This is a genomic window from Citrobacter enshiensis, from assembly GCF_029338175.1.
GTDB classification, from domain to species: Bacteria; Pseudomonadota; Gammaproteobacteria; order Enterobacterales; family Enterobacteriaceae; genus Citrobacter_D; species Citrobacter_D enshiensis.
Window position 1 is genome coordinate 287,611 of the sequence record NZ_CP119862.1, and the last position, 113,930, is coordinate 401,540.

The window sequence follows — 113,930 nt, forward strand, 5'->3', positions numbered from 1 at the left end:
GCCGTTCAGGTCAAAGAAGTGTCGCTACCTGATGTCGAAGATCAGTTGGAAGGGGCGACACCATAAAACAGGATGACAACCATGTCCGTTCGTATCGATAGAGACGTGATTAATGCGCTTATTGCAGGCCACTTTGCGGATCCTTTTTCCGTACTCGGTATGCATCAAACTGACGCTGGACTTGAGGTCCGTGCCCTATTACCTGACGCCACCGAAGTGTGGGTGATTGAACCTAAAACCGGGCGTAAAGTCGGCAATCTGGAATGCCTCGACTCACGTGGTTTTTTCTGCGGCGTAATGCCCCGGCGTAAAAATGTCTTCCGCTATCAACTCGCTGTTGTCTGGCATGGACAACAGAATCTGATCGATGATCCTTATCGCTTTGGCCCTCTGATCCAGGAAATGGATGCCTGGTTATTATCTGAAGGCACCCATCTGCGTCCGTATGAAACCCTGGGGGCGCATGCGGATACGATGGACGGTGTTACCGGTACGCGTTTCTCCGTCTGGGCGCCTAACGCCCGGCGCGTCTCGGTGGTCGGACAATTCAACTACTGGGATGGTCGTCGCCACCCAATGCGTCTGCGCAAAGAGAGCGGCATCTGGGAGCTGTTTATCCCCGGCGCGCAAAATGGTCAGCTGTATAAATACGAAATGATCGACGCACATGGCCGCCTGCGCGTTAAAGCCGACCCCTATGCGTTTGAGGCGCAAATGCGCCCGGAAACGGCGTCGCTCATTTGCGGTTTGCCGGAAAAGGTCGTCCAGAGCGAGGCGCGCAAACAGGCCAATCAGTTCGACGCACCCATCTCCATTTATGAGGTGCATCTCGGCTCCTGGCGTCGTCACACCGACAATAATTTCTGGCTCAGTTATCGTGAGCTGGCAGATCAGTTGATTCCTTACGTGAAGTGGATGGGCTTCACGCACATTGAGTTACTGCCGATTAATGAGCACCCGTTTGACGGCAGCTGGGGCTACCAACCGACCGGCCTGTATGCGCCGACGCGTCGTTTTGGTACGCGCGACGACTTCCGTTACTTCGTCAATGCCGCGCATCAGGCGGGGCTGAACGTCATTCTCGACTGGGTGCCGGGGCATTTCCCGTCAGACGACTTTGGTCTGGCGGAGTTTGACGGCACCGACCTGTACGAACACAGCGACCCGCGTGAAGGCTACCATCAGGACTGGAATACGCTGATCTACAACTACGGTCGTCGCGAAGTCAGTAACTATCTGGTCGGTAACGCCCTGTACTGGATTGAACGTTTCGGAATTGATGCGCTGCGCGTGGACGCCGTCGCGTCGATGATTTATCGCGACTACAGCCGCAAAGAAGGTGAGTGGATCCCCAATGAGTATGGCGGTCGCGAAAACCTCGAAGCGATCGAATTTTTACGCAATACCAACCGTATTCTGGGCGAACAGGTGCCCGGCGCGGTCAGTATGGCGGAAGAGTCTACGGATTTTCCGGGGGTCTCTCGCCCGCAGGACATGGGGGGGCTGGGCTTCTGGTTCAAATGGAACCTCGGCTGGATGCATGACACGCTGGACTATATGAAGCTGGATCCGGTCCATCGTCAGTATCATCACGATAAGCTGACCTTCGGCATGCTGTACAACTACACCGAAAACTTTGTTCTGCCACTGTCGCATGACGAAGTGGTCCACGGCAAAAAATCCATTCTTGATCGTATGCCTGGCGACGCCTGGCAGAAATTTGCCAACCTGCGTGCCTATTACGGCTGGATGTGGGCCTTCCCTGGCAAGAAACTGCTGTTTATGGGCAATGAGTTTGCCCAGGGACGCGAATGGAATCACGACGCCAGCCTTGACTGGCATCTGTTGGAAGGCGGCGACAACTGGCACCACGGCGTCCAACGGCTGGTGCGCGATCTGAACCATACCTACCGTCACCATAAAGCGCTGCATGAGGTTGATTTTGATGGGTATGGATTCGAATGGCTGGTGGTGGACGACAACGCACGTTCGGTGCTGATTTTTGCCCGTCGGGACAAAGCAGGTAACGAAATTATTGTCGCCAGCAACTTTACGCCGGTCCCACGTCCTGGCTATCGCTTCGGCATTAATCAGCCGGGGAAATGGCGCGAGATAGTGAATACCGACTCCATGCACTATCACGGCAGTAATACCGGCAATGGCGGAGCCGTACAAAGCGATGAAATTGCCAGCCACGGTCGCCAGCACTCACTGAGCCTAACCTTGCCGCCGTTAGCCACCATCTGGCTGATGCGGGAGGGGGAATGAGCCAACTGGCCATCGGCAATGCCACGCCGCATGGTGCAACTTACGATGGTCGTGGCGTTAACTTTACGCTCTTTTCAGCGCATGCCGCGCGCGTAGAACTGTGTGTTTTCGATGCGCAGGGGGGCGAGCAGCGGTATGAGCTACTGGGGCGGAGCGGCGATGTCTGGCATGGTTATCTGGCCGATGCCAGACCCGGTCTGCGTTACGGTTATCGTGTGTATGGTCCGTGGAAACCTGAGCAGGGGCTGCTTTTCAATCCGGCGAAATTGCTGATTGACCCCTATGCCCGCCGGGTGGAAGGCGAACTGAAAGATCACCCAGCGTTACATGGCGGATATGACGCGCCGGATCGCAGTGACAGCGCCGCCTTCGCGCCAAAATGCGTGGTGGTGGCCGACCATTATGACTGGGAAGACGATACCCCACCGCGCACGCCGTGGGGCAATTCGGTGATCTACGAGGCGCATGTGAAGGGGTTGACGTATTTACATCCGGGGATCCCGGAGGAGATACGCGGCACCTACAAGGCACTCGGTCATCCGGTGATGGTGGCGTATTTCAAACAGTTGGGGATCACCGCCCTGGAGTTGTTGCCGGTGTTGCATTTCGCCAGTGAACCGCGTTTACAACGGCTGGGGCTGTCGAACTACTGGGGCTATAACCCCATGGCGATGTTCTCGCTGCATCCGGCATATGCCTGCTCCCCGGACACTGCGCTTGATGAGTTTCGTGACGCGGTGAAAGCGCTGCATAAAGCCGGAATTGAAGTCATTCTCGACATTGTTCTCAACCATAGCGCGGAGCTGGATCTCGACGGTCCGTTCTTCTCCCTGCGCGGAATTGACAACCGTAGCTATTATTGGATTAAGGAGGATGGTGATTACCACAACTGGACCGGCTGTGGTAATACGCTCAATTTAAGCCATCCCGGCGTGGTGGAGTATGCGTGCGAGTGCCTGCGCTACTGGGTTGAGACGTGCCATGTTGATGGTTTTCGTTTTGATCTGGCCTCCGTCATGGGGCGTACGCCTGAGTTTCGTCAGGATGCGCCGCTGTTTAACGCCATCAAAAGCTGTCCGTTGCTTTCAAATATCAAGCTGATTGCTGAGCCGTGGGATATCGGTGAAGGGGGATATCAGGTCGGTAATTTCCCGCCACCGTTTGCCGAGTGGAACGATCATTTCCGCGACGCAGCCCGGCGCTTTTGGTTGCAACGCAATTTGTCGTCGGGTGATTTTGCGCAGCGTTTTGCCGCCTCCAGCGATGTGTTTAAACGCAATGGCCGTAAACCCAGCGCAACAGTGAATCTGGTTACTGCGCATGATGGATTTACGCTCAGAGACTGTGTTTGTTTCAATCAGAAACATAATGAGGCAAACGGTGAGGAAAATCGCGACGGCACCAACAACAATTATAGTAACAATCATGGTAAAGAAGGATTAGGCGGTACGTTAGACCTGATTGAACGGCGGCGCGACAGTATTCATTCCCTGTTGACGACGTTACTGCTCTCTCAGGGGACGCCAATGTTGCTTGCGGGCGATGAGCATGGTCACAGCCAGCATGGCAACAACAACGCTTACTGTCAGGATAATGCCTTAACCTGGCTGGACTGGCAGCAGGCGAACAGTGGGTTAACCATGTTCACTGCCGCGTTGATTCATCTTCGCCAGAAGATCCCTGCGTTAACCGGGGATCGCTGGTGGGAAGAGAACGACGGCAATGTTCAGTGGCTTAATCAGTACGCACAACCCTTGAGTGCGGATGAGTGGCAAAACGGACCGAAACAGATGCAAATCTTGCTGTCGGGTCGTTTTCTGATCGCAATAAACGCCACGCTTGAGGTAACAGATATCGTTTTACCTGAAGGGGAATGGCGCGCTATTCCCCCATTTGCTGGAGAGGATAATCCAGTGATTACGGCTGTCTGGCAGGGACCTGCGCACGGACTGTGTGTGTTCCAGAGATGATAAAAAAGGAGTTAGTCATGGTGAGTTTAGAGAAAAACGATCGTTTAATGTTGGCGCGCCAGCTGCCATTGAAATCTGTTGCCCTGATCCTGGCCGGTGGCCGTGGTACCCGTCTAAAAGACTTAACCAACAAACGCGCCAAGCCAGCCGTTCACTTTGGCGGCAAGTTCCGCATTATCGATTTTGCGTTATCCAATTGCATTAACTCCGGGATCCGCCGTATCGGCGTCATCACGCAGTATCAGTCCCACACCCTGGTGCAGCATATTCAGCGCGGCTGGTCATTCTTCAGTGAAGAGATGAATGAGTTTGTTGACTTGCTGCCCGCCCAGCAAAGGATGCAGGGCGAAAACTGGTATCGCGGCACCGCAGATGCCGTCACCCAAAACCTGGACATCATTCGTCGCTATAAAGCGGAATATGTGGTGATCCTCGCGGGCGATCACATCTATAAGCAAGATTACTCTCGCATGCTGATAGACCATGTTGAGAAAGGGGCGCGTTGCACCGTGGCATGTATGCCGGTGCCTATCGAAGAAGCCAGCGCGTTTGGCGTGATGGCTGTTGATGAGACCGACAAAATTATCGAGTTCGTGGAAAAACCGGCGAACCCGCCAGCGATGCCAAACGATCCGACCAGGTCCCTCGCCAGTATGGGCATCTATGTTTTTGATGCCGATTACCTCTACGAACTGCTGGCGGAAGATGATGAGAATGACGCCTCCAGCCACGACTTCGGCAAAGATATTATTCCGAAAATTACCGAAGCTGGCCTGGCTTTTGCGCATCCATTCCCATTGTCCTGCGTGCAGTCTGACGCGGATGCCGAGCCGTACTGGCGCGATGTCGGAACCCTGGAAGCGTACTGGAAAGCCAACCTCGATCTGGCCTCTGTCACGCCTGAGCTTGATATGTACGACCAGGAATGGCCAATCCGTACGCATATGGAACCGTTGCCGCCCGCGAAATTTGTGCAGGACCGCTCCGGCAGCCACGGGATGACGCTCAACTCACTGGTTTCCGGCGGCTGTATTATTTCCGGTTCGGTGGTGGTGCAGTCGGTTCTGTTCCCGCGGGTGAGGGTGAATTCGTTCTGTAACATTGATTCGGCAGTCTTGTTGCCAGAAGTCTGGGTTGGACGTTCGTGCCGTTTGCGCCGTTGCATCATCGATCGCGCTTGTGTGATCCCGGAAGGCATGGTGATTGGTGAAAACGCGGAAGAGGATGCGCGACGTTTTTACCGTTCAGAAGAAGGCATTGTGCTGGTCACGCGTGAGATGCTGCGCAAACTGCAGGTCAACCAGGAGCGATAATGCAGGTTATACATGTATGTTCAGAGATGTTCCCCCTGTTGAAAACCGGGGGGCTGGCGGATGTGATTGGCGCATTGCCCGCGGCACAAATTGCGGATGGCGTGGATGCCCGTGTATTGCTTCCTGCATTTCCTGACATTCGTCGGGGGGTAACCGATGCAAAGGTGGTTACCCGACGCGACACCTTCGCAGGAAGGATCACGCTGCTGTTCGGTCATTACAACGGTGTTGGTATCTACCTGATTGATGCGCCCCATTTGTATGACCGTCCGGGGAGCCCGTATCACGACACCAACTTATTTGCGTACACCGATAACGTGCTGCGTTTTGCGTTGCTGGGTTGGGTCGGATGTGAAATGGCCTGCGGACTTGATCCATTCTGGCGCCCGGATGTGGTGCATGCGCACGACTGGCATGCAGGTCTGGCACCGGCCTATCTGGCGGCGCGCGGCCATCCGGCGAAATCGGTGTTCACCGTACACAACCTGGCATATCAAGGCATGTTTTATGCAAAGCATATGGATGACATCGAATTGCCATGGTCGTTCTTTAATGTGCATGGGCTGGAGTTTAACGGACAGATTTCATTCCTGAAGGCGGGGTTGTACTACGCCGACCATATCACGGCGGTCAGTCCGACCTATGCACGTGAAATCACCGAAGCGCAGTTTGCCTATGGGATGGAAGGTTTGCTGCAGCAGCGGCATCGTGAAGGACGTCTGTCCGGCGTGCTGAACGGTGTGGACGAGAATATCTGGAGCCCGGAAACCGATCTCCTGCTGGCATCACGCTATACGCGTGATTCGCTGGAAGAGAAAGCGGAAAACAAACGGCAGTTGCAGATTGCGATGGGGTTAAAGGTCAATGACAAGGCCCCGTTGTTTGCGGTCGTCAGCCGCCTGACCAGCCAGAAAGGGCTGGATCTGGTGCTGGAAGCCTTACCGGGTTTGTTAGAGCAGGGCGGGCAACTGGCGTTACTCGGTGCGGGCGATCCGGTATTGCAGGAAGGTTTCCTCGCGGCGGCTGCGGAGCACCCAGGCCAGGTCGGCGTGCAGATTGGCTATCATGAGGCATTCTCGCATCGCATTATGGGCGGCGCGGATGTGATTTTGGTGCCCAGCCGCTTTGAACCGTGCGGCTTAACGCAATTATATGGATTGAAGTACGGCACGCTGCCGCTAGTGCGGCGCACCGGTGGGCTGGCTGATACGGTGTCTGATAGTTCGCTGGAAAACCTGGCGGACGGTATCGCCAGTGGGTTTGTATTTGAAGATAGTAACGCCTGGTCGCTATTAAGAGCGATTAGACGGGCTTTCGTGTTGTGGTCCCGCCCTTCGCTCTGGCGGTTTGTGCAACGGCAGGCAATGGCCATGGATTTTAGCTGGCACGTCGCGGCGAAGTCGTACCGCGAGCTTTACTATCGTTTGAAATAGTTATCCAGGAATCACTTATATGAATGCTCCATTTTCTTATGCATCGCCCACACTCAGCGTAGAGGCTCTTAAGCATTCTATTGCCTATAAGCTGATGTTTACGATTGGCAAAGATCCGGTCATTGCCAACAAACATGAGTGGCTGAACGCCACATTGTTCGCGGTGCGCGATCGTCTCGTGGAGCGCTGGCTGCGTTCTAACCGTGCTCAACTGTCACAGGAAACCCGTCAGGTGTACTACCTGTCGATGGAGTTCCTGATTGGCCGCACCCTTTCCAATGCGCTGTTATCGTTAGGTATTTATGACGATGTCAAAGGCGCGCTGGAAGGCATGGGGCTAGACCTTGAGGAACTGATTGATGAAGAGAACGACCCTGGCCTCGGTAACGGCGGTCTGGGGCGTCTGGCAGCGTGTTTCCTCGACTCGCTGGCAACGTTAGGTCTGCCGGGTCGTGGGTACGGTATCCGCTACGACTACGGCATGTTCCGGCAGAACATTGTCGACGGGCGGCAGAAAGAGTCTCCGGACTACTGGCTGGAATACGGCAACCCGTGGGAGTTCAAACGCCACAACAAGCGCTATAAAGTGCGTTTTGGCGGACGTATCCAGCAGGAAGGCAAGAAGACGCGCTGGATTGAAACCGAAGAGATTCTGGCCGTCGCCTATGACCAGATTATTCCGGGTTACGACACCGATGCTACCAATACGCTGCGTTTGTGGAATGCGCAGGCCAGCAGTGAAATCAACCTCGGTAAATTTAACCAGGGTGATTACTTTGCGGCGGTGGAAGACAAAAACCATTCCGAAAACGTTTCTCGCGTTCTCTATCCGGACGATTCGACCTACTCGGGACGTGAACTGCGTTTGCGCCAGGAGTACTTCCTGGTCTCTTCGACGATACAGGACATCCTGAGTCGCCACTACCAGTTGCACAAAACCTACGACAATCTGGCGGATAAAATCGCTATCCACCTCAACGACACCCACCCTGTGCTGTCGATTCCTGAAATGATGCGTCTGCTTATCGACGACCATAAGTTCAGTTGGGATGATGCGTTTGAAGTGTGCTGCCAGGTCTTCTCCTACACCAACCACACGTTGATGAGTGAGGCGCTGGAAACCTGGCCGGTCGATATGCTGGGTAAAATTCTGCCGCGTCATTTGCAGATAATCTTTGAAATCAACGACTACTTCCTGAAAACCCTGCAGGAACAGTATCCCAACGATACCGCTTTGTTGGGACGCGCGTCGATCATTGACGAGTCCAACGGTCGTCGTGTGCGCATGGCGTGGCTGGCGGTGGTGGTGAGCCACAAAGTTAACGGCGTCTCCGAGCTGCACTCCAACCTGATGGTACAGTCGCTGTTTGCCGATTTTGCGAAGATCTTCCCGACGCGATTCTGCAACGTCACTAACGGTGTGACGCCGCGCCGCTGGCTGGCGCTGGCGAACCCGCCGCTCTCCGACGTGCTGGATGAGAACATTGGCCGCACCTGGCGTACCGATCTCAGCCAGTTGAGCGAGCTTGAACAGCACTGCGATTTCCCGCTGGTCAACCATGCGGTACGTCAGGCGAAGCTGGAGAACAAAAAACGTCTGGCACTGCTTATCGCTCAGAACCTGAATGTGGTGGTGAATCCGAAAGCGCTGTTTGATGTGCAGATTAAACGTATTCACGAGTACAAACGTCAGTTGATGAACGTGCTGCATGTGATAACCCGTTACAACCGTATCAAGGCTGAGCCTGATGCCGAGTGGGTGCCGCGTGTGAATATTTTCGCCGGGAAAGCGGCTTCCGCTTACTACATGGCGAAACACATCATTCACCTGATCAACGACGTTGCGAAAGTGATCAACAACGATCCGCTGATTGGCGACAAGCTGAAGGTAGTCTTTATTCCTAACTACAGCGTCAGCCTGGCGCAGGTGATCGTTCCTGCCGCCGACCTGTCCGAGCAGATTTCACTGGCAGGAACAGAAGCGTCCGGCACCAGTAATATGAAATTTGCCCTCAACGGCGCGCTGACGATCGGTACGCTGGACGGTGCCAACGTCGAGATGCTGGAGCATGTGGGTGCGGAAAATATCTTTATCTTTGGTAATACGGCGGAAGAGGTCGAGGCGCTGCGCAGTAAGGGCTACAAACCTCGCGAGTATTACGAGAAAGACGAAGAGCTGCACCAGGTGCTGACGCAAATTGGCAGCGGCGTGTTCAGCCCGGAAGAACCAGGCCGTTATCGTGACCTGGTGGACTCGCTGATCAACTTTGGCGACCACTATCAGGTGCTGGCGGATTACCGCAGCTATGTTGACTGTCAGGATAAGGTCGACGAACTGTATCTGCGTCCGGAAGAGTGGACCGCGAAGACCATGCTTAACATCGCCAATATGGGGTATTTCTCCTCCGACAGGACGATCAAAGAGTATGCCGACACCATCTGGCATATTGATTCGGTGCGGTTGTAAGTTGTTTCTCTAACGCCAACGGGACCACACGGTCCCGTTTTTCAATTGCTACAGGAATTGGAGATGGAGTGTGGAAATATCAACAGGGATTGTTAAATTATATAAAAATGCAGTTTTTAGATTGTTTTTAGGCATCGCGATAAGTCTTTTATTAGGTGAGTTCCTGGCAAATAATGCACAGAATATTCATAGTATCATTGTAATAAAATTGCTGGTGATGCTGTTTTTTTGTTCTTTCGGTTTTTTAAGTGGTTTTGCCATAATAGATATTTTAGGAAGTGTAATATATTCATTTCATACCCGAAACAACCAACAAAACATTGATAAAGAACCATTAAAATCTTTTATAACGCATATAGATAAAATAAAATTTATCCTGAAGTTGTTTCTGATGTTTTTTCTGCTTGTGGTGACTTATAGGTTTGTGCTGTAAAAGTACAACTAAATTATTTGTAAAATGAATAATACATGTGAAATTTATATATGAAAGTTGATGAAGATACCCTGGTAACACTCATGTGAATCATGTTTACATTATTATTGTTATCCGAAGTCGAGCCAGAATGGGGTTTCCCCTCCATCACTGTTTCAGAAAAAACCCAGATAGAACAATGGTCAGTGTGAATTAGAATTTCGCTCATATTTAGGATGAATGGGAGGCGTTATGGAAAGCAGGAAATGGATTTTGACGTCGCTGGTGATGACCTCTTTTGGTATTCCGATACTGGCGGTTTGGTGTGCTGGTTCTTAAGTCCCTGGGGAAAAGCCTGGTAAAATATATGAGCTACGTGCCGATGTATCCGACCATTAAATAATCATCGATAAAAAGGATTTAGCGTAATGGAATTCACATTATCAAAATACACAGGCGCTCTGCTGTTATGTACGCTATTACAGGCAGGTTGCGTAGATCGGGAAGGGTACTACAACAGCGTAAGAGAAGAAGAGAGTCGTGAGTTGACCAGTATACGGGGAGAGCCGACCTTCCGTTACACCGATGAGTGGCAAAAGTGGCCGAGCGTATACGGCGCAACGGCCTTGTATCCGTTATATGCTTCCGCTTACTTCCAGTTAGTACCCGAACCGACGGACCCGGCTCGTACCTCTTCGGCCTGGGAAAAATATTATATGTATCAGACGCGGACGCCTGAAGCGTATGACAATCTCATCAAAGGCACTGCCGATATTATTTTTGTCGCGCAACCTTCTGAAGGGCAAAAGAAACGGGCGGCAGAGGCTGGCGTCAAACTAACCTACACGCCCTTCGCCCGGGAAGCCTTTGTCTTTATCGTTGATATAAAAAATCCAGTTAATACGCTTACTGAACAGCAGGTTAAGGATATTTTCAGTGGCAAAGTCACCCGCTGGAATAAAGCAGGAGGCCGCGATGAGCGTATAAAAGTCTGGCAGCGTCCGGAAGACTCCGGGAGTCAGACGGTCATGCAGGGGCTGGTGATGAAAGAGACACCGATGTTACCTGCCAAAAAATCGACGGTGGTTGATCTGATGGGCGGACTCATCACGGAAGTGGCTGACTACCAAAATACGCCCTCTTCGATTGGCTACACCTTCCGCTACTATGTGACGCGCATGAACGCGAACATGCTCAAAATGCGCAAACAGATCAAGCTGCTGGCAATCAACGGCATCGCACCAACGGAAGAAAATATCCGCAACGGGACTTATCCGTACATTGTAGAGGCATATATGGTCACCCAGGAAAAACCAACGCCGGAAACGCAAAAGCTGGTGGACTGGTTTTTAAGCCCGCAGGGGCAGCAACTGGTGCAGGATGTGGGGTATGTGCCGCTGTATAAGACGTTGCACTAGGGGAAGCCAATATCCACGGGGAGTAAAAAAGCAACCGCAACGCTACGCGCTACGGCCTTCTTCAAAAGCTTAACTGACAAGCGTTAGCTCTTAGGGCCCTATTTTTATGCTCAGTTATTGTGCGTTGATATGGAATAATAACCGTCAGGTGGTGTATAGTATTCAAAGAATTAATTATAATTAATTGATAACATTATGAAAAAAATTACAACATCTATTCCTGCTCTCGACAAAATTATGCGTGTCTTCGCTTATCTTATGGAATGCGATGGCGCGACGTTCACACAGATTCACCAGAATTCAGGGATCGCAAAAAGCAGCACCTCATCTTTACTTACTGGTATGGTTGCGCATGGCTTATTGCGTCAGGAAAAAGATAAGTATTATCTGGGCTTACACCTTTATGAATTAGGTAATAAAGCCGCAGAACAGTACGATATTAAAAAAATTGCTTTACCTGTACTGGAAGAAATTCGCGATTCTACAGGCTTAACGTGTCACCTTGGCGTTCTTGAAGGCGACTCGCCCATTTATCTTCTGAAGCTGGAAAGCCCACAAGCTATAGTAATACGTAGCTGGGAAGGGAAGCGCCTTTCTCTGCATAGTTCAGGTTTGGGGAAAGTGCTTATTGCCTGGCTTAGCAATGAAGAGCTGGATGATCTTTTGCCTCCCGATCAGGTTCTGACCCGATTTACTGATACGACAATTACCGATGTGAATATTCTTAAGCAAGAGTTAGCTGGGATTCGTCGACGTGGTTGGGGCTATGATAACGAAGAGGATTCTTTGGGTGTCCGTTGCATTGCTGTACCTGTATTTAATGCTGAGGGGAAAGTGGTTGCGGCATTGAGCGTATCGGGTGTGGCATTCCAGATCCCTGATGAAAAAAGAGAATCGCTTGCGACGCAGATGATGGATGCCAGTCGCCGCCTGTCATATATGTTGCGCTAGTCTTTTCGACCGGACCAGACAGCAAAGGGCGGGCGTTAAGCCCGCTTATCATGTTACAACCCCGCGCGATGTAATACCTTTTTCAGACTCACGATTTTTTCATCATTTGCAGGTTGTACCGGGGGCATAACCTCCACCGATATATCGATGCCGCTGAGCCGGATTGCTTTTTTGATAATCCCGAAGAAAGGGGTGTCCAGACTGTAGATAGTTGATAATGCAGACAGTCTGCGTTGCAGGTTAAACATGGTTTCATATTCTTTTTCGCACCATGCACGATAAATTCCACAGGTTAACTGCGGGGCAAAGTTAGCGGTCGCAGGGATACCTCCATTTCCCCCCATGATCAACGTATCCATCATATATTCATCATAGCCAGAGAAAACAACAAAATCAGGGCGAACCGGTCTTACCGTATTTATAATTTCACGGATATGACTAATATTATCCACAGTGTCTTTTATCCCAATAATGTTGGGAATGTCATGTGCGAGTCGGGTAATTAATTCGATGCTGAGGTCCTGACCAGTGAGTGCCGGAAAGTTATAAAGGATTACCGGTGATTTGATGTTCTCTGCGACCATTCTGAAATGATGATAAATATAGTCATCAGTCAGCTTCGCATAATAAGGATTGAGGACCAGAACCGCATCAACTTCAAGGCGATCGGCATGCTGACCGTAATTAATCACATCTTGTGTACTGGTGCTACTGATACCTAACAAGACCGGAATTCGATGATTGATGTGCTGGACACAAAACTCGGCGGCTGCAAGGCGCTGCTCTTTTGTCATGTGGCAAAATTCACCACCGCTCCCCAGCAATAATACGCCATCGACCTGGTTATCAATAAGATGATCGAGCAAAGTCGCCATCCCTTTCTTATCTAATTCTCCCTGCGCATTGACAATAGTGGGTACGGGCGGAAAGACGCCTTTAAATTTTTCTGTTTGCATGATGTATTTATCCTTAAAAGCAGGTGGGCTAAAAATAACTTAGCCCACCAGGGAAGTTATTTAATCCAGGCTCCCGCCATTAATGACGTTGCGTTGGCTGTAAATTGCTTAAAGACGCCGCGGCGATGTGAATAATCCGGTTTCGTCCAGTTTGCCCGACGACCATCAAGACAGCGCTGGATTTCCTCTTCCGTTTTATACTCACCGTTAATACCAACAATGTTGAGCTTGCGCCCTTTGACATCCATCTCGATGAGATCACCGTCTTCGACAAGCGCGATGGGGCCGCCATCTGCCGCTTCCGGAGAAACATGACCGACGCACGGTCCGCTGGTGGCGCCAGAAAAACGACCATCGGTAATCAGTGCGACTTTGCCATCAAGACGTTTGTCGTAAACAATCGCGTCTGTTGTCATGAGCATTTCTGGTGCACCAGACCCCCTGGCGCCTTCATAACGAATAAAAATGACATCGCCCGGTTCGATATGGTTGTGAATAATGGCTTGCTGCGCATCCTCTTCAGAATTGAAGACGCGTGCAGGTCCTGTATGGTGGTGCATATCTGGCGAACAAGCCGCATATTTGATCACCGCACCTTCTGGCGCAATATTGCCTTTGAGCACGGCAATCGAGCCTTTCTTGGTGGCATTTTCCGGTTTACGAATAACCTCTTCTGGACTGACTTTATAATTACTGAGGTATCCGTGGTTACGGGTAAAGAAGCCGGATTGATGGAGCATCTCCAGGTTGTCACCCAGCGTCCGGCCAGTCACCGTCAGGACATCCAGATCCAGATAGTCGCGAAGATACCATTGCACCATTGGTACGCCGCCAGCGAACCACATCATTTCGGTGACGTACTGGCCGCTGGGTTGAATATTGGTGAGATAAGGGATCTCATTATTAATCTGGTCAAACAATTCAGGCTTGAGCTCCCAGCCTAACTCATGCGCGATCGCCGGGAGATGGATCATGGCGTTGGTACTGCCGCCGATGGCTGCATGCACCTTAATGGCATTTTCAAACGCAGCAGGCGTGAGGATTTTATGCGTCGTGATATTTTTCTCTGCCAGATATAACGCCTGATGACCCGCGCTACGCGCGATGCGACGGATCTCCGCCAGTGTGGAAGGCAGCAATGCACTCCCCGGTAAGGCAAGCCCCAGCGCTTCAGACATGCACTGCATGGTGCTGGCCGTTCCCATAAACTGACAAGCGCCTGCTGTAGGACAACCGCACTGCTGCATGGCTTCCACTTGCTGGATGCCTATCTCGCCTTTCTTGAGTTTGGCAGTAATACCACCAAGATCGGAGGTACTCATATTGGGGGCCGGGCGCATTGAGCCGCCGGGGATATGCAGCATCGGTAAATTCAGGCGCGCGGCGGCGATCAGATGCGCCGGGATAGATTTATCGCAGCTTGAGATCAGGATGCCTGCGTCATAGGGCACGACGGAAGCATGGATTTCGACCATATTCGCGATAGCCTCACGGGAGGCTAAAATATAGTTCATCCCATCATGCCCCTGGCCCCAGCCATCGCAAATATCGGTCACATGATGACGAACGGCACGACCGCCGCTTTCATGGATGCCTAAAACGGCTTCATCGCCCAGATGATTAAGATGAAAACTGCCGGGATGACTTTCGCCGTAGCAGTCATCTACCAGAACCTGCAGCTTATTAACATCGTCTTTCGTGTAGTTCATCCCGAGACGCAGGGCGTCCAGCTGTGACCACAGGTCACGGGCGTGTTGGCATTTCTGACTCATTTGGCGATTCCTTCTTGTTTGAGCGACGTATCAGGCGCCGGTGCATGATGAGTGTTGTTACTGCCAGCAGGACGGGCGGTAACAGAAGGTAAACTGAAAAGCAGCGCGACAGCGATGAGCAACGCGGCTACCAGCACCGTCATCCCCGCCGTTTGTGAGAACGTGACGGTTAACAGTCCTACCAGATAAGGACCGATAAAGCCGCCGATGTTGCCCAGTGCGTTGATTGTGCCGCGTACACCTCCCAGAACATTGGGGGCGAAGAGTAACGGCGGTAATGTCCAGAAAGGTCCCGCATAGGCCTGCAGGAAGAAGCCGCAAATGACCATCATGCCGTAGGCAAGCCAGACGTTATCTTTCAACATTAAGGAGAGCGCGAGACAGGCGGCAAAGCCCAGCAGTGGAATTGCCGTATAGAGGCGGCGGTTCATCGTTTTGTCGCACCATTTTGCAATGTAATACTGACCGACGATGCACAAAACGTAAGGCGCAGCAGTAAGCAAACCGACGATGGTCATCCCGCTGCCTGTCAGGTGTTTAATCAGATTAGGCATCCAGAGAGCAAAACCGTAGAAACCGACCTGCACGAAGAAATAGATTCCGATCAGCTTCCACAAATTAATACTGCTCAGGACACTGCGGATACTGTTTGTTTCTCCACCGATAGTAAGCGCACGGTCTGACTGTAATTTCTGTTCGATCCAGGCACGTTCTTTGGGATCCAGCCATTTGGCCTGATGCGGATGGTCAGAGACCAAAGGCAACCAGACAAAGAGCAGGCCGAGGGAAAGTAAGCCTTCGATAATAAACATTTCTCGCCAGCCATACGTTTCGATTAACCAGCCGGAAAGTGGCCCGGTGATAATAGAAGCCGCGGCAAGGTTCATCTGGAAATAGGCAATCGCCCTGGCGCGTTCTTCATTGGGGAACCAGTGGCCAATCAGCGCGAGGATAGCGGGATAGACTGCGCCTTCAGCGACGCCAAGGACAAAGCGGATAATTAACAACTGTGTGGCGGTCTGTGCGAAGCCAGTTAGCAGCGCAAATCCACCCCATGCAACGATTGTCCAGGCGATTAATTTTTTGGCGCTTAATCGTTCCGCGATTTGGCCGCCGGGAATTTGCAAAAAGATATATCCAATAAAGAAAATCCCTGCAACCAGACCGGCGAAAGAGGCGGTCATGCCAAGGTCTTCCTCCATCCCCCCCGCAATCCCAATAGCGATATTCGTCCTGTCCATGTAAGCCACGATATATACGAGGATGGTCGCTGGAATGATGTGTAGCCAGCGTCCTCGCGTTGTCGGTTTGTCGAGTTCAATGCTCATGAGTGCATCCCTTTATATTAGAATTAATTTGTTCTGTATGTAGAACTATTGTTCTGTATATAAATACTATGCGGGGATATTTTTTAAGCGTCAATTCCATGCTTAAAGAAAGGTTATGTTTTGTGATTTGCTTCATATCCTGCTGTTAATGGCTGCTGGATATGCGTCCCCTTGCTTAAAACAGGCCAGTTTTGCGGGGTAATAGCAAAACTGTGTCACCCTTCACAGGATGAACCTTTCTTCTGATTTCCGGGTTGTGTGCGTTAGATGCTTTGCAATAAATTCTACCTGTGGAATTTATGTTCTATATATAGAACTTCAATTGTAAGGAGAATTAGAATGGTTACAACGGCAATATTTCCGTCGCGCTATGTTCAGGGGAAGGGGGCATTAACAACGCATTTGCCTCAGGAACTTGCGTCTTTAGGTCATAAAGCGCTTATTTTACAAGATCCTGTCGTTTATGAGGGGTATCGGGATATTCTCGCGTCGGCACTTCGCGGTGTGGTTGATTTTGACATTGAGGTTTTCAATAGTGAATGCAGCGATGAAGAGATCGCTCGAATTTCTGCGCGTGCGCAGCAAACCGGGGCGGATGTCATTGTCGGTATGGGCGGTGGAAAAACATTAGATACCGCCAAAGCCACAGGGGCCAGTTTGCGTCTTCCTATTGTCGTCGTTCCCACGCTTGCCTCAACAGATGCCCCCTGCAGTTCATTAGTGGTTATCTATACACCGGAAGGTAAATTCAAACGCTATCTGATGATCCCCCGTAATCCTACGCTGGTGCTGGTGGACAGTGCGATTATTGCCGCAGCCCCGGTTCGTTTTTTAATCTCCGGAATGGGGGATGCGCTGGCGACCTGGTTTGAAGCGGAAGATTGTCGGATAAAAGGGGCCGGGAATATGACATCCCGTCCTGGACCCATGACTGCTTTTGAACTGGCGCGTTTCTGTTACAACACGTTGATTCGCTACGGCCATCTGGCAAAGCTGGCTTGTGAGCAGCATCAGGTTACGCCAGCCCTGGAGCATGTTATTGAAGCCAATACCCTTTTATCCGGGATCGGTTTTGAAAGCGGAGGACTGGCGGCAGCGCATGCGATTCATAATGGTTTAACGGTACTTCCCGCAACACATCAGTACTGGCACGGCGAAAAGGTTGCCTTTGGCACGCTGGCAATGCTGTTGTTAACCGACAGAGCACCTGAACTCATTGAAGAGGTCTATCAGTTCTGTGAAGACGTGGGGTTGCCGATAACGCTGGCAGACATTGGTCTGGCTGATGTCAGCGATGAAGAGCTACTGGCGGTGGCGCAGGCAGCCTGCCTGGCGGGAGAAACTATGCATAATGAACCGTGCGAAATTACACCGGAAGCCGTTCTGGCTGCATTACGAGCCGCAGATGCGGTTGGACAATCCCGGAAAGGAAAAATGAAGTCACTCAGATAGGACTAAAACGCCCGATAGAATTTCTCTAACGGGCGTGATTTTATTAAGACGCTAATGACAGTTGGCGTTTATCCATGTATTCCGCCAGCCACTGGGTGATGCGGGACTGCTGTTCGGCATTGAGCCACATCCCTTCTTTGGTGCGACGCCACAGCGCATCGTCTGCGCGGCGTACCCACTCGTGCTCGACCAGATACTTCAGCTCCGCTTCGTAGAATTCGTGACCGAAATCTTCACCTAAGTCCGCAACCGAAGTGGCTTCACCCAGGATCCATTCCGTGTTGCTGCCGTAAGTGCGCGAGTAGTGGCGCGCCAGCGATTCCGTCAGGAAAGGGTAGCGACGGCGCAGTTTTGCTGCGTAATCTTCACGGTCATTGCCAATCTCACCGCCTGGCAGGATGCACTCTTTGGTCCAGGCCGGGCCAATACCCTGATAGTAAGACGACAGTTTTTCCACCGCGTGTTCGGCCAGCTTACGGTAGGTGGTCAGCTTACCGCCAAACACCGACAGCAGCGGGGCTTTGCCGTTTTCGTCATGAATATCCAGCGTGTAGTCACGCGTGATGGCCTGTGGTGAATCGGATTCGTCATCACACAGCGGGCGTACGCCAGAGTAGGTCCAGACGATGTCGTCGCGCCCCAGTTGTTTCTTAAAGTGCGCGTTGTAGACCTTCAGCAGGTAATTGATTTCACTTTCGTCAATTTTCACCGCTTTCGGGTCGCCGTTATATTCAACGTCGGTGGTGCCGATGATCGAGAACTCATCCATCCAGGGGATCACAAACACAATGCGTTTGTCTTCGTTTTGCAGGATGTAGGCCTGCTTCTGCGTGTGGACGCGCGGCACCACGATGTGGCTGCCTTTGATCAGGCGGATACCGTACGGTGAAGGCAGATGCATGCCGTCGTCGAAGAACTGTTTCACCCACGGGCCAGTTGCGTTGACCAGACCACGCGCCTGCCAGGTGTATTTTTTACCGGTATCGATGTCTTCCGCTTCCACTACCCACAACCCGTTTTCGCGGCGGGCGGAGGTTGCGCGGGTACGGGTTAATACTTCACCCCCTTTGCGGACCACCATTTGGGCGTTTGCCAGAACCAGTCGCGCATCGTCTACCCAGCAGTCAGAATATTCGAAACCGCGCACAATCTCGGGTTTCAGCACTGAATCTGCGCCAAAACGCAAACCGGTTGAACCCGGCAAACTGGTGCGTTTGCCCAGGTGATCGTACATAAATAGACCTACGCGGATCATCCATGCCGGACGCAGGTGCGGGCGGTGCGGCAGACGAAAACGCATCGGGAAGGCGATATGCGGCGCCATTTTCAACAACACTTCACGCTCGGCCAGCGCTTCGCTGACCAGGCGGAATTCGTAGTGTTCCAGGTAGCGCAAGCCACCGTGGATGAGTTTAGAACTGGCAGAGGAGGTGGCGCAGGCTAAATCCTGCGCTTCCAGCATCAGCACGGATAAACCGCGTCCAGCGGCGTCTGCCGCGATACCGGCACCATTAATGCCCCCGCCTATCACAATCAGATCTTTGGTTTCCATGCTGCCCTCTTGCGCTTTCGTTATAGCTCAAAAATGTTCGTTATCGAACATAATAGCAAAGAAACGCGCCATTGGTAACATCGAAAAAACATTTTAGAGTGATACATATAACATTATGGTGTTTACCTGCCGTCTGAACGTACACTGGGCGGTAAAATGAGTTGCCGGCAATGAAAAAAAGAGAGTCTATGGATCAGTTTGAATGTATTAACGTAGAAGAAGCTCACCAGAAACTGCATCACGGAAAAGCGGTACTGGTCGATATCCGCGATCCGCAAAGCTATGCCATGGGACATGCGCCGCAGGCGTTTCATCTGACCAATGACACGTTAGGAACGTTTATGCGCGAGCATGACTTTGATAGCGTGGTGATGGTGATGTGCTACCACGGCAATAGCAGCAAAGGGGCGGCGCAGTATCTTCTCCAGCAGGGCTATGACGCGGTCTACAGTGTTGATGGCGGCTTTGATGCCTGGCACCGCCATTTTCCCTCAGAGGTGGCATACGGCTCGTAAGCCTTTATACTGTCCTCTTTTGTGTGGACTAAGCGACAGCAACGATGTTGATGATTACCTCTTTTGCTAACCCCCGCGTGGCGCAGGCATTTGTTGATTATATGGCGACGCAGGGCGTTATCCTGACGATTCAGCAACATAACCAAAGCGACGTCTGGCTGGCGGATGAATCCCAGGCTGAGCGCGTACAGGCTGAGCTGGCGCGATTTCTCGAAAATCCGGGCGATCCGCGTTATCTGGCGGCGAGCTGGCAGTCCGGTCATACCGACAGCGGACTCCACTACCGCCGTTTCCCGTTTATTGCCACGCTGCGTGAACGGGCAGGCCCTGTCACTTGGCTTGTCATGGCGGCATGCATCCTGGTGTTTCTCGCGATGAACATCATGGGCGATCAGAACGTGATGCTTTGGCTGGCCTGGCCGTTTGACCCGTCGCTGAAATATGAGTTCTGGCGCTATTTCACCCATGCGTTTATGCACTTCTCGCTGATGCACATTCTCTTTAACCTGCTGTGGTGGTGGTACCTTGGCGGGGCGGTCGAAAAGCGTCTGGGCAGCGGCAAACTGGTTGTCATTACGGTGATCAGCGCACTGCTGAGCGGCTATGTGCAGCAGAAATTTAGCGGTCCGTGGTTTGGCGGGCTTTCGGGTGTTGTTTACGCATTGATGGGTTATGTCTGGCTGCGCGGTGAACGCGATCCGCAAAGTGGCATATACCTTCAGCGTGGTTTGATTATTTTTGCGTTGATTTGGATAGTAGCCGGCTGGTTTGACGTGTTTGGGATGTCGATGGCGAATGGCGCACACATCGCCGGGCTGGCGGTAGGTTTGGCAATGGCATTGGCTGATACGGTTAATGTGCGAAAACGAACATAGAAATTCCAGGGAATCAGAATGAAACAAACACAACGACATGACGCGATCATTGAACTGGTAAAAAAACAGGGATACGTCAGCACCGAAGAGCTGGTGGAGCATTTCTCCGTCAGCCCGCAGACGATTCGCCGCGATCTCAACGATCTGGCCGATCAAAACCTGATTCTGCGCCACCACGGTGGGGCGGCGCTGCCTTCGAGTTCCGTGAACACGCCGTGGCACGATCGAAAAGCAACACAGACGGCGGAAAAAGAGCGTATTGCGCGTAAAGTCGCCACGCAAATCCCGAATGGCTCCACGCTGTTTATCGACATCGGTACCACGCCGGAAGCGGTCGCGCATGCGCTGCTGGATCACAGCAATCTGCGTATTGTGACCAACAACCTCAACGTGGCGAACACGCTGATGGTGAAAGAGGATTTTCGCATTATTCTGGCCGGCGGTGAGCTTCGCAGCCGTGATGGCGGGATCATTGGCGAAGCAACGCTCGATTTTATCTCCCAGTTCCGCCTCGACTTTGGCATTTTGGGGATCAGCGGCATCGATAGCGACGGCTCATTGCTGGAGTTTGATTATCACGAAGTGCGCACCAAGCGCGCGATCATTGAGAATTCACGTCACGTCATGCTGGTGGTGGATCACTCGAAGTTTGGTCGTAATGCGATGGTGAATATGGGCAGCATTAGTCTGGTCGATGCGGTCTATACCGATACCATGCCGCCCGCTGGCGTGATGCAGGTGATTGCCGAGCACCATATTCAGCTGGAGCTGTGCTAAAAGGTGGGGCCTACAAACGCGTAGGCCCCATAAGCATTAATGCGACGATCCTGAGTTACACCCCATAACCCATCATCTTCAACAATTGCTGCGCGTGCTGCACCGCATCCTGCCGGTGTGCGACGCCAAGTTTCTGATACAGGTTGCGAATGTGCGTTTTGATGGTGGTTGCAGCGACCGCCAGCTCACCGGCGATTTGTTCATTGCTGTAACCGGAATAGATAAGCCCCAGAACCTGCCATTCACGTTGTGTGAGCGGGCTGGTGCGGATCAGCTCCGGCACCTCCGGATGCGTGAGCAGACGCTCAACGAAACCCTCGTCAAAATGGGCGAACTTATGTCGGTGATGCTGGTTAATCTCCCGCAGGATACGCTGTGCACGGTGTTGATCGAGTTCCGGCAGCGTGTTGAGCTGAAGCAACTGGCGTAGTTGCTGTGCCATCGCTTCCCCCTCAATCACAAAATGGCTGATAAAACCGGTGCGATTCGCCAGTTGCAGCGCCTCAAGCAGCACGCGCTGGGCGTCGTTTTTACGCCCGGCCTGCCAGTACAGTTGATTGAGCAGCAACAGGTTGCGGTTCAGGTCGCTCATCAGACGCAGACTACGTGCATTTTCGTTCAGCTCTTCCAGCACAATTTCTGCGGGTTCAAAATCGCCTAGCAGGATCTGTACCCTGGCGATATTGCGCCACTGGCTTTGCAGGAAGTGGTTGTTGGCAAACGCCGGTTTTGGCGTGTGTCGCAGCCAGTGAGCGGCCGATTTTTTATCGCCCGTCATCTGCCAGTAAATCACCCGGACTTTATCCGCATTAGAGATCCAGTCACTGTGATATTGGCCGTTGCCCAGCAGGTTTTCCAGCCGGTTCAACTGGCTACGGGCATTATCCAGATCGCCGCGCGCCAGCGAGCATTGCACAAGGAGCGCCAGACACTGCAACTGTTGCTGCGGCTGGAAGCCGGAGAGCACATCAATGCCGCTACGGGCTGAGGCTTCAGCCTCATCCAGACGTGCCCACGCCCACAGGAGTTGCGCGCGAATGCGCACCAGGAATTCGTGCATCGGCAACTGTTCCAGGTGCTGATCTTTGATCAACTGGAACGCTTTCTCTTGCGTTTCCCAGGCCGCTTGCAGGAAGCCCTGGGCAAACAGAATTTCACTTTGTTGGATAAGGCTCCACAGCGCGTAGTGCCAGACATCATGGTGACGCGCCATTTGCTCCGTTTGCTGCATCAATGACAGAGAACGGGCAAGATCGCCTTTACAGTGCAGAACTTCACCGTGTACGGAAGTGGCGACAATCCGGCTATAGAACCAGGCAATCGGCAATTCATCCAGCGCCAGCTTTGCCAGCCGTTCTGCTTCATCCGGGTTGCCGTCGTTGATCGCCACCTGCGCGCGCAGCGCGTTAAACTCCGCGTGCAGCGTGCCGTCCATGACGCCGTTGATCTCTTGTTCGGCACGCGCCAGCAGCGTATTGACCTCGCTGTAACGGTGTTGGCTTTGCATCAGCCAGGCTTGCAGCAGCACCAGTCGTGGATTTTCCAGCAGGCTTTCCCACGGCAGCGCTTTCAGTGACTCTTCCAGTAACGCCAGTTCACTGTGGTTGAACAGACCCCACGCATGGTTAAGCAGGATGTCGCGCAGCATATGCGCGTCGCCAGCCGCCAGCGCATGGTGAATGGCCTCGCTGGGGAACCCTTGCGCCATCCAGCTTTCGGCGGCGGCGCGGTGAATTTCCGGCAGTTCGGTCGCCAGTTCCCACTGGCAACGCTGACGTAAAAAGTTGCCAAACAGCGGGTGATAACTAAACCATTCGCCGGTGTCATCCATCCGTTGCAGGAACAGACCCTGGCGCTCAATCTCTTCGAGGCGCATTTGGCCGTTTTCTTCGCCGGTAACACGGGCGATGAGCGCGTCGTTCATGGAGCGTAGAACGGCGCTTTTTAACAGGAAGTGACGGGTGGCGACATCAACGCTGTCCAGCACTTCATCCACCAGATAATCAGACAAGTGGCTGGCGTTGATCCCTGCCAGGCGGCGTGCCGACTGGTGAGCGGGGCTATTGTTCTGGCGGGCGGAAAGAGCAATAAGCTGTAGCGCCGTTGCCCAGCCTGCGACGTCATCACACATCCGACTGCTTTCAGCGGCTTCAATCGGGGAAGATAAACGACGGTCAAAAAACTGTTTGGCTTCCTGGTGGTTGAAGGCTAATTGCTGACTGCCTATTTCCAGGAGCTGATCGCGTACGCGCAGATTAGCGATGCCCAACTGCGGTAAGTTGCGCGACAGTACCACCAGCGTGAGGTTTTCTGGCTGATGGCGCAGGAAGAAGCGCATCGACTCATGGATAACCGGGTTAGAGATGAGGTGGTAATCGTCAACGACCAGATACAGCGGGCGATGCCACTCTGCCAGTTCAATAAACAGCTGGGCAAAAAGTGACGTCAGGCTGGCGTATTGGCGCTTTTGTACCATCACTTCACTGGTAGAGCAGTGCCCGCCAGTCGCTTGCTGGATGGCGGCAATCAGGTAGCTGGCAAATCGCTCTTGCTGATTGTCACCTTCATCCAGTGAGAACCAACCTAACTCATTTTTTCCGGCCGCCCATTGTGAAATGAGCGTGGTTTTCCCGTAACCAGCAGGACTTGTGATTAGGGCTAACCTGAAATTGTTCGCGCCGGAAAGTTTAGCCAGCAGGCGCTCACGAACCACGGTATGGTCGAGTCGAACCGGACGACTTAATTTAGACGGAATCAACATAGTTAATCACTTCACTGTGAGGAAATGGGGAAAAACGATTTTTTTTGCGCTTCGTAATTAATAGATATAAGGTCGGACAGAAACCGGTTTAATGCAAGTTAAGTGGACTTTTTGTGCTTCTGAATTTGCACTCTGTCACAAATTTAAATATCTCTGATTGGAAACTCTTTTTTATCGTCTGAATGTGCGTGGGGACTGGATTGGTGCCTGGTTTTGCTTGTGCCAGAGAGTGTCGCAGCTTCTGTAAGGTTAAATGGATTTTAATGAAAATCGTCATTTTTCCTGCGTGACGAATAAACATTTACGAAAAAATGATAACCCAGAGGGTTATTTTAGGTTAGAAACTATTTCTGTATTTACATGTTCTTTCTAAATGATATTCCACAATTTTTTATAGCCTCTGTTTATTCCCTTCGATAATGCGTAAAACAATATATGGCTTGCAGGGATCTGTGTGGTCATTCTGAGCATTGACGGGTCATCGCACTATCGTAAAGTGGCGGCGATCACACTTTTATGCTCATCCCCACTACTCCTCCCCGCCTAATCCCCGGTGGGAGGAGGAAGGTCAACAACGAGCCAGGCAAACTAGCAATAACGTTGTTTTATTACCTGAGGACCCGGAATTCCTATGTCACAGCCTACCTTCAATAAAGAGCAATTTCAGGCTGCCCTGACGCGTCAGTGGCAGCGTTTCGGTTTACTGTCGGCTGCAGAGATGACGCCTCGTCAATGGTGGCAGGCTGTTAGCGGCGCACTGGCTGAGTTACTCAGCGCGCAACCCGTGGCAAAACCGGCGAAAAATCAGCGCCACGTTAACTACATCTCGATGGAGTTTCTGATTGGCCGTCTGACAGGTAACAACCTGCTTAACCTGGGCTGGTATCAGGAGGTGAGCGAAGCGTTGAAAGCACACGACATCAACCTGAGCGACCTGCTGGAAGAAGAAGTTGATCCGGCGCTGGGTAACGGCGGTCTGGGGCGTCTGGCGGCGTGCTTCCTTGACTCGATGGCCACCGTGGGCCAGTCCGCGACAGGCTATGGCCTGAATTACCAGTACGGCCTGTTCCGTCAGTCTTTTGCTGATGGGCAGCAAATGGAAGCGCCCGATGACTGGCATCGCGGCAGTTACCCCTGGTTTCGCCATAACGAATCACTGGATGTTCAGGTCGGCATTGGCGGCAAGGTGAGCAAAGACGGCCTCTGGGAGCCGGGCTTTGTGATCACCGGTCAGGCGTGGGATTTGCCGGTGCTTGGCTACCGCAATGGGATAGCGCAACCGCTACGTCTGTGGCAGGCGACCCATGCACATCCATTTAATCTGACCAAATTTAACGATGGCGATTTCCTGCGTGCGGAGCAGCAGGGCATCGACGCGGAAAAACTGACGAAAGTGCTTTATCCGAATGACAACCACACCGCAGGCAAAAAACTGCGCCTGATGCAGCAGTACTTCCAGTGCGCCTGCTCCGTGGCTGACATTCTGCGTCGCCATCACCTGGCGGGCCGCAAGCTGCATGAGCTGGCCGATTTCGAAGTGATTCAACTGAACGACACCCACCCGACTATCGCCATTCCTGAACTGCTGCGCGTGCTGCTCGACGAGCACCAGATGAGCTGGGACGATGCGTGGGCGATCACCAGCAAAACCTTCGCTTACACCAACCACACGCTGATGCCGGAAGCGCTTGAGTGCTGGGATGAGAAACTGGTGAAAGCGCTGCTGCCGCGTCATATGCAGATCATCAAAGAGATTAATGACCGCTTTAAGACGCTGGTGGATAAAACCTGGCCGGGCGACAAAGCGGTGTGGGCGAAACTGGCGGTGGTTCACGACAAACAGGTGCGCATGGCGAACATGTGTGTGGTGAGTGGCTTTGCGGTCAACGGCGTGGCCGCGCTGCACTCGGATCTGGTGGTGAAAGATCTCTTCCCGGAATATCACCAGCTGTGGCCGAACAAATTCCATAACGTGACCAACGGTATTACGCCACGCCGCTGGATCAAGCAGTGCAACCCTCAACTTGCCGCGCTGCTCGACAAATCGCTGAAGAAAGAGTGGGCCAACGATCTCGATCAACTGATCAACCTGGAAAAATTTGCCGACGACGCGAAATTTCGTCAGACGTATCGCGAGATTAAACAGGCGAACAAAGACCGTCTGGCCGAGTTTGTGAAGGTGCGTACCGGGATTGAAATTAACCCGCAGGCGATTTTTGATATCCAGATTAAGCGCCTGCACGAATACAAACGTCAGCATCTGAACCTGCTGCATATTCTGGCCCTCTACAAAGAGATCCGCGAGAACCCGAAAGCAGACCGTGTGCCGCGCGTGTTCCTGTTTGGCGCGAAAGCGGCGCCGGGCTACTACCTGGCGAAGAACATTATCTTTGCGATCAACAAGGTGGCGGAAGCTGTCAATAACGATCCGAAAGTGGGTGACAAACTGAAAGTGGTCTTCCTGCCGGATTACTGTGTCTCGGCGGCGGAAATGCTGATCCCGGCGGCGGATATCTCCGAGCAGATCTCGACGGCCGGTAAGGAAGCGTCCGGCACCGGCAATATGAAGCTGGCGCTGAACGGTGCGCTGACCGTCGGTACGCTGGACGGGGCGAACGTCGAAATCGCCGAGAAGGTGGGCGATGAGAACATCTTTATTTTTGGTCATACCGTGGAAGAGGTGAAAGCGCTGAAAGCCAAAGGTTACGACCCGGTGAAATGGCGTAAAAAAGACAAAGTGCTGGATGCGGTACTCAAAGAGCTGGAAAGCGGGAAGTACAGCGGCGGCGATAAGCACGCGTTTGACCAGATGCTGCACAGCATGGGCAAGCAGGGCGGTGACCCGTATCTGGTAATGGCGGACTTTGCTGCCTACGTTGAGGCGCAAAAGCAGGTCGATGTGCTGTATCGCGACCAGGAAGCCTGGACCCGTGCGGCGATTCTGAATACGGCGCGTTGCGGCATGTTCAGCTCGGATCGTTCCATCCGTGATTATCAGACCCGTATCTGGCAGGCAAAACGCTAAGGAAACGCGATGGAAAGCAAACGTCTGGACAATGCCGCGTTAGCGGCGGGGATCAGCCCCAATTATATCAATGCCCACGGTAAACCGCAGTCGATTGGCGCCGAAACCAAACGGCGTTTGCTTGACGCCATGCATCGCACCACCGCCGCCACGAAGGTGGCGGTGACTCCCGTGCCAAATGTGATGGTGTATACCGCAGGCAAAAAGATGCCGCTGGCGGTCGAAGGGAGTGGGGAGTTTACCTGGATACTGACCACCGAAGAGGGGGCGCAGCACAAAGGGCACGCCACGGGCGGCAAAGCATTTCATCTTCCGGCAAAGCTGCCGGAGGGCTATCACACGCTGACATTAACCCAGGGCGAACAGCGTTCGCACTGCCGGATCATTGTGGCGCCGAAGCGCTGCTACGAACCTCAGGCGCTGCTGACGGGCCAAAAGCTGTGGGGTGCATGTGTGCAACTCTACACCCTGCGTTCAGAGCGTAACTGGGGGATTGGCGATTTTGGCGATCTCAAGGCCATGCTGGTAGACGTGGCGAAACGCGGCGGTTCCTTCATTGGATTGAATCCCATTCATGCGCTCTATCCGGCGAATCCCGAAAGCGCCAGTCCGTACAGCCCTTCTTCACGCCGCTGGCTGAATGTTATTTACATTGATGTGAATGCAGTAGAAGACTTCCGCCAGAGCGAAGAGGCGCAGGCCTGGTGGCAGATGCCGGAAACTCAACAGACGCTGCAACGTGCGCGGGACGCTGAATGGGTGGATTACACCGCCGTGACGGCGCTGAAAATGACGGCGCTGCGTATGGCATGGCCTGGTTTCGCAGCTCGTGATGACGAGCAAATGGCTGAGTTTCGTCACTTTGTCGAACAGGAAGGCGAAAGCCTGTACTGGCAGGCCGCGTTCGACGCACTGCATGCTTATCAGGTGAAAGAGGACAAATTGCGCTGGGGCTGGCCGGTGTGGCCGCAGGCGTATCAGTCGGTGGACTCTGTGCAAGTCAAACAGTTCTGCGAAGCGCATCGGGATGAGGTGGATTTCTATCTCTGGCTGCAGTGGCTGGCGTATACCCAATTCGCCGCCTGTTGGCAAACCAGTCAGGGATTCGACATGCCGATTGGCCTGTATCGTGATCTGGCCGTGGGCGTCGCACAAGGCGGTGCGGAAACCTGGTGTGACCGTGAGCTATATTGTCTGAAAGCCTCTGTCGGCGCGCCGCCGGATATCCTCGGCCCGCTCGGTCAGAACTGGGGATTGCCGCCAATGGATCCCCACATTATCACGGCGCGTGCCTATGAGCCGTTTATCGAGTTACTGCGCGCCAATATGCAAAACTGCGGCGCGCTGCGTATCGACCATGTGATGTCGATGCTGCGTTTGTGGTGGATCCCCTACGGTGAAACGGCAGATCATGGCGCTTATGTTCATTATCCGGTGGACGATCTGCTCTCCATTCTGGCGCTGGAAAGTCAACGTAATCACTGTATGGTGATTGGCGAAGATTTGGGTACCGTGCCGGTGGAGATCGTCAGCAAATTGCGCAATAGCGGCGTCTATTCTTACAAAGTCCTCTATTTTGAAAATGACCATGAGAAGACCTTCCGTGCGCCGAAAGCGTACCCGGAACAATCAATGGCTGTCGCGACGACGCATGACCTTCCTACGCTGCGTGGCTATTGGGACAGCGGCGATCTGACGCTTGGCAAAACGCTGGGACTCTACCCGGATGAGACAGTCCTGCGTGAGTTGTATCAGGATCGCGAGCAGGCAAAACAAGGGCTGCTGGATGCGTTGCACAAGTATGGCTGCTTGCCAAAACGCGCAGGGCATAAGGCATCGCTGATGTCGATGACGTCGACGCTCAATCGTGGCCTGCAGCGTTATATTGCAGACAGTAATAGCGCGCTGCTGGGGTTGCAGCCGGAAGACTGGCTGGACATGGCGGAGCCGGTCAACATTCCGGGTACCAGCGAACAGTACAAGAACTGGCGGCGTAAACTGGCGACCACCCTTGAAGAGATGTTTGCCGATGATGAGGTGAACAAGCTGATTAAGGATTTGGATAAGCGGCGAAAAGCGGCAACGAAGAAGAAGTAACAACCAAAACGCCGGGGCTTACTTACCCGGCGTTTTCTTATCTGTAACGCAGGCTGAGCGACGTCGTTGTAGACCAGGCGCCATCCGGCAATGTGCCGCACCACGTCTGATGACGCTACGCGACACGGTGAACGCTAAGCATAAAAAAACCGGGGATTTCCCCGGTTTTTTTTGTCTGGAACGTGCGGTGTTAAACCACCATACCCAGCAGCAGACACCCTACCAGGCCGCAGACAGAGATAATGGTTTCCAGCATGGACCATGATTTGATGGTCTCGCCGATGGTCAGGTTGAAATACTCTTTGAACAGCCAGAAGCCTGGATCGTTCACGTGGGAGAAAATCACGCTACCAGAACCTACGGCAATAACCATCAGTTCCGGGCTGACGCCAGTGGTGGCAATCAGCGGTGCCACGATACCACCCGCAGTAATGGCGGCAACTGTCGCTGAACCCAGCGCGATACGCAGGACGGCAGCGATAGACCACGCCATCAGAATCGGGGAGATGTTGGTTTCGTGCATCATAGAGGCGATGTACTTATCAACGCCGCTATCAACCAGAACCTGTTTGAACGCACCGCCACCGCCGATGATCAACAGCATCATGGCAATGATTTTGATGGAAGAGGACAGAGTCTCGTTAATCTGATCCATTGAACGACCACGGTTCAGACCGAAGGTGAACATCGCAATCAGGACCGCAATCAGCGTCGCCATAACCGGGTCGCCGAGGAATTCTGCGACAGCCAGGAAAGGGTGACCTTTAGGCAGGCTCATCTCTGCAACGGCGCGGAACGCCATCAGGATCACCGGTACCAGGGAAGTCCAGACGCTGACGCCGAAGCCAGGCATCTCTTCTTCAGTAAAGGTTTTGGCGCTGTACAGACCTTCCGGAATTGGTTTGTCGATACCTTTCAGGCAGCGAGCAAAAACAGGACCGGCCAGGATAACGGTTGGGATTGCCAGAATGGTACCGAACAGCAGGGTTTTACCCATATCTGCATGGAAAATGGTCGCAATGGCCGTTGGGCCCGGGTGCGGCGGCAGGAAGCCGTGGGTTACAGAAAGCGCGGCCGCCATCGGTACGCCGACAAACAGCAGTGGGATATTGGCAGCAGCAGCGATGGTGAACACCAGCGGCAGCATCAGCACGAAGCCCACTTCGTAGAACAGGGCAAAACCCACGGTGAAGCCGGTTAACACGACAGCCCACTGGATGTGTTTTTTACCAAATTTGGCAATCAACGTGGTGGCGATACGCTGCGCGCCGCCACAATCTGCCAGCATTTTGCCCAACATGGCGCCGAAACCCATAATCAGGGCGAGGCTGCCCAGGGTTCCACCAACACCAGCCTTGATGGAGCTAATCACTTTAACCAACGGCATGCCTTGCATCAGACCGACTGCAAGCGCTACCAGGACGAGAGCGATAAATCCGTTCATTTTGAAGCGGATCATCAGAAGAAGTAACAAGATGACACCGATAGCAACGATGACTAATGGCATGATTTACCTGGCCTTTACTTTGTTATGGGTAACGTCAGTGTTTAGATGACAAAATCCGGTTTTCCCAACGGGGAACAGAACCGTAGCGGCACCAGTACTGAGTGCCTTCGAAACTCTTTAGTTTAGTCGGCTGTTATGGGGTGGTTAGGTGCCCATACGAATGATACGGGTAACATGTATGAGTTGAGAATCACCCAGGCAGGCAAAATTTGAATTATGAGACGCAGGTCATGTTATGAGGTCGGATCTTTCAGGAAGGAGAAGGCAAATACAGGCCCGGTGAGCATGGCGTCACCGGGCAAAGGCAGGCTCTTAGTAGTAAGAGTGCTCACCGCGCTGGTGTTCGGTCAGGTCGCGAACGCCTTTCAGTTCAGGGAACTCGTTCAGCAGCTGTTTTTCGATGCCTTCTTTCAGGGTGACATCGACCATAGAACAGCCGTTACAGCCGCCGCCAAACTGCAGAATGGCGTAGCCTTCGTCGGTGATCTCCATCAGCGTCACGCGGCCGCCGTGGCCCGCCAGCTGTGGGTTGATCTGCGACTGGATTGCGTATTCCACGCGCTCCATCAGCGGCGCATCATCAGCAACTTTACGCATTTTCGCGTTTGGCGCTTTCAGCGTCAGCTGAGAACCTAGCTGGTCGGTCACAAAATCAATTTCGGCATCTTCCAGATACGGCGCGCTCAGCTCATCGACATAGGCAGTGAGCAGGTCAAATTTGATGGCGGTGTCGGTTGCTTCCACGGCGTCCGGCGGACAATAAGAAACGCCACACTCAGCGTTAGGCGTACCGGGATTGATCACAAATACGCGGATTTGTGTCCCTTCTTCCTGATTTGCCAGCAGTTTGGCAAAGTGCGCTTGTGCAGCCTCGGAAATATGGATCATAGTAATGGCCTAATAGTTGACTATTTTAGTTGGTTATAATACGCCCATCATCGAGGCTCTACAAGGTTCGACACAGGCACCATACCTGGACAGTCGCTGCGCCGTTGCGTAAAAGCAGTTGCGCGATCTCCGCGACGGTACTTCCGGTAGTGACGACATCATCCACAACAACCATATGGAGTCCCCGCACCGGCAATTCAAGGCGAAATGCGTTTTTCAGGTTACGTTTGCGTAATCTGGCGCTGAGATGGTGCTGGGTGGCCGTCGCCCGGACCCGCGTCACGGACTGACTATCCCAGGCGCATCCCAGCCAGCGCGCCAGCGGGCGGCATAAGAGGTCGGTTTGGTTAAATCCCCTGCGCCAGTGGCGGCGCTGCCAAAGCGGTACGCTGACTATCCGGTCAGGTAACCGGAGACCAGTGGTGCGGCGCGCCAGTAATACCTCCTGCAATAGCAGACGTGAAAGGGCGACGGCAATTTCACAGCGGCGGGAAAATTTAAGCTGGTGGATAAGCGAACTCAGTGGCGGGGCATAGTCGCTAACGGTGACCAGCCGTTGCCAGGGGGGCGTTTTTTGCAGACAGCGCCCACAGGGGAGAGTGGCATGTGTGGCCGGTAAACCGCACTGCGGGCACAGGCAAACGCGGCAGCGTACCGACTGTGCGCATACCGAACAAATTCCCCAATGACCGAGCGCCAGCGGCATTCGGCATAGCCAGCATAAACCCGGTACTGTTAGCATATGCGCATCCTTGTTAGCTAAAAGAGAACAGTAACTGATGAATGACATCTGGTGGCAGACCGAAGGTCAGGGAAATTGTCATCTTGTGCTGCTGCACGGATGGGGATTGAACGCAGAAGTCTGGCATTGCATAAGCGCGGAACTGGCTTCGCATTTCACCCTGCATCTCGTTGACTTACCGGGTTTTGGCCGGAGTCAGGGATTTGGCGCAATGACGCTCGAGGCCATGGCGGAATGCGTGCTGAAACAGGCGCCGGATAAAGCCGTTTGGCTCGGCTGGAGTCTGGGCGGATTGGTCGCCAGTCAGGTGGCGTTAACGCATCCTGAACGTGTTCAGGCGTTGGTTACCGTTGCCTCATCACCACGTTTTAGCGCTCATGAAGCGTGGCCGGGCATCAAACCGGAAATTTTAGCCGGTTTTCAACAGCAACTGAGTGAAGACTTCCAGCGTACGGTGGAGCGTTTTCTGGCGCTGCAAACGCTGGGAACGGAGACGGCGCGTCAGGATGCGCGGGCCTTGAAAAAGGCCGTACTGGCGCTGCCCATGCCGGAGGTCGAGGTGCTGAACGGCGGTCTGGAAATCCTCAAAACCGCCGATCTCCGTGAGCAGCTAAAAGCACTGACCATGCCGTTTTTGCGTCTGTACGGTTATCTGGATGGTCTGGTGCCGCGTAAAGTGGTTCCGATGCTGGACGCGTTATGGCCGGAAAGTGAGTCTGAAGTCTTTGCGAAAGCGGCACATGCGCCGTTTATCTCGCATCCTGATGCGTTTTGTCAGGCGTTAATCGCCGTGAAGGATAAGCTGTAACCGCAGCGTGTTGCCCGGCGATGTGATTTTCGCCGGGCCTTGTGCGGTGGGCTACCGTAGCGACCACCACTCGCGCAGACACGCTTTCCCCTCCGGGCAGCTCTTACAACTTCCGGAGAGGCACCCGTCGGCGTCCTCCTGAATGCGCACGGCTTTACCCATGTTCTCCAGTTGACTCAGCATCGCATCAATCATGGGTTGCGGGGTATTAAGTGTGTGGCTAATTTGCTTAGCCTCCATCCGTCCCCGCAGTGCCAGTAAATCACGAACCTGAATAAGTGAAGCCATTATTCGCCGCCTTAGTGGCAGTCGCCCGTTGAGCTGGCGCAGCAGGAACTTGCCGTTTTACGCGTAGCCAGCAATTCGATATCCACACGGCTACGGGCGCGACGCAACAGACCCAGCACCACAATGTTGAACAGGATGACCGCCAGAATGCAGACCAGACTGTAGGTCGGGTGCTGGCTGTAGCTGGCCACCTGATAAAACAACGTCGACAGTGAGTAGGCGATGTTCAGACCCCACAGAATGGAGAAGCCCATCCAGCCGCGACTGGATTCACGAGAAATAGCGCCCATCACCGAGATGCACGGTACATACAGCAGGACGAAAATCAGATAGCTGTAGGCTGCTGCCGCGCTACCGAATTTGGCGCCCATCACGCCCATTGCGCCTGTCGCCATTTCGCCGTCGCCTTTGCTGGCTTCAATCGGGTTCGCCAGTACGCTGAGGCTGAAGGTATCTTTCAGGCTCTGCCAGGTTTCGTCTACCGCGCCCATCAACTCGTCACCGAGGTTGAACTCTGCGGGGTTGAACTCCTCTTCCTGGATGTTTTCTGCGGTGTAGAGCGTGTTGAGTGTACCGACCACGACCTCTTTCGCCATTGCACCGGTAAACAGCCCTACCGTTGCCTGCCAGTTATCTTCATGAACGCCAATCGGTTTAAAGATGGGGGTGATCACGCGGCTCACGGAAGCGAGAGCAGAGTCGTTGATGTTGTCGACGATTTTCCCGTTCAGGGAGAAGCTGTTAAAGGCACTGAGGAAAATACTGACGATGATGATCACTTTACCGGCGCGCAGGACGAAGCCTTTCAGGCGCTGCCAGGTTTGAATGACCAGACTCTTAATGTGCGGAACATGGTAGACCGGCAGTTCCATAACAAACGGAGAGGCTTCGCCACGCATGATGGTGTGTTTGAGCATCAGGCCGGTCAACACCGCCATCACAATACCGAGCACGTAAAGTGAGAAGACCGCCAGCGCGCCATTCTGACCAAAGAACGCGGCGGCAAAGACCGCAAAAATCGCCAGACGTGCGCCGCAGGACATAAACGGCGCCATCATGATGGTCATCAGGCGTTCACGCGGCGCATCCAGGGTACGCGCGCCCATCACCGAGGGTACGTTGCAACCAAAGCCCACAATCAGCGGTACAAATGACTTACCCGGTAGCCCCAGCGCTTGCATCAACCGGTCCATCACAAACGCTGCGCGCGCCATGTAACCGGAGTCTTCAAGGAACGAGAGGAACAAGTACATCATCCCGATCTGCGGCACCAGCGGCAGAACGGTGTTGATCCCACCGCCAAGGCCCTGGGCCAGGAAAATAGTTAACCACTCCGGGAAGTGAAGGGTGTAGCCAATCCACTGGATACCATGCACAAACAGTGCGACCGAGCCGACGTCAAACAGCGGCTGTAAAGCACCACCGATGTTAATGGCAAGCAGGAACATCAGGTACATGACGAACAGGAAAATCGGCAGGCCGAGGAAGCGGTTAAGGATGATTTTATCCACCGCCGTGGTGAAACGGCTGGGTTCGGCGGTCAGCGTATTGCTCACCACGTCGCAGATGGCGGCGATACACTGGTAACGCGCGTCGGCGATGTGCAGCGCCGGGTCTTCCATCGTTTCGCTTAAGCGAGTTATTGAGGCGTCAAGACGTTGCGCGGCGTCACCGGCATACGCGCGGCTATAGATATCACCTTCCAGCATCTGCAGACCGAGCCAGCGGCGCTGTTGCAACGGCATATCCGGGGACATCGCATCAGCCAGCGAATGGGCTTCACGTAACAGCGGTTGGGCATAATGCACCAGCTCAACGCTGTCATTTGCCTGATGGCGGTCGATGGCTAATTTCAGCGCTTCAATCCCGCGACCCCGCGTGGAAACCAGCGGTACGACCGGACAGCCAAGGCGTGCGGAAAGGGCATCAATATCAATACGGATCTGCTGTTTTTCAGCAATATCCAGCATGTTGAGTGCGACAATGCAGGGAATGCCTAATTCAAGCAGTTGTAACGTCAGGTAGAGGTTACGCTCAAGGTTAGAGGCATCGACCACGTTGATCAGCAGGTCAGCGTCGCCGCTCAGAATGTAATGGCAAGCAATTTGCTCATCAAGCGAGGTTTGCGACGAAATGGTGGTCAGCGAATAGGTGCCGGGTAAATCGACCAGCGTGACCTGGTTATCGGTCGTGGCGAACTGACCCTCTTTACGTTCGACGGTAACGCCAGCCCAGTTGCCCACGCGCTGACGCGCACCGGTGAGCTGGTTAAATAAGGTTGTCTTGCCGGAATTTGGATTGCCAATTAAACCAATGGTTAATTTTTTCATTTTTATAGACTCACTGTATTAACAGGAAACCGCTTCCACTTCTAATAAGGCCAGATCTTTTTTACGCAATACCAGGCTAACACGACGCGTTTCGATATGAATAGGGTCGCCTAAGGGCGCAACGCGCACCACATTAAAAGAGGAGCCGGGCAGCATGCCGAGGGAAAGCAGTTTTTGACGGTACGCCGGACTGATTTCACGGGCAAAGCCGGTAATTTTCCACGCAGTGTCTGGAGTGAATTGCATAGGGGCCTACTTTGTTTCTCGCTAACTGGATGTTTACCTCATGCGGTGCGCTAAAGCGGAGGGCATGAGACCAGATGATTAGCCAACGAAGGAAAGATTAAATAATCAACAGTACAATGATAATGAGAATGGTTTCTATCATCAATACTTAAAATGTGACCGAATGTGGTTTTGTATAATAAATTGAACCAATCTTGATATGGCTCAACATTTATTCCCCTTACGGACAGGTAATGCCCTTCGGCAATAATTAACCCTCTTAATGTTTAATTAACGTTTTATATGTTAACGATGTGATAATTAATAGTGTCATCCTCACCTGATGAAATTAATTAACAGATTCATTCTGCAGACGTTAATTGTTAAACCGTAAATGGATTTGCTTGTCGGGAAGAAAGGGGCGAAACGTTGAGAATCTGAGAAAAACGGAATGCTGCTTCTGGCACGAGAGCCGTGCCAGAAGCAGGAAGACGCAAACAAAACCGGCGTTAGCGTTTTTTACCCATCGCTGCGGCCAGCGCGTCCATCATGGCGCTGTTACCGGAAGGTTGAGCGTCGTGACCGCGCGGTTTCGCCGCTTTTGCCGCCGGGCGATTGCCCTGGGCACGTTCATTGCTGCCACTACTGCGACGGGCGTTAGTTTCACCTGGCTGTTCGTCCAGACGCATGGTCAGGGCAATACGCTTACGTTGCAGGTCTACTTCCAGCACCTTCACTTTAACGATGTCGCCCGCTTTCACCACGGTATGGGGATCTTCAACGAACTTGTTCGACAGGGAAGAGATATGCACCAGACCGTCCTGATGGACGCCGATATCCACAAATGCGCCAAAGTTAGTCACGTTGGTGACTGCGCCTTCCAGGATCATGCCAGGCAGCAGATCGTTCATGGTCTCCACACCATCGGCAAACTGAGCGGTTTTAAACTCCGGACGCGGGTCGCGACCCGGTTTTTCCAGCTCTTTGATGATATCGGTGACGGTCGGCACCCCGAAGCGTTCGTCAGTAAAGTCAGACGCTTTCAGGTTACGCAACTCGCTGCTGTTGCCCATCAGGTCGCGCAATGACTGTTCGGTGGCGGCCAGAATGCGTTCGACGATGGGGTACGCTTCCGGGTGAACGGTGGAAGCATCCAGCGGGTTATCGCCATGGTTGATACGCAGGAAGCCCGCACACTGTTCAAAGGCTTTTGGCCCCAGACGGCTCACTTTCAGCAACTGTTGGCGGTTCTGGAACTGGCCGTTCTCATCGCGCCAGCTCACGATATTTTGCGCCATCATCCGGGTCAGACCTGCCACGCGGGTTAACAGCGGCACGGAAGCCGTGTTCAGATCGACGCCGACGGCGTTTACGCAGTCTTCGACCACGGCGTCCAGTTTACGGGCGAGCTGAGTCTGGCTGACGTCATGCTGGTACTGGCCTACACCGATGGATTTCGGATCGATTTTTACCAGTTCGGCCAGCGGATCTTGCAGACGTCGGGCGATAGAAACCGCACCGCGCAGCGAAACGTCGAGGTCCGGGAACTCCAGTGCCGCCAGTTCGGAAGCCGAGTAAACGGATGCGCCGGCTTCGCTGACAATCACCTTCTGGGCGGTCACTTTCGGGAACTGTTTCTGTACGTCGAGGAAGAAACGCTCCGTTTCGCGCGATGCGGTGCCGTTGCCGATGGCGACCAGCTCAACGTTGTATTTTTCGCACAGCGCGGCAACCGCGACGGCGGCTTTGGCTGCCTGACCGGTATGCGGGTAAATGGTGTCGGTGGCGACCAGTTTACCGGTACCGTCAACAACGGCGACCTTCACGCCGGTACGCAGACCCGGATCGAGACCCATGGTGGCGCGCAGACCGGCAGGCGCTGCCATCAGCAGATCGTGCAGGTTACGGGCGAAGACGTTAATCGCTTCATCCTCCGCGCGCTCGCGCACGGTTCCCATCAGCTCGGTTTCGAGGTGCATCAGCACTTTAATACGCCATGTCCAGCTCACTACACCTTTGCGCCAGCTGTCCGCCGGGGCGTTGTTCAGGCGCAGGCCGAGGTGGTCCTGGATAATCTGTTCGCCGTGGCTCTCTTTCGGCGGCTCATCGAACTGCGGATCGGCATTCAGTGAGAGCTGTAATACGCCTTCGTTACGACCGCGGAACATCGCCAGCGCGCGGTGAGACGGAACGGAGGAGATCGGTTCGTGATGGTCGAAATAGTCGCGGAATTTCGCGCCTTCTTCCTCTTTGCCTGCCACTACGGTCGCCACGATGTGGGCGTTTTTCCACAAATAATCACGCACTTTCGCCAGCAGAGCGGCATCTTCGGCAAAACGCTCCATCAGGATGTAACGCGCTCCGTCGAGCGCTGCTTTGGTGTCAGCCACGCCTTTTTCGGCATCGATATATTTGGCGGCTTCTGTTTCCGGGTCGTTAGACGGGGCGGTCCACAGCAGGTCGGCCAGCGGCTCAAGGCCTGCTTCGATGGCGATTTGCCCACGGGTACGGCGCTTCGGTTTATAAGGCAGATAGAGATCTTCGAGTTCGGTCTTACTTAACGTACCGTTGATGGCATTTGCCAGCTCATCGGTCAGTTTGCCTTGCTCGGAAATAGATTTGAGGATCGACTGACGTCTGTCTTCCAGTTCGCGTAAATACCCCAGACGCGTTTCCAGGTTACGCAGTTGCGTATCATCCAGACCGCCGGTGATTTCCTTACGATAACGTGCGATAAACGGCACGGTGTTCCCTTCGTCAAGCAGGCGAACGGCAGCTTCTACCTGTTCGGCGCGTGCCTGAATTTCGCCCGCAATAATGCGGCAGAAAGAATCATTCATCATGGATTGGCTTCATCTACTGAGTAAAAATCAGGGAATAGTTATACGGACTGACTGGCAAAAATGCCAGTCATCCACAGGGGCTTCGGATTGTTCCTGCTCATTTTACGTATTCGATCGTATTAACGTACCAGCTCGCTTCTCCCGCAGGCGTGTTCACCACGGCGAGATCGCCCACCTCTTTTTTCAACAACGCGCGCGCCATCGGTGAGTCGATAGAGATGTAATCCTTACGGCCGAAAATTTCATCATAACCGACGATACGGAAGCGACGGGTATCACCGTCGTCATTTTCGATTTCCACCCATGCGCCGAAGAACACTTTGCCTTCCTGCTGCGGGGAGTAGTCGACAATTTTGAGATTTTCCATGCATTTGGTGAGATAACGGACGCGGCGGTCGATCTCACGCAGTCGCTTTTTATTATACTGGTAGTCGGCATTCTCGCTGCGGTCGCCAAGACTTGCGGCCCAGGTCACTTTTTTGGTGACTTCAGGGCGCTCTTCACGCCAGAGATAATTTAGCTCTTGTTTGAGTTTTTCGTACCCTTCCCGGGTAATCAGGGGCGTTTTCATCTTATTGATTTACCTTCGACGCTGTGATTATGCGCACAATTAGTATTACGCGACGTAATCAACAGAATAAATAATGTGCCGCAAGTTTCATTGTATACTTAAGCTGCTGTTAAATATGCTTTGTAACAATTTAGCCTGGAATTCATACCAGAATTCACTGGTGACGAACGTGAGCTTTCTTAAGAATACACACTTACAATTGTTGCGAACCTTTGGGAGTACAAACAATGCAAGAGAATTATAAGATTCTGGTGGTAGATGACGACATGCGTTTGCGCGCGCTTCTGGAGCGTTATCTGACCGAGCAGGGCTTCCAGGTTCGAAGCGTCGCCAACGCTGAGCAGATGGATCGTCTGCTAACCCGCGAATCCTTCCATCTCATGGTACTGGATTTAATGTTGCCAGGTGAAGATGGCCTGTCAATTTGCCGTCGTCTGCGTAGCCAGAGCAACCCAATGCCGATCATCATGGTGACTGCCAAAGGTGAGGAAGTTGACCGCATTGTGGGGCTGGAAATCGGTGCTGACGATTATATTCCTAAACCGTTTAACCCGCGTGAACTGCTGGCGCGTATTCGCGCGGTGCTGCGCCGTCAGGCGAACGAGTTGCCGGGCGCCCCTTCTCAGGAAGAAGCGGTCATTGCCTTCGGGAAGTTCAAGCTGAATCTGGGCACCCGCGAGATGTTCCGCGAAGATGAGCCGATGCCGCTGACCAGCGGTGAGTTTGCGGTTCTGAAGGCGCTGGTGAGTCACCCGCGTGAGCCGCTGTCGCGCGATAAACTGATGAACCTGGCGCGTGGCCGTGAATACTCCGCAATGGAACGTTCCATCGACGTGCAGATTTCTCGTTTGCGTCGCATGGTGGAAGAAGATCCGGCACACCCACGTTATATTCAGACCGTTTGGGGTCTGGGCTATGTCTTTGTGCCGGACGGTTCTAAAGCATGAGGCGAATGCGCTTCTCGCCACGAAGTTCATTTGCCCGCACGTTGCTACTCATCGTCACTTTGCTGTTTGTCAGCCTGGTGACGACCTATCTGGTGGTGCTGAACTTTGCGATTCTGCCGAGCCTCCAGCAGTTTAATAAGGTCCTCGCCTACGAAGTCCGTATGCTGATGACAGATAAACTGCAGCTGGAGGACGGCACGCAGCTCGTTGTGCCTCCCGCGTTCCGCCGGGAAATTTACCGTGAGTTGGGAATTTCCCTCTACTCTAACGAAGCCGCCGAAGAGGCCGGCCTTCGTTGGGCGCAACACTATGAATTCTTAAGCCATCAGATGGCGCAGCAGTTGGGTGGCCCCACGGAAGTTCGCGTCGAGGTCAACAAAAGCTCGCCCGTCGTTTGGCTAAAAACCTGGCTATCGCCCAACATTTGGGTGCGTGTGCCGCTGACTGAAATCCATCAGGGCGATTTCTCCCCACTGTTTCGCTATACGCTGGCGATAATGCTGATGGCGATAGGCGGCGCATGGCTGTTTATTCGTATCCAGAACCGACCGCTGGTGGATCTAGAGCATGCGGCGCTGCAGGTCGGGAAGGGCATTATTCCGCCGCCGCTGCGTGAGTATGGCGCGTCGGAGGTGCGCTCCGTTACCCGAGCCTTTAACCATATGGCGGCGGGCGTGAAGCAACTGGCGGATGACCGCACGTTGCTGATGGCGGGGGTGAGCCACGATCTGCGTACACCGCTGACGCGCATTCGTCTGGCCACCGAAATGATGGGCGAAGAGGACGGTTACCTCGCGGAGTCCATCAACAAAGATATCGAAGAGTGCAACGCCATTATCGAGCAGTTTATCGACTACCTGCGCACCGGGCAGGAAATGCCGATGGAGATGGCCGATCTTAATGCCGTGCTGGGCGAAGTCATTGCCGCGGAAAGTGGCTACGAGCGCGAAATCGACACCGGACTACAACCGGGCACTATTCTGGTGAAGATGCATCCGTTGTCGATTAAGCGTGCGGTCGCCAATATGGTGGTCAACGCGGCACGCTATGGTAATGGCTGGATTAAAGTCAGTAGCGGGACGGAGCCTCATCGCGCCTGGTTCCAGGTTGAGGATGACGGTCCGGGTATTAAGCCGGAGCAGCGCAAACACTTGTTCCAGCCGTTTGTACGCGGCGATAGCGCCCGTAGCACCAGCGGTACCGGGTTGGGTCTGGCGATTGTGCAGCGTATCGTTGATAACCATAACGGCATGCTGGAGATTGGCACCAGTGAGCGGGGCGGACTCTCTATTCGTGCCTGGCTGCCGGTTCCGATGGCTCGCATTCCGGCGTCAATCAAGGACGTTTAGAAAAGACGTATAAAAAAGGGAGGCTAAATGCCTCCCTTCGTTTTTCTGAATAGCCTGCTGGCGCTGCGCTTATCAGGCCTACGTTCGTGTTGTTGTAGGCCGGAGAAGGCATTTATGCCGCCATCCGGCATATTCGACTTACAGCTTCGGACCGGCGCTGACCAGCGCTGCGCCTGCTGGGGTATCGGTGTATTTCTCGAAGTTCTCAATGAACAGTTTTGCCAGCGCGGACGCTTTTTCCTGCCACTGTTCGGGTGAAGCGTAGGTGTTACGTGGATCAAGAATGCGAGTGTCCACGCCCGGCAGTTCGGTAGGGATTGCCAGGTCAAACATCGGCAGACTGAAGGTTTCCGCGTCGTCCAGAGAACCGTTCAGGATGGCATCGATGATGGCGCGAGTATCTTTGATGGAAATACGTTTGCCGGTACCGTTCCAGCCGGTGTTCACCAAGTATGCCTGCGCGCCTGAGGCCTGCATACGTTTCACCAGCACTTCTGCGTACTGTGTCGGGTGCAGCGACAGGAATGCTGCGCCGAAGCAGGCGGAGAAGGTCGGCGTAGGCTCAGTGACGCCGCGCTCAGTCCCTGCCAGCTTAGCGGTAAAGCCAGACAGGAAGTGGTACTGGGTCTGGTTTGCCGTCAGACGGGAAACCGGCGGCAGTACGCCGAACGCATCAGCGGTCAGGAAGATAACTTTAGTGGCATGACCCGCTTTGGAGATCGGCTTGACGATGTTATCGATGTGATAGATCGGGTAAGAAACGCGGGTGTTCTCGGTTTTGGAACCATCATCAAAATCAATGGTGCCATCGTCGCGAACCGTCACGTTTTCCAGCAGCGCATCACGGCGAATTGCGTTATAGATCTCCGGTTCAGCCTCTTTAGACAGCTTGATGGTCTTCGCGTAGCAACCGCCTTCAAAGTTAAACACGCCGTCGTCATCCCAGCCGTGTTCGTCATCGCCAATCAGACGACGTTTTGGGTCGGTAGAGAGGGTGGTTTTGCCGGTGCCGGAAAGACCAAAGAAGACCGCGACATCGCCTTTCTCGCCCACGTTGGCGGAGCAGTGCATGGACGCAATGCCTTTCAGCGGCAGCAGGTAGTTCATCACTGAGAACATCCCTTTCTTCATTTCACCGCCGTACCAGGTACCGCCAATCAACTGAATGCGTTCGGTCAGGTTGAAAGCCACGAAGTTCTCGGAGTTTAATCCCTGTTCTTTCCACTGCGGGTTGGTGCATTTCGCGCCGTTCATTACGATAAAGTCAGGTTTGAAGCTGACCAGTTCTTCATCGCTCGGGCGGATGAACATGTTTTTGACGAAGTGAGCTTGCCAGGCAACTTCCGTAATAAAGCGTACAGAAAGGCGGGTATCGGCGTTGGCGCCGCAGAAGGCATCAACGATGAACAGACGCTTGCCAGAGAGTTGTTGGGTTACCAGACCTTTCAGGTGCTGCCAGGTTTCCTGGGTGAGCGGTTTGTTGTCGTTCTTCCCTTTGCCTTTGTCGGACCACCAGAGCGTATCACGCGTGGTGTCATCACGAACAATGTACTTATCCTTTGGCGAACGTCCAGTAAAGATACCGGTATCAACAGCAACGGCGCCGAGGTTCGTTAACACGCCACGCTCATAGCCTTCCAGGGAAGGGTCCAGCTCTTCCTGGTACAGCGTTTCGTAGCTTGGGTTGTAAACGATATCCTGAACGTCATCGATACCATAAGCCTTGAGATCTTGCGGGGTTAAACTGTTAACGCGCATTTCACTGCTCCTTAGCCAATATGTATTGCCTGAAATATTAAGGTTTTTTAGGGTTTGTTTAACGCGACAAGGCTCATAGATTTACGCATCTGGAAAAAATCACGATTGACTGAAAACGCTGCAACTCCTGTCACGAAGCGGCGATTATTATGGCAGGAAACCCCTTTTTGTTGTGGAAAATGTTCTTAAAACGTTAAACAGAAGTGTATTTGGCGGAAATATTGTGACTGTAATCGCATTCATGGAAGAAAATTACGTAACAACAATATTTAAATTATCGATTCACTTCGAAATAAAAAGTGAGAGGCAGCGAGGAAAATGTGAGGAATGCCGGGCGGCGTTACCGCATACCCGGTCTTTAAGAGACTTTGTCACGTCGCCATCTGGCGTTTTATACGTGATTAATGGACCTGCGGATCGGCTGGAGACGCGTTGTTGCGGATCTCAGTAATGTCCATCGCGTTGAACAGATAGTGGCTGCCGCAATAATCGCAGTGCATATCGATCTCGCCTTCTTCAGAAATGATGCTGTCGACTTCTTCATCCGGCAGTGTTCTCAGCGCGCCCGCACAACGCTCACGCGAACAGGTGCATTTAAACTCAACGTCCTGCGGATCGTAGAGCGTGACCTCTTCTTCGTGATACAGACGCCACAGTACATCGGTCGCAGGCAGCGTCAACAGCTCTTCAGTTTTGATGGTTTCCGTCAGCGCCGCCAGGTGATCAAAATCATCTGTCTGGGCGTTCTGGGCAGGCATCACCTGCAACAGCATACCGCCTGCCGCCGGTTTACCCTCGATGTCGCCCGCGCGAATAAACAGGCGTGTAGGTAACTGCTCAGAGCGCTGGAAATAGTCTTCCAGGCATGCCGCCAGCGTGTCGCCTTCCAGACCAACCACGCCCTGGTAGCGTTCACCTTCTTCTGGCGTGATGGTGATGACCAGATAACCGTTGCCGACCAGCGCTTTCAGATCAGCATTTTCAGGAATGTCACCCTGAACGCGGGCGACGCCACGCATCTGTTGGTTGTTGTTTCCGTTGATCACCGCCAGGCTCATCGGGCCGTCACCCTGCAGTTGCACGGTAATATCACCCGCAAATTTCAGCGTTGCGGTGAGCAGGCTGGTCGCAACCAGCAGTTCGGCCAGCACGGTTTTCACCGGCTGCGGATAACTATGATTCTCGAGGATCTGTTGCAGGGTTTCCGATACGGTCACCAGCTCGCCGCGTACGGCAAAGTTTTCAAACAGATAACGGTGTAATTGGTCGTGTTGCGGCATAATCATCTCTCTTGCAGGTGACAGTCACTCACTGTCGCCGTGTTTAAATCGTAACAGGTCGCGGCGTTCTTTTTTATCCGGGCGCCTGTCCGGGTGCGGCATGGTCAACGCATTAAGCTTACGCGCCAGCGCGACTTTTTCGCGTTTTTCTACGCTTTCTGCCGTCTCTTCATACAGTGCGACGGCTTCGCTTGCCGGGCGGCGTTGCTCGGTAATCGCTTTGATGATGACCGTGCGCGCGTCATTACCCTGGCGCAGCGTCAGGGTGGCGTTCAGCTCGACAATTTTACTCGGCTTACTGCGCTGCCCGTTATAGTGCACTTTACCGCCTTCCACCATTTCACGCGCGATGGCGCGGGTTTTATAAAAACGGGCAGCCCACAGCCATTTATCCAGCCTGACCTCAACAGAGGGTTTCTCTTTCATGGCGACTCCTTCACATCAGCGAGGGGATCAATCGGCGGTAGTCATTCAGTGACGGATGGCGAGCATACTGCTTTTCCGCGATGCCGGAGTCGGGATTGGTCACGCCGAGGCAGTAACGAATGCCAAATTGGGCGGCGGCGTCGAGAATCGGCTCGCTGTCATCGATAAACAACGTTTTCTCCGCGTTCATTCCCGTCTCTTCAGCCACAGCGTGCCATAACCGCTGATCCTCTTTGGGATAACCAAATGTGTGGGTAGAAAGTAATAAATCAAGGTGTGAGTCCAGACCGGTATGCTCCAGCTTCACCGCCAGGTTGTGTGGGTGCGCATTGGTGAGCAAAATACGGCGTTTACCGTTCGCTTTTAACGCATCCAAAAACGGAACGGTATCATCGCGCAGAACGGCGCGCGGCCCCTGTTCCGTCGTCATGGCGCAGATATCCAGCCCCAGCCGTTCGCTCCAGTAATCCAGGCAGTACCAGTTTAACGTATGCTGTACGTCTTGATACTGCTGGCGAATATATTCCTGGGCTTCTTGTGGAGAGATACCGTGCTGCGCGCCGTAGGTTTCCGGCACCAGTTTTTGCCAGAAATAGTTATCGAACGCGAGATCAAGCAGCGTGCCGTCCATATCCAACAAAACGGTGTCCACGTCCTGCCAGGCGATATCAATGTGCATAGGTTCTCTCCTGAGTGAAGCAATTTGCGCGACAGGGTAGCATACCCTGCCGCACGGGCGTGTTATCAGATGAGGCTTTCAGGGGAAGCGATCAGTTTCGGATTCAGACAGCTTTCGTAGTATTCCTGAATTTCGGTCATGCGGGTGCGATGACGCTGATAGCGTCTGAACGCCTGTATGCCGTTGTATATCGCGCTGCCCAGCATGACCAGCATTAGCAGCGTCGTACCGAGGTAGCGCCACAGGCCTGAACGGTCTGGAATACGGTGCAGGCTGATGTGCTGCGTTCCGTTGGCGTCGGTATAAATACTGGTGACAATCCCTTCAGCGCTAAACGGCGTTTGCATGAGCGTTTGGGCCAGCCGCTGGAAGGCACCCCATTGCTCCTGAGCCGGGTGGTCATACAGTGAAACGGCGGGGTAAGTCTGGTCGACCAGATCGCTGCCTTCGTCACTGATAATCAGGAATCCCCCCGGCGCGGGGCTGTTTAGCGACTGGGCAGCACGCGCGGTTTCACGCGAAATAAACGGCGCTGTCGAAGTGGTCACCAGATTATCCAGCGACTCCGCGCTGACGGGGCGCAACAGAACATTGACGCCATTGAGCTTACCGGCGTTGGCGCGTTTAACCAGCGCATTCCAGTCTTTGCTATTGCCGAGGTTCACCAGCGCATTTTTAAGGCGTACGCACTCATCTTCGGCGGAGCACAGGTCAGCCGTTTTCAGCACGATGTCGCCGAAGTCATCCAATAATACCATGCCAGATTTTTGAATCGCCGAGCGTAACGAGGCGCTGACTCGCGAATCATCTTCGGGTTTGGGGTGCAATTGTCGGCTGACGGCTTGGCTTAGCGCCGTCGCTTTATTGACGAGCTCGGACTCTGGCAGCGGCAGGGCCTTGGCGTCATTCCAGATAATTTGCGAGCAATCAAAGGGCATGAACGGGGAACCCGGCTGCGCGGTCCAGCTTCCGGGCGTATGGATATTACACATGCCTTTACCGCTCAGATGCAGGGTATCACCAACGCGAACTCCGGCCTCTTCGAGCTTTTTCACGCTGGTGGCTTCAATGGTTTGGGCGCCTTTCATCCACGACAGCGTGAATTTGATGGGCATATCCAGCGGGATCCAGAACAGCAGCATCAGCAGCACCAGCAGGGAACCTCCGGAGATGACCATACTGCGCAACCAGTGCTGTAGCGGGAAGTTTTTGACTTCGTCATGCAGGGATAAAAAGCGGCCCTGGCGTACAACGTGGCGATCCAGATAGATATCAATATCGGTTTGCTGACCGAGATCCTGCGCGATGTAAGGCTGCCAGTGAGCCGGGTAAATCAGGTCAATGATCCCCAGCGAGATGTTGTTGATTTGCTCCTGGTTGTTTTCACCGAATAACCCCCAGCGACGCGGGGTGCCTCTCAGGCAGTGGATTTCCCGTAACGCGGTTTTCGATGGCGGCGCAAGCAATCCCCAGAGGCCCGCGGCCGACAACAAAATAGCCCCACCGGCCATCCAGGGAACAAAAACATCTGGCGTTATCAGGCAGAAGAAAAACAACAGGAAAGAGGTGACAATCAGCAACGCCTCACGAAGACCCGCAGGCCGGCTCAACGCATATTCTTCATGCGTTTCCTGGCGAATGTTCAGCAGTTCAATTTGTTCACTCTCTTCGCCGCGGATCGATGCCTGAGTGGAAGCGGTGTGCTGCAATGCGTAGCCACGCGTCTCCTGCATGTATTCCTGCAGCGTGTGACCGTTCAGTGAGATAACCAAAGGCAGTTTATCGGTATGGATCAGTTCAACGTTATTTTCGTCATTGATGTACTGTTCCCAGAAAGGCGGCAGATGGACCTCAAGCGAGTCGAGATAATATCGCCACTTATTGGGATCGTCGGTGGTAATGCCGTAACGCGTAATCGAATGCGTCAGAATGATAACGTTGTTGCTCTCAGCATTCAGTGTGAGTGACACAGGCGCGGCGCTGGCGCCTGTGGGTCCTGGCACTTGTTGGATTTGGCTGAGATTGTCGAGATAGTTCTCAACGGCGCTGCGCTCTTCGGGCGTCAGCTTACGCGTGGCGGCCTCCGGGAAGGCGTTGATCCAGGGCAGGCTTCGCCGCCTGGCGCGTGTCCTGAGTAGCCATCCTGCCAGTAGACAGCAGGCCAGCAAAGCAGCTAAAAAAATCAAAATGGTGCTCATGCTTTCCCCATCTTACTAAGTCTGTCAGGCGTGGTCAGTCGCACCCTGTCCAATAAACGTGATTTTGTGGTTGGCTATCGGCAAGTGTGGAGTTGAACTTGAGCATTTTTAAGCGCATCCCATTGAATGCAAATCATAGCAAAACCACCAAATGCGGAATATCAGCAAATTCCTGGAGTTATTTCAACCTATTGACTTTTAATTTGAAATAAGAATTAATTTTAAGTGCGTTGCATAAATGTAAATAAATGGCAATTCACATTGCCGAAACCGTGCTGCATATCGCACAATGGCGTCAGATTTCACTGCAAAGACTCTCACGATGAGCAAATCATTACAAAAACCCACCATTTTGAAAGTAGAAACTGTCGCACAATCGCGCCTGTTCAACGTTGAAAGCGTGGACCTTGAGTTCAGCAATGGTGTGCGACGTGTCTATGAGCGTATGCGTCCGTCCACCCGCGAAGCGGTAATGATTGTACCTATCGTTGATGATCACCTGATTCTGATCCGTGAATATGCGGTGGGAACGGAGTCCTACGAACTGGGTTTTTCCAAAGGGCTTATCGATCCCGGAGAGAGTGTGTTTGAGGCCGCGAACCGCGAATTAAAAGAAGAGGTTGGCTTTGGTGCGCAGGATCTGACGTTTTTAAAGAAACTGAGTATGGCGCCTTCCTACTTTTCAAGCAAAATGAACATCGTGGTGGCTGAAGGCCTCTATCCGGAATCGCTGGAAGGCGATGAGCCTGAACCGCTGCCGCAGGTGCGCTGGCCGCTGGCGCATTTGATGGACCTGCTGGAAGAGCCGGATTTTAATGAGGCGCGTAACGTGAGCGCTCTGTTTCTGGTGCGCGAGTGGCTGAAAGAGCAGGGACGACTGTAGGTCGTCACCCGGCAGAACAACGCAGTAAAAACAAAAAAGGCGCCGAAGCGCCTTTTTTTGATCAGAACAGTTCCTGCGACTCACCATTATCGATAATGGTCGTTCCCACCTCATGCACCGCGTGCTGTGTTGGCTGGGTGCCTTCGATGAAATACTCTTCGCGACTGTTACCGCCATTGGCCAGTTGGCCGGTGCTGCGATCGATATTGACCGTCACAATCCCTGGCGGCGGCGTCAGCGGTTGCTCAGGTACGCCTTCCAGAACGGACTTCATGTAAGCGTCCCACGCCGGTTGCGCACTCTTCGCTCCGCCTTCATAGCCGGAGATCTGATCTTTAATCGCGCCGGACGCCGTCGTGCGTCCCAGATCGCGGCGGTGATCGTCAAAACCAATCCACACCGACGTCACGACACCTGGACCGTATCCGGAGAACCATGCATCTTTCGAGCTGTTGGTGGTACCCGTTTTACCGCCGATGTCCCGACGCTGCAGGTCGCGACCCGCTCGCCAACCGGTGCCCATCCAGCCGGGTTCGCCGAAGATATTGGTGTTCAGCGCGCTTTTGATCAGGAACGCCAGCGGCGTGTTAATCACGTGCGGGGCATACTCCTGCGTACCGCTTTGGGCAACTAACGCCTGGTTGGCCTGTTCAAGCTGCGGCATCGGCACGGCGGCGTTTTGCTGCTCCTGAGAAACGGCGACATCTTCGACGTTGCTGTTCTCCAGGACGTTCAATTTTTGCGTATCGCCATAAATGACCGGGATATCACACTCCGGGCAGGCAATTTTCGGCTTCGCTTCAAATATGACGCCGCCCTGGTCGGTTTCAATCTTACTGATGAACCAGGGATCGACCAGGAAGCCGCCGTTTGCCATAACGGCATAGCCCCGCGCTACCTGCATTGGTGTGAAGGATGCGGAACCCAGCGCCAGCGATTCGGTATGCACGATGTTTTGCGCCGGGAAGCCAAAGCGTTGCAGATATTCTGCTGCGTAATCGACGCCCATTGCGCGCATGGCACGCACCATGACCACGTTCTTCGACTGACCAAGACCCTGACGTAAACGGATTGGACCGGCGTACTGCGGCGGTGAGTTTTTGGGCCGCCAGTCAGAACCGGCACCGGCATCCCAGCGTGAAATGGGCACGTCGTTCAACATGCTCGCCAGCGTTAAACCTTTATCCATCGCGGCGGTATAGAGGAACGGCTTGATATTCGAGCCCACCTGACGCAACGCCTGGGTGGCACGGTTAAATTTGCTCTGGTTGAAGTCAAAACCACCGACCAGCGCCATTACCGCACCGTTTTGCGGGTTAATGGAAACCAGCGCGGAGTTAACGTCCGGCACCTGCGCCAGCCACCAGGCATCGCCCACCTGACGAACCCAGACTTGCTGACCTGTTTGTACGGCATCAGTCACTTTACGCGGCGTGGGGCCCTGTTGTGTATCTGAGCGATACGGACGCGCCCAGCGAATCCCGTCCATACGCAGTGATACCGACGTGCCATCCGCCAGTGTTGCCGTGGCTTCTTGCGGCGTGGCGCTGGTGATCGCGGCCGGGAGCAAGGGCCCGTAGGTAGGCAGCGCTTTCAGCGTGTCGGTAATTTTTTTGCTGTCCCAGGCTGTTTCACCCACTTTCCACAAGACATTCGCCGGGCCGCGATAGCCGTGGCGCATGTCGTAGTCCAGAACGTTGTTGCGAACGGCTTGTTGAGCCGCCTGTTGGACTTTGCGGGTGATGGTGGTGTAAATGCGATAGCCATCTTCATAGGCATTTTCACCGTACCGGCTGTACATTTCCTGGCGCACCATTTCTGACAAATAGGGGGCAGAAAACGCGATTTCCGGTGCATGGTAATTTGCATCAATCGCTTCGTTACGCGCCTGATCGTACTGGTTCTGGGTGATATACCCTTCGCTCAACATACGCGACAGAACCACGTTACGTCGCGCTGTAGCGCGATCCATGGAATAAAGCGGGTTAAACGTAGAAGGGGCTTTTGGCAGACCGGCAATGACTGCCATTTCACTCAGGCTGAGTTGGTCAACGGTTTTACCAAAATAGACCTGCGCTGCGGCACCTACGCCGTAGGCACGGTAACCGAGGTAGATTTTGTTCAGATAGAGTTCGAGGATCTCATCTTTACTCAGGAGTTGCTCAATACGGATGGCAAGGAACACTTCCTTGATTTTACGTATCAGCGTCCGTTCCGGACTGAGGAAGAAGTTTCTCGCCAACTGCTGAGTAATGGTGCTCGCACCCTGCGACGCATGGCCAGAGAACAGCGCAACGCTTGCCGCACGGAAGATCCCTACCGGGTCAACGCCGTGGTGCTCATAAAAGCGGCTGTCTTCCGTGGCGATGAAGGCTTTCACCATCTCTGGCGGCATTTGGCTGAGCGTGACTGGAATTCGACGTTTCTCGCCATACTGCGCGATCAGTTCACCCTCCGCGCTATAAACCTGCATCGGAATCTGCAAACGCACGTCTTTTAACGTCGCGACGTCAGGTAGTTGCGGCTCGATATAGCGATAGAGACCATAAATCGAGCCTGCTCCCAGCAGGATGCAACATACTGCAAGGATCAATAAATACTTTACGAACTTCACTGGAGATTTCCCATTTAGTGTCATTTGGGCAGTTTATAAACAAACGCGCGGTAGTATAAAGGCAAGCCAGGCGCATTGATATACCCGTTAGAGTGACGGGTGATAAGGAGATCATCAGCTATGGCTTTCCGGTTCTGGCAAATAGGCCTTCATATTCAACCGCATGAAGTGCTGGCGGTTGCCGTTGTTCGCGGCGCATCGGGCTGGCTTTTACAACGCTGGTGGCGTATGCCGCTCGCCCAGCACGCCCTCAAAGAGGGTTACATTTGCAATCCTGAACAGCTTACCGGTGTACTTCAGCCGTGGAGTCGGGAGCTTCCTCATCAGCACACCCTCCACATCTCATTTCCCTCCAGTAGAACACTGCAAAGACGCTTTCCGCGCCCGGCGATGGCGCTGCGGGAACGAGAACAGACAGCCTGGTTGAGCGGTTCGATGGCGCGAGATCTGGACATGGACCCCGACTCCCTACGCTTTGACTATAGCGAGGATACGTTAAGTTCGTCGTTTAATGTGACAGCTGCGCAAAGCAAGGAGGTCTCGACATTACTGACACTCATGCAAACGCTAAAGGTGCGGGTGACTGCAGTCACGCCGGATGCCTGCGCGTTACAACGATTTATTCCGTATTTAGCGTCGGGCCATCAGTGTCTGGTATGGCGTGATGACGCGCAGTGGTTGTGGGCGACGCGCTATGCATGGGGGCGTAAAACCGCTGAAGATATTAGCAGCCTTGATGCGCTTGCCGCCGCATTGTCCATGCCTCCCGACACGCTGGTGATGTGCGGCGCAGACGGCTTTGATCCCTGGAAGGCCGTGTCCGTACGCCAGCCCCCCATTCCGCCGCAAGGGCACGCTTTTGCTATCTCCCTCGGCCTTGCGATGGGGGAGATGCGTTGATGAGCCCACCGATCAATTTTATGCCCTGGCGTCGCTCACGACGGATGGCGTGCCTGCGATGTTGGGCTGTTTTGTTCGGCGGTTCGCTGTTGTTATTCATCGCTATTGCGCTGAGTGTTTGCAGTGTGACGGGGCTGGAAGCCCAAACCGACACGATTCTGCTGGAGGCCGAACGAACAAGAGCGGCTGCGCTGATGGCGAGAAAGCAGGGTCTGGAACAACAGCACCAGCAGCGTCAACAGGTGTTGCAACGACACATGCAGCGTGCCCAGACGCGTCACTGGCAGTCGGTGCTGGACGCGATTTCGCGCCAGATGCCTGAGCAGGCATGGTTCACCAGAATGGCCTACCAACAGGATACGCTTGAGCTGGAAGGAAACGCGCTGACCTTTTCCGCGTTACGTTCGCTGGAAGCGATGCTGCGCGATCTGCCGATGTTCGAGTTAAGCAACACCGGATCAACCCGGCAGGACGCTCAGGGGCGCTGGCAGTTTCACTATCAGTTAAAAAAGAGCGTGATGCATGAACGTCCTCTTTGATGCCTGGTGCGCGCTAACGCCCCGAACCCGAATTCTCTGCTGGAGCGCCGGGAACGTCTGTCTGGGGCTTCTGCTCTTTATTTGCCTGTTTTATCTGGGCGGGCCAGCGCTTCGCGAACAGCGAGAAGCATTGGTTGTGCAGCGGGCAACCGTGCAGCAGCAGTGGCGTGCGCAGTACCGGCTGATGGCATCGGCCGGTGAAGCCCACATTGCTCCAGATGAAAAGCGTCTTCCTTTTTCTCCGCTGGATTTTCAGACGTCACACCGTCGTCTTGTGCACTGGTTGCCTGCTGCAGAAGGCGGCGAGATGGCGTTGACCTCGGTCTGGGAGGCGATTCCTGACGTCTTTGTTCGACTGGCGGCATGCGGAATGAACGTACGTCGGTTTTCACTGAACGTGGAAATGTCGGAGTTGCTGCTGACGCTGGAGCTGGAGCGTCTGAATGAGGGGTAAACGCTGGCTGTTGGTTTGCCTTTCTCTGCTGACGCTGACCGGTATGCGTGATCCCTTCAAACCGCCAGAGGACCGCTGCAAGGCTGGCGAGCTCTCGCAATGGCGCTTTCAGGGGGCGGTGAGTCGGGGTGAAAAACTGATCGGTATCGTCAAAGACAGTCAGCAGAAATGGCGCCGGGTGGAACCTCACGAGCCACTGGATAACGGGTGGAGAGTCTCGCAACTGACAACGCAAACGTTAACGCTCGAACTCGGGGAAAACTGTGAGCCATCACAGTGGCAGTGGCAACGACAAGGAGAAAGGGATGAAGCAATGGATAGCCGCCGCGCTGATGATCATCATGCAGACAGCTCAGGCGGGAAAAACGCACAACGTCACGCTAATGGTGGATGACGTTCCGGTGGCTCAGGTATTGCAGGCGCTTGCTGAACAGGAGCGGAAAAATATGGTGATCTCGCCGGATGTGAGTGGCTCGGTGTCACTCCATCTGACGGATGTTCCGTGGACGCTGGCGCTGCAAACCGTAGCGAAAAGCGCCGGTCTGGTGTTACGCCAGGAAGGGGCGATCTTGCATGTTCAGACGGCGGCCTGGCAGCAAGAAATTATGGCGCGTCAGGAGGCTGAACGGGCGCAGCAGCAAGCAACAATGCCACTGGAAAACCGCAGCATTTCTTTGCAATACGCCGATGCGGCAGAGTTGGCGAAAGTCGGTGAAAAACTGCTGAGTGTAAAAGGCAGCATCACGGTGGATAAGCGTACCAACAGGCTATTGCTTCGCGATAACAATGTTGCATTGGCCACGCTAGAGAAATGGGTGGAAGAGATGGATTTGCCCGTCGCACAGGTTGAACTGGCGGCGCATATTGTCACCATTAACGAAAAAAGTTTACGTGAGCTGGGCGTTAAATGGACGCTTGCGGATGCCAAGCAGGCTGGAGGCGTGGGAGATGTGACCACGATGACCAGCGATCTCTCCGTTGCAACGGCGACGACGCGCGTTGGGTTTAACATCGGACGCATTAACGGTCGACTGCTGGATTTTGAGCTTTCTGCGCTGGAGCAAAAGCAGCAACTCGATATTATCGCCAGCCCACGCCTGCTCGCTTCGCATTTACAACCGGCCAGTATTAAGCAGGGGAGTGAGATCCCCTATCAGGTTTCCAGTGGTGAAAGCGGCGCGACCTCTGTGGAATTTAAAGAAGCGGTGTTGGGGATGGAGGTGACGCCAACAGTGTTACAGAAAGGACGCATTCGCTTAAAGTTACGGATTAGTCAGAATATGCCCGGTCAGGTGCTGCAACAGGCGGATGGCGAGGTGTTGGCTATTGATAAGCAGGAGATCGAAACCCAGGTCGAGGTGAAAAGTGGTGAAACGTTGGCGCTGGGTGGGATTTTTTCTCAAAAGAAAAAATCAGGCAAGGATAGCGTCCCGCTGTTAGGGGATATTCCCTGGCTCGGCCATTTTTTTAGCCACGATGGCAAAGAAGATGAGCGGCGTGAGCTGGTGGTGTTTATCACGCCCAGGCTGGTATCGACGGAATGATTTATGCAAGAAATACCGCTGTTTTTGCGCTGAACACGTTTCAGGGATTTGACGTGGGGGTGTATTTAGCATACAAGGAGTACCGATTTGAGAGTCAGTACTTTTCGTTGCTTATGCAGCCGTGATTACTCTTCATCATTCAAGCGGCAAATAGTTGGCTGGTTTCGTGTTATCTGACTTCGCGATGCGTCGCTGGGTTCGGTGTTTATGAGGCCGCTGGTTTGTCGCGACCGGAAATGCACGGGGTTTGGTAATTTATTCAGTTGCCAAACCAGCTTGAGTATTGAGATAATTTTCAGCCTGACTCTCGCAATATCTTATGAGGTTTCAGTTCATGTCCTGCTGCGCTGGGTATCTGCGAAGCGGGTTTATCATTAACGAATAGTCTTAGTAGTACCGAAAAAATGGCAGAGAAACGCAATATCTTTCTGGTTGGGCCTATGGGTGCCGGAAAAAGCACTATTGGGCGCCAGTTAGCTCAACAACTCAATATGGAATTTTACGATTCTGATCAAGAGATTGAGAAACGAACCGGAGCTGATGTGGGCTGGGTCTTCGATGTAGAAGGTGAAGACGGCTTCCGCGATCGTGAAGAGAAGGTCATCAACGAGTTGACGGAAAAACAGGGTATTGTGCTGGCAACCGGCGGTGGCTCTGTAAAATCACGTGAAACCCGTAATCGTCTCTCCGCGCGTGGCGTCGTGGTCTATCTTGAAACGACGATCGAAAAACAACTTGCGCGTACGCAGCGCGATAAAAAACGTCCGCTGTTGCAGGTCGAAGCTCCGCCTCGTGAAGTTCTGGAAGCGTTGGCTGACGAACGCAATCCTCTGTATGAAGAGATTGCAGACGTGACCATTCGTACCGACGATCAGAGCGCCAAAGTCGTAGCAAACCAGATTATTCATATGCTGGAAAGCAACTGATTCTGGCTTAATACACACTTGCCTGCGGGTACAAGCCATTAAGGTGGATATCGCGTCATGGAGAGGATTACAGTCACTCTCGGGGAACGTAGTTACCCTATCACCATCGCGGCTGGTTTGTTTAACGAACCAGCTTCATTCTTACCGCTGAAATCGGGCGAGCAGGTTATGTTGGTGACCAACGAAACCCTGGCTCCTCTTTATCTTGATAAGATTCGCGACGTACTTGAACAGGCGGGTGTTAACGTTGATAGCGTTATTCTTCCCGATGGCGAGCAGTATAAAAGCCTGACGGTGCTTGATACGGTCTTTACGGCCCTGCTGCAAAAACCGCACGGTCGCGATACCACGCTTGTTGCCCTCGGTGGCGGCGTGATTGGCGATCTGACCGGTTTTGCTGCGGCGAGCTATCAGCGCGGCGTACGTTTTATCCAGGTTCCAACGACCTTGTTGTCGCAGGTTGACTCCTCCGTAGGCGGGAAAACCGCTGTAAACCATCCCCTCGGTAAAAACATGATTGGCGCGTTCTATCAGCCTGCTTCCGTGGTGGTGGATCTCGACTGTCTAAAAACGCTTCCTGCGCGTGAGCTGGCTTCGGGTCTGGCGGAAGTGATCAAATACGGCATCATTCTGGATGGGGCGTTCTTTACCTGGCTGGAGGAAAATCTGGATGCGCTGTTGCGTCTGGATGGCACGGCGATGGCGTACTGTATTCGCCGTTGTTGTGAGCTGAAAGCAGAAGTTGTTGCCGCAGACGAGCGAGAAATGGGCTTACGTGCTTTACTGAATCTGGGGCACACGTTTGGCCATGCCATCGAAGCCGAAATGGGTTATGGCAATTGGTTACACGGTGAAGCCGTCGCAGCAGGTATGGTGATGGCTGCTCGCACGTCAGAACGTCTGGGTCAGTTTAATGCAACTGACACACAGCGTATTATTACGCTGCTAGCGCGTGCTGGCTTACCTGTGAATGGACCCCGCGAGATGTCCGCGCAGGCTTATTTGCCGCACATGTTGCGTGATAAAAAAGTGTTGGCGGGTGAAATGCGTTTAATTCTCCCGCTGGCAATAGGGAAGAGTGAAGTCCGCGGCGGAGTGTCGCACGAGGTGGTTCTTAGCGCGATTGCTGATTGTCAGCAGGCGTAACAACAAGAAAGGTCAGGCCGCAATTATTGGGTCTTTTAGCTTCAGGTTAACTGCAACGTCGTAAGCATTAGCCTTTGAGTGGGGTGTTAAATGGATGAATTCAAACCAGAAGACGAGCTGAAACCCGATCCCAGCGATCGTCGTACTGGTCGTTCTCGTCAATCTTCTGAACGTGGTGAGCCGCAGATCAACTTTGATGATGTTGATCTGGATGCGGACGATCATCGCCCGACACGTGCGCGTAAAGACCGCAATGAGCAGCAGGATGTCGAGCCTGAAGAAGATTACGAATCCGAAGATGATGCGGTGGATGATGAAGAGCGTGTAGAGCGTCGTCCGCGCAAGCGCAAAAAAGCGGTCAGTAAACCGGCTTCCCGTCAGTACATGATGATGGGTGTTGGTGTTCTTGTGCTGCTGCTGCTAATTATCGGAATCGGCTCTGCGCTGAAGGCCCCTTCAACCTCCTCTTCAAGCGAGCAAACTGCTTCTGGCGAGAAGAGTATCGATCTTTCTGGCAATACCGCCGATCAAGCGAATGCAACTCAGCCTGCGCCGGGTGCAACATCAGCTGAGCAAACCGCCGGTAATGCACCGCAGCAAGAGGTCTCCTTGCCGCCGATTTCTTCCACGCCGACCGACGGGCAAGCGCCTGCAACGGCCGAAGGTCAGCAGCGTGTTGAAGTTCAGGGTGACCTGAACAATGCGCTATCGCAGCCGCAAAACCAGAGTCAGGTTAACAATGTGGTGGTTAACTCCACACTGCCGACTGAACCTGCCACGGTTGCGCCAATCCGTAACGGCAATGCGCCGCGTCAGGAGACAACGGAACCTGCGGCTCGTACCACACCGGAACGCAAACAGGCAGTGATTGAGCCGAAGAAACCGCAGACGACGGTGAAAGCAACGGCAACTGAACCGAAACCTGTCGCTCAGGCAAAACGCACGGAACCAACGGCTCCGGCGACAACCACGAAAGCCCCTGCAGCAACATCTGCACCGGCTGCAACGGTTGCCCCGAAAGCAACCGCCAGCACGACGTCTGCACCGGCTCAAACGACAGGTCCTGCGCAAACTGCGCCGACGACTGCTGCGACAACCAGCGCCGCTGGCGGGAAAAGCGCAGGCAACGTCGGGTCGTTAAAATCAGCGCCGGGCAGCCATTACACCCTGCAGCTCAGCAGCTCTTCTAACTACGACAACCTGAACAGTTGGGCGAAGAAAGAGAACCTGAAAAACTTTGTGGTGTATCAGACGACGCGTAACGGCCAACCGTGGTATGTTCTGGTAACGGGCGTGTATGCCTCGAAAGATGATGCGAAACGTGCGGTGTCTACGCTGCCAGCCGATGTGCAGGCGAAAAACCCGTGGGCAAAACCGTTGCATCAGGTTCAGGCCGATCTGAAGTAATGTTATTAAAGCGCAGGATGCTGTCGGAGCTTTCTCCACAGCCGGAGAAGGTGTAATTAGTTAGTCAGCATGAAAAAAAATCGCGCTTTTTTGAAGTGGGCAGGGGGAAAATACCCCCTGCTTGAAGATATAAAACGGCATTTGCCACCGGGTGAGTGTCTGGTTGAACCCTTCGTGGGTGCCGGGTCGGTGTTTCTCAACACCGACTTTTCTCGTTATATCCTTGCCGATATCAACAGCGACCTCATCAGTCTCTATAACATCGTGAAGTCACGTACCGATGAGTATGTGCAGGCTTCCCGCGAGCTGTTTACTCCTGAAACAAATCAGGCTGAGGTTTACTATCAGTTCCGCGAGGAATTCAACGCTTGTCAGGATCCGTTCCGCCGCGCGGTACTGTTTTTGTATCTGAACCGTTTTGGCTACAACGGACTGTGCCGCTATAACCTGCGCGGGGAATTTAACGTGCCGTTTGGCCGTTATAAAAAACCCTACTTCCCGGAAGCGGAGTTGTATCATTTTGCAGAAAAAGCGCAGAATGCAGAGTTTCATTGCCTCTCATATGAAGAGTGCATGGATCGTGCGGATGCAGACTCTGTGGTCTATTGTGACCCGCCTTATGCACCGCTTTCTGCGACGGCGAATTTTACCGCTTATCATACCAACAGCTTCAGCCATAGAGAGCAGGCGCATCTGGCAGAGATGGCAGAAAAGCTGGTCAGCAAGCGGATCCCAGTGTTAATTTCGAATCATGACACGCCCGATACCCGTGAGTGGTACAAAGCGGCGAAACATTTTCAGGTTAAAGTGCGGCGCAGTATAAGCAGCAACGGCGGCACACGAAAAAAGGTGGACGAACTGCTGGCTCTGTACCAACCAGGAGTCGTTTCGCCCGCGAAAAAATAATTCTCAAGGAGAAGCGGATGAAACAGTATTTGATTGCCCCCTCAATTCTGTCGGCTGATTTTGCTCGCCTGGGTGAGGACACTGCGAAAGCACTGACTGCCGGTGCCGATATCGTGCATTTTGACGTCATGGACAACCACTATGTGCCGAACCTGACGATCGGACCGATGGTGCTGAAATCCCTGCGTAAATACGGTATTACCGCACCTATCGACGTGCATCTGATGGTGAAGCCGGTTGACCGTATTGTGCCGGATTTCGCCGCGGCAGGCGCCAGCATCATTACTTTTCATCCGGAAGCCTCCGAACACGTCGATCGCACCTTGCAGCTGATTAAAGAGCACGGCTGCAAAGCGGGTCTGGTGTTCAACCCGGCCACGCCGCTCAGCTACCTGGACTACGTGATGGACAAGCTGGATGTGATCCTGTTGATGTCCGTTAACCCGGGCTTCGGCGGCCAATCCTTCATCCCACAGACGCTGGAGAAGCTGAGCGAAGTGCGTCGTCGTATCGATGAGTCCGGCTACGACATCCGCCTGGAAGTGGACGGTGGCGTCAAGGTGGACAACATTGGCGAAATCGCGTCGGCTGGCGCGGATATGTTTGTGGCAGGCTCTGCCATTTTCGACCAGCCAGACTACAAAAAAGTGATAGATGAAATGCGCCGTGAACTGGCGAAGGTAAGTCATGGATAAATTGCAGAATATTCGGGGTGTTGCATTTGACCTCGACGGCACGCTGGTCGACAGCGCGCCGGGATTAACCGCTGCGGTAGATATGGCGTTGTATGCGCTGGAACTGCCGACGGCAGGCGAAGAGCGCGTGATTACCTGGATTGGTAACGGCGCAGATGTGCTGATGGAACGCGCACTGACCTGGTCTCGCCAGGAACGTGCTATGCAGCGTAAAACAATGGGCAAACCGCCTGTTGATGACGATATCCCTGCTGAAGAACAGGTGCGTATTTTGCGTAAGCTGTTCGACCGTTATTATGCGGATGTGGCAGAAGAGGGGACTTTCCTGTTCCCCAACGTAGTGGATACGCTGGGCGCGCTGCACGCCAACGGGTTGCCGTTAGGTCTGGTCACCAACAAGCCGACGCCGTTTGTTGCGCCTCTGCTGGAAGCGCTGGATATCGCCAAATATTTTAGCGTGGTCATCGGTGGTGACGACGTGCAGAACAAAAAACCGCATCCGGACCCGCTACTGCTTGTCGCGAGCCGCATGGGTATTGCGCCTGAGCAAATGCTCTTCGTGGGCGATTCACGAAATGATATTCAGGCAGCGGTTGCCGCAGGCTGTCCGTCTGTGGGACTTACGTATGGCTATAACTACGGTGAAGCGATTGACCTTAGCCAGCCAGACGTTGTTTACGACAGTATTAATGACCTTCTGCCCGCTCTCGGGCTTTTGCAAAGCGAAAATCAGGAATTGAAAAATGACTAAGCCCATCGTTTTTAGTGGCGCACAGCCCTCAGGTGAATTGACCATTGGCAACTACATGGGTGCGCTGCGTCAGTGGGTAAACATGCAAGATGATTTCCACTGCATCTACTGCATCGTTGACCAGCATGCCATTACCGTGCGTCAGGATGCGCAGCAGCTGCGTAAAGCGACGCTGGATACGCTGGCGCTCTACCTTGCGTGTGGTATCGATCCTGAGAAAAGCACCATTTTCGTTCAGTCCCACGTGCCGGAGCATGCGCAGCTGGGTTGGGCGTTGAACTGCTACACCTATTTCGGCGAACTGAGCCGTATGACGCAGTTCAAAGATAAATCAGCGCGTTACGCAGAAAACATTAACGCCGGCCTTTTTGATTATCCGGTTCTGATGGCGGCGGACATTCTGCTCTACCAAACCAACCAGGTTCCGGTCGGTGAAGATCAGAAACAGCACCTGGAACTGAGCCGCGACATCGCCCAGCGTTTTAACGCCCTCTACGGCGATATCTTTAAAGTGCCAGAGCCGTTCATTCCGAAATCCGGCGCGCGCGTGATGTCGCTGCTGGAGCCGACCAAAAAGATGTCTAAGTCGGACGACAACCGCAACAACGTGATCGGCCTGCTGGAAGACCCGAAATCCGTTGTGAAGAAAATCAAACGCGCGATGACCGACTCCGAAGAGCCGCCGGTTGTGCGTTACGACGTCCAGAACAAAGCCGGTGTTTCTAACCTGCTGGATATCCTCTCTGCCGTGACCGGCGAGAGCATTCCTGAACTGGAACAACGCTTCGAAGGCAAAATGTACGGTCATCTGAAAGGTGAAGTGGCGGACGCGGTTTCCGGCATGCTGACCGAGCTGCAGGAGCGTTATCACCGCTACCGCAATGATGAAGCTTTCCTGCAGAAAGTGATGAAAGAGGGTGCCGAAAAAGCCAGCGCCCGTGCTTCCGTCACCCTGAAAGCGGTGTATGAAGCGATTGGTTTTGTCGCGAAACCGTAATTCAACGATGCTGCTAAAAACCGGGTAAATCCCGGTTTTTTTTCGCCTGTCGTTTATGTGACCAATAAAAACTGTGAAGCGCCTCGCCGTTTGCACATCTCGCCATTGCGCTATATATTCAATTTAATGAAGATATAAATATTCAATTTACTGAAAATATATGATGCGTCGGACATTTATCAAGAAAGAAGGGGTTGTCTTAACAACTCTGGCCCGTTACCTGTTGGGTGAAAAGTGTGGTAACCGTTTGAAAACTATAGATGAGCTGGCAAATGAATGCCACTCATCTGTCGGATTAACGCAGGCCGCGCTGAAAACGCTGGAATCCTCAGGGGCAATCCGTATTGAGCGTCGCGGGCGTAATGGTAGTTTCCTGGTAGAAATGGATAACAAAACGCTGTTGACGCATGTGGATATCAACAACGTGGTATGTGCCATGCCGTTGCCGTATACCCGTCTGTACGAAGGGTTGGCGAGCGGTCTGAAAGCGCAATTTGAGGGAATACCCTTTTATTACGCGCACATGCGTGGGGCGGATATTCGCGTGGAATGTTTACTGAATGGCGTCTATGACATGGCGGTAGTCTCCCGCCTGGCGGCAGACAGTTATCTGGCGCAGAACGGGTTGCGCATCGCGCTGGAGCTGGGGCCACATACTTATGTGGGCGAGCATCAGCTCATTTGTCGCAAAGGTGAGTCTGAACACGTGAAACGCGTGGGCCTGGATAACCGCTCGGCGGATCAGAAAATCATGACGGAAGCGTGTTTTGGCGACAGTGACGTGGAGTTGATAAATCTTTCGTACCACGAAAGCCTTCAGCGCATTGTGAAAGGGGACGTGGATGCGGTGATCTGGAACGTCGTGGCAGACGCTGAGCTGGCGATGCTGGGATTAGAAGCGACCCCGCTCACCCGCGATCCCCGATTCTTACAGGCAACGGAAGCCGTCGTACTGACGCGCGCGGATGATTATCCGATGCAGCAATTGCTGCGTGCAGTGGTAGACAAACAGGCGCTACTCGCCCACCAGCAACGGGTGGTAAAGGGTGAGCTGGAACCCAGCTATTAAGTTAAGGGCATTAAGATGGAAAACCGACTTAACCTGCTATGCGAAGCGGGTGTGATTGATAAGGATATCTGCAGCGGCATGCTGCAGGTTGTCGAACGGCTGAGCACTGAGTGGCGTCTGCCGGTTCACTCCGAGCAAGGTACGATGGCGATGACGCACATGGCGAGTGCGTTAATGCGCAGTCGCCGGGGGGAAGTGATTGGGCCGCTGGACGACGAGTTACTGGCTGAAATGGCGCAATCAAACCACTGGCCAACCATTTTGTTGGTGCACCAGGCATTGCTGAAAGAGTTTGCGGTGACGCTTCATGCAAATGAAGAGGGGTATCTGCTGGCGAACCTGTACGGATTGTGGATGGCGGCAGAAGAAGGCGTTTGAAATAGACGGAATGGCAATGTCCTTCACCTTAAATATTCAAAAAAATGAATGTTTAAATCAGGGATTGGAAACGAGGCTTAAAGATGTTTATACACGCATTGAAACGTCAGAACCCTGCGCTTATTACCGCCGCGCTCCGGCTATGGCAACAAGGGAAGATTGTCCCTGATAGCTGGGTGATTGATGTTGACCAGGTTCTGGAAAATGGTAAGCGCCTGATTGAGGTCGCTCAGCAACACGGCATCACGTTGTATCTGATGACCAAGCAGGTTGGGCGAAATCCCTGGCTGGCGGAAAAGCTGTTGGCGCTGGGTTATGCCGGGATTGTCGTGGTGGACTATAAAGAGGGCCGAACCCTGCGCCGCGCCGGATTGCCGATCGCGCATCAGGGTCATTTGGTGCAGATCCCGTCCCGACTCGTTGATGCGGCAGTACAACAAAATACGGATGTCATCACGCTGTTTTCGTTAGAGAAAGCGCGGGAAGTCTCTGCAGCAGCAGTGAAAGCCGGGCAGACGCAGGCGGTGATGCTCAAAGTGTATGGCGAAAATGACTTTCTTTACCCCGGGCAGGAAAGCGGTTTCCCGCTGGCCACTCTGGATGAGATTGTTGCTGAGGTTCAACGGTTACCGGGTCTGCATCTGAGCGGATTAACGCATTTTCCCTGTCTGCTCTGGGATGAGGCGGCAGGTGAAACCGTACCGACGCCAAACCTGCATACGCTGGTCGATGCGCGACGGCAACTGGAAGCGTCGGGCGTCGCTATCGAACAACTGAATGCCCCTTCTGCGACCAGCTGCGCCTCTCTGCCACTGCTGGCAAAGTACGGCGTCACTCACGCAGAGCCTGGCCATGCGTTGACCGGCACGATTCCTTCTAATCAACAGGGCGACCAGTCTGAGCGCATTGCGATGCTTTGGCTGAGCGAGATCTCTCACCATTTTCGCGGCGACAGCTATTGCTATGGCGGCGGTTATTACCGTCGCGGGCATGCGCGTAATGCGCTGGTGTTTGCCCATGAAAATGACGCGCCGGTTGAGACGCAACTGAAACCTGTCGATGACAGCAGTATTGATTATTACCTGCCGCTTGCCGGGGAGTTCCCGGTAAGCAGTGCCGTTGTGCTCTGTTTTAGAACACAAATCTTCGTGACGCGCAGTGACGTTGTGCTGGTGTCCGGTATTCAGCGTGGCGCGCCTGAGATTGTCGCCCGTTATGACAGTCTCGGAAATCCTCTGGAGGACTAATGGCTCGTTTCGTGGTGGTAGTGATTGATAGCTTCGGCGTCGGGGCAATGAAGGATGTCGCGCAGATCCGACCGCAGGATGCTGGCGCGAATACCTGCGGGCATATCCTGAGTCAGCAGCCGCAGTTACGTCTGCCAACGCTGGAAAAGCTGGGGTTGATGAATGCGCTGGGGTACACGCCAGGCGTGATGAAACCGTCCGAATCTGCGGTATGGGGCGTCGCGGAATTGCAACATGAAGGGGGCGATACCTTCATGGGGCATCAGGAGATTTTAGGCTCGCGACCCCAGGCGCCGCTACGCATGCCGTTTAGCGAGGTTATTGGGCGCGTTGAGCAGGCGCTGAAAACTGCAGGCTGGCAGGTGGAGCGACGTGGCGATGGGCTGGCGTTTCTGTGGGTGAATCAGGCGGTCGCGATTGGCGATAACCTCGAAGCAGATTTGGGGCAGGTCTACAACATTACCGCCAACCTTTCCGTCATTGACTTCGACGAGGTGGTGAAGATTGGCCGCACTGTGCGTGAGCATGCGCAGGTTGGGCGGGTCATTGCTTTTGGCGGCATGCTGAAAGACAGCCAACAGATCCTGGATGCCGTTGAGACAAAAGCGGAACGCTTCATCGGCATCAATGCGCCGCGCTCGGGGGCGTATGAAAACGGTTTTCAGGTGGTTCACATGGGCTATGGCGTTGATGCGCAGGTTCAGGTTCCGCAGAAGCTGCATGAGGTCGGCGTGCCGACCGTACTGGTTGGAAAAGTGGCCGATATTGTCAGCAATCCACATGGCCGCAGCTGGCAAAACCTGGTCGATAGCCAGCGCATCATGGATATCACTCGAGATGAATTTAACGCGGAACAGACCGCGTTTATTTGCACCAACATCCAGGAAACCGATCTCGCCGGTCATGCCGAGGATGTCGCACGTTATGCGGAACGCCTGCAGGTCGTCGACAGTAATCTAACGCGCCTTCTTTCTGATATGGGGCCGGATGATTACCTGGTCGTCATGGCCGATCACGGCAACGACCCCACGATTGGTCACAGTCACCACACCCGTGAAGTGGTGCCGGTGCTGGTGTATCGACAGGGGCTGGAACCCGCTCAGTTAGGCGTTCGCGCCACGCTGTCAGATGTGGGAGCCACAGTATGCGAATTCTTTGGCGCCGCAGCCCCGCAAAACGGCACCTCTTTTCTTTCGGCACTACGGCTCACAGGAGACGCGTTATGAGCATTGATACCTCAGGCTACACCTACGCCCACGAGCATCTGCATATCGATCTCTCCGGGTTCAAAAATAATCTCGACTGCCGGTTCGATCAGTACGATCTCATCTGCCAGGAGATGAAAGATCTGATGGCGTTGGGCGTGCGCAACATCATTGAGATGACCAACCGTTACATGGGGCGTAACCCGCAATTTATGCTCGATCTAATGCGTGATACGGGAATGAATGTGGTGGCCTGCACGGGGTATTACCAGAATGCATTTTTCCCTGAACACGTCGCGACCCGCAGCGTGGATCAACTGGCTCAGGAGATGGTCGATGAAATTGTCGACGGCATCGATGGCACTGAACTGAAAGCCGGGATCATCGCTGAAATCGGCTCCAGCGAGGGTGTGATCACGCCGCTGGAAGAAAAGGTCTTTATTGCTGCCGCGCGTGCCCACAATGAAACCGGGCGCCCGATCTCGACGCACACCTCGTTCGGCACCATGGGCCTGGAACAGTTGGCCTTACTGAAAACGCAGGGCGTCTCCCTTTCTCGAGTGGTGATTGGTCACTGCGATCTAAAAGATAACCTCGACAATATCTTGCGCATGATCGATCTCGGTGCGTACGTGCAGTTCGACACTATCGGTAAAAACAGCTACTACCCGGACGAGAAACGTATTGGGATGCTGCATGTGCTTCGCGATCGCGGTTTGCTCAATCGCGTGATGCTCTCAATGGATATTACCCGTCGGTCACATTTGAAAGTGAACGGCGGTAATGGCTACGACTACCTGTTAACCACCTTTGTCCCACAACTGCGCCAGTCAGGATTCAGTCAGGTCGATGTGGACATGATGCTACGTGATAACCCTGCTCGTTTCTTCCAGTAGGTCGGTTTGATTGAGGCTGCGCACGTTGAGGGTAGCCGTTTTTAATAACGTATTAGCGATAGAAATATATCAATAAGGAAACAGACAATGAAAATCGTGATTGGTGGTCAGATTGAGAAAGAAAAAATAGCTGAAACAGTCCGCCGTGAAGCGGGAGATCGTGCGACCTCAGTCACTGTCATGGGGGACATTGAAGCGGCCATGGCATTAAAAAGTGGCGCGGCAGACTACTATTTCGGCGCGTGTAATACCGGTGGCGGCGGGGCGCTGGCAATGGCGATTGCGATTGCGGGGGCCAGCCAATGTATTACCGTCGGCATGCCGGGAAAAATTCTGTCAAATGAAGAGATTATTGCAGGCGTAAACGCAGGGAAAAAAGCCTTCGGTTTCACGGGGCAGGACACTGAAATCGTTGTCCCGGTAATTATCAAGGCAATCCTGGGCGCATAGGAGGAAAAATGGAACATGATTTTCTGATGCGTCTGTTAACCATCGATCCCATGAAGGCTGGGCTCATAGCGCTTATTGGCGGACTGTGCGCAATGATGGCCAACCGGGGGATCGCTGTTTTTCATGATGGCCTGCGTCCATTGATGCCTGAATATCTCGAAGGGAGAATGGATCACAAAACGCTGGCGGCAACCAGCTTTGCACTGAGTTTCGGGTTGGTCATTGGATTTGGGCTGCCATTTTCACTGACCGCGCCGATTATTCTGGTGCATAGCCTGCTGCTGGGAACCGATGTGGTGGGCACATGGTGTAACAATAGCCGCCGTGGCTTCCTGCTCTCCGGCGTCATTGGTGCCGTTTATGGCGTGGCGCTGATGGTTGGGCTGCGTTCAATTGTTGATCTGTTCAACATGATGCCCGTGAATTTTATGAATAACCTCAGCCAGGTGGGAGACCCGATTATTGTCTGTTTCGCCCTCTTTCCTGCATTGGTTGTCGGTTATCAGTACGGATACAAAAAAGGCATGTGGGTGCTGGTCGCGACACTGGTGGGGTATCTGGTCGCGCACTCTTTTGGCAGCATCAGTTTCGGCGGGCGCATTGAGAAACCCGTCAAGCTTGACCCGAACGGTATTGCGCTATTGCTCGCGATGATCGCGATGTTCTATTTCACCATGCAAGAGCGCCCTGCGACGTCAGAAAATGCGGATGGGGTAAAGACGAAAGGCGCGAATGAGATGCTGGTGGGCCTCTTTTCGGCACGTATAGAACGCATCCAGAAGAACAAATGGCTGTTGGTGTTCAGCGGCGGCTTATGCGCGATGGCCGGTTCGATGTCATTCAGTTTGCTGGCAGAAGGCCCCGTTTCGCTGCAACTGATGGCGCAGGGAGAGCAAACCAGTGCCATGCTGGTGGCACTGGCGCGAGCGATCAGCTTTATCCCTCTGGTCGGTATGACGGCAATTGCAACAGGTGTCTACAGCCCGGAAGGCATGAAGTTTGTTTTTGTTGCAGGCCTGGCGACCAACAACCCTTTGATAGCGTTCATTGCGGGCGGCGTCATTATGTTCCTGGAGATTAGACTGCTCGCCAGAACGGCGATCTGGCTGGACAAATATCCAGGTGTCAAAGCGTGTGGCGATCATATCCGTACCGCTATCACAAGAATGCTGGAAGTGTCACTGCTGGTGGGTGGGATGATTGCGTCTAATGCCATTTTACCGGGTATGGGATTTATGATCGTCGCAGGCATTTATCTGCTTAACCGAACGTCCCGTAGACCGCTGGTGGAGATGTCTATTGGTCCGGTTGCCACGATTGCCGTCGGGATACTGGCTAACCTCTTCTACTTTATCGGGATTGTGTAACCCTAAGGTCATCGCCATGGAAACCTATCCATTACAAAGCCTGACGCTGATGGAGGCTCAGGAGAAGCAATTTGCGCTGGTGGACACACTGTGCCGCCATTTTCCCGGTGCTGATTTTTTGGCAGGCGGCGATTTAGGGCTTGTGCCGGGGCTAAACCAGCCCCGGGTAACGCAGCGTGTCGAGCAGGTCCTGGCCGACGCGTTTCACGCCGAGGCGGCCGTGTTGGTGCAGGGAGCGGGTACCGGTGCTATTCGCGCGGGGTTGAGCGCGTTGCTCAGGCCCGGTCAGCGGCTACTGGTGCATGATGCGCCGGTGTATCCAACCACTGCGTGCATCATTGAACAGATGGGTATTGAACTCATCCGCGCCGATTTCAATACTCCCGGCGCGATAACGCAGGCTATTGCACAGTACCGCCCTCAGGCGGCGCTGGTTCAGCATACACGACAGCAACCTAAGGATAGCTACTCGCTGACGGTGGTGCTGGAGGAGATCGCACACAGCGGGGTTCCTACGCTGACTGATGACAACTATGCCGTCATGAAAGTGGGCAGCATCGGGTGTGAATGCGGGGCCACGCTCTCTACGTTCTCCTGCTTTAAACTCTTCGGGCCTGAAGGCGTGGGGGCGGTTGTTGGGGAGGCCGACGCTATCGCTAAAATCCGCTCTACCCTGTATTCCGGCGGTAGCCAGATCCAGGGCGCACAAGCGCTGGAGGTGTTGCGTGGACTGGTTTTTGCGCCCGTGATGCATGCCGTGCAGGCGGGGGTATCCGAGCGTTTACTCGCGCGGCTCAATGGCGGGAGTTTGCCGGAGGTGAAGCAGGCGGTGATTGCCAACGCGCAGTCGAAAGTGTTGATCGTGGAGTTCAATCACCCGATTGCCGGGAGAGTGCTGGAAGAAGCGCATAAACGCGGGGCGCTGCCTTACCCGGTGGGGGCGGAATCAAAATATGAGATCCCGCCGCTGTTTTATCGTCTCTCCGGGACGTTTCGCGAAGCCGCGCCGGGTCTGGAACAGTACGCGATCCGTATTAATCCAAACCGTAGCGGCGAGGAGACGGTGCTACGAATCTTGCGGGAAAGCATTGGGCAGGTCATGGCTGGCTAGCACCCGGTGACGACAGGCATAAAAAAACCGGGAAATTCCCGGTTTTTTTACATTAATGGTTCGAGAACCAGTTCAGCTTATCGCGCAGAGCAACCACTCTACCGACAATAATTAACGCCGGGCTCTCAACACGCTGTGCCAGGTCACCTAACTGCGACAGCGCCCCGTTAACCACGCGTTGTTTCACGGCGGTTCCGTTCTCAACCAGCGCAACCGGCATATCAGCCTGCATGCCAAACTCAATCAGCTTTTCCTGGATAGTCGCCGCCTGATTTAACCCCATGTAGAACACCAGCGTCTGCTTCTCGGCCGCCAGATTCTCCCAGTCCAGTTCGCCACCGGTTTTCAAATGCCCGGTGACCAGACGGACACTTTGCGCGTAGTCGCGGTGGGTCAGTGGGATCCCGGAGTAAGCTGAACAGCCTGAGGCCGCCGTAATCCCAGGTACCACCGAGAAGGGGATCCCTGCGTGGCATAAGGTTTCCAGCTCCTCGCCGCCGCGACCAAAAATAAACGGATCGCCGCCTTTCAGACGCACGACGCGTTTACCCTGTTGGGCTTCACGCAGCAGGATCTGGTTAATCTCTTCCTGCGGTACGCAGTGATATCCCGCTCGTTTGCCCACGAAGACGCGGTCAGCATCGCGGCGGACCAGGTTCATGATGTCGTCGGAGACTAAGCGGTCATACACCACCACATCGGCCTGCTGAATTTGCTGCAATCCTTTCAGGGTGAGCAGACCGGCGTCGCCAGGTCCGGCACCAACCAGCACCACTTCACCACGGTGATCCAGCGGCTCGCTGAGCATCTGCTCCGTGGTTTGCTCAATGGCCTGGCGATCGTCGTTGGCCAGCGACTGCGCCAGGCGGTCGTTGACAAAGAGTTTCTCCCAGAAACGACGGCGTTCGCCCATCGTGGCGAATTGTTGTTTCACCCGGGAACGAAGTTGTCCGGCGTACTGCGCAACCTGGCCTAAATGCTGGGGCAACATCGCCTCAAGCTTCTCACGCAGCAAGCGTGCGAGAACCGGCGATGTGCCACCTGAGGAGACGGCCACCATCAGCGGCGAACGGTCAATAATCGAGGGCATAATGAAGCTGGCGGCTTTCGGCGCATCGACCACATTGCAGAAAATGCGGCGAGTTTCGGCAGCGCGGCTAACGCGTTGGTTCACTTCATCGTCATCGGTTGCCGCGATGGCCAGCCAGCAAGGGTCAAGGAGCGCTTCGTCGAAAGGCCCCTCAACCAGGGTCAACATGCCTTCATTTGCCCATACGGTAAACTGCGGAATAAACGCCAGCGCGTTGACGGTGAGTCTGGCACCGGCTTCCAGCAGTAACCGCGCTTTGCGTTCTGCGACATCACCCCCGCCGACGATCAGGCAGTCGCGGTCACGTAGTTGACAAAATATAGGCAAATGATCCACGACATTACCCCTTAATTATTGGCAGCAGCCTCAGTTTGGTTGATTTTTGCCGGAGCCGGACGCTCCGATTTCGGCGTAGCATACCAATAACCCCATCCCATGAACACGACACCGGACAAAGTATTACCTAGTGTTACCCACAACAAATTGTGACCGATCCCGGACAAGGTATACGCGTCGCTGTGATGACCAAACCAGGAGAGGGCGAACAGGGTCATGTTGGCAACGGAGTGCTCATAGCCAGAGGCGATAAACGCCAGCAGACACCACCAGATGGCGATGAATTTCGCAGCGCCTTCGGTACGGATTGCCATCCAAATTGCCAGGCAAACCAGCCAGTTACACAGCGCGCCTTTGAAAAAGAGCACGCTGGCCGGGGCGGTCGTTTTGGCGAGGGCAACCGAGTGAACAATGCTGGTATCGACCGGCAGCAGGCTACCGCCGCCCCAGCTATACAGCAGCGCGACGAACACCGACCCCACCAGGTTGCCCAACCAGGTTTGCGGCAGAATAGCCCACATTTGCCCGTGGCTGATGGTGCCTGCTTTGACGCCGAGCGTCAGGAACATGGTGTGGCCCGTGAAGAGTTCAGAACCGGCAATAATCACCAGCGTCAACGCAATACCAAAGGTTGCACCCATTACCAGCGGGCGGATAGAAGGATCGAGCAGATTCCCGAGGGTGAAAATGAGGATAATACCGAGACCGACATAGGCCCCCGCCATTGCAGAACTAACCCAGAAGCCGAGCGGGTTATTCGCCGACAGGCGTGCGATGCGCGCAGCGTTAGCCGCACACTTGTTGATAGTGTCTGTGAACATGTGTTTGATTACCCTTGAAATATAAATAATAAAAAAACAATCGTACGTAGGCCGGATAAGGCATTTATGCCGCCATCCGGCAATGTGCTTATGCCATTTGCCTGATGGCGCTACGCTTATCAGGCCTACGAAAAAAGGCCTACCAATTACGTCAAATAAGGGAGGCGTTGCACCTCCCGTTAATGCATTAACCGCGCAGTTGTACGATGCCGTCTTTAACACGGGCTTCGTAGTGCGCCACGGAATGACTTTCGTCCTCCATGCACAGGCCATCGCTCAGGCGGAAGCGCTGTTTTTTCAGCGGGCTGGCGACCCACAACTCCCCCTGGTGCTCTGCAATTAACCCGCGAGACAACACGCTGGATTCGAAAAAGGGATCGATGTTGCTGATCGCAAACACCTGGTCGCTATGGTAAGGACGGAAAATAGCGACTTGCTCTTCGCCTAACAGCGCACAGACGCCGGTTGCAGGCAGAATGTCATCGATTTTGCAGATGTTTTTCCACTGGCTCATGCGTTCTCCTCCACCAGAGTTACCGGAATGCGTTCGTACGGTGTTGCCGGACGATGCTGTTCACGTTCAGGAACGACCTGCACGTTCGGGTCGCGTTTATCGCTGTTGATAAAGTGTTTGAAGCGAACCTGCGCAGACGGCGTGTTGACGGTTTCTGTCCACTCGCAGATGACGGCGTCGCGCAGACGCGCCATCTCTTCTTCCAGGTGTTCGTTGAGACCCAGTTTGTCGTCGATGATGACGGACTTCAGGTATTCAATACCGCCTTCCAGGCTATCTAACCACGGTGCGGTACGTGTCAGTTTGTCTGCCGTGCGGATGTAGAACATCATGAAACGATCGAGATATTTGAGCAGCGTTTCGCGGTCGATATCCGCCGCCAGCAGATCGGCGTGGCGCGGTTTCATCCCACCGTTGCCGCAGACGTACAGGTTCCAGCCTTTTTCCGTCGCAATAATACCGACATCTTTACCCTGGGCTTCCGCGCACTCACGGGTACAGCCGGAAACGCCGAATTTCATTTTGTGCGGGGTGCGGATGCCTTTGTAGCGATTTTCCAGCTCAACGCCGAAGCCGACGCTGTCACCTACACCGTAACGACACCAGGTGCTGCCGACGCAGGTTTTCGCCATACGCAGCGCCTTCGCGTACGCATGACCGGTTTCAAAGCCCGCGTCAATCAGCTGACGCCAGATTTCCGGCAGGTCGTCTTTCTGCGCGCCAAACAGGCCAATACGCTGAGACCCGGTGATCTTGGTATACAGATTGAATTCACGGGCGATACGGCCAACCGCCACCAGGCCTTCCGGGGTAATTTCACCGCCCGCGGAACGCGGGATCACGGAGTAAGTGCCGTCTTTCTGAATATTGGCCAGGAAGTTGTCGTTGGTATCCTGTAGCGGTGTGTGCTGCGGCTTCAGAATGTATTCATTCCAGCAGGAGGCCAGCAGAGAGCCAACGGTGGGTTTACATACTTCGCAGCCGTAGCCTTTACCGTGTTTCGCCAGCAGTTCTTCAAAGGTTTTGATGCCTTCCACCCGGATGAGATGGAACAGCTCCTGGCGAGAGTACGGGAAGTGCTCGCACAGGTTGTTGTTCACTTCAATGCCCTGTTTCGCCAGTTCGGCATTCAACACCTGAGTCACCAGCGGGATACAACCCCCGCAGCCGGTACCCGCTTTAGTTTCCGCTTTCAGGGCGGCAACGGTGTGGCAACCTTTGTTGATGGCGGCAACCAGCATACCTTTCGTGACGTCGAAGCAGGAGCAGATCTGCGCGCTGTCAGGGAGTTTATCCACGCCGATGGACGGCTTACCGCTGCCCGCGTGGGCTGGCAGGATCAGCGAGTCCGGATTCTCCGGCAGTTCGATGGCGTTCAGCACCAGTTGCAGCAGGTTGCCGTAATCACTGGTGTCGCCGACCAGAACCGCGCCGAGCAGCGTTTTGTTATCTTTACTCACGATCAGTCGTTTGTAGACTTCTTTGCTTTCATCAAGGTAGACATAGCTACGTGCGCCAGGCGTGCGGCCATGCGCATCGCCGATACCGCCCACGTCGACGCCCAGCAGTTTCAGCTTGGCGCTCAGATCCGCGCCTTTAAAGGCGTTTTCGTTTTTGAGAATATGATCAACGGCGACCTGCGCCATTTTGTAGCCCGGTGCGACCAGACCGTATACGCGATCGTTCCAGCTGGCGCATTCACCAATCGCGTAGATATCCGGGTCAGAGGTCTGGCAGGCGTCGTTAATCACGATACCGCCGCGCTGAGCGACGTCCAGACCACACTGGGTAGCCAGCTTGTCACGGGGGCGAATACCGGTGGAGAAGACGATAAAATCCACTTCCAGCTCGCTGCCGTCGGCAAAACGCATGGTCTTGCGCGCTTGGGTCCCTTCCTGAACGATCTCTTTGGTATTTTTGCTGGTGTGCACGCGCACGCCCATGCTTTCAATTTTGCGGCGTAACTGCTCGCCACCCATGTGATCCAGCTGTTCAGCCATCAACATCGGTGCAAATTCGATCACATGCGTTTCGACGCCGAGATTTTTCAGCGCACCTGCAGCTTCCAGACCCAGCAGACCACCGCCAACAACGGCCCCACGTTTGCTGCGACGGGCGCAGGACTCAATGGCGTTGAGATCTTCAATGGTGCGGTAAACAAAGCAATCCTGAGTTTCGGAACCTTTAATCGGCGGGATCCACGGATAGGAACCGGTCGCCATGATCAGCTTATCGTAATAGACCGTACGCCCGGCGCTGGAGTGGATAACCTTCTCCTGGCGGTTAATGGTGATGGCACGCTCGCCCACCAGAACTTTCACACCGTGCTTTTCATAAAACCCTTCACGCACCAACGACAGCTCTTCAGCCGTGTGGTGGGAGAAGTAAGAAGACAGGTGGACACGGTCGTATGCTTTGCGGGGTTCTTCACAGAAGACGGTAATATCAAACTGGGTCGCATCCGCTTTATCAAGTAGATCCTCAATAAAGCGGTGGCCGACCATACCATTACCGATAATAGCGAGTCTGACTTTGCTCATTTTTGCCTCGATTTCTTTTCTATTACTGCCTACCTTAACGATTCAGCAACCCCGCTTATTGATGTAAATCAAATTCACCTTTATATACTCCTTTAGAGGTATATTGCTGATTTGTCAGCATTTTTCTAAGTCACGGAATTGTCTGGCTTTTCGTGTTTGTATAAATAACATACAAATTGAAGGGTTTTAGGGAGTTAGCAGCTACCACAGGCGATTTTGAGATTTACGCCTTCAGGAGGAGGGGAGAAGAAGCCCCTTTTCAGGACGAAAAGGGGCAGGAGAACTTAGTGGGCTGCCTGGACGTTATGCTGACGATGACGGGTGACGAATCCGAGGATAAAACACATCACAAAGACGACCGCATACAGACCATTCGCGGTGATCAACGCCGCCTGCGGGCCGCTGTGCGCCACAATTGGCCCCGTAACCACAAAGGTCAACATCGTGCCGATGGTGCCGCAGGTCAGAACAAAGTTAACCAGCTTTGGCGAGGCGACTTTGGTCTGCTGTGAGCCGAGTGTGATGATGGAGGTATAAATGGCGCTGGAGAAGAAGCCCAGCGTCAATATAAACCACGGCATATGTTCTGGCGTGCCGGTAATGAACAGATACATCAGCACGGTTGCCAGCCCTGCCAGCACCGTCAGAATGCGCTGCAGGTCAAAGAAACGCAGAATGAAGCTGAACGCCCACATCCCGAACATGTACGACATCCAGAAATCGCTGACCAGCGTACCGGCATCATTCAGGCTCATGCCCAGACCTTTGGCGTACTCCGGCACCCAGGAGATAAAACCCAGCTGACCGAGGATGTAGCACAGTGCGGCAATGGACAGGAACAGCACGCCGATGCCCCATTTTTCTTTCGCCACGGGGGCTTCGGTTTTCTGAGCATGTTTACCCAGCGCCGGGAATTCACAACCGAAGGTCAGAACGAAAATGGCGGCATAGACCAGACCGATGCAGGCATAAACCCAGTACCACTCAATGCTGCGCGCCAGCAGGTACGCGGCGACCATCGGGAAAATCATCCCTGCCATGCTAAAGAAAGAGTCGGTAAACAACAGTCGTGAACCGCGCTGACGACCTTCGTACATCTGCGTGATCAGGAACGTACCGATCGACATGGTGATACCGCTGACCAGCCCCAGTACAAACATAGCGGCAGAAAACAGCGCCAGGCTATGGCTGAACATCAGTCCGGCAACCGCCAGTAGCATCAGGATAAAGCCAAAACGCAGCTGTGTTTTCAGCGGGACAATTTCCATCAGCCAGGCATTGAGGAAAATAGAGATCAAAATACCGGCATTGAGGAAGGTGAAGGTGTTACTCATACTGGAAACAGGCAGATGGAAGTAATCTGCAATGTTTCCCATCACCATTCCGGTGACAATAACCAACGCACCTGTCAGGGCGTAGGAGAGAAAGCTAATCCATGTGAGCTTGATACGATTGCTGTTAGTCATGACTGGCCTGTGTATAGAGGTGTAAAGCGCGTTGACAGCGCAATGGGCGGGCAGATTTTAGGCGCTTTAGTGACGCATTTAAATATTTATTAGTAATTGATGTAATTGTTGCATTTTTTAAAGTGATATTTGTCACAAAATTTAAGCGGCCTGACATGACATGAGGCTCCGATACGTAAAATTAAGTAAAGGGATGGCCTTGTCATGGAAGGCTCTTTAGAATCAATCCACTTGCTTTTGTTTCTGCTCTCGTTAAGGAAATCTCATGCTCAAATCGACTCTGGCGGCTGTTGCAGCTGTTCTCGCTCTTTCTGCTCTCTCTCCTGCAGCGCTGGCAGCGAAAGGTGATCCACACGTCCTGCTGACAACCTCTGCCGGTAATATTGAGCTGGAGCTGAATAGCCAGAAAGCGCCTGTTTCAGTGCAAAATTTTGTCGATTATGTAAACAGTGGTTTCTACAATAACACCACGTTTCACCGTGTGATCCCTGGTTTTATGGTTCAGGGCGGCGGTTTTAACGAACAAATGCAGCAGAAGAAACCTAACCCGCCAATCAAAAATGAAGCGGATAACGGTTTGCGTAACACCCGTGGCACCATTGCGATGGCGCGCACGGCCGACAAAGACAGCGCCACCAGCCAGTTCTTTATCAACATAGCGGACAATGCTTTCCTCGATCACGGCCAGCGTGACTTCGGCTATGCCGTTTTCGGTAAAGTCGTGAAAGGAATGGATGTGGCGGACAAAATCTCCCAGGTCCAGACCCACGACGTGGGGCCTTATCAAAACGTTCCGTCAAAACCTGTTGTCATCCTTTCCGCGAAAGTTCTGCCGTAATCGCATTTTGCGCGGGTTGCTGATGCCCGCGCTATTCCTGACCTCTGCGTAACCCGAAATTGCTGCTTATACTTGTGGCAAGTGAAGGCGCATTCAGGGAGGTCACGTGAAAAAGCTCACCGATAAACAAAAATCTCATCTCTGGAAACATCTGCGAAACGCTAATTTCCAGGCCAGTCGCCGTCTTGAAGGTGTTGAAATCCCCCTGGTTACTCTGACCACTGAGGAAGCCCTTGTACGCCTTGAGGCGTTGAGGAGGCATTATGAGCGATAAATTCGGTGAAGGACGCGACCCCTATCTTTACGACGGTCTCGATGTCATGCGCAACCGTTTAGGCATCCACCAGGTTCAGCGTCTGGAGCAGGCGGCATATGAACTGACGGCGTTACGCGCCGCGACCATTGAACTGGGGCCGCGGGTTCGTGGTTTACCCTACCTGTGCGCTATTCATCGCCAACTTTATCAGGACATTTTCGACTGGGCGGGAAAGTTACGCGAAGTGGATATCTATCAGGGGGACACGCCTTTCTGCCATTTTGCCTGGATCGAAAAAGAGGGCAATGCCCTGATGCAGGATCTGGAAGAAGAAGGGTATCTGGTCGGATTGCCGAAAGAGAAATTCGTCGCCAGGCTCGCGCATTACTATTGTGAGATCAATGTGCTGCATCCGTTTCGCATCGGCAGCGGTCTGGCACAGCGCATCTTCTTTGAACAACTGGCGATTCATGCCGGTTACACGCTGGCCTGGAACGGTATTCAGGTGGATGAGTGGAATCAGGCCAACCAGAGTGGCGCCATGGGCGACCTTTCGGCATTGCAGGCAATATTTCGTAAAGTGGTGAGCGAAGCTGAGGAAACTGAGTAGAATAGCGCGGTTCTAACGTACCGGAGCCGCCATGATCCTGCTAATCGACAACTACGATTCTTTCACCTGGAACCTCTACCAGTATTTTTGCGAACTGGGCGCTGACGTCCTGGTCAAACGGAATGACGAGTTGATGCTGGCGCAAATCGACGCACTCAATCCGCAAAAGATCGTGATTTCTCCTGGCCCCTGCACGCCCAACGAGGCCGGAATTTCGCTGGACGTGATTCGCCATTATGCAGGACGGCTGCCCATACTGGGCGTGTGTCTGGGCCACCAGGCCATGGCGCAAGCGTTTGGCGCGACCATCGTTCGGGCAGCGAAAGTCATGCATGGCAAAACCTCGCCGATAACCCATACCGGTCAGGGTGTTTTCCTGGGATTGTCGAATCCATTACGCGTGACGCGTTACCATTCTCTGGTGATTGACCCAGCCACGCTTCCCGTCTGTTTTGACGTCACCGCCTGGAGTGAAACCCAGGAAATTATGGGCATTCGTCATCGGGAATGGGATCTGGAAGGCGTACAGTTTCATCCGGAAAGCATTCTCAGCGAACAGGGGCATCGGCTACTGGCAAATTTCCTCCAGCGCTGATTTGTGGTTGCTATCTAATGATTTTTTATGCATATTTTGTGATTATAATTTCACATTAATTCCTGCATAACTGGGTGGTCATAAGATGGCAACTGAACAAACTGCAATTACGCGCGCGACTTTTGATGAAGTTATCCTGCCGATTTATGCACCGGCAGAATTTATTCCGGTAAAAGGCAAAGGAAGCCGCGTCTGGGATCAACAGGGAAAGGAATACGTTGATTTTGCTGGCGGGATTGCAGTGACGGCGCTGGGGCATTGTCATCCGGCGCTGGTTGAGGCGCTGAAAACCCAGGGCGAAACGTTGTGGCACACCAGTAACGTCTTTACGAATGAACCGGCGCTACGGCTGGGGCGTAAGCTTATCGACGCGACGTTTGCAGAACGCGTGCTGTTCATGAACTCTGGCACAGAAGCGAACGAGACGGCCTTCAAACTGGCGCGTCACTACGCCTGCGTGCGTCACAGTCCGTTCAAAACCAAAATCATCGCCTTCCATAACGCGTTTCACGGTCGCTCACTGTTCACCGTAACGGTTGGCGGCCAGCCGAAGTATTCCGATGGTTTTGGGCCGAAACCGGCCGACATCGTCCATGTTCCCTTTAACGATCTGCATGCGGTGAAAGCCGTGATGGATGACCACACCTGCGCGGTGGTGGTGGAGCCCATCCAGGGGGAAGGGGGATTAACGGCGGCAACGCCCGAGTTCCTGAAAGGACTGCGCGAGTTGTGTGACCAGCATCAGGCATTGCTGGTCTTTGATGAGGTGCAGTGCGGCATGGGGCGTACTGGCTCCCTGTTTGCATATATGCACTATGGCGTGACACCGGATATTCTGACCAGCGCCAAGGCGCTTGGCGGCGGTTTCCCGGTGAGCGCCATGCTGACCACGCAGGAGATTGCCTGTGCGTTTCACGTCGGTTCTCACGGTTCCACCTACGGTGGTAACCCGCTGGCCTGCGCGGTTGCTGGCGCTGCGTTCGATATTATTAACACGCCAGACGTGCTGGACGGCATTCAGACGAAACGGCAGAAATTTGTTCAGCATTTGCAGAAAATTGACGAGCAGTACGATGTTTTCAGCGACATTCGTGGGATGGGACTGCTGATTGGGGCAGAGTTGAAGCCGCAATATCAGGGACGAGCGCGTGAGTTTCTTTATGCGGGAGCGAGTGCAGGTGTGATGGTGCTGAATGCCGGTCCGGATGTGATGCGCTTCGCCCCCTCGCTGGTGGTGGAAGAGGCGGATATCGATGAGGGAATGCAGCGTTTCGCGCAGGCCGTCGCGAAAGTCGTTAGCTCTTAATATCCCGTAACCGACGGCTGAGCCAGATCCCGTGGTGAGGCCGTTGACGCCAGGCGACCGACGAAATGGTGTGCATGGTGTTCAGGTGGCCCAGTATGCGCTGCAGGTGTTGTTCCAGGGTACTTAATGGCCCATGGGAGAGCATCTCTGGCGCTTCCAGAATATTCACATCGCCAGAGCTGCCCGGTCCGTCATACTCCAGACGCTGCTGGCAGCGCTGGAGCGCAATTTCACACGATTCCAGATAGCGTTGCGCAAGGTCTGGCGTCAGCATCGTATGTTCCCGCGCCAGCGTTGTCATCGCATTGATGTGCTCGACAATAAACTGGCTGTGCGTCACCCACAGTTTCATATCTGCCAGATAGTGCGCGTTAAATCCGGGTTCCTGCATGGACTGATTCAGCGAGTTGTACAGCGTGTTGTGCGCCTGATTGACACGCATACGCTGATACGCGAGCGGCGTTGCCTGTGGATTGTCGCTGAGGATCAGGCGTATAGCTTCCTGGTCGGCTTCCAGCGCGTCGTGGGCGTTTTTGCGCAACAGACCGCTCTGCCACTGCGGCCAGAGCCAGACCGTCCCGCCAAACGCGATCAGGCAGCCAATCACCGTGTCAATAAACCGCGGCACAATGTACTGCTCGCCGTTTAACGTCAGCAATTGCAGGGTATACACCGCAGTGACCGTAAACCCGACCGTTGCCCAGCCGTAGTTTTTACGAATGATCAGATAGCTCACCAGCGTAATGACCAGCATGCCCGCCAGTGTGAAGCCTTCGGGGATGTGGAAGTGTAGCGTCACGCCCGCAATCACCAACCCGACCAGCGTGCCCGCCGAACGGTGCAGTATGCGAACCCGCGTCGCACCGTAGCCGTTTTGCGTTACAAACAGAACCGTCATCAGGATCCAGTACGGTTTTGGCAGATGTAACGCGCTCCCCATCAGACTGGCGATACTCAGCATGACGCTGATGCGCCCGGCATTTCGCAGTGCGGGCGATTTGAATGACAGATAGTTTTTTAGCGCCGGGATCAGCGGGAGTCGACGCTGTTTATCCGCCATCAGGTCACGGGCATACAGCGGGCGTTGGGTCCGCAATACGCGGGCAATGCGGCTAAAGTGCCAGTAACAGAACTGACCCACCGGGTTATCGGGATGCTGGTTGGCAATTTTCTCGAGCGCGCCAATCTGCTTTTCCATGGAAAAGCGAGTCGGCAGGCGGTGATACAGAATATCATCCGCCAGGATGCGTAAGCGCGCAGCGACCGTTTGCGCGTTCCAGCGAATCACCTGCTCTGCATGGCTGCGTTCGACCAGCTTTTGCACCTCTTCCGGCTGATGCAGGCTGACGGAGATATGTTCCTGTAAGTCCAGCGCTTCCTGGAAGGCCCGCAGCAGGCGTTTATATTCATTATTGTGATGCGCCGACAGCATGTGCATTTGCTGGTAACACTGGGTGATGAGATCCACCGCTTTCTGTTGGCGTACCAACAAGGGCGGCAGCGCTTTTTCAGGATCGGCGTGCTGGGTGAGCAGGCTGTATTTGGCTTCGCAGTAGTCGGCCAGCTCGCGGTACAACAAACTGAGCGACTCGCGTAGCGGTTGTTCACGCCAGAGCCAGAACCAAAACCAGTTAAAAAGCCCGTACCACAGGGTGCCCAGGGCATAGATCAGCAACGGTTCCCAGACGGGCATGTTACCGGCCAGGCTTAGCGTGAAAATGGCGGCGATAAGCGAAGCCGGCAGGAGTCGGGCATGCAAGGCGCTGAGTTCCGCCGTCACGCCAAGAATCAGCGTTAACCCCGTCAGAATCAGCGGCAGCGGTATTGCTTGCGCGAGCAGTAGCTGCATGACCAGGCTGCATCCGGCAAACAGCGATGCGCCAATGACTAAGCGTTTGAAAAAGCGTTTGTGGGGGGTATCAAGCCCGGCAATGTTGCAGCAGGCGGGAACGAGAGAAAAGAGCAATCCCAGATGCAACTGACCAATGATAAGACCAATCGCCACAGGCAAACACAGCACCAGCGTTTGCCGCAGTGCGTAGTTGATTTCAGGATGATAGATCAGTCTTCGCCACATCGGTGCCAACAAAAATGGCGCATTACAGGGTAATGCGCTATTTCGACGGGGTTAACGAGTGCCGTAGACGACGATGGTCTTACCGTGCGCTGAGATCAGGTTCTGATCTTCCAGCATTTTCAGAATACGACCAACGGTTTCGCGAGAACAGCCAACGATCTGACCGATCTCCTGACGGGTGATTTTGATTTGCATGCCGTCCGGGTGAGTCATCGCATCGGGTTGTTTCGCCAGGTTCAGCAGAGTCTGAGCGATACGACCGGTTACGTCGAGGAAGGCAAGGTTGCCGACTTTTTCGGACGTAACTTGCAGGCGACGAGCCATCTGGGAAGACAGGCGCATCAGAATATCCGGGTTTACCTGGATCAGTTGGCGAAATTTTTTGTAGGAGATTTCAGCGACTTCACAGGCCGTTTTTGCACGTACCCATGCACTGCGTTCCTGGCCTTCTTCAAACAGGCCTAATTCGCCAATGAAATCGCCCTGATTCAGATAAGAAAGGATCATCTCTTTCCCTTCTTCGTCTTTAATCAGCACTGCCACTGAGCCTTTAACGATGTAGTACAACGTTTCTGCTTTTTCACCCTGGTGAATCAGCGTGCTCTTCGACGGGTACTTATGAATGTGGCAATGAGACAAGAACCATTCGAGAGTCGGGTCTGTTTGCGGTTTGCCAAGCACCATGCGCGGTTATCCTCTGTTATAAGCTGTCTCCAGAGCCAGAAAACGACGCTGTCTCTGGGGTTGCCAAAATATGCTTCCCGCTGCCAGGGAAGGGGGCTGCTAAAAATGTACTGCAGCCTGTAATGTGATGTCCTCTGCATACATGCAGTACGTCAATGTATTACTGTAGCATCCTGACTGTTTTAGCATAGCTTTCGCCGTGTGTCTCCTGGTGTCTCGCTTCAGCATGATGCAGGTCGCCTTCCATTGCGAGATTTGTTATGTCCGCGTAATCTGTCAGGAAAATTGAAACATTGGAGTTACGAAATATGCAAGCGCGTGTGAAATGGGTCGAAGGGTTAACCTTCCTGGGAGAGTCTGCTTCCGGCCACCAGATTTTGATGGATGGTAACTCCGGTGATAAAGCGCCGAGTCCGATGGAAATGGTGTTAATGGCCGCGGGTGGCTGCAGTGCGATTGATGTGGTGTCTATTTTGCAAAAGGGACGCCAGGACGTGACCAACTGCGAAGTGAAGCTCACTTCTGAGCGTCGTGAAGAGGCGCCGCGTCTGTTTACGCATATCAATCTGCATTTTATTGTGACCGGCAATGAACTGAAAGATGCCGCCGTTTCGCGAGCTGTTGATCTTTCTGCAGAAAAATATTGTTCCGTTGCGTTAATGCTGGAAAAAGCGGTGAATATCACGCATTCATATGAAGTGATTGCCGCGTGATCTCACGTTGCCGGAGGGCGTGACGCTTATCCGGCAACGCTGCATATTATTCGATTTTTTTGCCTTCCATCAGTCGCTGAACCAGCGGCAGCATGATCAACTCCATTGCCAGTCCCATTTTGCCGCCCGGCACGACTAATGTATTGATGTGTGAAATAAATGAGCCCTGAAGCATCGCCAGTAACCAGGGGAAATCGATCCCTTCCAGATTGCGAAAATGAATAACGACAAAGCTTTCGTCTAATGACGGGATGCCTTTTGCCGCGAAGGGATTCGAGGTGTCCACAGTGGGCACGCGCTGGAAGTTAATATGCGTACGGGAGAACTGCGGGGTGATAAAGTTGATGTAATCATCCATGGAACGGACCACCGAATCCATCACCGCTTCGCGGGAGTGCCCACGTTCGCCAGTGTCGCGGATCAGTTTCTGTATCCACTCCAGGTTAACGATCGGTACTACGCCAACCAGCAAATCCACATGGCGCGCAACGTTATGGTGCGGCGTCACTACGCCGCCGTGCAGCCCTTCATAGAACAGGACGTCGGTCGGTTCGGGCAAGGGTTGCCATGGCGTAAAGGTTCCCGGCACCTGATTCCACGGTACTGCTTCATCGTAGGTATGCAGATATTTCCGCGACTGGCCTTTGCCCGCTTGTCCGTATTCGCTGAACGTTTGTTCCAGCAGACCAAAATCATTAGCTTCGGGGCCGAAATAACTGATATGTCGCCCGGCGTCCCGCGCTTTGCGGATCGCCATGTCCATTTCCGGGCGGGTATAGCGATGAAAGCTGTCGCCTTCCACCTCGGCGGCGCGCAGATTTAACTGTGCAAAAATTTTACGGAACGCGAGGCTGGTGGTGGTGGTCCCCGCGCCGCTGGACCCTGTTACCGCAATCACCGGATGTTTGGCAGACATAACAACTCCATGAATAAACACTCGTTTTAGTATAGTCGGCCCTCAGCGGCGGATTACTCGTGCAACTGTTTTCTGGGCATGATGTTGACCGTTTCGTGGAGTTCAGACCACACCAGAACGGCCTCGCCGCGCTGTAGTTGACGTTTGACGTCGGCGACTTTTTGCGCAAGCGAACGCTCATGTTCACCATAATCGGTGCCTTCGCGCAATACAAAGCTTTCAATCAGGTTATCCAGCGTTTCAGCGGACAACTCCTGCCAGGGGATCATCATGATTATGCTTCCAGATACGTGGTGAGCCAGTCAGGGATGCGCGATTCAAGCCACATTTCCGGGCGGCGCAGCGTCCCGCCGATAAAGCCGACGTGCCCGCCATGCTCGGTTAACTGATACTCAACCTGCGGCGGCAGATTCTCGGGGTTCGGGATCACATGACTGTCCATAAACGGATCGTCTTTCGCGTGAATAATCAGCGTGGGTTTGGCGATCTGATTGAGCAACGGCATGGCGCTACATTGACGATAATAGTCTATCGCATCAGCAAAACCGTGAATTTTGGCGGTAATAAGATCATCAAAATCGCGGATACGCCGTATTGCTTTTAGCTGCGCCAGGTTGACAGGGAGCGTGCCGGGATAGGCCGCCAGTTTGCGTGACGCGTTGGCTTTGAGCAGATTGAGCAGATAGCGCTGGTAAACGCGCGAAAAGCCTTTTTCCATGTGATAGCTGCAGGCTTCAAGCACGAAAGGCGCGGAGACAATCACTGCCGCATCGATCGGAATATCCCGACCTTCTTTCGCCAGCAGACAGGCCAGCATATTGCCGCCGAGTGAATAGCCAACCGCAGCGGTGGGAACACGACCAAACTCGCGTTGTAACCACTGTAAAAACCAGGTGCCGTCTTCCGTCTCCCCGGAGTGATAAATGCGATTCAGGCGATTGGGTTCGCCGCTGCAACCGCGAAAGTGCATCACGACACCCAGCCATCCACGCTTTTGTGCGGCCTCGATGAGTCCGTGGGCATACGGGCTGTTCAGACTACCTTCAAGACCATGAAACACCACCAGACGCGGTTTGTGTTTCGCCTGATGCGGATCTTCACTCCATGCCAGATCGACAAAATCGCCATCGGGTAATTCCAGGCGTTGCCAGTGTGGGCTGAACTGCACTTTACGGCGGATCAGTCGTGGGAGCATCGTTTGCAGATGGCGATTGCTGATGCCGCGCATCGGGCGGAACTCATACGAATCAGCGTCGGTCGGGGTCATTTCTGTGGGGGTGATTTCAACCATAGCACCAGAGCAATTAATCATCGGGAAGAATAACTATACCGCGCACACGGCTGGCAGGTTAGCCAATATGTGATTTTACGCTTAGTCAGTCAGGAGGTTACGTGAGAAAAGATGGATGTCCACCCCGGGTTTTCGCCGCCAGAGACGGGCTTTACGCGTTCCTGTCGCCGCACTTTCCCCCGTCTCTTCAAACATGCCCGACGCCTCAAAACGGCGAATCAGACTTTTACGCTGAATCGACTGACCGAGGATCACTTCGGTCGCCTCCTGCAACTGGCCATGGGTAAACGACGCCGGCAGACAGTAAACAGGCAGTAACGAGTACATCGTTTTTTGTCGTAAGCGATGCAGGGCTGATGCAATGATGTTCTCGTGGTCGAACGCCAGAGGATATTCGGTAAGCTTGTCGATCGGCACCCAGCGGGCGTCGCTAACGCTGGCGATATGCGGCTCGCAGTCCACCCAGGCGATCAGCGCAAACCAGGCGACGGTCAGGCTCCAGCCGCGCGGGTCGCGGTCCGGTCCGGAGACGGTATCCAGTTGTTCCAGCCATGAAGGGGAAACCCCTGTTTTTTCTGTCAGCTTACGTAGCGCCGTTGCGCGGGTGGAATCATCGCGTGCCATATCAATAAAGCCGCCAGGTAATCCCCAGCGCCCTTTCTGCGGCTGCTTTGCCCGTTCGACCAGCAGTACGCACAGCGTTTGTTCATGCAGGGTGAACAACACGCTATCCACTGTGACCAGAGGGGAAGGAAAGCGGCTGGCATCGTACTGGTTCAGATAGTCGGCTTCGGTTGTCATAAGGCACTCACGGTGATTTGGAACGTTCACAAGTGTACCAGCACGACATCAGGCGGCAAGGTGCGTTTTTTCTCATTACTTATCAGGTGATTATCTGTCTGTAAAAAATAAAGCAATTTTGTACTTGCTTAATATGTGTCTTAAGGACATTATTAATGTTGTCACAGGGACACAATTAAGGGCGGGATGAAATATGAGCGCAAAATTGACATTAACGTTGGACGAGCAGGTCTACGCCATTGCCAGCGGTGTTTTTCCGGATGGCGCCGTCTGGCTGAAGGTGACGGAGACGTTACCGTCCTCCGCCCGTCTGATGCGAATTCGTGCGGTGGCGATGCGTGATATGAACGATTTCATGCTGCTAGCGCAACTGGTTGAGGCGGTACGCCACCAGACGGATGTGCTGGTGAGCCATCTTGAACTTCCCTGGCTGCCGTGGGCGCGTCAGGACCGTCATATGGTTACCGGCGACAGCTTTGCACTGAAAGTCTTTGCCCGTCAGCTCAATACGCTGAAGTTCGACAAGGTGAAAGTGCTCGACCCGCATAGCGATGCAGCAGCGGCGGCGATAGATAACATGGTCGCTGTGCCACAGGAAGTCTGCCTGCGGCAAAGCGCGACTCTGCGCCGTCAGTTTCAACAACATGCGCTGATGCTGGTGGCACCGGATGCGGGGTCGTTGAAGAAAATCGATGCTGTGGCCAGAGCCGCAGGGACAGCGGAGTACGCCATCCTGAGTAAAAAACGCGATGTGGCGAGCGGCAATCTGACCGGCTTCTCGCTGGTGGCGGGAGACGTGAAAGACAGGGATGTGCTGATTGTCGACGACCTGTGCGACGCAGGTGGCACTTTTATCGGATCGGCACAGGTGTTGCGTGATGCCGGAGCGCGCAGTGTCAGTCTGTACGTGACGCATGGCATCTTCTCGAAAGGTGTGGAGCACCTGTTTGCCAATGGCATTGACGCCCTCTACAGCACCACCTCGTTGGCTGCGCCGACGCTGGCGCATCCGCAGCTTGAGCTTATCGACATTGACGCGATTTACCGCTGAGGGAGACAGCATAATGAAAATGAATCCAATTCTGGCTATCGACGGCTACAAAGTCTCCCACCGCGTACAGTATCCGCAGGGAACCACCCGGGTGTATTCCAACTTCACTCCGCGCAGCGAGCGCTATTTTCAGTCGCCGTTGCCGGATGGCAAGCTGGTGTTCTTTGGTCTGCAGGGCTTTTTGCAGTGGTTTCTGGTCGATCTGTTTAACGAGGCATTTTTTGCCCGTCCGGAAGACGAGGTGGTCAACGAATATAAGCAGGTGATGGACAGCTATCTTGGTCGAGATGCCGTCGCCGTCGATCATATTCGCGCGCTGCATCAGTTGGGTTACTTGCCGCTGCACATTAAGGCGCTGGATGAAGGCACTAAAGTGCCCATGGCGGTACCGGTTCTTACCATTATCAACACCAAACCCGAGTTTTTCTGGTTGGTGAATTACCTGGAAACCGTACTGTCGGCGGAACTCTGGAAAGCCTCGACGAACGCCACTATTGCTCACCATTACCGCAAAATTTGCGCGCATTGGGCAGAGAAAACCTGTAGCGACCTGACGCATCTCGATTTTCAGTGCCATGATTTTTCGTTTCGCGGCATGGCCGGTCTCCAGGACACCATGCAGGCGGGCAGTGGGCATCTGTTGAGTTTTAAAGGTACGGATAGCATTCCGTCGCTGTTGTATGCCCGTGATTACTACACCGACGGCGACGCGTACTTTATCGGCGCCAGTATTCCGGCGACCGAACACAGCGTGATGTGCATGGGCGAACGTGAACATGAGATTGAAACGTTCCGTCGGTTGATTGTCGATCTTTACCCGCAGGGTTTTGTGTCGATAGTGTCTGATACCTGGGACTACTGGCAGGTGCTGACGGAGTATACCCGTGAACTCAAAAATACCATTCTGGCGCGCGAAGGGCGGGTGGTCTTTCGCCCCGACAGCGGTGATCCGGTGGAGATCCTCTGTGGCACAGGAATGGACGAGGATGATCGCGCCGACCGCACCCCACAGGAAAAAGGATCGGTGGAAGTGCTGTGGGAGATTTTTGGCGGCACGATCAATGAGAAAGGGTATAAGGTGCTCGACCCGCACGTAGGGTTGATTTATGGCGACTCCATCACCCTTGAACGGGCTAATGAGATCCTACGGCGTCTGGAGGCAAAAGGGTTCGCCAGTTCGAACGTAGTATTTGGGGTCGGTTCTTTCACCTACCAGTACAACACGCGCGACACCTTTGGTTTTGCGATGAAAGCGACCTGGGGAGAGGTCGACGGCAACGGCCGTACGATCTTTAAAGCGCCGAAAACCGATAATGGACTGAAACGCTCTGCCCGCGGATTGCTGCGCGTTGCGCGTGATGAGCAGGGCGAGTTACGCCTGCACGATGAGCAAAGCTGGGTTCAGGAACAAGAGGGAGAGTTGAAGACGCGTTTCCTCGATGGGCGGCTTTACAACCGCGAACATTTTGAACAAATCCGCCAGCGACTGGCGACGCAATGCTAAATCCCCACCTGTTTTTCAGTCCGTAGGCCGGATAAGGCGCAAAAGCGCCGCCATCCGGCAATCACGGCTACTCGGCCAGCATCTGTTCGAGCTGTTCCTGTATTTCAAGCCAGGCCATTTCACACTCTTCCAGCCCTGATTTGGCGCTGGCTTGCTGTTGCAGACAGGCGGTGAGCTCGGCCTTTCTGCTCTGATCGTACAATTCGCTGTCGCCCAGTTTTTCTTCCGCCTGCGCCAGTTGCGCGTTCAGTTTCTCCATCTCTTTTTCCAGTCGCGCAATTTCTTTACGCAGTGGCTGAGTTTGCGTGCGTAGCTCCGCTTCACGGCGTTTCTGATCTTTACGCGCTTGCGCGCTATTGGCGTTGTCTTTCGGCGCGTCATCAGGCTGACTTTCCTGCTTCTGCACGTCGCTCAGCCATTGTTGATAATCTTCCAGATCGCCATCGAACGGCTCGACTTTACGGTCATGAACCAGATAGAGATCGTCAGTGGTTGAGCGCAGCAGGTGACGGTCATGCGAAACGACAACCAATGCCCCTTCAAAGTCGATCAAGGCTTCGGTCAGTGCCTGACGCATATCCAGATCCAGGTGGTTGGTCGGTTCATCGAGCAGCAGTAGATTCGGGCGCTGCCAGACGATCAGCGCCAGCACCAGACGGGCCTTTTCACCGCCGGAGAAACGCTGGGTCTCTTCAGTGACTTTATCGCCCTGGAAGCCAAAGCCGCCGAGATAATCCCGCAGCTTCTGTTCCAGCTCCTGCGGTGCCAGTCGCACCAGATGTTGCAGCGGTGATTCGTCTGCGCGCAGGAATTCCAGTTGATGCTGGGCGAAATACCCCAGTTTGATGCCTTTTGCCAGACCGATCTCCCCGCTGACAGGGTTGAGCTCGCCCGCCAGCAGTTTGATCAGCGTCGATTTCCCTGCGCCATTGCGTCCTAACAGTCCGATGCGTGAGCCGGGAACCAGATTGAGTTTGATGGAGTCGAGAATAACGCGTTCGCCATATCCGGCGCTCACTTTCTCCATTTTCAGCAGCGGGTTAGGCAGGCTTTCTGGCGCCCGGAAGCTGAAGTGGAACGGGTTGTCGACGTGTGCCGGAGCGATAAGCTCCATGCGTTCCAGCATCTTGATGCGGCTCTGTGCTTGTTTCGCTTTGGTCGCTTTGGCGCGGAAACGGTCGATATAGCTTTGCAAGTGCGCGACACGCTCCTGCTGGCTTTCGTACATCGATTGTTGTTGCGCCAGGCGCGTGGCTCGCTGAATTTCAAACGCGCTGTAGTTGCCGGTGTACTCGAACATCGTTTGTTGTTCGATATGAATAATTTTATCGACCACCGGATCGAGGAAGTCGCGGTCGTGGGAGATAAGGATCAGCGTCCCCTGATAGCTCTTCAGCCATTTCTCCAGCCAGATGACGGCGTCCAGATCAAGGTGGTTGGTCGGTTCATCGAGCAGCAGCAAATCTGAGCGGCAGATCAGCGCCTGGGCCAGGTTAAGACGCATGCGCCAGCCGCCGGAGAAGTCGCTGACCGGGCGCTCAAGTTGCTCATTAGAGAAACCGAGACCGTGGAGCAGACTGGCGGCGCGGGACCGCACGGTCCAGGCGTCGATGGCGTCCAGTTTGCCATGCACGGTGGCAATCGCGTGTCCGTCGTTACGTTCGTTGGCGTCGTTCAGTTGCGCTTCCAACTGGCGATACTCACGGTCACCATCAATAACGTATTCCAGCGCAGGTTGAGGAAGCGCTGGCGTTTCCTGATTCACCCACGCCAGCTGCCAGTTGCCGGGGAAGGAAAAATTGCCGCCATCGGCGCTGATTTCATTTTTTAGCAATGCCAGCAGGGTAGATTTTCCGCAGCCATTTTTACCCACCAGACCGACTTTCTGACCAGGATTGATGGTCGCTGTAGCATTGTCCAGCAAGACGCGTACGCCGCGGCGAATTTGTAACGAGGAGAAAACAATCATAAGGCGCCGTATGTTCTGACTATGTTAATTTATCATTATGATAATGTAGTGTGTGTGGGCGTACTGCCGCACTGGAGCGCAATGGTAGCCCAAAACAACGACTATACACAAAAACCGGGAGGGGGATGATGTCCCAGCCAGCGAAAGTTTTGCTGCTGTATGCCCATCCGGAATCTCAGGACTCGGTCGCCAATCGGGTTCTGCTTAAGCCGGCCATGCAGCTCAGTAATGTGACAGTGCACGATCTTTACGCGCACTACCCTGATTTTTTTATCGATATTCCGCATGAGCAGGCGCTATTGCGTGAACACGACGTGATTGTTTTTCAGCACCCTTTGTATACCTACAGTTGCCCGGCACTGCTCAAAGAGTGGTTCGACCGGGTGTTGAGCCGCGGTTTTGCCAGCGGTCCCGGAGGAAATCAACTGGCGGGAAAGTACTGGCGAAGCGTGATCACCACCGGCGAGCCGGAAAGTGCTTACCGCTATGACGCGCTGAACCGTTATCCGATGAGCGACGTGTTGCGCCCCTTTGAACTGACGGCGGCGATGTGTCGTATGCATTGGATGAGTCCGATCATTATTTACTGGGCCAGGCGACAAAGTGCACAGGAATTAGCCAGTCATGCCAGGGCGTATGGTGAGTGGCTGGCAAACCCTGTTGTTGCGGGAGGTCGCTGATGGAAGGTTCCGATTTAATGCTGGCAGGCGTGTTGTTTCTCTTCGCGGCAGTGGTTGCGGTGCCGTTGGCTGCGCGGCTGGGTATCGGCGCGGTCCTGGGCTACCTGCTGGCCGGGATCGCTATTGGTCCGTGGGGGCTGGGGTTTATCAGCGACGTTGATGAAATCCTGCATTTCTCTGAACTGGGCGTTGTCTTCCTAATGTTTATCATTGGCCTGGAGCTGAATCCTGCAAAACTCTGGCAGTTGCGGCGTTCTATTTTTGGCGTCGGGGCGGCGCAGGTGATGTTAAGCGCGGCGGTGCTGGCGGGGCTACTGATGCTGACCCGCTTCTCGTGGCAGGCGGCGGTGGTCGGGGGGATCGGTCTGGCGATGTCGTCGACCGCCATGGCATTGCAGCTGATGCGTGAAAAAGGGATGAATCGCAGTGAATCCGGGCAACTGGGTTTTTCTGTGCTGCTGTTTCAGGATCTGGCGGTGATCCCGGCGCTGGCGCTGGTGCCGCTGCTGGCGGGTTCCGCAGATGAACATTTTGACTGGATCAAAGTGGGCATGAAGGTGCTGGCATTTGCGGGTATGCTGATTGGCGGACGTTATCTGCTGCGCCCCGTGTTTCGCTTTATCGCTAGCTCAGGAGTGAGGGAGGTTTTCACCGCTGCCACCCTGCTGTTGGTGCTGGCTTCGGCGCTGTTTATGGACGCGCTGGGGCTGTCGATGGCGCTGGGGACGTTTATTGCGGGTGTGTTACTGGCGGAAAGCGAATATCGCCATGAGCTGGAAACCGCCATCGATCCCTTTAAAGGCTTGCTGCTGGGGCTGTTCTTTATTTCGGTCGGGATGTCGTTGAATCTTGGTGTGCTCTACACCCATCTGTTATGGGTCGTGATGAGCGTCGTCATTCTGGTGGCCGTCAAGACGCTGGTGCTCTATTTGCTGGCGCGCGTATATGGCGTGAGGAGTTCGGAGCGAATGCAGTTTGCGGGCGTGTTGAGTCAGGGGGGCGAGTTCGCTTTTGTGCTCTTTTCTACCGCGTCTTCCCAGCGACTGTTTCAGGGCGATCAGATGGCGTTGCTGCTGGTGACCGTCACGCTATCGATGATGACAACGCCCTTGTTAATGAAGCTCATTGATAAATGGCTTTCCAGACAGATCAATGGCCCGGAAGAGGAAGACGAAGCGCCCTGGGTGGATGATGATAAGCCGCAGGTGATTGTGGTGGGGTTTGGGCGTTTCGGTCAGGTGATTGGGCGTTTGTTGATGGCGAACAAGATGCGTATTACGGTGCTTGAGCGGGATATCAGTGCCGTCAACCTGATGCGTAAGTATGGCTACAAAGTGTATTACGGTGATGCCACCCAGGTGGATCTCCTTCGTTCGGCAGGGGCAGAAGCGGCGGAGTCGATCGTGATCACCTGTAATGAGCCTGAAGACACCATGAAGCTGGTGGAACTGTGCCAGCAGCATTTTCCGCATTTGCATATTCTTGCGCGGGCGCGCGGACGTGTAGAAGCACATGAGTTATTACAGGTGGGTGTGACGCAGTTTTCTCGTGAAACCTTCTCCAGTGCGCTGGAGTTGGGGCGTAAAACGCTGGTGTCATTAGGGATGCATCCGCATCAGGCGCAGCGGGCGCAACTGCACTTTCGTCGTCTGGACATGCGTATGTTACGGGAGTTGATCCCGATGCATACCGATACGGTTCAAATCTCTCGCGCCACGGAAGCCCGACGCGAGCTGGAGGAGATCTTCCAGCGAGAGATGCAGAAAGAACGGCGCCAGCTGGATGGCTGGGATGAATTTGAGTAGGGGAGCAGTATGGCAATTCGTAAACGTTTTATTGCAGGTGCTAAATGCCCATCTTGTCAGGCGCAGGATTCTCTGGCGATGTGGCGCGAAAATAATGTTGATATTGTTGAATGCGTTAAGTGTGGTCATCAGATGCGTGAAGCCGATAAAGCGGCGCGCGAGCACGTTCGCAAAGAAGAGCAAGTGATCGGGATTTTTCATCCGGACTAGCGATATGTCGCAGGTTTTTTTAAGCTAGTGGGTACACGAGTGCAGAATTCCGCTACAATCTGCGCCACTATTCTTCCCATGCTCAGGAGATATCATGAAAGTAGCAAAAGACCTGGTGGTTAGCCTGGCCTATCAGGTACGTACAGAAGACGGTGTGTTGGTTGATGAGTCTCCGGTGAGTGCGCCGCTGGACTACCTGCATGGTCACGGTTCCCTGATCTCTGGCCTGGAAACGGCGCTGGAAGGTCACGATGTTGGCGACAAATTTGACGTTGCTGTAGGCGCTAACGACGCTTACGGTCAGTATGACGAAAACCTGGTGCAGCGCGTTCCTAAAGACGTGTTCATGGGTGTTGACGAACTGCAGGTTGGCATGCGCTTCCTGGCGGAAACCGACCAGGGTCCGGTACCGGTAGAAATTACCGAAGTGGAAGACGACCACGTTGTGGTTGACGGTAACCACATGCTGGCTGGCCAGAACCTGAAATTCAACGTGGAAGTTGTGGCGATTCGTGAAGCGACCGAAGAAGAACTGGCTCACGGCCACGTTCACGGTGCGCACGGTCACGACCATGACCACGACCACGAAGGTTGCTGCGGCGGCCACGGCCACGACCATGACCATGGTCATGAGCACGGCAAAGGTGGTTGTGGCGGTAATGGCGGTTGCGGTTGCCATTAATCGGCATGCTGGCCCGGTAAGCGTAGCGATACCGGGCACAAAAAAAGCGGGGAAACCCGCTTTTTTTACGTCTCAATAATGCGGCGGCGGCGTCTCTTCGGACTGAGAGGCAATGTTTGACGGTTGGCTGGCTTTGAGTTTATCCGTCAGCAAACGCAGATGATCGCGTAATTTAGCCATTTCCATCTCATGAGCGGTCACTGTCACATTGAGTTCTTCAATGGTTTGCTCCTGAAAAGCCAGGCGACTCTCCAGTTCAGCCAGGCGGGCTTCCATCGTTATATCCTGCATGATTCACCTCTTTTGTTGTCCCCGGCCGCGGATTCTACTTAACTTTACGGGATTGCACAGTACTCATTAGCCTTCCGCGAAACTAAATTAAACAAAAAGAGTCTGAAAAGGGGTGATAATAGGGCGTGTTCGTATGTTGATTTGTTCTACAACGCTTTATAGTACGTTTCTTGTGTAAATTAACCCTGGGGTGAGATGCCCCGGCCCTGGAGATATGGATGAAATCACTGTTTAAAGTAACGCTGCTGGCGACCACAATGGCCGTTGCTCTGCACGCTCCGATCACTTTCGCAGCTGATGCTGCAAAACCTGCGGCAACTGCCGACAGCAAAGCTGCGTTCAAAAATGACGATCAGAAATCAGCGTATGCGCTGGGTGCTTCTCTGGGTCGTTACATGGAAAACTCCCTGAAGGAACAGGAAAAATTAGGCATCAAACTGGACAAAGATCAGCTGATCGCGGGTGTCCAGGATGCGTTTGCAGACAAGAGCAAATTATCTGACCAGGAAATCGAACAAACTCTGCAGGCGTTTGAAACTCGCGTGAAGAGCTCCGCTCAGGCGAAGATGGAAAAAGACGCGACTGAAAACGAAACCAAAGGCAAAGCATTCCGCGAGAAAGTCGCTAAAGAGAAAGGGGCTAAAACCTCTTCTACTGGCCTTGTCTATAAAGTAGAAAAAGCCGGTACGGGTGATGCGCCGAAAGACAGCGATACTGTGGTTGTTAATTACAAAGGTACGCTGATTGACGGTAAAGAGTTCGATAACTCTTACACCCGTGGTGAGCCGCTCTCCTTCCGTCTGGATGGTGTGATCCCTGGCTGGACTGAAGGCCTGAAAAACATCAAGAAAGGCGGCAAGATCCAACTGGTTATCCCACCGGATCTGGCTTACGGCAAAACGGGCGTTCCGGGTATCCCGGCTAACTCTACGCTGGTATTCGACGTAGAGCTGCTGGACATCAAACCGGCACCGAAAGCGGATGCCGCAGCGCCAGCAGAAGCTGATGCCAAAGCAGCAGATGCTGCTAAAAAATAAAAACTGAGAACCGCCGCCACTATGGCGGCGGTTTTTTAATTGCAGGCCGGATATAATTAGTACTGGAAAGCGGAACCTCCGCTGTATTAATTTAGTTGTCCGCGTAAATAATGAGCCTGCCCTGAAAACATACCGACAGGCTCCTGAAAAGGAGTGTTTTTTTTCATGTCCAGGTCGCTTTTAACCAACGAAACCAGTGAGCTTGATTTACTGGATCAACGTCCTTTCGATCAGACCGACTTCGATATTCTGAAATCCTACGAAGCGGTGGTGGACGGGTTAGCGATGCTCATTGGTTCCCATTGTGAAATCGTATTGCACTCTTTGCAGGATTTGAAATGCTCAGCAATTCGCATTGCTAACGGTGAACACACGGGCCGGAAAATTGGCTCGCCGATTACTGACCTTGCGTTGCGTATGCTGCATGATATGACGGGTGCGGACAGCAGCGTGTCGAAGTGCTACTTTACACGCGCGAAAAGCGGTGTCTTGATGAAGTCGGTGACGATTGCTATTCGCAACCGCGAGCATCGTGTGATTGGTCTGCTGTGCATCAACATGAACCTTGATGTACCGTTCTCACAGATTATGAATACCTTCATTCCTCCGGAAACGCCGGAAGTGGGTTCCTCAGTTAACTTTGCCTCCTCGGTAGAAGATTTGGTCACGCAAACGCTGGAGTTCACGATTGAAGAAGTGAACGCTGACCGAAATGTGTCTAACAATGCGAAGAACCGCCAGATTGTGCTCAACCTCTACGAGAAAGGGATCTTCGACATCAAAGATGCGATTAACCAGGTGGCTGACCGCCTGAACATCTCAAAGCACACGGTATACCTCTACATACGCCAGTTCAAAAGCGGCGATTTTCAGGGACAGGATAATAAGTAATGCGTTTCGCCATTGTGGTCACAGGGCCTGCTTATGGCACACAGCAGGCGAGCAGCGCCTTGCAGTTTGCCCAGGCGGTGCTCAATGAGGGTCACGAGCTGAGCAGTGTCTTTTTTTACCGGGAAGGTGTGTATAACGCAAACATGCTGACGTCGCCTGCCAGTGACGAATTTGACGTGGTACGTGCCTGGCAACGACTGAACCAAACTCATGGTGTGACGTTAAACATCTGCGTTGCAGCGGCGTTGCGGCGGGGTATTGTGGATGAGACGGAGGCCGCCAGACTGGGGTTGGCTGCGGCTAACTTACAGCCAGGTTTCATTCTCAGTGGGCTTGGGGCTCTGGCGGAAGTGTCGCTGACCTGCGATCGCGTGGTGCAATTTTAATGAAACGCATTGCTTTTGTATTTTCTACTGCGCCGCACGGTAGCGCATCGGGCCGTGAGGGGCTGGATGCGTTGCTGGCAACATCTGCATTAACAGAAGAGCTTGGCGTCTTTTTTATTGGCGATGGCGTTTTTCAGATACTTCAGGGGCAAAAACCTGATGTGGTGTTGGCGCGCGACTACATTGCTACCTTTAAACTGCTGGAACTCTACGACATTGAGCTGTGTTGGCTCTGTGCCGCCTCTTTGCGTGAACGTGGTTTGTCGGAAGACTCGCGCTTTGTCATTGATGCGACACTGCTTGAGCCTGAAGACTTGCGCAATGAGCTTGACGGCTATGACGTTATCCTGAGGTTCTGAGACCCTTATGTCTATATTGCACACTTTACATCGCTCTGCGTGGCATTCGGATCTCTCCTCTCTCCTTCGTCTGCTCAAAGAAGGAGATGCGCTTTTGTTGCTACAGGATGGCGTGATGGCCGCTATCGAAGGCAGTCGTTTCCTTGAAAGTTTGCTGAATGCCCCCATTAAGATATACGTGCTGGAAGAAGACATTAAAGCTCGCGGGTTGGGTGGTCAAATTTCAGACAGCGTCGTCAGGGTTGACTATACTGACTTCGTCAGACTTGTGGCGAAACATCCCCGCCAGATGGCCTGGTAATTGCGGGATCGTTGTATATTTCTTGACACCTTTTCGACGTCGCCCTAAAATTCTGCGTCCTCATATTGTATGAGGGCGTTTTATTACGTGTTTACGAAGCAAAAGCTAAAACCAGGAGCTATTTAATGGCAACAGTTAACCAGCTGGTACGCAAACCACGCGCACGCAAAGTTGCAAAGAGCAACGTGCCTGCGCTGGAAGCATGCCCGCAGAAACGTGGCGTATGTACTCGTGTATATACTACCACTCCTAAAAAACCGAACTCCGCACTGCGTAAAGTTTGCCGTGTTCGTTTGACTAACGGTTTTGAAGTGACTTCCTACATCGGTGGTGAAGGTCACAACCTGCAGGAGCACTCCGTGATCCTGATCCGTGGCGGTCGTGTAAAAGACCTTCCGGGTGTTCGTTACCACACCGTTCGTGGTGCGCTTGACTGCTCCGGCGTTAAAGACCGTAAGCAATCACGTTCCAAGTATGGCGTGAAACGTCCTAAGGCTTAATGGTTCTCCGTTAAGTAAGGCCAAACGTTTTATATTAATGTCAAACTAAACTCTTAGAGTTTTGGACAATCCTGAATTAACAACGGAGTATTTCCATGCCACGTCGTCGCGTCATTGGTCAGCGTAAAATTCTGCCGGATCCGAAGTTCGGATCAGAACTGCTGGCTAAATTTGTAAATATCCTGATGGTAGATGGTAAAAAATCTACTGCCGAAACTATCGTATACAGCGCGCTGGAGACCCTGGCTCAGCGTTCTGGTAAAAACGAACTGGAAGCTTTCGAAGTAGCTCTCGAAAACGTGCGCCCGACTGTCGAAGTTAAGTCTCGCCGCGTTGGTGGTTCTACTTATCAGGTACCAGTTGAAGTCCGTCCGGTCCGTCGTAATGCTCTGGCAATGCGTTGGATCGTTGAAGCTGCTCGTAAACGCGGTGATAAATCCATGGCTCTGCGCCTGGCGAACGAACTTTCTGATGCTGCAGAAAACAAAGGTACTGCAGTTAAGAAACGTGAAGACGTTCACCGTATGGCAGAAGCCAACAAGGCGTTCGCACACTACCGTTGGTAATCCCTTCGGAGTAATAGTCACCAGGCGGGCGCTTCTTGTAAGCGGCCCGCTTTGGGCTACTTAAATTGAACGCCTAAAAGATAAACGAGGAATCAAATGGCTCGTACAACACCCATCGCGCGCTACCGTAACATCGGTATCAGTGCGCACATCGACGCCGGTAAAACCACCACTACCGAACGTATTCTGTTCTACACCGGTGTAAACCATAAAATCGGTGAAGTTCATGACGGCGCAGCCACCATGGACTGGATGGAGCAGGAGCAGGAGCGTGGTATTACTATCACCTCCGCAGCGACTACTGCATTCTGGTCTGGTATGGCCAAGCAGTATGAACCGCATCGCGTAAACATCATCGACACCCCGGGGCACGTTGACTTCACTATCGAAGTAGAACGTTCCATGCGTGTACTTGATGGTGCGGTAATGGTTTACTGCGCAGTTGGTGGTGTTCAGCCGCAGTCTGAAACCGTATGGCGTCAGGCAAACAAATATAAAGTTCCACGTATTGCGTTCGTTAACAAAATGGACCGTATGGGTGCGAACTTCCTGAAAGTTGTTGGTCAGATCAAAACCCGTCTGGGCGCGAACCCTGTTCCGCTGCAGTTGGCTATTGGTGCTGAAGAACATTTCACCGGTGTTGTTGACCTGGTGAAAATGAAAGCCATCAACTGGAACGAAGCAGACGCAGGTGTAACCTTCGAATACGAAGATATCCCGGCAGACATGCAGGAACTGGCTGAAGAATGGCACCAGAACCTGATCGAGTCCGCTGCAGAAGCTTCAGAAGAGCTGATGGAGAAATACCTCGGTGGTGAAGAACTGACTGAAGAAGAGATCAAGAAAGCTCTGCGTCAGCGCGTTCTGAACAACGAAATCATCCTGGTAACCTGTGGTTCTGCGTTCAAGAACAAAGGTGTTCAGGCGATGCTGGATGCGGTAATCGATTACCTGCCGGCTCCGACTGATGTTCCTGCGATCAACGGTATCCTGGACGACGGTAAAGATACTCCGGCTGAGCGTCACGCAAGTGATGACGAGCCGTTCTCTGCGCTGGCGTTCAAAATCGCTACCGACCCGTTCGTAGGTAACCTGACCTTCTTCCGTGTGTACTCCGGTGTGGTTAACTCTGGTGATACCGTACTGAACTCCGTGAAATCTGCACGTGAGCGTTTCGGTCGTATCGTTCAGATGCACGCTAACAAACGTGAAGAGATCAAAGAAGTTCGCGCAGGCGACATCGCTGCTGCGATCGGTCTGAAAGACGTGACTACTGGTGATACTCTGTGTGATCCGGATAAGCCGATCATTCTGGAGCGTATGGAATTCCCTGAACCGGTAATCTCCATCGCAGTAGAACCGAAAACCAAAGCTGACCAGGAAAAAATGGGTCTGGCTCTGGGTCGTCTGGCTAAAGAAGACCCGTCATTCCGCGTATGGACTGACGAAGAATCTAACCAGACCATCATCGCCGGTATGGGTGAACTGCACCTCGACATCATCGTTGACCGTATGAAGCGTGAATTCAACGTTGAAGCGAACGTCGGTAAACCTCAGGTTGCTTACCGCGAAGCGATTCGTGCGAAAGTTACCGATATCGAAGGTAAACACGCGAAACAGTCTGGTGGTCGTGGTCAGTATGGTCACGTCGTTATCGACATGTATCCGCTGGAGCCGGGCTCTAACCCGAAAGGTTACGAGTTCATCAACGACATTAAAGGTGGTGTAATTCCTGGCGAATACATCCCTGCCGTTGATAAAGGCATCCAGGAGCAGTTGAAGTCTGGTCCGCTGGCTGGTTACCCGGTAGTAGACATGGGTGTTCGTCTGCACTTCGGTTCTTACCATGACGTTGACTCCTCTGAACTGGCGTTTAAACTGGCTGCTTCTATCGCCTTTAAAGAAGGCTTTAAGAGAGCAAAACCTGTTCTGCTTGAGCCGATCATGAAGGTTGAAGTAGAGACTCCGGAAGAGAACACTGGTGATGTTATCGGTGACTTGAGCCGTCGTCGCGGTATGCTGCGCGGTCAGGAATCTGAAGTAACAGGCGTTAAGATCCACGCTGAAGTTCCGCTGTCTGAAATGTTCGGATATGCAACTCAGCTGCGTTCTCTGACCAAAGGTCGTGCATCATACACGATGGAATTCCTGAAGTATGATGATGCGCCGAACAACGTTGCTCAGGCCGTAATCGAAGCCCGTGGTAAATAAGCCCCGGGGTTAAAACCTAAGTCCCGTGCTCTCTCCTGAAGGGGAGAGCACTATAGTAAGGAATATAGCCGTGTCTAAAGAAAAATTTGAACGTACAAAACCGCACGTTAACGTTGGTACTATCGGCCACGTCGACCACGGTAAAACTACTCTGACCGCTGCAATCACCACCGTACTGGCTAAAACCTACGGCGGTGCTGCTCGTGCATTCGACCAGATCGATAACGCACCGGAAGAAAAAGCTCGTGGTATCACCATCAACACTTCTCACGTTGAATATGACACCCCGACTCGCCACTACGCACACGTAGACTGCCCGGGCCACGCCGACTATGTTAAAAACATGATCACTGGTGCTGCGCAGATGGACGGCGCGATCCTGGTTCTCACGTTGAATATGACACCCCGACTCGCCACTACGCACACGTAGACTGCCCGGGCCACGCCGACTATGTTAAAAACATGATCACTGGTGCTGCGCAGATGGACGGCGCGATCCTGGTTGTTGCTGCGACTGACGGCCCGATGCCGCAGACTCGTGAGCACATCCTGCTGGGTCGTCAGGTAGGCGTTCCGTACATCATCGTGTTCCTGAACAAATGCGACATGGTTGATGACGAAGAGCTGCTGGAACTGGTAGAAATGGAAGTTCGTGAACTTCTGTCTCAGTACGATTTCCCGGGCGACGACACTCCGATCGTTCGTGGTTCTGCTCTGAAAGCGCTGGAAGGCGAAGCAGAGTGGGAAGCGAAAATCATCGAACTGGCTGGCTTCCTGGATTCTTACATCCCAGAACCAGAGCGTGCGATTGACAAGCCGTTCCTGCTGCCTATCGAAGACGTATTCTCCATCTCCGGTCGTGGTACCGTTGTTACCGGTCGTGTAGAGCGCGGTATCGTTCTTACATCCCAGAACCAGAGCGTGCGATTGACAAGCCGTTCCTGCTGCCTATCGAAGACGTATTCTCCATCTCCGGTCGTGGTACCGTTGTTACCGGTCGTGTAGAGCGCGGTATCGTTAAAGTTGGTGAAGAAGTTGAAATCGTTGGTATCAAAGAGACTGCCAAGTCTACCTGTACTGGCGTTGAAATGTTCCGCAAACTGCTGGACGAAGGCCGTGCTGGTGAGAACGTTGGTGTTCTGCTGCGTGGTATCAAACGTGAAGAAATCGAACGTGGTCAGGTACTGGCTAAGCCGGGTTCTATCAAGCCGCACACCAAGTTCGAATCTGAAGTTTATATCCTGTCCAAAGATGAAGGCGGCCGTCATACTCCGTTCTTCAAAGGCTACCGTCCGCAGTTCTACTTCCGTACTACTGACGTGACTGGTACCATCGAACTGCCGGAAGGCGTAGAGATGGTAATGCCGGGCGACAACATCAAAATGGTTGTTACCCTGATTCACCCGATCGCGATGGACGACGGTCTGCGTTTCGCAATCCGTGAAGGCGGCCGTACCGTTGGCGCGGGCGTTGTTGCTAAAGTAATGAGCTAATTATTTAATAATTAGTTTTGAGCTTAAAAAGGGCGCTACGGCGCCCTTTTTGCTGCCTGACATTTAATCTTGTCATATTTATTCGCATTTTTTATTGCTCTCCGGCTGCGTCTATATATTTGTGCTATTGTAATCATAACTATTCTCATTTACACTTTGCGCAGAAATTGAACGGGAGCGATCATGTACGTTTGTTTGTGTAATGGTGTCAGTGATAAAAAAATCCGTCAGGCGGTACGTCAGTTTCATCCACAATCTTTTCAACAATTGCGTAAGTTTATTGCTATTGGAAATCAATGTGGTAAGTGTGTTCGGGCTGCTCGTGAAGTGATGCAGGACGAATTGACACAGATACCGGAATTTAAAGAGATCGCCTGAGTCACATTCTTTTTTTTGACATCCCTGTAGCCCCATCTACTCTTCAAAGAGTGGAAGCGGAGGGACTATAAAATGAAAGGTGATGTTAAAATCATAAGTTATCTCAATAAACTATTGGGTAATGAGCTTGTCGCGATCAACCAGTATTTTCTCCATGCTCGTATGTTTAAAAATTGGGGCCTGATTCGCCTCAATGATGTCGAATACCATGAATCCATTGATGAGATGAAACACGCTGATAAGTACATTGAGCGTATCTTGTTTTTGGAGGGCATTCCAAATTTGCAGGATCTCGGCAAGTTAGGCATTGGTGAAGATGTCGAAGAAATGCTGCAATCCGACCTTCGGCTGGAGCTTGAAGGCGCGAAGGATCTACGTGAAGCTATCGCTTACGCAGATACCGTTCATGATTATGTCAGCAGGGATATGATGATTGAAATTCTTGCAGATGAAGAAGGGCATATCGACTGGCTGGAAACAGAGCTGGATTTAATTTCGAAACTTGGATTGCAAAACTACCTGCAATCACAAATTAAAGTCGCAGACTAACTATCGGCATCAGTGTTTCCCATCCCATGATAAAACCCGCAGCCGCCATATATGGCCCAAAAGGCAGCGGGTTTTTTAATACAGCCTTACCATCCCTGAAGAGATCCATCCCCACTGCGGCGCAGGCCAAAAACGCGGCAATAAACACCAGCATGGGTAATGACTGCCATTCATGCCAGGCGCCCAGGGCGGCAAGAAACTTCACATCACCATAGCCCAATCCTTCTTGTCGGCGAGCCAGACGATAACCCCAGTAGAGAAGGGCGAACAGGACATAGCCAGCGACGGCTCCCCATAGGGCATCGGGCAAGCGTGCGGGCAGGAAAAGCTGATGATAAATGAGACCGCTCCAAAGTAGAGGGCAGGTTAATCGATCGGGTAAAAAACCCGTTCGCAAATCGGTGACCCACAGACGTCCTGATAAAAAAAGGTATGTGAGCAGAAAAGGGAGAGCAGAGTACATGGATAACTCCTGCGTAGACAGTGAGACCACCTTAGCGGCGGTAACTTTTCACGCAATGTCGTATCTGCTGCTTTGTCTCCTCCGTTCCGCAGAAAAAATGAAATGCGGAGTTCTTACAGACAGGATGGAATGGCGCCCGCATTGCCGAAAAATGATTAATATCTACGCGGCGCTTGCGTAAGACTGAGATTTACGTATAATGCGCGGGCTTGTCTAATATTGACAGCGGTTCGATATGAGCCACCGGTACTGCGAAAGCAATACCAGACAATGTTCCCAATCGGGGAACTCTGTAAGAACGGTTACACTCTCCCATCAATCGTAATGGGTTTGAGGAGTAACTATTTCGTCTATAAAATAATTGGAGCTCTGGTCTCATGCAGAACCAAAGAATCCGTATCCGTTTGAAAGCGTTTGATCATCGTCTGATCGATCAATCAACCGCGGAAATCGTCGAGACTGCTAAGCGCACTGGTGCGCAAGTTCGTGGTCCGATCCCGCTGCCGACCCGCAAAGAGCGCTTTACCGTTCTGATCTCCCCGCACGTTAACAAAGATGCGCGTGATCAGTACGAAATTCGCACTCACAAGCGTCTGGTTGACATCGTTGAGCCAACTGAAAAAACCGTTGATGCTCTGATGCGTCTGGACCTGGCTGCCGGTGTAGACGTGCAGATCAGCCTGGGTTAATCAGGTCATCGAGCGATTGAGAGGTTGATACAATGATTGGTTTAGTCGGTAAAAAAGTGGGTATGACCCGCATCTTCACTGAAGATGGCGTATCTATCCCAGTAACCGTAATCGAAGTTGAAGCAAACCGCGTTACTCAGGTTAAAGACCTGGCTAACGATGGCTACCGTGCTGTTCAGGTTACCACCGGTGCTAAAAAAGCTAACCGTGTAACTAAGCCGGAAGCTGGTCACTTTGCTAAAGCTGGCGTAGAAGCTGGCCGCGGCCTGTGGGAGTTCCGTCTGGCAGATGGTGAAGAATTCACCGTAGGTCAGAGCATTAGCGTTGAACTGTTTGCTGACGTTAAAAAAGTTGACGTAACCGGTACCTCTAAAGGTAAAGGTTTTGCTGGTACCGTTAAGCGCTGGAACTTCCGTACCCAGGACGCTACTCACGGTAACTCCTTGTCTCACCGCGTTCCGGGTTCTATCGGTCAGAACCAGACTCCGGGCAAAGTGTTCAAAGGCAAGAAAATGGCAGGTCAGATGGGTAACGAGCGTGTCACCGTTCAGAGCCTTGACGTAGTACGCGTTGACGCTGAGCGCAACCTGCTGCTGGTTAAAGGTGGTGTTCCGGGTGCGACCGGTTGCGACCTGATCGTTAAACCAGCTGTGAAGGCGTAAGGGGATAGCAATGGAATTAGTATTGAAAGACGCGCAGAGCGCGCTGACTGTTTCCGAAACTACCTTCGGTCGTGATTTCAACGAAGCGCTGGTTCACCAGGTTGTTGTTGCTTATGCAGCTGGTGCTCGTCAGGGTACTCGTGCTCAGAAGACTCGTGCTGAAGTAACTGGTTCAGGCAAAAAGCCGTGGCGCCAGAAAGGTACCGGCCGTGCGCGTTCAGGTTCTATCAAGAGCCCGATCTGGCGTTCCGGTGGCGTAACCTTCGCTGCACGCCCGCAGGACCACAGTCAAAAAGTTAACAAAAAGATGTACCGCGGCGCGCTGAAAAGCATTCTGTCCGAACTGGTACGTCAGGATCGTCTGATCGTTGTCGAATCATTCTCTGTAGAAGCGCCTAAAACTAAGCTGCTGGCACAGAAACTGAAAGACATGGCTCTGGAAGATGTGCTGATCATCACCGGTGAGCTGGACGAGAATCTGTTCCTCGCAGCACGTAACCTGCACAAGGTTGACGTTCGCGATGCAACGGGTATCGACCCGGTTAGCCTGATCGCCTTCGACAAAGTCGTAATGACTGCTGATGCTGTTAAGCAAGTTGAGGAGATGCTGGCATGATTCGTGAAGAACGTCTGCTGAAGGTGCTGCGTGCACCGCACGTTTCTGAAAAAGCGTCTGCTGCGATGGAAAAAACCAATACCATCGTTCTCAAAGTTGCTAAAGACGCGACCAAAGCAGAAATCAAAGCTGCTGTGCAGAAACTGTTTGAAGTCGAAGTCGAAGTCGTTAACACCCTGGTTGTTAAAGGGAAAGTTAAACGTCACGGACAGCGTATCGGTCGTCGTAGCGACTGGAAAAAAGCTTACGTCACCCTGAAGGAAGGCCAGAATCTGGACTTCGTCGGCGGCGCTGAGTAAGTCGGAGGAGTAATACAATGGCAGTTGTTAAATGTAAACCGACATCTCCGGGTCGTCGCCACGTCGTTAAAGTGGTCAACCCAGAGCTGCACAAGGGCAAACCTTTTGCTCCGCTGGTTGAAAAAAACAGCAAATCCGGTGGTCGTAACAACAATGGCCGCATCACCACTCGTCACATCGGTGGTGGTCACAAGCAGGCATACCGTCTGGTTGACTTCAAACGCAACAAAGATGGTATCCCGGCAGTTGTTGAACGTCTTGAGTACGATCCGAACCGTTCCGCGAACATCGCGCTGGTTCTGTACAAAGATGGCGAACGCCGTTACATCCTGGCCCCTAAAGGCCTGAAAGCTGGCGACCAGGTTCAGTCTGGCGTTGATGCTGCAATCAAAGCAGGTAACACCCTGCCGATGCGCAATATCCCGGTTGGTTCTACCGTTCATAACGTAGAAATGAAACCAGGTAAAGGCGGTCAGCTGGCACGTTCCGCTGGTACTTACGTTCAGATCGTTGCTCGTGATGGTGCTTATGTCACCCTGCGTCTGCGTTCTGGTGAAATGCGTAAAGTCGAAGCAGACTGCCGTGCAACTCTGGGCGAAGTTGGCAATGCTGAGCATATGCTGCGCGTTCTGGGTAAAGCAGGTGCTGCACGCTGGCGTGGTGTTCGTCCTACCGTTCGCGGTACTGCGATGAACCCAGTCGACCACCCACATGGTGGTGGTGAAGGTCGTAACTTTGGTAAGCACCCGGTAACTCCGTGGGGCGTTCAGACCAAAGGTAAGAAGACCCGCAGCAACAAGCGTACTGATAAATTCATCGTACGTCGCCGTAGCAAATAATTTTAGAGGATAAGCCATGCCACGTTCTCTCAAGAAAGGTCCTTTTATTGACCTGCACTTGCTGAAGAAGGTAGAGAAAGCGGTGGAAAGCGGAGACAAGAAGCCCCTGCGCACTTGGTCCCGTCGTTCAACGATCTTTCCTAACATGATCGGTTTGACCATCGCTGTCCATAATGGTCGTCAGCACGTTCCGGTATTTGTTTCCGACGAAATGGTCGGTCACAAACTGGGTGAATTCGCACCGACTCGTACTTATCGCGGCCACGCTGCTGATAAAAAAGCGAAGAAGAAATAAGGTAGGAGGAAGAGATGGAAACTTTAGCTCAACATCGCCATGCTCGTTCTTCTGCTCAGAAGGTTCGCCTTGTTGCAGACCTGATTCGCGGTAAGAAAGTGTCGCAGGCCCTGGATATTCTGACCTACACCAATAAGAAAGCGGCTGTATTGGTTAAGAAAGTTCTGGAATCTGCCATTGCTAACGCTGAACACAACGATGGCGCTGACATTGACGATCTGAAAGTTGCGAAAATTTTCGTAGACGAAGGCCCTAGCATGAAGCGCATTATGCCGCGTGCAAAAGGTCGTGCAGATCGCATCCTGAAGCGCACCAGCCACATTACTGTGGTTGTGTCCGATCGCTGAGACTCTGGAGACTAGCAATGGGTCAGAAAGTACATCCTAATGGTATTCGCCTGGGTATTGTAAAACCATGGAACTCAACCTGGTTTGCGAACACCAAAGAATTCGCTGACAACCTGGACAGCGATTTTAAAGTACGTCAGTACCTGACTAAGGAACTGGCTAAAGCGTCTGTATCTCGTATCGTTATCGAGCGTCCGGCTAAGAGCATCCGTGTGACCATTCACACCGCTCGTCCGGGTATCGTTATCGGTAAGAAAGGCGAAGACGTAGAAAAACTGCGCAAAGTCGTAGCGGATATTGCTGGCGTTCCTGCCCAGATCAATATCGCCGAAGTGCGTAAGCCTGAACTGGACGCAAAATTGGTTGCTGACAGCATCACTTCTCAGCTGGAACGTCGCGTTATGTTCCGTCGTGCTATGAAGCGTGCTGTACAGAACGCAATGCGTCTGGGCGCTAAAGGTATTAAAGTTGAAGTTAGCGGCCGTCTGGGCGGCGCGGAAATTGCTCGTACCGAATGGTACCGCGAAGGTCGCGTTCCTCTGCACACTCTGCGTGCTGACATCGACTACAACACCTCTGAAGCGCACACCACTTACGGTGTAATCGGCGTAAAAGTGTGGATCTTCAAAGGCGAGATCCTGGGTGGTATGGCTGCTGTTGAACAACCGGAAAAACCGGCTGCGCAACCTAAAAAGCAGCAGCGTAAAGGCCGTAAATAAGGAGCGTCGCTGATGTTACAACCAAAGCGTACAAAATTCCGTAAAATGCACAAAGGCCGTAACCGCGGTCTGGCGCAGGGTACGGATGTTAGCTTCGGCAGCTTCGGTCTGAAAGCTGTTGGCCGTGGTCGTCTGACTGCCCGTCAGATCGAAGCAGCACGTCGTGCTATGACCCGTGCAGTTAAGCGTCAAGGTAAGATCTGGATCCGTGTATTCCCGGACAAACCGATCACTGAAAAGCCGCTGGCAGTGCGTATGGGTAAAGGTAAAGGTAACGTGGAGTATTGGGTTGCCTTGATTCAGCCGGGTAAAGTCCTGTATGAAATGGACGGCGTACCGGAAGAGCTGGCCCGTGAAGCATTCAAGCTGGCAGCAGCGAAACTGCCGATTAAAACCACCTTTGTAACTAAGACGGTGATGTAATGAAAGCAAAAGAGCTGCGTGAGAAGAGTGTTGAAGAGCTGAACACCGAGCTGCTGAATCTGCTGCGTGAGCAGTTCAACCTGCGTATGCAGGCAGCAAGTGGCCAGCTGCAACAGTCTCACCTGTTGAAGCAAGTGCGTCGTGATGTCGCGCGCGTTAAGACTTTACTGACTGAGAAGGCGGGTGCGTAATGACCGATAAAATCCGTACTCTGCAAGGTCGCGTTGTTAGCGACAAAATGGAGAAATCCATTGTTGTTGCTATCGAACGTTTTGTGAAACACCCGATCTACGGTAAATTCATTAAGCGTACGACCAAACTGCACGTACATGACGAGAACAACGAATGCGGTACTGGTGACGTGGTTGAAATCCGCGAATGCCGTCCGCTGTCTAAGACTAAGTCCTGGACGCTGGTTCGCGTTGTAGAGAAAGCGATTCTGTAATACAGTAAGCATTCTCAACGAATAAACGGCTCAGTAATGAGCCGTTTATTTTTTCTACCCATATCGTTTGAGCGGTGTTATAATGCCGCGCCCCCGATATGGGGCTTTTTTAACGACCTGATTTTCGGGTCTCAGTAGTAGTTGACATTAGCGGAGCACTAAAATGATCCAAGAACAGACTATGCTGAACGTCGCCGACAACTCCGGTGCACGTCGCGTAATGTGTATCAAGGTTCTGGGTGGCTCGCACCGTCGCTACGCAGGCGTAGGCGACATCATCAAGATCACCATCAAAGAAGCAATTCCGCGTGGTAAGGTCAAAAAAGGTGATGTGCTGAAGGCGGTAGTGGTGCGCACCAAGAAGGGTGTTCGTCGCCCGGACGGTTCTGTCATTCGCTTCGATGGTAATGCATGCGTTATTTTAAACAATAATAGTGAGCAACCCATCGGTACGCGTATTTTTGGGCCGGTAACTCGTGAACTTCGTAACGAGAAGTTCATGAAAATTATCTCTCTGGCACCAGAAGTACTCTAAGGAGCGAATCATGGCAGCGAAAATCCGTCGTGATGACGAAGTTATCGTGTTAACCGGTAAAGATAAAGGTAAACGCGGTAAAGTAAAAAATGTCCTGTCTTCCGGCAAGGTCATTGTTGAAGGTATCAACCTGGTTAAGAAACATCAGAAGCCGGTTCCGGCCCTGAACCAACCAGGCGGCATCGTAGAGAAAGAAGCAGCTATTCAGATCTCTAACCTTGCTATCTTCAACGCGGCAACCGGCAAGGCCGACCGTGTAGGCTTTAGATTCGAAGACGGCAAAAAAGTCCGTTTCTTTAAATCTAACAGCGAAACTATCAAGTAATTTGGAGTAGTACGATGGCGAAACTGCATGATTACTACAAAGACGAAGTAGTCGCTAAACTCATGACTGAGTTTAACTACAATTCTGTCATGCAAGTCCCTCGGGTCGAGAAGATCACCCTGAACATGGGTGTTGGTGAAGCGATCGCTGACAAGAAACTGCTGGATAACGCAGCAGCTGATCTGACAGCAATCTCCGGTCAAAAACCGCTGATCACCAAAGCACGCAAATCAGTTGCAGGCTTCAAAATCCGTCAGGGCTATCCGATCGGCTGTAAAGTAACTCTGCGTGGCGAACGCATGTGGGAGTTCTTTGAGCGCCTGATCACTATTGCTGTTCCACGTATCCGTGACTTCCGTGGCTTGTCTGCTAAGTCTTTCGACGGTCGTGGTAACTACAGCATGGGTGTCCGTGAGCAGATCATCTTCCCAGAAATCGACTACGATAAAGTCGACCGCGTGCGTGGTTTGGATATTACCATTACCACTACTGCGAAATCTGACGAAGAAGGCCGTGCTCTGCTGGCTGCCTTTGACTTCCCGTTCCGCAAGTAAGGTAGGGTTACTAATGGCTAAGCAATCAATGAAAGCACGCGAAGTAAAACGCGTAGCTTTAGCTGATAAATACTTCGCGAAACGCGCTGAACTGAAAGCGATCATCTCTGATGTGAACGCTTCCGACGAAGATCGTTGGAATGCCGTTCTTAAGCTGCAGACTCTGCCGCGTGATTCCAGCCCGTCTCGTCAGCGTAACCGCTGCCGTCAAACAGGTCGTCCACATGGTTATGTGGGCAAGTTCGGGTTGAGCCGTATTAAGCTGCGTGAAGCCGCCATGCGCGGTGAAGTGCCAGGCTTGAAAAAGGCTAGCTGGTAATTGTCACCAATTGAATCACGGGAGTAAAGACAGATGAGCATGCAAGATCCGATCGCGGATATGCTGACCCGTATCCGTAACGGTCAGGCCGCGAACAAAGCTGCGGTCACCATGCCTTCCTCCAAGCTGAAAGTGGCAATTGCCAACGTGCTGAAGGAAGAAGGTTTTATTGAAGATTTTAAAGTTGAAGGCGACACCAAGCCGGAACTGGAACTGACTCTTAAGTATTTCCAGGGTAAAGCTGTTGTAGAAAGCATTCAGCGTGTCAGCCGCCCAGGTCTGCGCATCTACAAACGTAAAGATGAGCTGCCGAAAGTTATGGCCGGCATGGGTATCGCAGTTGTTTCTACCTCTAAAGGTGTTATGACTGATCGTGCAGCGCGCCAAGCTGGTCTTGGTGGCGAAATTATCTGCTACGTAGCCTAATCGGAGGAAAAAATGTCTCGTGTTGCTAAAGCACCGGTCGTTGTTCCTGCCGGCGTTGATGTAAAAATCAACGGTCAGGTTATTACGATCAAAGGTAAAAACGGCGAGCTGACTCGTACTCTCAACGATGCTGTTGAAGTTAATCATGCAGATAATGCACTGACCTTCGGTCCGCGTGATGGTTACGCAGACGGTTGGGCTCAGGCTGGTACCGCGCGTGCCCTGCTGAACTCAATGGTTATCGGTGTTACCGAAGGCTTCACTAAGAAGCTGCAGCTGGTTGGTGTAGGTTATCGTGCAGCGGTCAAAGGGAATGTAGTAAACCTGTCTCTGGGTTTCTCTCACCCTGTTGATCATGAGCTGCCGGCAGGGATTACTGCAGAATGTCCGACTCAAACTGAAATCGTGCTGAAAGGCGCTGATAAGCAGGTGATCGGTCAGGTTGCAGCAGATCTGCGCGCCTACCGTCGTCCTGAGCCTTATAAAGGCAAGGGTGTTCGTTACGCCGACGAAGTCGTGCGTACCAAAGAGGCTAAGAAGAAGTAAGGTAACACTATGGATAAGAAATCTGCTCGTATCCGTCGTGCGACCCGCGCACGCCGCAAGCTCAAAGAGCTGGGCGCAACTCGCCTGGTGGTACATCGTACCCCGCGTCATATTTACGCACAGGTAATTGCACCGAACGGTTCTGAAGTTCTGGTAGCTGCTTCTACTGTAGAAAAAGCTATCGCTGAACAACTGAAGTACACCGGTAACAAAGACGCTGCTGCAGCTGTGGGTAAAGCTGTTGCCGAACGCGCTCTGGAAAAAGGCATCAAAGATGTTTCCTTTGACCGTTCCGGGTTCCAATATCATGGTCGTGTCCAGGCACTGGCAGATGCTGCCCGTGAAGCTGGCCTTCAGTTCTAAGGTAGAGGTGTAAGATGGCTCACATCGAAAAACAAGCTGGCGAACTGCAGGAAAAGCTGATCGCGGTAAACCGCGTATCTAAAACCGTTAAAGGTGGTCGTATTTTCTCCTTCACAGCTCTGACTGTTGTTGGTGATGGTAATGGCCGCGTTGGTTTTGGTTACGGTAAAGCACGCGAAGTTCCGGCAGCGATCCAGAAAGCGATGGAAAAAGCCCGTCGCAATATGATTAACGTCGCGCTGAACCACGGCACCCTGCAGCACCCGGTTAAGGGTACTCACACGGGTTCTCGTGTATTCATGCAGCCGGCTTCCGAAGGTACCGGTATTATCGCCGGTGGTGCAATGCGCGCCGTCCTGGAAGTCGCTGGAGTTCGTAACGTTCTGGCTAAAGCGTATGGTTCCACCAACCCGATTAACGTGGTTCGTGCAACTATCGATGGCCTGGAAAATATGAAATCTCCGGAAATGGTCGCTGCCAAGCGTGGTAAATCCGTTGAAGAAATTCTGGGGAAATAAACCATGGCAAAGACTATTAAAATTACTCAAACCCGCAGTGCAATCGGTCGTCTGCCGAAACACAAGGCAACGCTGCTTGGCCTGGGTCTGCGTCGTATTGGTCACACCGTAGAACGCGAGGATACTCCTGCTGTTCGTGGTATGGTCAACGCGGTTTCCTTCATGGTTAAAGTTGAGGAGTAAGAGATGCGTTTAAATACTCTGTCTCCGGCCGAAGGCTCCAAAAAGGCGGGCAAACGCCTGGGTCGTGGTATCGGTTCTGGCCTCGGTAAAACCGGTGGTCGTGGTCACAAAGGTCAGAAGTCTCGTTCTGGCGGTGGCGTACGTCGCGGTTTCGAGGGTGGTCAGATGCCTCTGTACCGTCGTCTGCCGAAATTCGGCTTCACTTCTCGTAAAGCAGCGATTACAGCCGAAGTTCGTCTGTCTGACCTGGCTAAAGTAGAAGGCGGCGTTGTAGACCTGAACACGCTGAAAGCGGCTAACATTATCGGTATCCAGATCGAGTTCGCGAAAGTGATCCTGGCTGGTGAAGTTTCTACTCCGGTAACTGTTCGTGGCCTGCGTGTTACTAAAGGCGCTCGTGCTGCTATCGAAGCTGCTGGCGGTAAAATCGAGGAATAAGTAGCAGATGGCTAAACAACCGGGATTAGATTTTCAAAGTGCCAAAGGTGGCTTAGGCGAGCTGAAACGCAGACTGCTGTTTGTAATCGGCGCGCTGATTGTGTTCCGTATTGGCTCTTTCATTCCGATCCCTGGTATTGATGCCGCTGTACTTGCCAAACTGCTTGAGCAACAGCGAGGCACCATCATTGAAATGTTCAACATGTTCTCTGGTGGTGCTCTCAGCCGTGCTTCTATCTTTGCTCTGGGTATCATGCCGTATATTTCGGCATCCATTATTATCCAGCTGCTGACGGTGGTTCACCCAACGTTGGCAGAAATCAAGAAAGAAGGGGAGTCTGGTCGTCGTAAGATCAGCCAGTACACCCGCTACGGTACTCTGGTGCTGGCAATATTCCAGTCGATCGGTATTGCTACCGGTCTGCCGAATATGCCTGGTATGCAGGGCCTGGTAATGAATCCAGGCTTTGCATTCTATTTCACCGCTGTTGTGAGTCTGGTTACAGGGACCATGTTCCTGATGTGGCTCGGCGAACAGATTAC

114 protein-coding genes and 4 pseudogenes (1 of these 118 running past the window's edge) are annotated in these 113,930 nt (G+C 53.2%); 85 read left to right on the forward strand and 33 right to left on the reverse strand.

The annotated features are described in order from the left end of the window. Positions 1-81 precede the first annotated feature (81 nt). The 8 genes from glgB (at position 82) to P2W74_RS01350 (ending at position 12,232) form a co-directional block, all read left to right on the forward strand. A complete protein-coding gene (gene glgB / locus P2W74_RS01315) occupies positions 82-2,268 on the forward strand; it encodes a 1,4-alpha-glucan branching enzyme (protein ID WP_276293613.1) in 2,187 nt (728 codons plus the stop codon). Then, a complete protein-coding gene (gene glgX / locus P2W74_RS01320; protein WP_276293614.1) occupies positions 2,265-4,238 on the forward strand; it encodes a glycogen debranching protein GlgX in 1,974 nt (657 codons plus the stop codon). The genes glgB and glgX overlap by 4 nt, the downstream gene beginning before the upstream one ends. Before the next feature lie 17 nt (positions 4,239-4,255). Further along, complete coding sequence (gene glgC / locus P2W74_RS01325; protein WP_276293615.1) at positions 4,256-5,551, forward strand: glucose-1-phosphate adenylyltransferase; 1,296 nt, start codon at positions 4,256-4,258, stop codon at positions 5,549-5,551. Beyond that, positions 5,551-6,984: a glycogen synthase GlgA gene (gene glgA / locus P2W74_RS01330; RefSeq protein ID WP_276293616.1), complete on the forward strand. Its 1,434-nt coding sequence runs from the start codon at positions 5,551-5,553 to the stop codon at positions 6,982-6,984. The genes glgC and glgA overlap by 1 nt, the downstream gene beginning before the upstream one ends. A 19-nt stretch (positions 6,985-7,003) precedes the next feature. Next, positions 7,004-9,451: a glycogen phosphorylase gene (gene glgP, locus P2W74_RS01335; RefSeq protein ID WP_276293617.1), complete on the forward strand. Its 2,448-nt coding sequence runs from the start codon at positions 7,004-7,006 to the stop codon at positions 9,449-9,451. Positions 9,452-9,521: 70 nt separating this feature from the next. Beyond that, positions 9,522-9,884 carry a hypothetical protein gene (locus P2W74_RS01340; protein WP_276293618.1) on the forward strand — a complete coding sequence of 121 codons (363 nt, stop codon included), beginning with the start codon at positions 9,522-9,524 and terminating at the stop codon, positions 9,882-9,884. A 407-nt stretch (positions 9,885-10,291) separates the two neighbouring features. Further along, a complete protein-coding gene (locus P2W74_RS01345; RefSeq protein ID WP_276293619.1) occupies positions 10,292-11,281 on the forward strand; it encodes a PstS family phosphate ABC transporter substrate-binding protein in 990 nt (329 codons plus the stop codon). 195 nt (positions 11,282-11,476) lie between these two features. Beyond that, positions 11,477-12,232, forward strand: coding sequence for an IclR family transcriptional regulator (locus P2W74_RS01350; protein WP_276293620.1), 756 nt, complete (start codon positions 11,477-11,479; stop codon positions 12,230-12,232). A 53-nt stretch (positions 12,233-12,285) separates the two neighbouring features. Here the strand turns inward: P2W74_RS01350 and P2W74_RS01355 are convergent, their stop codons facing one another. The 3 genes from P2W74_RS01355 to P2W74_RS01365 are packed head-to-tail and all read right to left on the reverse strand — an operon-like array spanning position 12,286 to position 16,288. Then, on the reverse strand, positions 12,286-13,191 hold the full coding sequence (locus P2W74_RS01355; protein WP_276295280.1) for a dihydrodipicolinate synthase family protein: 906 nt from the start codon (positions 13,189-13,191) through the stop codon (positions 12,286-12,288). Between the two features lie 53 nt (positions 13,192-13,244). Continuing rightward, a complete protein-coding gene (ilvD, locus tag P2W74_RS01360; protein WP_276293621.1) occupies positions 13,245-14,960 on the reverse strand; it encodes a dihydroxy-acid dehydratase in 1,716 nt (571 codons plus the stop codon). Then, positions 14,957-16,288 (reverse strand): MFS transporter, encoded by a 1,332-nt coding sequence (locus P2W74_RS01365; RefSeq protein ID WP_276293622.1) that lies wholly within the window; start codon positions 16,286-16,288, stop codon positions 14,957-14,959. The genes ilvD and P2W74_RS01365 overlap by 4 nt, the downstream gene beginning before the upstream one ends. A gap of 339 nt (positions 16,289-16,627) precedes the next feature. Here P2W74_RS01365 and P2W74_RS01370 point away from each other — a divergent pair, with 339 nt between their 5' ends. After that, positions 16,628-17,740 carry a glycerol dehydrogenase gene (locus P2W74_RS01370; protein ID WP_276293623.1) on the forward strand — a complete coding sequence of 371 codons (1,113 nt, stop codon included), beginning with the start codon at positions 16,628-16,630 and terminating at the stop codon, positions 17,738-17,740. Between the two features lie 43 nt (positions 17,741-17,783). On the opposite strand, the gene glpD is transcribed toward P2W74_RS01370, so the two are convergent. Beyond that, the gene (glpD, locus tag P2W74_RS01375) at positions 17,784-19,292 is read right to left on the reverse strand and encodes a glycerol-3-phosphate dehydrogenase (protein WP_276293624.1); all 1,509 of its coding nucleotides are present in this window, start codon (positions 19,290-19,292) and stop codon (positions 17,784-17,786) included. Between the two features lie 188 nt (positions 19,293-19,480). On the opposite strand from glpD, the gene glpE reads away from it, so the two are divergent. Genes glpE through P2W74_RS01390 form a run of 3 tightly spaced genes read left to right on the forward strand, consistent with a single transcriptional unit; the run spans position 19,481 to position 21,459 of the window. Beyond that, positions 19,481-19,807: a thiosulfate sulfurtransferase GlpE gene (gene glpE / locus P2W74_RS01380; RefSeq protein WP_203359714.1), complete on the forward strand. Its 327-nt coding sequence runs from the start codon at positions 19,481-19,483 to the stop codon at positions 19,805-19,807. 44 nt (positions 19,808-19,851) lie between these two features. Next, positions 19,852-20,682 (forward strand): rhomboid family intramembrane serine protease GlpG, encoded by an 831-nt coding sequence (gene glpG, locus P2W74_RS01385; RefSeq protein ID WP_276293625.1) that lies wholly within the window; start codon positions 19,852-19,854, stop codon positions 20,680-20,682. Positions 20,683-20,700: 18 nt separating this feature from the next. Continuing rightward, the gene (locus P2W74_RS01390; protein ID WP_162383311.1) at positions 20,701-21,459 is read left to right on the forward strand and encodes a DeoR/GlpR family transcriptional regulator; all 759 of its coding nucleotides are present in this window, start codon (positions 20,701-20,703) and stop codon (positions 21,457-21,459) included. A gap of 55 nt (positions 21,460-21,514) precedes the next feature. Here the strand turns inward: P2W74_RS01390 and malT are convergent, their stop codons facing one another. Next, positions 21,515-24,220 (reverse strand): HTH-type transcriptional regulator MalT, encoded by a 2,706-nt coding sequence (malT, locus tag P2W74_RS01395; RefSeq protein ID WP_276293626.1) that lies wholly within the window; start codon positions 24,218-24,220, stop codon positions 21,515-21,517. Positions 24,221-24,851: 631 nt separating this feature from the next. Between malT and malP the strand changes: the two genes are divergently transcribed. Together malP and malQ are read left to right on the forward strand one after the other, a co-directional pair. Beyond that, the gene (malP, locus tag P2W74_RS01400; RefSeq protein WP_276293627.1) at positions 24,852-27,245 is read left to right on the forward strand and encodes a maltodextrin phosphorylase; all 2,394 of its coding nucleotides are present in this window, start codon (positions 24,852-24,854) and stop codon (positions 27,243-27,245) included. Positions 27,246-27,254: 9 nt separating this feature from the next. Then, positions 27,255-29,342 carry a 4-alpha-glucanotransferase gene (gene malQ / locus P2W74_RS01405; protein ID WP_276293628.1) on the forward strand — a complete coding sequence of 696 codons (2,088 nt, stop codon included), beginning with the start codon at positions 27,255-27,257 and terminating at the stop codon, positions 29,340-29,342. Positions 29,343-29,532: 190 nt separating this feature from the next. Here the strand turns inward: malQ and gntT are convergent, their stop codons facing one another. The 3 genes from gntT to gntX all read right to left on the reverse strand — a co-directional run bounded on the left by gntT (position 29,533) and on the right by gntX (position 32,479). Next, positions 29,533-30,849: a gluconate transporter gene (gntT, locus tag P2W74_RS01410; RefSeq protein ID WP_203359719.1), complete on the reverse strand. Its 1,317-nt coding sequence runs from the start codon at positions 30,847-30,849 to the stop codon at positions 29,533-29,535. A 312-nt stretch (positions 30,850-31,161) separates the two neighbouring features. Further along, positions 31,162-31,737: a Fe-S biogenesis protein NfuA gene (nfuA, locus tag P2W74_RS01415; RefSeq protein ID WP_271444015.1), complete on the reverse strand. Its 576-nt coding sequence runs from the start codon at positions 31,735-31,737 to the stop codon at positions 31,162-31,164. A 58-nt stretch (positions 31,738-31,795) separates the two neighbouring features. Next, on the reverse strand, positions 31,796-32,479 hold the full coding sequence (gene gntX, locus P2W74_RS01420; RefSeq protein ID WP_276293629.1) for a DNA utilization protein GntX: 684 nt from the start codon (positions 32,477-32,479) through the stop codon (positions 31,796-31,798). Positions 32,480-32,516: 37 nt separating this feature from the next. Here gntX and bioH point away from each other — a divergent pair, with 37 nt between their 5' ends. Beyond that, positions 32,517-33,287 carry a pimeloyl-ACP methyl ester esterase BioH gene (gene bioH / locus P2W74_RS01425; RefSeq protein WP_276293630.1) on the forward strand — a complete coding sequence of 257 codons (771 nt, stop codon included), beginning with the start codon at positions 32,517-32,519 and terminating at the stop codon, positions 33,285-33,287. Between the two features lie 51 nt (positions 33,288-33,338). Here the strand turns inward: bioH and feoC are convergent, their stop codons facing one another. The 5 genes from feoC to greB form a co-directional block, all read right to left on the reverse strand. After that, positions 33,339-33,575, reverse strand: coding sequence for a [Fe-S]-dependent transcriptional repressor FeoC (feoC, locus tag P2W74_RS01430; protein ID WP_276293631.1), 237 nt, complete (start codon positions 33,573-33,575; stop codon positions 33,339-33,341). A gap of 11 nt (positions 33,576-33,586) precedes the next feature. Further along, positions 33,587-35,905 carry a Fe(2+) transporter permease subunit FeoB gene (feoB, locus tag P2W74_RS01435; protein WP_276293632.1) on the reverse strand — a complete coding sequence of 773 codons (2,319 nt, stop codon included), beginning with the start codon at positions 35,903-35,905 and terminating at the stop codon, positions 33,587-33,589. Between the two features lie 18 nt (positions 35,906-35,923). Next, entirely contained in the window at positions 35,924-36,151 is a 228-nt protein-coding gene (feoA, locus tag P2W74_RS01440) for a ferrous iron transporter A (protein ID WP_162380549.1), read from the reverse strand. A 488-nt stretch (positions 36,152-36,639) separates the two neighbouring features. After that, positions 36,640-38,973: a Tex family protein gene (locus P2W74_RS01445; RefSeq protein ID WP_276293633.1), complete on the reverse strand. Its 2,334-nt coding sequence runs from the start codon at positions 38,971-38,973 to the stop codon at positions 36,640-36,642. A 97-nt stretch (positions 38,974-39,070) separates the two neighbouring features. After that, positions 39,071-39,544: a transcription elongation factor GreB gene (greB, locus tag P2W74_RS01450; protein ID WP_192610720.1), complete on the reverse strand. Its 474-nt coding sequence runs from the start codon at positions 39,542-39,544 to the stop codon at positions 39,071-39,073. Between the two features lie 227 nt (positions 39,545-39,771). Between greB and ompR the strand changes: the two genes are divergently transcribed. Next, entirely contained in the window at positions 39,772-40,491 is a 720-nt protein-coding gene (gene ompR / locus P2W74_RS01455) for an osmolarity response regulator transcription factor OmpR (RefSeq protein ID WP_001157751.1), read from the forward strand. Further along, positions 40,488-41,840, forward strand: coding sequence for a two-component system sensor histidine kinase EnvZ (envZ, locus tag P2W74_RS01460; RefSeq protein WP_276293634.1), 1,353 nt, complete (start codon positions 40,488-40,490; stop codon positions 41,838-41,840). Before ompR ends, envZ begins: the two co-directional genes overlap by 4 nt. A 138-nt stretch (positions 41,841-41,978) precedes the next feature. On the opposite strand, the gene pckA is transcribed toward envZ, so the two are convergent. The 5 genes from pckA to igaA all read right to left on the reverse strand — a co-directional run bounded on the left by pckA (position 41,979) and on the right by igaA (position 48,181). After that, positions 41,979-43,598, reverse strand: coding sequence for a phosphoenolpyruvate carboxykinase (ATP) (gene pckA / locus P2W74_RS01465; RefSeq protein WP_276293635.1), 1,620 nt, complete (start codon positions 43,596-43,598; stop codon positions 41,979-41,981). A 401-nt stretch (positions 43,599-43,999) separates the two neighbouring features. Further along, complete coding sequence (hslO, locus tag P2W74_RS01470; RefSeq protein WP_276293636.1) at positions 44,000-44,878, reverse strand: Hsp33 family molecular chaperone HslO; 879 nt, start codon at positions 44,876-44,878, stop codon at positions 44,000-44,002. Between the two features lie 24 nt (positions 44,879-44,902). Beyond that, entirely contained in the window at positions 44,903-45,304 is a 402-nt protein-coding gene (gene hslR, locus P2W74_RS01475; RefSeq protein ID WP_276293637.1) for a ribosome-associated heat shock protein Hsp15, read from the reverse strand. A 10-nt stretch (positions 45,305-45,314) separates the two neighbouring features. Then, positions 45,315-45,983, reverse strand: a complete 669-nt coding sequence (gene yrfG, locus P2W74_RS01480; protein WP_276293638.1) for a GMP/IMP nucleotidase — start codon at positions 45,981-45,983, stop codon at positions 45,315-45,317. A 65-nt stretch (positions 45,984-46,048) separates the two neighbouring features. After that, a complete protein-coding gene (igaA, locus tag P2W74_RS01485; protein ID WP_276293639.1) occupies positions 46,049-48,181 on the reverse strand; it encodes an intracellular growth attenuator protein IgaA in 2,133 nt (710 codons plus the stop codon). A 322-nt stretch (positions 48,182-48,503) separates the two neighbouring features. On the opposite strand from igaA, the gene nudE reads away from it, so the two are divergent. Then, positions 48,504-49,064, forward strand: a complete 561-nt coding sequence (nudE, locus tag P2W74_RS01490; protein WP_276293640.1) for an ADP compounds hydrolase NudE — start codon at positions 48,504-48,506, stop codon at positions 49,062-49,064. 61 nt (positions 49,065-49,125) lie between these two features. Here nudE and mrcA read toward each other — a convergent pair whose 3' ends face one another. Continuing rightward, a complete protein-coding gene (mrcA, locus tag P2W74_RS01495; RefSeq protein ID WP_276293641.1) occupies positions 49,126-51,678 on the reverse strand; it encodes a peptidoglycan glycosyltransferase/peptidoglycan DD-transpeptidase MrcA in 2,553 nt (850 codons plus the stop codon). A gap of 120 nt (positions 51,679-51,798) precedes the next feature. Between mrcA and P2W74_RS01500 the strand changes: the two genes are divergently transcribed. The 20 genes from P2W74_RS01500 (at position 51,799) to P2W74_RS01595 (ending at position 69,666) form a co-directional block, all read left to right on the forward strand. After that, positions 51,799-52,578: a DNA utilization protein HofM gene (locus P2W74_RS01500; protein ID WP_276293642.1), complete on the forward strand. Its 780-nt coding sequence runs from the start codon at positions 51,799-51,801 to the stop codon at positions 52,576-52,578. Then, a complete protein-coding gene (locus P2W74_RS01505; protein WP_276293643.1) occupies positions 52,578-53,117 on the forward strand; it encodes a PilN domain-containing protein in 540 nt (179 codons plus the stop codon). The genes P2W74_RS01500 and P2W74_RS01505 overlap by 1 nt, the downstream gene beginning before the upstream one ends. Then, positions 53,101-53,571: a HofO family protein gene (locus P2W74_RS01510; RefSeq protein WP_276293644.1), complete on the forward strand. Its 471-nt coding sequence runs from the start codon at positions 53,101-53,103 to the stop codon at positions 53,569-53,571. The genes P2W74_RS01505 and P2W74_RS01510 overlap by 17 nt, the downstream gene beginning before the upstream one ends. Further along, positions 53,561-53,965, forward strand: coding sequence for a HofP DNA utilization family protein (locus P2W74_RS01515; protein WP_276293645.1), 405 nt, complete (start codon positions 53,561-53,563; stop codon positions 53,963-53,965). The genes P2W74_RS01510 and P2W74_RS01515 overlap by 11 nt, the downstream gene beginning before the upstream one ends. Continuing rightward, entirely contained in the window at positions 53,877-55,115 is a 1,239-nt protein-coding gene (gene hofQ, locus P2W74_RS01520) for a DNA uptake porin HofQ (RefSeq protein WP_276293646.1), read from the forward strand. The genes P2W74_RS01515 and hofQ overlap by 89 nt, the downstream gene beginning before the upstream one ends. A gap of 404 nt (positions 55,116-55,519) precedes the next feature. Then, the gene (gene aroK / locus P2W74_RS01525) at positions 55,520-56,041 is read left to right on the forward strand and encodes a shikimate kinase AroK (RefSeq protein ID WP_042322869.1); all 522 of its coding nucleotides are present in this window, start codon (positions 55,520-55,522) and stop codon (positions 56,039-56,041) included. Positions 56,042-56,098: 57 nt separating this feature from the next. After that, positions 56,099-57,187, forward strand: a complete 1,089-nt coding sequence (gene aroB, locus P2W74_RS01530; protein WP_276293647.1) for a 3-dehydroquinate synthase — start codon at positions 56,099-56,101, stop codon at positions 57,185-57,187. A gap of 90 nt (positions 57,188-57,277) precedes the next feature. Next, on the forward strand, positions 57,278-58,594 hold the full coding sequence (damX, locus tag P2W74_RS01535) for a cell division protein DamX (RefSeq protein WP_276293648.1): 1,317 nt from the start codon (positions 57,278-57,280) through the stop codon (positions 58,592-58,594). A 69-nt stretch (positions 58,595-58,663) separates the two neighbouring features. Beyond that, positions 58,664-59,500 (forward strand): adenine-specific DNA-methyltransferase, encoded by an 837-nt coding sequence (dam, locus tag P2W74_RS01540; protein ID WP_276293649.1) that lies wholly within the window; start codon positions 58,664-58,666, stop codon positions 59,498-59,500. Positions 59,501-59,517: 17 nt separating this feature from the next. After that, entirely contained in the window at positions 59,518-60,195 is a 678-nt protein-coding gene (gene rpe / locus P2W74_RS01545; protein ID WP_276293650.1) for a ribulose-phosphate 3-epimerase, read from the forward strand. After that, positions 60,188-60,946 (forward strand): phosphoglycolate phosphatase, encoded by a 759-nt coding sequence (gene gph / locus P2W74_RS01550; protein ID WP_276293651.1) that lies wholly within the window; start codon positions 60,188-60,190, stop codon positions 60,944-60,946. Before rpe ends, gph begins: the two co-directional genes overlap by 8 nt. Further along, positions 60,939-61,943: a tryptophan--tRNA ligase gene (trpS, locus tag P2W74_RS01555; protein ID WP_276293652.1), complete on the forward strand. Its 1,005-nt coding sequence runs from the start codon at positions 60,939-60,941 to the stop codon at positions 61,941-61,943. Before gph ends, trpS begins: the two co-directional genes overlap by 8 nt. A gap of 163 nt (positions 61,944-62,106) precedes the next feature. Next, complete coding sequence (gene yhfZ, locus P2W74_RS01560; protein ID WP_276295281.1) at positions 62,107-63,012, forward strand: GntR family transcriptional regulator YhfZ; 906 nt, start codon at positions 62,107-62,109, stop codon at positions 63,010-63,012. 15 nt (positions 63,013-63,027) lie between these two features. Further along, a complete protein-coding gene (locus P2W74_RS01565; protein ID WP_276293653.1) occupies positions 63,028-63,390 on the forward strand; it encodes a PRD domain-containing protein in 363 nt (120 codons plus the stop codon). A gap of 83 nt (positions 63,391-63,473) precedes the next feature. Continuing rightward, the gene (locus tag P2W74_RS01570) at positions 63,474-64,637 is read left to right on the forward strand and encodes a YhfX family PLP-dependent enzyme (protein WP_276293654.1); all 1,164 of its coding nucleotides are present in this window, start codon (positions 63,474-63,476) and stop codon (positions 64,635-64,637) included. Then, positions 64,637-65,863 carry a phosphopentomutase gene (locus P2W74_RS01575; RefSeq protein ID WP_276293655.1) on the forward strand — a complete coding sequence of 409 codons (1,227 nt, stop codon included), beginning with the start codon at positions 64,637-64,639 and terminating at the stop codon, positions 65,861-65,863. The genes P2W74_RS01570 and P2W74_RS01575 overlap by 1 nt, the downstream gene beginning before the upstream one ends. Further along, entirely contained in the window at positions 65,860-66,738 is an 879-nt protein-coding gene (locus tag P2W74_RS01580) for a phosphotriesterase-related protein (RefSeq protein WP_276293656.1), read from the forward strand. Before P2W74_RS01575 ends, P2W74_RS01580 begins: the two co-directional genes overlap by 4 nt. An 87-nt stretch (positions 66,739-66,825) precedes the next feature. Further along, positions 66,826-67,188 carry a DUF2620 domain-containing protein gene (locus tag P2W74_RS01585; RefSeq protein ID WP_192610743.1) on the forward strand — a complete coding sequence of 121 codons (363 nt, stop codon included), beginning with the start codon at positions 66,826-66,828 and terminating at the stop codon, positions 67,186-67,188. 8 nt (positions 67,189-67,196) lie between these two features. Next, entirely contained in the window at positions 67,197-68,555 is a 1,359-nt protein-coding gene (locus P2W74_RS01590; protein ID WP_276293657.1) for a YhfT family protein, read from the forward strand. Between the two features lie 16 nt (positions 68,556-68,571). Continuing rightward, entirely contained in the window at positions 68,572-69,666 is a 1,095-nt protein-coding gene (locus P2W74_RS01595) for an aminotransferase class I/II-fold pyridoxal phosphate-dependent enzyme (protein WP_276293658.1), read from the forward strand. A gap of 52 nt (positions 69,667-69,718) precedes the next feature. On the opposite strand, the gene cysG is transcribed toward P2W74_RS01595, so the two are convergent. From cysG to tsgA, 5 genes are all read right to left on the reverse strand, one after another. Next, positions 69,719-71,092, reverse strand: coding sequence for a siroheme synthase CysG (gene cysG / locus P2W74_RS01600; RefSeq protein WP_276293659.1), 1,374 nt, complete (start codon positions 71,090-71,092; stop codon positions 69,719-69,721). Positions 71,093-71,103: 11 nt separating this feature from the next. Then, a complete protein-coding gene (gene nirC, locus P2W74_RS01605; RefSeq protein ID WP_276293660.1) occupies positions 71,104-71,913 on the reverse strand; it encodes a nitrite transporter NirC in 810 nt (269 codons plus the stop codon). A 187-nt stretch (positions 71,914-72,100) separates the two neighbouring features. Continuing rightward, entirely contained in the window at positions 72,101-72,427 is a 327-nt protein-coding gene (gene nirD / locus P2W74_RS01610; RefSeq protein ID WP_192610748.1) for a nitrite reductase small subunit NirD, read from the reverse strand. Continuing rightward, complete coding sequence (gene nirB / locus P2W74_RS01615; RefSeq protein ID WP_276293661.1) at positions 72,424-74,967, reverse strand: NADPH-nitrite reductase large subunit; 2,544 nt, start codon at positions 74,965-74,967, stop codon at positions 72,424-72,426. Before nirB ends, nirD begins: the two co-directional genes overlap by 4 nt. Positions 74,968-75,251: 284 nt before the next feature. Continuing rightward, positions 75,252-76,433 (reverse strand): MFS transporter TsgA, encoded by a 1,182-nt coding sequence (gene tsgA, locus P2W74_RS01620; protein ID WP_276293662.1) that lies wholly within the window; start codon positions 76,431-76,433, stop codon positions 75,252-75,254. A gap of 265 nt (positions 76,434-76,698) precedes the next feature. Here tsgA and ppiA point away from each other — a divergent pair, with 265 nt between their 5' ends. From ppiA to argD, 5 genes are all read left to right on the forward strand, one after another. After that, a complete protein-coding gene (ppiA, locus tag P2W74_RS01625) occupies positions 76,699-77,271 on the forward strand; it encodes a peptidylprolyl isomerase A (protein ID WP_162383502.1) in 573 nt (190 codons plus the stop codon). Between the two features lie 106 nt (positions 77,272-77,377). Then, positions 77,378-77,545: a YhfG family protein gene (locus P2W74_RS01630; RefSeq protein ID WP_276293663.1), complete on the forward strand. Its 168-nt coding sequence runs from the start codon at positions 77,378-77,380 to the stop codon at positions 77,543-77,545. Beyond that, positions 77,535-78,137: a putative adenosine monophosphate-protein transferase Fic gene (locus P2W74_RS01635; protein WP_276293664.1), complete on the forward strand. Its 603-nt coding sequence runs from the start codon at positions 77,535-77,537 to the stop codon at positions 78,135-78,137. The genes P2W74_RS01630 and P2W74_RS01635 overlap by 11 nt, the downstream gene beginning before the upstream one ends. Before the next feature lie 31 nt (positions 78,138-78,168). Beyond that, a complete protein-coding gene (gene pabA, locus P2W74_RS01640) occupies positions 78,169-78,732 on the forward strand; it encodes an aminodeoxychorismate synthase component 2 (protein ID WP_276293665.1) in 564 nt (187 codons plus the stop codon). A gap of 85 nt (positions 78,733-78,817) precedes the next feature. Continuing rightward, on the forward strand, positions 78,818-80,038 hold the full coding sequence (argD, locus tag P2W74_RS01645) for a bifunctional acetylornithine/succinyldiaminopimelate transaminase (protein WP_276293666.1): 1,221 nt from the start codon (positions 78,818-78,820) through the stop codon (positions 80,036-80,038). On the opposite strand, the gene P2W74_RS01650 is transcribed toward argD, so the two are convergent. Together P2W74_RS01650 and crp are read right to left on the reverse strand one after the other, a co-directional pair. Then, positions 80,028-82,115, reverse strand: coding sequence for a YccS/YhfK family putative transporter (locus tag P2W74_RS01650; protein ID WP_276293667.1), 2,088 nt, complete (start codon positions 82,113-82,115; stop codon positions 80,028-80,030). The genes argD and P2W74_RS01650 overlap by 11 nt on opposite strands. A 51-nt stretch (positions 82,116-82,166) precedes the next feature. Further along, positions 82,167-82,799, reverse strand: coding sequence for a cAMP-activated global transcriptional regulator CRP (crp, locus tag P2W74_RS01655; RefSeq protein WP_000242758.1), 633 nt, complete (start codon positions 82,797-82,799; stop codon positions 82,167-82,169). A 308-nt stretch (positions 82,800-83,107) separates the two neighbouring features. Between crp and P2W74_RS01660 the strand changes: the two genes are divergently transcribed. Then, positions 83,108-83,512, forward strand: a complete 405-nt coding sequence (locus P2W74_RS01660) for an OsmC family protein (protein ID WP_276295282.1) — start codon at positions 83,108-83,110, stop codon at positions 83,510-83,512. A 46-nt stretch (positions 83,513-83,558) separates the two neighbouring features. Here P2W74_RS01660 and P2W74_RS01665 read toward each other — a convergent pair whose 3' ends face one another. From P2W74_RS01665 to P2W74_RS01680, 4 genes and pseudogenes are all read right to left on the reverse strand, one after another. Then, complete coding sequence (locus P2W74_RS01665; protein ID WP_276293668.1) at positions 83,559-84,428, reverse strand: phosphoribulokinase; 870 nt, start codon at positions 84,426-84,428, stop codon at positions 83,559-83,561. Between the two features lie 53 nt (positions 84,429-84,481). Then, a complete protein-coding gene (locus tag P2W74_RS01670; protein WP_276293669.1) occupies positions 84,482-84,700 on the reverse strand; it encodes a YheU family protein in 219 nt (72 codons plus the stop codon). Positions 84,701-84,702: 2 nt separating this feature from the next. Next, a pseudogene (locus P2W74_RS01675) lies at positions 84,703-85,765 on the reverse strand (hydrolase). Positions 85,766-85,800: 35 nt separating this feature from the next. Beyond that, positions 85,801-86,520, reverse strand: coding sequence for an NUDIX hydrolase (locus tag P2W74_RS01680; protein ID WP_276293671.1), 720 nt, complete (start codon positions 86,518-86,520; stop codon positions 85,801-85,803). A gap of 193 nt (positions 86,521-86,713) precedes the next feature. On the opposite strand from P2W74_RS01680, the gene prs reads away from it, so the two are divergent. Next, positions 86,714-87,571: a ribose-phosphate diphosphokinase gene (gene prs, locus P2W74_RS01685; protein ID WP_276293672.1), complete on the forward strand. Its 858-nt coding sequence runs from the start codon at positions 86,714-86,716 to the stop codon at positions 87,569-87,571. 13 nt (positions 87,572-87,584) lie between these two features. Then, positions 87,585-89,075, forward strand: a complete 1,491-nt coding sequence (locus P2W74_RS01690; protein ID WP_276293673.1) for a nicotinate phosphoribosyltransferase — start codon at positions 87,585-87,587, stop codon at positions 89,073-89,075. Between the two features lie 67 nt (positions 89,076-89,142). Here the strand turns inward: P2W74_RS01690 and P2W74_RS01695 are convergent, their stop codons facing one another. Beyond that, positions 89,143-91,044, reverse strand: coding sequence for an ABC transporter ATP-binding protein (locus P2W74_RS01695; protein WP_276293674.1), 1,902 nt, complete (start codon positions 91,042-91,044; stop codon positions 89,143-89,145). A 128-nt stretch (positions 91,045-91,172) separates the two neighbouring features. On the opposite strand from P2W74_RS01695, the gene kefG reads away from it, so the two are divergent. From kefG to slyD, 4 genes are all read left to right on the forward strand, one after another. Then, entirely contained in the window at positions 91,173-91,724 is a 552-nt protein-coding gene (gene kefG / locus P2W74_RS01700; protein ID WP_162383517.1) for a glutathione-regulated potassium-efflux system ancillary protein KefG, read from the forward strand. Beyond that, complete coding sequence (kefB, locus tag P2W74_RS01705) at positions 91,724-93,529, forward strand: glutathione-regulated potassium-efflux system protein KefB (protein WP_203359764.1); 1,806 nt, start codon at positions 91,724-91,726, stop codon at positions 93,527-93,529. Before kefG ends, kefB begins: the two co-directional genes overlap by 1 nt. Positions 93,530-93,538: 9 nt before the next feature. After that, a complete protein-coding gene (locus tag P2W74_RS01710) occupies positions 93,539-93,739 on the forward strand; it encodes a YheV family putative zinc ribbon protein (RefSeq protein WP_192610765.1) in 201 nt (66 codons plus the stop codon). 94 nt (positions 93,740-93,833) lie between these two features. Next, positions 93,834-94,421, forward strand: a complete 588-nt coding sequence (gene slyD, locus P2W74_RS01715) for a peptidylprolyl isomerase (protein WP_276293675.1) — start codon at positions 93,834-93,836, stop codon at positions 94,419-94,421. A gap of 72 nt (positions 94,422-94,493) precedes the next feature. Here the strand turns inward: slyD and P2W74_RS01720 are convergent, their stop codons facing one another. Beyond that, positions 94,494-94,712, reverse strand: coding sequence for a protein SlyX (locus P2W74_RS01720; protein WP_276293676.1), 219 nt, complete (start codon positions 94,710-94,712; stop codon positions 94,494-94,496). Positions 94,713-94,930: 218 nt separating this feature from the next. On the opposite strand from P2W74_RS01720, the gene fkpA reads away from it, so the two are divergent. From fkpA to bfr, 13 genes and pseudogenes are all read left to right on the forward strand, one after another. Continuing rightward, positions 94,931-95,749 carry an FKBP-type peptidyl-prolyl cis-trans isomerase gene (gene fkpA, locus P2W74_RS01725; protein WP_276293677.1) on the forward strand — a complete coding sequence of 273 codons (819 nt, stop codon included), beginning with the start codon at positions 94,931-94,933 and terminating at the stop codon, positions 95,747-95,749. A gap of 165 nt (positions 95,750-95,914) precedes the next feature. After that, complete coding sequence (locus tag P2W74_RS01730) at positions 95,915-96,640, forward strand: helix-turn-helix transcriptional regulator (RefSeq protein ID WP_276293678.1); 726 nt, start codon at positions 95,915-95,917, stop codon at positions 96,638-96,640. Beyond that, entirely contained in the window at positions 96,640-97,026 is a 387-nt protein-coding gene (tusD, locus tag P2W74_RS01735; protein WP_276293679.1) for a sulfurtransferase complex subunit TusD, read from the forward strand. The genes P2W74_RS01730 and tusD overlap by 1 nt, the downstream gene beginning before the upstream one ends. Next, complete coding sequence (tusC, locus tag P2W74_RS01740) at positions 97,026-97,385, forward strand: sulfurtransferase complex subunit TusC (protein ID WP_276293680.1); 360 nt, start codon at positions 97,026-97,028, stop codon at positions 97,383-97,385. The genes tusD and tusC overlap by 1 nt, the downstream gene beginning before the upstream one ends. Before the next feature lie 13 nt (positions 97,386-97,398). Beyond that, entirely contained in the window at positions 97,399-97,686 is a 288-nt protein-coding gene (gene tusB, locus P2W74_RS01745; protein ID WP_276295283.1) for a sulfurtransferase complex subunit TusB, read from the forward strand. A gap of 125 nt (positions 97,687-97,811) precedes the next feature. Continuing rightward, a complete protein-coding gene (gene rpsL / locus P2W74_RS01750) occupies positions 97,812-98,186 on the forward strand; it encodes a 30S ribosomal protein S12 (RefSeq protein WP_003023654.1) in 375 nt (124 codons plus the stop codon). A gap of 95 nt (positions 98,187-98,281) precedes the next feature. Further along, the gene (gene rpsG, locus P2W74_RS01755; RefSeq protein WP_003023657.1) at positions 98,282-98,752 is read left to right on the forward strand and encodes a 30S ribosomal protein S7; all 471 of its coding nucleotides are present in this window, start codon (positions 98,282-98,284) and stop codon (positions 98,750-98,752) included. A 96-nt stretch (positions 98,753-98,848) separates the two neighbouring features. After that, positions 98,849-100,963, forward strand: coding sequence for an elongation factor G (gene fusA / locus P2W74_RS01760; RefSeq protein ID WP_276293681.1), 2,115 nt, complete (start codon positions 98,849-98,851; stop codon positions 100,961-100,963). A 70-nt stretch (positions 100,964-101,033) separates the two neighbouring features. Beyond that, a pseudogene (locus P2W74_RS01765) lies at positions 101,034-101,336 on the forward strand (GTP-binding protein); the annotation flags it as partial. Positions 101,337-101,407: 71 nt separating this feature from the next. Further along, positions 101,408-101,848 (forward strand): annotated as a pseudogene (locus P2W74_RS01770) (GTP-binding protein); the annotation flags it as partial. Positions 101,849-101,862: 14 nt separating this feature from the next. Then, a pseudogene (locus tag P2W74_RS01775) lies at positions 101,863-102,456 on the forward strand (EF-Tu C-terminal domain-related protein); the annotation flags it as partial. Between the two features lie 183 nt (positions 102,457-102,639). Then, positions 102,640-102,834: a bacterioferritin-associated ferredoxin gene (bfd, locus tag P2W74_RS01780; protein WP_162383480.1), complete on the forward strand. Its 195-nt coding sequence runs from the start codon at positions 102,640-102,642 to the stop codon at positions 102,832-102,834. Positions 102,835-102,906: 72 nt separating this feature from the next. Further along, positions 102,907-103,383: a bacterioferritin gene (gene bfr, locus P2W74_RS01785; RefSeq protein WP_276293682.1), complete on the forward strand. Its 477-nt coding sequence runs from the start codon at positions 102,907-102,909 to the stop codon at positions 103,381-103,383. Here bfr and P2W74_RS01790 read toward each other — a convergent pair. Continuing rightward, the gene (locus P2W74_RS01790; protein WP_276293683.1) at positions 103,367-103,846 is read right to left on the reverse strand and encodes a prepilin peptidase; all 480 of its coding nucleotides are present in this window, start codon (positions 103,844-103,846) and stop codon (positions 103,367-103,369) included. The two genes, bfr and P2W74_RS01790, sit on opposite strands and share 17 nt — an antisense overlap. 377 nt (positions 103,847-104,223) lie before the next feature. Between P2W74_RS01790 and rpsJ the strand changes: the two genes are divergently transcribed. The 22 genes from rpsJ to secY all read left to right on the forward strand — a co-directional run. Then, positions 104,224-104,535, forward strand: a complete 312-nt coding sequence (gene rpsJ, locus P2W74_RS01795; RefSeq protein WP_001181005.1) for a 30S ribosomal protein S10 — start codon at positions 104,224-104,226, stop codon at positions 104,533-104,535. Positions 104,536-104,567: 32 nt separating this feature from the next. After that, positions 104,568-105,197, forward strand: coding sequence for a 50S ribosomal protein L3 (gene rplC / locus P2W74_RS01800; protein ID WP_162383477.1), 630 nt, complete (start codon positions 104,568-104,570; stop codon positions 105,195-105,197). Between the two features lie 10 nt (positions 105,198-105,207). Beyond that, positions 105,208-105,813, forward strand: a complete 606-nt coding sequence (rplD, locus tag P2W74_RS01805) for a 50S ribosomal protein L4 (RefSeq protein WP_003031119.1) — start codon at positions 105,208-105,210, stop codon at positions 105,811-105,813. After that, the gene (gene rplW / locus P2W74_RS01810) at positions 105,810-106,112 is read left to right on the forward strand and encodes a 50S ribosomal protein L23 (RefSeq protein ID WP_004868363.1); all 303 of its coding nucleotides are present in this window, start codon (positions 105,810-105,812) and stop codon (positions 106,110-106,112) included. Before rplD ends, rplW begins: the two co-directional genes overlap by 4 nt. A gap of 17 nt (positions 106,113-106,129) precedes the next feature. Beyond that, complete coding sequence (rplB, locus tag P2W74_RS01815) at positions 106,130-106,951, forward strand: 50S ribosomal protein L2 (protein WP_276293684.1); 822 nt, start codon at positions 106,130-106,132, stop codon at positions 106,949-106,951. Between the two features lie 16 nt (positions 106,952-106,967). Then, positions 106,968-107,246 carry a 30S ribosomal protein S19 gene (rpsS, locus tag P2W74_RS01820; RefSeq protein WP_001138115.1) on the forward strand — a complete coding sequence of 93 codons (279 nt, stop codon included), beginning with the start codon at positions 106,968-106,970 and terminating at the stop codon, positions 107,244-107,246. Positions 107,247-107,260: 14 nt separating this feature from the next. Next, positions 107,261-107,593, forward strand: a complete 333-nt coding sequence (gene rplV / locus P2W74_RS01825) for a 50S ribosomal protein L22 (protein ID WP_002919773.1) — start codon at positions 107,261-107,263, stop codon at positions 107,591-107,593. Between the two features lie 17 nt (positions 107,594-107,610). After that, on the forward strand, positions 107,611-108,312 hold the full coding sequence (rpsC, locus tag P2W74_RS01830; RefSeq protein ID WP_000529945.1) for a 30S ribosomal protein S3: 702 nt from the start codon (positions 107,611-107,613) through the stop codon (positions 108,310-108,312). A 12-nt stretch (positions 108,313-108,324) separates the two neighbouring features. After that, complete coding sequence (gene rplP / locus P2W74_RS01835) at positions 108,325-108,735, forward strand: 50S ribosomal protein L16 (RefSeq protein ID WP_000941212.1); 411 nt, start codon at positions 108,325-108,327, stop codon at positions 108,733-108,735. After that, positions 108,735-108,926, forward strand: coding sequence for a 50S ribosomal protein L29 (gene rpmC, locus P2W74_RS01840; protein ID WP_000644742.1), 192 nt, complete (start codon positions 108,735-108,737; stop codon positions 108,924-108,926). Before rplP ends, rpmC begins: the two co-directional genes overlap by 1 nt. Next, positions 108,926-109,180 carry a 30S ribosomal protein S17 gene (gene rpsQ / locus P2W74_RS01845; RefSeq protein WP_017460070.1) on the forward strand — a complete coding sequence of 85 codons (255 nt, stop codon included), beginning with the start codon at positions 108,926-108,928 and terminating at the stop codon, positions 109,178-109,180. Before rpmC ends, rpsQ begins: the two co-directional genes overlap by 1 nt. Positions 109,181-109,343: 163 nt before the next feature. Further along, positions 109,344-109,715 carry a 50S ribosomal protein L14 gene (gene rplN / locus P2W74_RS01850; RefSeq protein WP_000613954.1) on the forward strand — a complete coding sequence of 124 codons (372 nt, stop codon included), beginning with the start codon at positions 109,344-109,346 and terminating at the stop codon, positions 109,713-109,715. A gap of 10 nt (positions 109,716-109,725) precedes the next feature. After that, positions 109,726-110,040, forward strand: coding sequence for a 50S ribosomal protein L24 (rplX, locus tag P2W74_RS01855; protein ID WP_003031122.1), 315 nt, complete (start codon positions 109,726-109,728; stop codon positions 110,038-110,040). A gap of 14 nt (positions 110,041-110,054) precedes the next feature. Further along, a complete protein-coding gene (rplE, locus tag P2W74_RS01860; RefSeq protein WP_003031123.1) occupies positions 110,055-110,594 on the forward strand; it encodes a 50S ribosomal protein L5 in 540 nt (179 codons plus the stop codon). 13 nt (positions 110,595-110,607) lie between these two features. Next, positions 110,608-110,913 carry a 30S ribosomal protein S14 gene (rpsN, locus tag P2W74_RS01865; RefSeq protein ID WP_012135425.1) on the forward strand — a complete coding sequence of 102 codons (306 nt, stop codon included), beginning with the start codon at positions 110,608-110,610 and terminating at the stop codon, positions 110,911-110,913. Between the two features lie 33 nt (positions 110,914-110,946). Continuing rightward, positions 110,947-111,339, forward strand: coding sequence for a 30S ribosomal protein S8 (rpsH, locus tag P2W74_RS01870; RefSeq protein ID WP_003031127.1), 393 nt, complete (start codon positions 110,947-110,949; stop codon positions 111,337-111,339). A gap of 12 nt (positions 111,340-111,351) precedes the next feature. After that, positions 111,352-111,885: a 50S ribosomal protein L6 gene (gene rplF, locus P2W74_RS01875; RefSeq protein WP_162383475.1), complete on the forward strand. Its 534-nt coding sequence runs from the start codon at positions 111,352-111,354 to the stop codon at positions 111,883-111,885. A gap of 9 nt (positions 111,886-111,894) precedes the next feature. Then, positions 111,895-112,248 carry a 50S ribosomal protein L18 gene (rplR, locus tag P2W74_RS01880; RefSeq protein WP_000358956.1) on the forward strand — a complete coding sequence of 118 codons (354 nt, stop codon included), beginning with the start codon at positions 111,895-111,897 and terminating at the stop codon, positions 112,246-112,248. Between the two features lie 14 nt (positions 112,249-112,262). Next, complete coding sequence (rpsE, locus tag P2W74_RS01885; RefSeq protein WP_003031131.1) at positions 112,263-112,766, forward strand: 30S ribosomal protein S5; 504 nt, start codon at positions 112,263-112,265, stop codon at positions 112,764-112,766. 3 nt (positions 112,767-112,769) lie between these two features. After that, complete coding sequence (gene rpmD, locus P2W74_RS01890; protein ID WP_001140434.1) at positions 112,770-112,949, forward strand: 50S ribosomal protein L30; 180 nt, start codon at positions 112,770-112,772, stop codon at positions 112,947-112,949. Positions 112,950-112,952: 3 nt separating this feature from the next. Next, positions 112,953-113,387, forward strand: a complete 435-nt coding sequence (rplO, locus tag P2W74_RS01895) for a 50S ribosomal protein L15 (protein ID WP_162383474.1) — start codon at positions 112,953-112,955, stop codon at positions 113,385-113,387. A gap of 7 nt (positions 113,388-113,394) precedes the next feature. Then, on the forward strand, positions 113,395-113,930 hold the 5' portion of the coding sequence (gene secY / locus P2W74_RS01900; RefSeq protein ID WP_001118864.1) for a preprotein translocase subunit SecY. The gene runs 796 nt beyond the window's last position; the window shows 536 of its 1,332 coding nt (coding positions 1-536); its start codon is at positions 113,395-113,397; the stop codon falls past the right edge of the window.

Bases quoted from the DNA above. Each gene is read 5' to 3' on its own strand.
- rplC (WP_162383477.1), top strand. From the start codon at position 104,568: ATGATTGGTTTAGTCGGTAAAAAAGTGGGTATGACCCGCATCTTCACT.
- bfr (WP_276293682.1), top strand. From the start codon at position 102,907: ATGAAAGGTGATGTTAAAATCATAAGTTATCTCAATAAACTATTGGGT.
- P2W74_RS01635 (WP_276293664.1), top strand. From the start codon at position 77,535: ATGAGCGATAAATTCGGTGAAGGACGCGACCCCTATCTTTACGACGGT.
- tsgA (WP_276293662.1), bottom strand. From the start codon at position 76,433: ATGACTAACAGCAATCGTATCAAGCTCACATGGATTAGCTTTCTCTCC.
- nirD (WP_192610748.1), bottom strand. From the start codon at position 72,427: ATGAGCCAGTGGAAAAACATCTGCAAAATCGATGACATTCTGCCTGCA.
- P2W74_RS01505 (WP_276293643.1), top strand. From the start codon at position 52,578: ATGAGCCCACCGATCAATTTTATGCCCTGGCGTCGCTCACGACGGATG.
- ompR (WP_001157751.1), top strand. From the start codon at position 39,772: ATGCAAGAGAATTATAAGATTCTGGTGGTAGATGACGACATGCGTTTG.
- prs (WP_276293672.1), top strand. From the start codon at position 86,714: ATGAGCGCAAAATTGACATTAACGTTGGACGAGCAGGTCTACGCCATT.
- rpsE (WP_003031131.1), top strand. From the start codon at position 112,263: ATGGCTCACATCGAAAAACAAGCTGGCGAACTGCAGGAAAAGCTGATC.
- rpsS (WP_001138115.1), top strand. From the start codon at position 106,968: ATGCCACGTTCTCTCAAGAAAGGTCCTTTTATTGACCTGCACTTGCTG.
- P2W74_RS01580 (WP_276293656.1), top strand. From the start codon at position 65,860: ATGAGCATTGATACCTCAGGCTACACCTACGCCCACGAGCATCTGCAT.
- aroB (WP_276293647.1), top strand. From the start codon at position 56,099: ATGGAGAGGATTACAGTCACTCTCGGGGAACGTAGTTACCCTATCACC.
- rplW (WP_004868363.1), top strand. From the start codon at position 105,810: ATGATTCGTGAAGAACGTCTGCTGAAGGTGCTGCGTGCACCGCACGTT.
- pabA (WP_276293665.1), top strand. From the start codon at position 78,169: ATGATCCTGCTAATCGACAACTACGATTCTTTCACCTGGAACCTCTAC.
- rplF (WP_162383475.1), top strand. From the start codon at position 111,352: ATGTCTCGTGTTGCTAAAGCACCGGTCGTTGTTCCTGCCGGCGTTGAT.
- glgA (WP_276293616.1), top strand. From the start codon at position 5,551: ATGCAGGTTATACATGTATGTTCAGAGATGTTCCCCCTGTTGAAAACC.
- rpmD (WP_001140434.1), top strand. From the start codon at position 112,770: ATGGCAAAGACTATTAAAATTACTCAAACCCGCAGTGCAATCGGTCGT.
- P2W74_RS01585 (WP_192610743.1), top strand. From the start codon at position 66,826: ATGAAAATCGTGATTGGTGGTCAGATTGAGAAAGAAAAAATAGCTGAA.
- hslO (WP_276293636.1), bottom strand. From the start codon at position 44,878: ATGCCGCAACACGACCAATTACACCGTTATCTGTTTGAAAACTTTGCC.
- glpE (WP_203359714.1), top strand. From the start codon at position 19,481: ATGGATCAGTTTGAATGTATTAACGTAGAAGAAGCTCACCAGAAACTG.
- rpe (WP_276293650.1), top strand. From the start codon at position 59,518: ATGAAACAGTATTTGATTGCCCCCTCAATTCTGTCGGCTGATTTTGCT.
- P2W74_RS01515 (WP_276293645.1), top strand. From the start codon at position 53,561: ATGAGGGGTAAACGCTGGCTGTTGGTTTGCCTTTCTCTGCTGACGCTG.
- P2W74_RS01665 (WP_276293668.1), bottom strand. From the start codon at position 84,428: ATGTCTGCCAAACATCCGGTGATTGCGGTAACAGGGTCCAGCGGCGCG.
- rplE (WP_003031123.1), top strand. From the start codon at position 110,055: ATGGCGAAACTGCATGATTACTACAAAGACGAAGTAGTCGCTAAACTC.
- P2W74_RS01690 (WP_276293673.1), top strand. From the start codon at position 87,585: ATGAAAATGAATCCAATTCTGGCTATCGACGGCTACAAAGTCTCCCAC.
- P2W74_RS01345 (WP_276293619.1), top strand. From the start codon at position 10,292: ATGGAATTCACATTATCAAAATACACAGGCGCTCTGCTGTTATGTACG.
- gntX (WP_276293629.1), bottom strand. From the start codon at position 32,479: ATGCTAACAGTACCGGGTTTATGCTGGCTATGCCGAATGCCGCTGGCG.
- nfuA (WP_271444015.1), bottom strand. From the start codon at position 31,737: ATGATCCATATTTCCGAGGCTGCACAAGCGCACTTTGCCAAACTGCTG.
- glgB (WP_276293613.1), top strand. From the start codon at position 82: ATGTCCGTTCGTATCGATAGAGACGTGATTAATGCGCTTATTGCAGGC.
- fkpA (WP_276293677.1), top strand. From the start codon at position 94,931: ATGAAATCACTGTTTAAAGTAACGCTGCTGGCGACCACAATGGCCGTT.
- glgX (WP_276293614.1), top strand. From the start codon at position 2,265: ATGAGCCAACTGGCCATCGGCAATGCCACGCCGCATGGTGCAACTTAC.
- P2W74_RS01570 (WP_276293654.1), top strand. From the start codon at position 63,474: ATGTTTATACACGCATTGAAACGTCAGAACCCTGCGCTTATTACCGCC.
- P2W74_RS01695 (WP_276293674.1), bottom strand. From the start codon at position 91,044: ATGATTGTTTTCTCCTCGTTACAAATTCGCCGCGGCGTACGCGTCTTG.
- P2W74_RS01350 (WP_276293620.1), top strand. From the start codon at position 11,477: ATGAAAAAAATTACAACATCTATTCCTGCTCTCGACAAAATTATGCGT.
- P2W74_RS01720 (WP_276293676.1), bottom strand. From the start codon at position 94,712: ATGCAGGATATAACGATGGAAGCCCGCCTGGCTGAACTGGAGAGTCGC.
- P2W74_RS01500 (WP_276293642.1), top strand. From the start codon at position 51,799: ATGGCTTTCCGGTTCTGGCAAATAGGCCTTCATATTCAACCGCATGAA.
- argD (WP_276293666.1), top strand. From the start codon at position 78,818: ATGGCAACTGAACAAACTGCAATTACGCGCGCGACTTTTGATGAAGTT.
- gph (WP_276293651.1), top strand. From the start codon at position 60,188: ATGGATAAATTGCAGAATATTCGGGGTGTTGCATTTGACCTCGACGGC.
- rpsC (WP_000529945.1), top strand. From the start codon at position 107,611: ATGGGTCAGAAAGTACATCCTAATGGTATTCGCCTGGGTATTGTAAAA.
- glgP (WP_276293617.1), top strand. From the start codon at position 7,004: ATGAATGCTCCATTTTCTTATGCATCGCCCACACTCAGCGTAGAGGCT.
- P2W74_RS01680 (WP_276293671.1), bottom strand. From the start codon at position 86,520: ATGACAACCGAAGCCGACTATCTGAACCAGTACGATGCCAGCCGCTTT.
- rpsJ (WP_001181005.1), top strand. From the start codon at position 104,224: ATGCAGAACCAAAGAATCCGTATCCGTTTGAAAGCGTTTGATCATCGT.
- rplO (WP_162383474.1), top strand. From the start codon at position 112,953: ATGCGTTTAAATACTCTGTCTCCGGCCGAAGGCTCCAAAAAGGCGGGC.
- feoC (WP_276293631.1), bottom strand. From the start codon at position 33,575: ATGGCTTCACTTATTCAGGTTCGTGATTTACTGGCACTGCGGGGACGG.
- P2W74_RS01710 (WP_192610765.1), top strand. From the start codon at position 93,539: ATGGCAATTCGTAAACGTTTTATTGCAGGTGCTAAATGCCCATCTTGT.
- rpmC (WP_000644742.1), top strand. From the start codon at position 108,735: ATGAAAGCAAAAGAGCTGCGTGAGAAGAGTGTTGAAGAGCTGAACACC.
- rplV (WP_002919773.1), top strand. From the start codon at position 107,261: ATGGAAACTTTAGCTCAACATCGCCATGCTCGTTCTTCTGCTCAGAAG.
- P2W74_RS01370 (WP_276293623.1), top strand. From the start codon at position 16,628: ATGGTTACAACGGCAATATTTCCGTCGCGCTATGTTCAGGGGAAGGGG.
- glgC (WP_276293615.1), top strand. From the start codon at position 4,256: ATGGTGAGTTTAGAGAAAAACGATCGTTTAATGTTGGCGCGCCAGCTG.
- malQ (WP_276293628.1), top strand. From the start codon at position 27,255: ATGGAAAGCAAACGTCTGGACAATGCCGCGTTAGCGGCGGGGATCAGC.
- rpsL (WP_003023654.1), top strand. From the start codon at position 97,812: ATGGCAACAGTTAACCAGCTGGTACGCAAACCACGCGCACGCAAAGTT.
- tusC (WP_276293680.1), top strand. From the start codon at position 97,026: ATGAAACGCATTGCTTTTGTATTTTCTACTGCGCCGCACGGTAGCGCA.
- rplX (WP_003031122.1), top strand. From the start codon at position 109,726: ATGGCAGCGAAAATCCGTCGTGATGACGAAGTTATCGTGTTAACCGGT.
- yhfZ (WP_276295281.1), top strand. From the start codon at position 62,107: ATGCGTCGGACATTTATCAAGAAAGAAGGGGTTGTCTTAACAACTCTG.
- nirC (WP_276293660.1), bottom strand. From the start codon at position 71,913: ATGTTCACAGACACTATCAACAAGTGTGCGGCTAACGCTGCGCGCATC.
- rplN (WP_000613954.1), top strand. From the start codon at position 109,344: ATGATCCAAGAACAGACTATGCTGAACGTCGCCGACAACTCCGGTGCA.
- P2W74_RS01510 (WP_276293644.1), top strand. From the start codon at position 53,101: ATGAACGTCCTCTTTGATGCCTGGTGCGCGCTAACGCCCCGAACCCGA.
- P2W74_RS01390 (WP_162383311.1), top strand. From the start codon at position 20,701: ATGAAACAAACACAACGACATGACGCGATCATTGAACTGGTAAAAAAA.
- P2W74_RS01660 (WP_276295282.1), top strand. From the start codon at position 83,108: ATGCAAGCGCGTGTGAAATGGGTCGAAGGGTTAACCTTCCTGGGAGAG.
- envZ (WP_276293634.1), top strand. From the start codon at position 40,488: ATGAGGCGAATGCGCTTCTCGCCACGAAGTTCATTTGCCCGCACGTTG.
- yrfG (WP_276293638.1), bottom strand. From the start codon at position 45,983: ATGCACATTGATATCGCCTGGCAGGACGTGGACACCGTTTTGTTGGAT.
- nirB (WP_276293661.1), bottom strand. From the start codon at position 74,967: ATGAGCAAAGTCAGACTCGCTATTATCGGTAATGGTATGGTCGGCCAC.
- kefB (WP_203359764.1), top strand. From the start codon at position 91,724: ATGGAAGGTTCCGATTTAATGCTGGCAGGCGTGTTGTTTCTCTTCGCG.
- P2W74_RS01595 (WP_276293658.1), top strand. From the start codon at position 68,572: ATGGAAACCTATCCATTACAAAGCCTGACGCTGATGGAGGCTCAGGAG.
- greB (WP_192610720.1), bottom strand. From the start codon at position 39,544: ATGAAAACGCCCCTGATTACCCGGGAAGGGTACGAAAAACTCAAACAA.
- aroK (WP_042322869.1), top strand. From the start codon at position 55,520: ATGGCAGAGAAACGCAATATCTTTCTGGTTGGGCCTATGGGTGCCGGA.
- gntT (WP_203359719.1), bottom strand. From the start codon at position 30,849: ATGCCATTAGTCATCGTTGCTATCGGTGTCATCTTGTTACTTCTTCTG.
- feoB (WP_276293632.1), bottom strand. From the start codon at position 35,905: ATGAAAAAATTAACCATTGGTTTAATTGGCAATCCAAATTCCGGCAAG.
- P2W74_RS01590 (WP_276293657.1), top strand. From the start codon at position 67,197: ATGGAACATGATTTTCTGATGCGTCTGTTAACCATCGATCCCATGAAG.
- ilvD (WP_276293621.1), bottom strand. From the start codon at position 14,960: ATGAGTCAGAAATGCCAACACGCCCGTGACCTGTGGTCACAGCTGGAC.
- rpsG (WP_003023657.1), top strand. From the start codon at position 98,282: ATGCCACGTCGTCGCGTCATTGGTCAGCGTAAAATTCTGCCGGATCCG.
- rplR (WP_000358956.1), top strand. From the start codon at position 111,895: ATGGATAAGAAATCTGCTCGTATCCGTCGTGCGACCCGCGCACGCCGC.
- hofQ (WP_276293646.1), top strand. From the start codon at position 53,877: ATGAAGCAATGGATAGCCGCCGCGCTGATGATCATCATGCAGACAGCT.
- P2W74_RS01365 (WP_276293622.1), bottom strand. From the start codon at position 16,288: ATGAGCATTGAACTCGACAAACCGACAACGCGAGGACGCTGGCTACAC.
- ppiA (WP_162383502.1), top strand. From the start codon at position 76,699: ATGCTCAAATCGACTCTGGCGGCTGTTGCAGCTGTTCTCGCTCTTTCT.
- damX (WP_276293648.1), top strand. From the start codon at position 57,278: ATGGATGAATTCAAACCAGAAGACGAGCTGAAACCCGATCCCAGCGAT.
- slyD (WP_276293675.1), top strand. From the start codon at position 93,834: ATGAAAGTAGCAAAAGACCTGGTGGTTAGCCTGGCCTATCAGGTACGT.
- glpG (WP_276293625.1), top strand. From the start codon at position 19,852: ATGTTGATGATTACCTCTTTTGCTAACCCCCGCGTGGCGCAGGCATTT.
- P2W74_RS01565 (WP_276293653.1), top strand. From the start codon at position 63,028: ATGGAAAACCGACTTAACCTGCTATGCGAAGCGGGTGTGATTGATAAG.
- tusD (WP_276293679.1), top strand. From the start codon at position 96,640: ATGCGTTTCGCCATTGTGGTCACAGGGCCTGCTTATGGCACACAGCAG.
- P2W74_RS01445 (WP_276293633.1), bottom strand. From the start codon at position 38,973: ATGATGAATGATTCTTTCTGCCGCATTATTGCGGGCGAAATTCAGGCA.
- P2W74_RS01670 (WP_276293669.1), bottom strand. From the start codon at position 84,700: ATGATGATCCCCTGGCAGGAGTTGTCCGCTGAAACGCTGGATAACCTG.
- P2W74_RS01730 (WP_276293678.1), top strand. From the start codon at position 95,915: ATGTCCAGGTCGCTTTTAACCAACGAAACCAGTGAGCTTGATTTACTG.
- rpsH (WP_003031127.1), top strand. From the start codon at position 110,947: ATGAGCATGCAAGATCCGATCGCGGATATGCTGACCCGTATCCGTAAC.
- rpsN (WP_012135425.1), top strand. From the start codon at position 110,608: ATGGCTAAGCAATCAATGAAAGCACGCGAAGTAAAACGCGTAGCTTTA.
- bioH (WP_276293630.1), top strand. From the start codon at position 32,517: ATGAATGACATCTGGTGGCAGACCGAAGGTCAGGGAAATTGTCATCTT.
- glpD (WP_276293624.1), bottom strand. From the start codon at position 19,292: ATGGAAACCAAAGATCTGATTGTGATAGGCGGGGGCATTAATGGTGCC.
- bfd (WP_162383480.1), top strand. From the start codon at position 102,640: ATGTACGTTTGTTTGTGTAATGGTGTCAGTGATAAAAAAATCCGTCAG.
- rplP (WP_000941212.1), top strand. From the start codon at position 108,325: ATGTTACAACCAAAGCGTACAAAATTCCGTAAAATGCACAAAGGCCGT.
- P2W74_RS01790 (WP_276293683.1), bottom strand. From the start codon at position 103,846: ATGTACTCTGCTCTCCCTTTTCTGCTCACATACCTTTTTTTATCAGGA.
- rplD (WP_003031119.1), top strand. From the start codon at position 105,208: ATGGAATTAGTATTGAAAGACGCGCAGAGCGCGCTGACTGTTTCCGAA.
- crp (WP_000242758.1), bottom strand. From the start codon at position 82,799: ATGGTGCTTGGCAAACCGCAAACAGACCCGACTCTCGAATGGTTCTTG.
- nudE (WP_276293640.1), top strand. From the start codon at position 48,504: ATGAGCAAATCATTACAAAAACCCACCATTTTGAAAGTAGAAACTGTC.
- P2W74_RS01650 (WP_276293667.1), bottom strand. From the start codon at position 82,115: ATGTGGCGAAGACTGATCTATCATCCTGAAATCAACTACGCACTGCGG.
- rpsQ (WP_017460070.1), top strand. From the start codon at position 108,926: ATGACCGATAAAATCCGTACTCTGCAAGGTCGCGTTGTTAGCGACAAA.
- feoA (WP_162380549.1), bottom strand. From the start codon at position 36,151: ATGCAATTCACTCCAGACACTGCGTGGAAAATTACCGGCTTTGCCCGT.
- malP (WP_276293627.1), top strand. From the start codon at position 24,852: ATGTCACAGCCTACCTTCAATAAAGAGCAATTTCAGGCTGCCCTGACG.
- hslR (WP_276293637.1), bottom strand. From the start codon at position 45,304: ATGAAAGAGAAACCCTCTGTTGAGGTCAGGCTGGATAAATGGCTGTGG.
- P2W74_RS01575 (WP_276293655.1), top strand. From the start codon at position 64,637: ATGGCTCGTTTCGTGGTGGTAGTGATTGATAGCTTCGGCGTCGGGGCA.
- trpS (WP_276293652.1), top strand. From the start codon at position 60,939: ATGACTAAGCCCATCGTTTTTAGTGGCGCACAGCCCTCAGGTGAATTG.
- fusA (WP_276293681.1), top strand. From the start codon at position 98,849: ATGGCTCGTACAACACCCATCGCGCGCTACCGTAACATCGGTATCAGT.
- rplB (WP_276293684.1), top strand. From the start codon at position 106,130: ATGGCAGTTGTTAAATGTAAACCGACATCTCCGGGTCGTCGCCACGTC.
- kefG (WP_162383517.1), top strand. From the start codon at position 91,173: ATGTCCCAGCCAGCGAAAGTTTTGCTGCTGTATGCCCATCCGGAATCT.
- pckA (WP_276293635.1), bottom strand. From the start codon at position 43,598: ATGCGCGTTAACAGTTTAACCCCGCAAGATCTCAAGGCTTATGGTATC.
- igaA (WP_276293639.1), bottom strand. From the start codon at position 48,181: ATGAGCACCATTTTGATTTTTTTAGCTGCTTTGCTGGCCTGCTGTCTA.
- dam (WP_276293649.1), top strand. From the start codon at position 58,664: ATGAAAAAAAATCGCGCTTTTTTGAAGTGGGCAGGGGGAAAATACCCC.
- malT (WP_276293626.1), bottom strand. From the start codon at position 24,220: ATGTTGATTCCGTCTAAATTAAGTCGTCCGGTTCGACTCGACCATACC.